The organism is Streptomyces sp. NPDC055239, assembly GCF_053606205.1.
The window spans coordinates 1-111,761 of record NZ_JBSGRD010000004.1; the positions used below are offsets into that span (position 1 = coordinate 1).

Here is a 111,761-nt window from a genome sequence, read left to right on the forward strand (position 1 = left end):
GCTTCATCGTTCGACTTGCATGTGTTAAGCACGCCGCCAGCGTTCGTCCTGAGCCAGGATCAAACTCTCCGTGAATGTCATCCCGTAATCGGGATCGCATCCGCGTTGAGCGGAACCAGGAAGAGGAATAATCTTCCGGTTCACAGCGTCCTCGCTGATGTTTCTTCAAAGGAACCTCGTCCCGACCAGAAGGCCGGAGACGGGGTATCAACATATCTGGCGTTGACTTTTGGCACGCTGTTGAGTTCTCAAGGAACGGACGCTTCCTTTGTACTCACCCTCTCGGGCTTTCCTCCGGGCGCTTCCCTTCGTTGTGTTCCAAACTCTATCAGGTCTTTTTCGACTCCCTGACCACTCATCTGCGAGCACGCAGAAGCTGACCCAGGGATTAGGATCTGACTTGATAGATGCCGCCGAGTCCGGACGCTTGATCGCGTCGCTTGCCTCAGGCAGGAGTCCGACTGTACATGGGGCGTTGGGCCGGAGCAAATCGTTTGTGCAGTGCCCCTACTCAGTCAACCGGGACCTCTCGCGCGGAACCGGGACTTTTTATGACTTACTCTTCTGCACAGTGCGTCGTCCAGGACAGGTAGTGACGGCGGCTACGACTCTCCACCCCCCTGGGAGGCTTGCATGACCACCGTGACGTCCCCGCTTGTCGGACGCGCCATCGGGCTCTCCGCTGTACCGGATCCCGTCTTCTCCGGCTCGATGGTCGGGCCCGGCACCGCCATCGACCCCGCGCGCGAGCCCTCCGAGGCTGTCGCCCCCGTCGGCGGCATCGTCGTCTCGCTCCACCCGCACGCCTTCGTCGTCGTGGACGACGAAGGACATGGCGTGCTGACGCACCTGGGCATCGACACGGTCCAGCTCAACGGCGAGGGCTTCGAGCTGCTCGTGAACAAGGGTGACACCGTGCAGCGCGGTCAGTCCATCGTGCGCTGGGACCCCGCGGCCGTCGAGGCGGCCGGAAAGTCTCCGATCTGCCCGATCGTGGCACTCGAGGCCACTGCCGAGTCCCTCTCCAGCCTCGTGGAGGATGGAGACGTCAAGGCTGGGGACGCTCTCTTCAGCTGGCAGTGACGTCATCGCCGTCCCTGACGGCAGATGCGACATCCACCGCGGCGGCTGGGCCCGTCGCTCTATCGGAGACGGGTGCAATGGAGACAACGCTGCGAGGCGTCGGCGTGAGCCACGGTGTGGCGATCGGCGAAGTTCGGCATATGGGGACGGCGGTGCTCGAGCCGCCCGCCAAGCAGATTCCCGCGGAGGACGCAGAGCGTGAACAGGGGCGCGCTCGCCAGGCGGTGGAAGCCGTGGCGGCCGACCTGAACGCGCGTGGCAACCTGGCCGGCGGTGAGGCTCAGGCGGTGCTCGAGGCGCAGGCGATGATCGCGCAGGACCCCGAGCTCATCGCCGATGTCGACCGGCGCATCACCGTAGGCAGCTCGGCGGAGCGCGCTATATATGACGCGTTCTCCCATTACCGCGAGCTGCTCGCGGGCGCCGGCGAGTACATGGCCGGTCGCGTGGCTGACCTCGATGACGTGCGGAATCGTATCGTCGCCCGGCTTCTCGGGGTTCCGATGCCCGGTGTCCCGGACAGCGACGAGCCCTACGTCCTGATCGCGCGTGACCTCGCGCCGGCGGACACCGCGCTGCTCGACCCCGCGCTGGTGCTCGGTTTCGTCACCGAGGAGGGCGGGCCGACCAGTCACAGCGCGATTCTCGCGCGGGCGCTCGGTGTGCCCGCCATCGTCGCGCTGCCGGGCGCGGGTGAGCTGGCAGAGGGCACGGTCGTCGCCGTGGACGGCAGCACCGGCGAGATCTTCGTCGAGCCGAGCGCCGAGAAGCGCGCTCAGCTCGAGGCGTCGGCCGCCGAGCGCAAGGCCGCGCTCGCCTCGTCGACCGGTCCGGGTGCGACGTCCGACGGGCACAAGGTGCCGCTGCTCGCCAACGTCGGCGGTCCCGCTGATGTGCCGGCGGCTGTGGCGGCCGGGGCCGAGGGTGTCGGTCTCTTCCGGACCGAGTTCCTCTTCCTGGACGACAGCACCAAGGCGCCGTCGGAGGAGAAGCAGGTCGAGGCGTACCGCGCGGTGCTCGAGGCCTTCCCCGAGGGTCGTGTCGTCGTGCGTGTGCTCGACGCGGGTGCCGACAAGCCGCTCGACTTCCTGACGCCCGGCGATGAGCCGAACCCGGCGCTCGGCGTGCGCGGGCTGCGATCGCTGCTCGACCACCCCGATGTGCTGCGAACGCAGCTGACGGCGCTGGCCAAGGCCGTGGAAGGGCTGCCGGTCTACCTCGAGGTCATGGCGCCGATGGTCGCCGACCGTATCGACGCCAAGGCGTTCGCCGACGCGTGCCGTGAGGCGGGGCTTCAGGCCAAGTTCGGTGCCATGGTGGAGATTCCGTCGGCCGCGCTGCGGGCGCGCTCGATTCTCCAGGAGGTCGAGTTCCTCTCGCTCGGCACGAACGACCTTGCCCAGTACGCCTTTGCGGCCGACCGTCAGGTGGGCGCCGTGTCCAGGCTCCAGGACCCGTGGCAGCCCGCGCTGCTCGACCTGGTCTCGCTGTCCGCCGAGGCGGCCAGGGCCGAGGGCAAGAGCTGTGGTGTGTGTGGCGAGGCGGCGTCCGACCCGCTGCTGGCGTGTGTGCTGACCGGTCTCGGTGTCACCTCGCTGTCGATGGGTGCGGCGTCCATTCCTTACGTGCGGGCGACGCTGGGCAAGTACACGCTGGCTCAGTGCGAGCGTGCGGCCTCCGCCGCGCGTGCCGCTGACACCGCCGATGAGGCCCGGAAGGCCGCGCAGGCGGTTCTGTCCGGCGAGTAGCCGAAGTCAGGTGTGTGAGGGGCGCTCCATCCGTCATGGGTGGGGCGCCCCTCGGCGTTCAGTGCCGGTGCCCTCCTTCGGGCCCGTCGTCCCCGATGGGCGGTGCGGCGCAGTAGTCGACGCCGGATTCCGGGGCGACGAGGTCTCCTGACACCGCGTCGGTGCAGTAGGCGTCGAAGACCTCGGCGGCGGTGAGGGGCAGCAGTCGCTCGCCGTGCAGGCGCCAGCCCTGGACTCGGTCGGGCCTGCCGTCCGCGGTGGTGCGCATCACCAGGCCCGCGGCGCTGTGGGTGGCGATCCCGACCGCGAGGACGGTGGTGAACTCCAGGGCCTCGGTCTCGTCGAGCACCGCGTTGCCGTCGGTGTCCTGTGCGGCGTGCAGTGCGGCGAGGAGCGTCTCCGGGGCGGCGGGCACGCTGCAGACGAGGTGCCGGGTGCCGGGGCCGGAGGTCTCGAGGAGTTGGACGAGCAGGTCCGAGGCCCGGCTGAAGGCGTCTCGGCCGATGTCCTCGCCGCAGACCGCGCAGGTGCCGAGGCGGGCAAGGAGCATCGTCGCGTACTCCCAGGTGGCCTGGCGGACCGCCTCGTCGACGAGGTCGGGGAGGAGGGCGGAGAGGGGCTGGCCGTCGTACGGAACGGTGGGACCGGTGGCTGCCAGTTCCGCGGTGAAGCGGGTGCGGCTGGCGGGGGCGTCGGGGTTCAGGCCGGTGTCGGCGCAGTACTCCTCGTACTCCTGGGGGTCGAAGAGCGCGATGGTGGTGTGCCCGCCGTCGGACGCGAGTGACCTGAGGAGGCCCTCGGCCTGCCGGAGGTAGGTCTTGTGGTCGTCGAAGGTGAAGGTGCGGTAGCGGCGCATCGCCGCGAAGTCGTCCTCGTCGGCCAACAGGCCGATGGTTCCGGCGACTTCGCGGCGTAGTGCGCGTCGCGTGGTGGTGGGTTGCGTGCGCGTCATGATTCCCCCTGCGATCCGTCGATCAATGCTCACTCACAGTAACGGCGGGCACTGACAACGGCGGCTCGGCGGGAGATCAGGAGCGTTCGCGGGCCAGGTCCTCGTAGAAGCGGAGCAGGTCGATGTTGTCGACCGAGCCGGGGTTGACCGCCTTGTCCAGTGCGGTGCCCTGGAGCAGCCGCTTGACCGGGACCTCGATGCGTTTGCCGGTGAGGGTGTGCGGGATGGCGGGGACCTCGATGACCTCGTCGGGGACGTGGCGCGGGGACAGCTGGGCGCGGATCGTCTGTTTGATGCGGTCGCGCAGGCCGTCGTCGAGGGTGGCGCCGGGGGCGAGGTGGATGAAGAGGGGCATCCAGTAGCCGCCGTCGGGCTGTTCGACGCCGATGACGAGGGATTCGCGGATCTCGGGTAGGCGTTCGACGGCTTCGTAGATGTCGGCCGATCCCATGCGTACGCCTTGGCGGTTGAGCGTGGAGTCGGAGCGGCCGTGGATGACGACCGAGCCGTGCGGGGTCACGGTGATCCAGTCGCCGTGGCGCCAGACGCCGGGATAGGTGTCGAAGTAGCTGTCGTGGTAGCGGCTGCCGTCCGGGTCGTTCCAGAAGTGGATGGGCATGGACGGCATCGGGTTGGTGACGACGAGTTCGCCGACCTCGTCGATGAGGGGCTTGCCCTGGGGGTCCCAGGCCTGCAGGTCCGTGCCGAGGCCGGGTGCCTGGAGCTCGCCGATGTGGACGGGCAGGGTCGGTACGGCTCCCGCGAAGCAGGAGCAGACGTCCGTGCCGCCGCTGACCGAGGCCATCCACAGGCCGCCGGGGGTGTCGTCGAACTCGTCGTGCAGCCAGCGGAATCCGTCGGGCGGGAGCGGGGATCCTGTGGTGGCGACGCACTTGACGGTCGAGAGGTCGAAGTCGCGGGCCGGGTGCACGCCCGCCTTGCGGCAGGCCATGACGTACGCGGCCGACGTGCCGAAGAGGGTGGCCTTCGTGCGTTCGGCGATGCGCCACTGGGCGCCGGTGTCGGGATAGCCGGGGCTGCCGTCGTAGAGGACGATCGTGGTGCCGGTGAGGAGGCCGGAGACGAGGAAGTTCCACATCATCCAGCCGGTGGACGTGTACCAGAAGAAGCGGTCGTCCGGGCCCAGGTCGCAGTGCAGGCCGAGCTGCTTGAGGTGTTCGACCAGGATGCCGCCCTGGGACTGGACGATGGCCTTGGGCAGGCCCGTCGTGCCGGACGAGTAGAGCACCCACAGGGGGTGGTCGAACGGGACCGGCTCGAAGACCGGAAGCGTGTCCGACGCGGTGAGGGCGGCCCATTCCAGGGCGCCTTCGGGGGCCTCTGTCCCAAGCAGCGGGATGTGGACGACGGCGCGCAGGGTGGGCAGTTCGCGGCGCAGCTCGGCGACGGCGTCGCGGCGGTCGTGCTCCTTGCCGCCGTAGCGGTAGCCGTCGACGGTGAACAGGACGACCGGTTCGACCTGCTGGAAGCGGTCGAGGACGCTGCGGGCGCCGAAGTCCGGGGCGCAGGAGGTCCATACGGCGCCCACGGCCGCGGTGGCGAGGAGGGCGACGACGGCCTGCGGAATGTTCGGGACGTAGCCGCTGACGCGGTCCCCGGGGCGTACGCCGAGGGTGCGCAGCTCCGCCGCCAGGGAGCCTACTTGGCGGCGCAGCTCGCCCCAGGTGACGGCGGACGGCTCGTGGGTCTCGTCGACATGGAGGAGAGCCGGGTTGCCCGCGCGCGCGGGGTCCTCGGCGGCGCGCAGGGCGTGTTCGGCGTAGTTGAGCGTGGCTCCGGGGAACCATTCGGCGCCCGGCATCGAGCGGTCGCCCAGTACGCGCGCGTAGGGCGTCGTGAACCGTACGTCGAACCAGTCGGTGACCGATTTCCAGAACGTGTCCAGTTCGTCCACGGACCAGCGGTGGAGGGCCGCGTAACCGCCGTCGGCGGGCGCTCCGTAGTGCTCGGCGGCCCACGCCTGGAAGCGCGTGATCTGCGCTGCGGCGATCCGTTCCTGGTCGGGCTGCCAGAGCGGTGAGGGGTTCGCAGAGGACATGGGGCGGCTCCCGGGCTTTACGTACGCGTCGTGTGCGTGTGTGGTGCGCGCGAGCTGGTTCGTGCGCGCGACACGGCTGACAGGGACGATGCCACGTGATCGATTTCGGCACCAGGGCGTGCCTCACACAGTCGGCGGGGCGGCTATGTGCCGTCGGCCCAGGTGAACGGCAGCTGAACGATGCATACGGGCGGCCTCTTCGGTGGCAGGGTGAGCAGCATGAACGGTCGTGACCTGGTGCGTTCGATGAAGGCGGTCAGCTTGGTCGGTACGGCGCAGGGGTTGCGTGCGGTGCGGTCCTCTTGGCGCAGGCGGCGGGTGGACGCGGCCGCGCTCGCCCCCCGGGGTGCGGAGCGCGCGCGGGTGCCCGGTCCGGTGACGGGCGTGGAGCCGGGGCCGGGGGGCGGCGTCGTGCGGTTCGCCCGTTCCGAGCTGCGGGTGCGGGTCACGACGGGTGGGGCCGTCTTCTGGGGGTGGGACGGCGCGGAGCCCGATCCTTCGTACGCGCTCGTCAGCGGGAGCCCCGAGGCGGATCCGCGGGCCGTCCTTGAGCCGGACAAGGAGGGCGGCTGGCGGGTGGTGTCGGAGCGGGCGACGGTGGTCGTCTCGCGGCTCGGCGCCGTGGAGTTGCAGACGCCCGGCGGCATGACGCTGCGCCGCGATCTGCCGCCGCGCTGGTGGGAGCCGGTCGACGGGGGCCCGGCGCGCTGGCTTCAGCGCTCGCAGGTGGGGGCGGACGCACGGTTCTTCGGGCTCGGGGGACGCGCGCGGGGGCCTCGGCTGCGAAACGGGACGTATCGCCTGTGGAACACCGATCCGGGGGGATCGTTCGGGCCCGGTGACGACCCCTTGTACATCACCATGCCCGTGCAGTTCGTGGTGGCCGATGTCGGCTGCCATCTGGTGTTCCACGACAACACCTGGGACGGCACCGTGGCGGTGCGCGAGGGTGAGGTGGGTGCGGGGTCCGGGCACGACAGGGCGGGTTCGTGCGAGGTGCGCATGGACGGCGGTCCGCTGCGGTGCTGGGTGATGGTGGGCACTCCCGCGCGCGTGCTGCACACCTGGGCCTCGCTCACGGGGCCGCCCGCGCTTCCTCCCTCGTGGGCGCTCGGGCACCATCACGCGCGGTGGGGCTTCGGCGGTGAGCAGGAGGTGCGGCGGATCGTCGCGGGCTACCGGGAGCGCGGGCTGCCGCTGGACGCCCTCCATCTGGACATCGATCACTACGAAGCGCACCAGGTGTTCACCGTCGACAAGGCGGCCTATCCCCACCTGCCGCAGTTGGCCGACGAGTTGCTCAAGGACGGCGTGCGCCTGGTGTCGATCGTCGACCCCGCGGTGAAGGCGGAGCCGGGCAATGAGGTCTACGACAGTGGCAGAGCCGCGGATGCCTTCGTGCGGGATGCCGCGGGGCGGGCGGTGCACGGACTGGTCTGGCCGGGCGACGCGGTCTATCCGGACTTCACGGACGCGCGGGTGCGGTCCTGGTGGGGCGGCCTCTACAAGGAACGGCTCGCCCAGGGGTTCGCGGGTTTCTGGCACGACATGAACGAGCCGGTGTCCTTCGCCGCCTTCGGGGAGCCGACGCTGCCCCGCTCGGCCCGGCATTCTCTGGAGGGACGCGGCGGCGACCATCGTGAGGCGCACAACGTGTACGGCCTCGCCATGGCCCGCGCCGGGTACGAGGGACTGTGCGAACTGCACCCCCAGGAGCGGCCGTTCCTGTTCTCGCGTTCCGGGTGGGCGGGAATGCAGCGCTACGGAGGGACGTGGTCCGGGGATGTGGCCACGGGGTGGCTCGGTCTGCGGGCGTCCCTGTCCCTTGTCCTGGGCCTGGGGTTGTGCGGGGTGCCGTACTCGGGTCCTGATGTGGGCGGGTTCGACGGCAGTCCGTCGCCCGAGCTGTATCTGCGGTGGTTCCAGCTCGGCGCGTATCTGCCGTTGTTCCGTACGCATGCCGCGCTGCGGGCCGGGCGCAGGGAGCCCTGGGAGTTCGGTCCCGATGTGCTTGAGCACGCGCGCGTGGCGCTCGTGGAACGGCGGCGGCTGCTGCCGTACTTCGTGACGCTCGCGCATCTGGCGCGGCGTACGGGTACGCCGTATGTGCGGCCCTTGTGGTGGGGCAGTCCGGAGGACCGGGCGCTGCGTGACTGCGAGGACGCGTTCCTGCTCGGGGACTGCCTCCTTGTGGCGCCCGTGTTCGAGCCGGGGGCAGTCCGCCGCACGGTGCGGCTGCCCCCGGGCCGTTGGTACGACACGGCGACCGGCCGGGCGTACGAGGGGCCTGCCCGGGTACTTCTGGAGGCCCCGCTGTCCCGTGTCCCGGTGCTCGCGCGTGCCGGTGCGGTGCTGCCTGTACGGGGCGCCGACGGCGGGCTCGAACTGGAGGTGTGGGCGCCGGCGCCGGGGCGTACGGGCGGTGGTCTGGTGGTCAGGGACGCGGGTGACGGGTGGGAGCAGCCGGAGATCGAGCGTTTCGCCGCGCGGTGGGTCGGCGGGAGTGTGGTGGTCGAGCGGGACGGTCGGGATGGTGAGGAGGCCGCGGACGAGGTCGGGCTGCGGGTGACGGTGCGGGGAGTTTCGCAGCGTCAGATGTAGCGCCCTTCGAACAGGGCGCGTACCGCCAACGTGTGCAGCGGGAAGGCCATTTCGGCCGGGCGGTGCAGCAGGTGCCAGCCTTCGGTCTCGTCCGTCGGTACGGGGTCCGGCAGGTCGGCGACAGGGCGCTCGGGCAGGAGGCCGAAGAGCAGCAGGTAGCCGTCGGGGGCGCTGAGCGCGTCCGCGAGGCGGACGTCGCGTGCGGCCGCGCTGATGCCGGTCTCTTCCTTGAGCTCGCGGACGACGGCGGCCCGCCAGTCCTCCCGGTCGTCGATGAACCCTCCGGGCAGGGCCACTTCCCCGCGCGCGGGGGCGATGGTCCGGGTCACGACGACAAGGGCGGTGCCCTTGGTGTCGTACACGGGCTGCAGCGCCACTGCTACGGGCAGCGGATTTCGGTAGGCGACCGTGCCGCAGGCGGGGCAGGTGCGGGGCCAGGCCGACAGGTGTTCCCCGTAGGGCGACCCACAACTTGAACAGTGGGAGCCCGGGGCCGGATCGGCGCGGAGCTGGGGTGATGGGGGTGACAGAGGTACGGACACGCCGCGGACTGTATCCGATCACTCAGGTGACGGTCTTTCCCTCCGGGGCCGAATCCTGATAAATGCAGGGTTCATGACAGGACTTGCCCCCGCCCTGCGGAATCTCGCCGTCACGGCCACCGCTCTGGTCGCCGTGGCCGCCGCCCCCGCGCCCGCCCACGCGAAGCCCGAACCCAAGGCCCCCGACGCGTTCGTGGCGTTGCGCGACGTCGACCCGACGATCATCCAGGAGATGCGCTACTTCACGCCGCACAACTTCGTGGGCGAGCCCATCGACGGCTACAAGAAGCCGATGTGCATCCTTACGAAGCCCGCGGCCAAGGCACTGCACAAGGCCCAGCGGACACTGCTGCGCAAGGGCTACTCCCTGAAGGTGTACGACTGCTACCGGCCGCAGCGGGCGGTCGACCAGTTCGTGCACTGGGCCGAGGATCTCGGCGACGTACGCATGAAGGCGGAGTTCTATCCCCATGTCGACAAGTCGCGGTTGTTCGAGGACGGTTACATCGCGGCGAAGTCCGGGCACAGCCGCGGCTCGACGCTCGATCTGACGGTCGTGAAACTGCCTGCCCTGCCGACGCGTCCGTACATCCCCGGAGAGGTGCTCACTCCCTGCTACGGGCCCAAGAGCGAGCGGTTTCCCGACAACTCCCTCGACATGGGGACGGGGTTCGACTGTTTCGACACCCTCTCCCACACGGACGATCCCCGGATCAACGGCAAGCAGCGTGCCAATCGTGATCTGCTGCGTGGCGCGCTGACCAAGGTCGGCTTCGTGAACCTTCCCGAGGAGTGGTGGCACTTCACCTACAAGCCCGAGCTCTTCCCTGACACCTACTTCGACTTCCCCGTGGCACGCGGCTCGTTGGACGGGAAGTAGCGAGTGCCGCGCTACTGACGCGATCAGGTTGCCCGTGGCACACTTCTGACGTTCCATCAGATCCAGTGTCTCGTGGAATCCAGTGTCGTGGAGGAGCCTTGTCGCGTACGCGTACTCCCGTGGTGGCCGGCTGGTTCGCCGGGGAGGGAGACAACTTCCGCCTTCTGGGCACGCGCTGCTCGGCCTGCGCCTGTGTCTTCTTCCCCCGCGAGGACGGCTTCTGCCGCAATCCCGGCTGCTCGGGCGGTGACCTCGACGAGGTGCCGCTCTCCCCTCGCGGCCGCGTCTGGTCCTACACGGACAGCCGCTACCGCCCACCGGCACCCTACGTGTCCGATCCGGAACTCCCTTGGCAGCCCTACGCGTTGATCGCTGTGGAGCTGGAAGCGGAGCGCATGGTGGTGCTCGGCCAGGCGGCCCTGGGGGTCACCGTCGCCGATCTGGAGATCGGCATGGAGGTGGAGGTCGTCCCCGGCGTCCTTGATGAGGACGCCGAGACGGCATGGACGACGTGGTACTGGCGGCCCGTGGGGGTGGACGCATGACCAGCGAGGTGGCGGTGCTCGGCGCGGGCATGCACCCGTGGGGCAAGTGGGGCCGGAGTTTCATCGAGTACGGGACGGCGGCGGCCCGCGCGGCGCTCGCCGACGCCGGGGTGGACTGGCGCGACGTGGGTTCCATCGTCGGCGCGGACACGGTGCGCGGCGGCTATCCCGGGTACGTGGCAGGGGCGACGTTCGCGAAGGCGCTCGGCTGGCAGGGCGCGCGGGTGGCGAGCGTGTACGCGGCGTGCGCGTCGGGGGCGCAGGCGATCAACACGGCGCGCGCGCAGATCCTCGCGGGCCTCGCCGACGTCGTCCTGGTGGTCGGGGCCGACGCCGCGCCCAAGGGGTTCTTCCGGCCCGCGGGAGGGGACCGGCACGACGACCCGGACTGGCTCCGGTTCCAGGTCCTCGGCGCCACGAACCCCACGTACTTCGGCCTGTACGCGCGCCGCAGGATGGCGGTGCACGGCGACACGCTGGAGGACTTCGCCCAGGTCAAGGTGAAGAACGCGGCAGCGGGGGCGCTCAATCCGAACGCGCGCTACCGAAAGACCGTCTCCGCCGAGGAAGTGGCCGCGTCGGCCGTCGTCGCCGATCCCCTGCGGCTGCTCGACATCTGCGCGACCTCCGACGGGGCGGCGGCGCTCGTGCTCTCCAGCATGGACTTCGCGCGGCGGCACGGCGCACAGGATCCGGTGCGTATCCGGGCCGTGTCCACGGTGACCCCGACGTATCCGACCACCGTCCTCGACCTGCCGGACATCGCGACGGACTCCGCGGCCGCCGTGGCGCCGGCCGACACGACGTTCCGCGCCTCCATCGCGCGTGCGGCCTACGAGGAAGCGGGCATCGGGCCCGACGAGCTCTCCTTCGCGGAGGTCTATGACCTCTCCACCGCGCTGGAGCTCCAGTGGTACGAGGATTTGGGGCTCTGCGGCGAGGGAGAGGGGGCCAAATTGCTGCGGGAGGGGGCGACCTCTCCGGGCGGGCGCATACCGGTCAACCCCAGCGGCGGGCTCGCCTCCTTCGGAGAGGCCGTTCCGGCGCAGGCCATTGCCCAAGTGTGCGAACTGACATGGCAGTTGAGGGGAACAGCGGGGGCGCGGCAGGTCGTGGGGGCTCGTGCGGGCATCACGGCGAATCAAGGTCTCTTCGGGCACGGGTCCTCGGTCGTCGCGGTGCGCTGAGCCCTCTCACCGGCCCCTGCGTCGATCGTCACGGGGCAAGGCCGAGGGCAGATCGCGGGGAAGACCGTGGCCAGGTCGTGGGGGAAGCGCTCACGCCGGTTAACCGTTGCCGTCCGCGACCTTGACGCTCCATCACCACCGGTGAACACTTCCGGTGTCAGTCGGCATCGCCGCACTTTTGGCTCCGCACCGCTCAGGGCCCCCGCACGCTCGAAGGGGCTGCACCAAGGGCCTGTTCAGCGGGTCATCCCCCCTCTGGGCGATTCGACTGCGACGGCACGCTCGCCATGAAAGCCGGGTGGGGCGCGGGACACCCCTGCCCTCGGCTGACATCACCGGGCCCTGCCAGGCAGTAGTCGTGGAACGCACCCAGCACGGAGTACCGGGGCCACCGCCCCGGGCAAGGCCCTAGGAGCCGCCATGTACTCGAATGGGGACATTTTCGTCGGTGAGATCATCGGCACCGCGATTCTCATTCTCTTCGGCGCCGGCGTATGTGCCGCCGTCACCCTGAATTATTCGAAGGCCAAAGCCTCCGGATGGATCGTCATCGCCTTCGGGTGGGGCTTCGGCGTGATGGCGGGGGCGTACACCGCCGCGCCGCTCTCCGGGGGCCACCTCAACCCCGCCGTCACCCTCGGCATCGCGATCGACACGGGCAAGTGGGACAAGGTCTGGATCTATCTGCTCGGGCAGATGGTGGGCGCCATGCTCGGCGCCGTACTCGCGTATCTCGTCTACTTCGCGCAGTTCAACGCCAACGTCCCGCGTGGCACGAAGGGCGATGCCCAGGGCGTGGACCAGCCGACGCCGACCCTCGGCATCTTCTCGACCATCCCCGAGATCCGTAACCCGGTCGCCAACCTCCTCACCGAGATCATCGGGACCATCGCCCTGGTGCTTCCGCTCCTCGCCTTCGGCCTGACCAAGGGTCTTGGCGAGTCCGGCACGCTCGTGCTGATCGTCGCCTTCCTGGTCGTCGGCATCGGCCTCTCGCTCGGCGGGCCCACCGGCTATGCCATCAACCCGGCCCGCGACCTGGGCCCGCGCATCGTGCACACGTTCCTGCCGATCCCGAACAAGGGCACGTCCGACTGGAGTTACGCCTGGATCCCCGTGGCCGGGCCCCTGATCGGCGGAGCGCTCGCAGGTCTCATCTACAACGCAGCCTTCTGACTCAAGAGGTAGCCATGCCGGACAACTCCGAGAAGTTCGTCGCCGCCATCGACCAGGGCACCACCTCAAGCCGCTGCATCATCTTCAATCACGCGGGCGAGATCGTCGCCGTCGACCAGCGCGAACACCGTCAGATATTCCCCAAGCCCGGGTGGGTGGAGCACGACGCCGCCGAGATCTGGTCGAAGGTGCAGGCCGTGGTCGCGGGAGCGATCGCCAAGGCCGGGCTCCGTGCCGACCAGCTCAGCGCGCTCGGCATCACCAACCAGCGCGAGACGACGGTCCTGTGGGACCGCGCCACGGGCAAGCCCGTGCACAACGCGATCGTCTGGCAGGACACCCGGACGTCGGCTCTCTGCACCGAGCTGGGCGGCGCGGACGGCCAGGACAGGTTCCGGGAGCAGACCGGACTGCCCCTCGCGAGTTACTTCTCCGGGCCCAAGGCGGCCTGGCTGCTCGACAACGTGCCCGGCCTGCGGGCCCGCGCCGAGCGCGGCGAGATCGCCTTCGGCACCATCGACTCCTGGCTGATCTGGAACCTCACCGGTGGCACGGACGGCGGCGTGCACGTCACGGACGTCACCAACGCCGGGCGCACCATGCTGATGAACCTGGCCACCCTCCAGTGGGACCAGTCGATCCTGTCCGCGATGAACGTCCCCGAGGCGATCCTCCCGGAGATCAGGTCATCGGCCGAGGTCTACGGCACGGCCGTCGGGCAGCTCTCCGGTGTGCCGGTCGCCTCCGCACTCGGCGACCAGCAGGCGGCCATCTTCGGGCAGGCCTGCTACGACACCGGGACGGCCAAGAACACGTACGGAACCGGCAGTTTCCTGCTGCTCAACACCGGTAACCGGCCCGTCCCCTCGAAGAACGGGCTGCTCACCACGATGGGCTACAAGATCGGCTCGGAGGCGCCCGTCTACTGCCTCGAAGGGGCGATCGCGATCACCGGCGCCCTTGTGCAGTGGTTCCGCGACCAGCTCGGCATCATCCGCAACGCCGATGAGATCGAGCCCCTGGCCGCGAGTGTGGAGGACAACGGCGGGGCGTACATCGTGCCCGCGTTCTCCGGCCTCTTCGCGCCCTACTGGCGCTCGGACGCGCGCGGCGTCGTCACCGGGCTCACCCGGTACGTGACCAAGGCGCATCTGGCACGTGCCGTACTGGAGGCGACCAGCTGGCAGACCCGCGAGGTCGTCGACGCCATGTACCAGGACTCCGGAGTGCAGCTGCGGACCCTGAAGGTGGACGGCGGCATGACCAAAAACAATCTGCTGATGCAGCATCAGGCGGACGTCCTCGGGGTGCCGGTGATCCGGCCGAAGGTCACCGAGACGACGTGTCTGGGCGCCGCGTACGCCGCCGGGCTCGCGACCGGCGTGTGGAACGACCTCGACGAGCTGAAGGCGCACTGGCAGCAGGACGCCGAGTGGACGCCGTCGATGGAGACGGACACACGCGATCGCGAGTACAACAACTGGCGCAAGGCGGTGGAGCGAAGCTTCGGCTGGCACGAGGACGGCGCGAGCTGAGCCGAGGATGACCGCGGCCCGTACCCCGTTCGGCCGGGGGTACGGGCCGCGGTTCCGCACGCGTACATGCGGCTCTCAGGGACATGTGGCTCTCAGGGAGACACGGTCACGTGGTCGCGGGCTCCCTGGCCGCCGCGGCGGCCGCCATCGCGTGCTGGACCACTCCGATGAGCACTTCCTTGACGGACTGCCGCTCGCGCGCATCGCACATCACCACGGGGACGCCGGGGTCGAGGTCGAGCGCCTGGCGCACGGCGTCGGCGGGGTAGCGGGACGCGCCCTCGAAGCAGTTGACGCCGACGACGAAGGGTATGGAGCGGCGCTCGAAGTAGTCGACGGCCGCGAAGCAGTCCTCGAGGCGGCGGGTGTCGGCGAGGACCACGGCGCCGAGCGCTCCGGTGGCCAGCTCGTCCCAGAGGAACCAGAAGCGGTCCTGGCCCGGGGTGCCGAAGACGTAGAGGACCAGGTCCTCGCGGAGCGTGATCCGGCCGAAGTCCATGGCGACGGTGGTGGTGTGCTTGCCCGAGACGCCGCTGATGTCGTCGATCGGGCGGCCCGCCTCGCTGAGCAGCTCCTCGGTGCGCAGCGGTTTGATCTCGCTGACCGCGCCGACGAGGGTCGTCTTGCCCACGCCGAAGCCGCCCGCCACCAGGATCTTCAGCGTGACCGGCTCGACTGGGGCCCTGCCGCGCTCAGAACGCTTGAAGATCATCGCTCGCTACTCCTGGATCAGTTGCTTCGGGGGGTGCGTTTGTTTCGGGGGTTACGCGTGTTTCTGGCGTTGCGCTTGCTTCTGGCATTGCGCTTGCTTCTGGCGTTACGCGCGCTTCACTGCTGTCGCTCCGGGCGAGACCGTACCCGCCGCCGCCCGGAGTTTCGATCACGAGTACGTCACCGCGGCCCGCTTCCGCGAAGTCGCTGCCTGCCAGCGTCCGGACCTTGCCGTCGGCGCACTCCACACGGCCGGTGCCGAGCGCTCCGGGGCCGCCGCCCGCCATGCCGTACGGCGCCACCTCGCGGTGCTGCGAGAGCGTGGACACCGTCATCGGCTCGCGGAAGCGGATGCGGCGCACGGCGCCGTCGCCGCCGCGCCACGCCCCGGTGCCACCACTGCCCCGGCGCACCGCGAACTCCTCGAGCAGCACGGGCAGGCGCCATTCGAGCACTTCGGGGTCGGTGAGCCGGGAGTTGGTCATGTGGGTCTGGACGACGGACGCCCCGTCGAAGCCGTCGCCCGCTCCGGATCCCGAGGCCACCGTCTCGTAGTACTGGTGGCGGTCGTTTCCGAAGGTGACGTTGTTCATCGTCCCCGAGCCCTCGGCCTGGACACCCAGGGCGCCGTAGAGCGCGCCGGTGATGGCCTGTGAGGTCTCGACGTTCCCGGCGACGACGGCCGCCGGTGGTTCGGGCGCGAGCAGGGAGCCCGGCGGTACGACGATGCGCAGCGGGCGCAGACAGCCGTCGTTGAGCGGGATGTCCTCGGCGACCAGGGTGCGGAAGACGTACAGGACCGCTGCGTTGACCACCGCGAAGGGCGCGTTGAAGTTCGTGGCGAGCTGAGGGGACGTACCGGTGAAGTCGATGGTGGCCGAGCGTGCTTCGCGGTCCACCGAGACGCGGACCCGGATGACGGCCCCCGAGTCGGTCGGATAGGCGAACTCGCCCTCTTCCAGGGCGTCGATGACACGGCGTACCGCTTCTTCGGCGTTGTCCTGTACGTGCCGCATGTACGCCTGGACGACGTCGAGCCCGAAGTTCTCGATCATGCGGGCGACTTCGTCGACGCCCTTCTGGTTGGCGGCGATCTGGGCGCGCAGGTCGGCGAGGTTGGTGGCCGGGTTGCGGGAGGGGTAGGGGGCGTCGGTGAGGAGGTTGTGGGTCTCCGTCTCGCGGAAACGGCCGCCTTCTACAAGAAGCCAGTTGTCGAAGAGGATGCCCTCCTCCTCGATGGTGCGGCTGTTCGCCGGCATGGAGCCGGGGGCGATGCCGCCGATCTCCGCGTGGTGCCCGCGCGACGCCACGTAGAAGAGGATCCGCTCCCCTGAAGTGTCCTGATCCTCCGAGGTGTCCTGCTCCCCCGCGGTGTCGAAGACCGGCGTGATCACGGTGACGTCCGGGAGGTGGGTTCCGCCGTGGTACGGGTCGTTGACCGCGTAGGTGTCCCCGGGGCGCATGCCGCTGCCGCGGCGCTGGATCACCTCCTTCACGCTGGTGCCCATGGAACCCAGGTGCACGGGGATGTGCGGGGCGTTGGCGACGAGATTGCCGTCCGGGTCGAAGAGGGCGCAGGAGAAGTCGAGCCGCTCCTTGATGTTGACCGACTGGGCCGTGGACTCCAGGCGGGCGCCCATCTGTTCGGCGATCGACATGAAGAGGTTGTTGAAGACTTCCAGGAGGACGGGGTCTGCCTCGGTGCCGGCTTCGGAACCCCCGGGTACCGCCACGCGTTCCATGACCAGGTGGCCCTCGGGTGTCATGGCCGCCTGCCAGCCGTCGTCCACGACCGTCGTGGCGCTGGCCTCGGTGATGATCGCGGGTCCGTCGACGCTCTCCCCGGGCGGCAGCTCCTCGCGGCGGTGCAGGGGCACGTCGCGCCACGTGCCGCCCGTGTGCAGGCTCACGGTCTCCGGAGCGCCTCGGTGTGTGTCACCGGCGAGCACGGAGAGGTCGGGCTGCTCGGTCAGGCCGGTGGCCTCCACGGAGAGGGCCTCGACGACGACGGGGCGGTCCAGGGTGAAGGAGTAGGTGGTGCGGTGACGTTCCTCGAAGGCGCGGATCATGCGGTCCGGCTCCGTGAGCTCCACGGTGAGCGTGGTGTCGGTGCCGTCGTAGCGCAGCTGGGCACGGCGTGTGACGCGGACGCGGTCCTCGGGCACGTCCTCGGCGACGAGTTCGGCGCGAGCCGCTTCCTCCAGGTCGTCGGCGGTCTTCAGGACGCGGGGCATCTCGGACGGTGCGAGGCGGGCCTCCACGGACTGCTCGCGCATCGCGGTGGTGTCGGCGAGGCCGATGCCGAGCGCGGAGAGCACTCCCGCCATCGGGGGTACGAGGACGGTGCGGATACCGAGCGAGTCGGCGACCATGCAGGCGTGCTGGCCGCCCGCGCCGCCGAACGTGGTGAGGGCGTAGCGGGTGACGTCGTGCCCCTTCTGGACCGAGATGCGCTTGACGGCGGACGCGATGTTGGCGACCGCGATCCGCAGATAGCCCTCGGCGACCTGCTCCGGAGTGCGGTCGTCGCCGGTGTGTTCCCTGATGTCGCGGGCCAGCGCGGTGAAGCGTTCGCGTACGAGGGGCTCGTCGAGGGGCTGGTCGCCGTGCTGCCCGAACACATGCGGGAAATGGGCGGGTTGGATGCGTCCGAGGGCGACGTTGGCGTCGGTGACCGTGAGCGGGCCGCCGCCCCGGTAGCTCGCCGGGCCCGGCGTCGCGCCCGCCGAGTCGGGGCCCACGCGGTAGCGGCTGCCGTCGAAGTGCAGTACGGAGCCGCCGCCCGCCGCGACGGTGTGGATGTCCAGCATCGGCGCGCGCAGCCGTACGCCCGCGATCTGCGTGGTGAAGACACGTTCGTACTCGCCCGCGTAGTGCGACACGTCGGTGGACGTGCCGCCCATGTCGAAGCCGATGACGCGGTCGAAGCCCGCGCGGTGCGACATGCGGGCCATGCCGACGATGCCGCCCGCGGGCCCGGAGAGGATCGCGTCCTTGCCGCGGAACTGGCCCGCTTCGGTGAGGCCGCCGTTCGACTGCATGAACATCAGGCGCACGCCGCGAAGTTCATCGGCGACGTGCTGGACGTAGCGGTGCAGGACGGGCGACAGGTAGGCGTCGACGACCGCGGTGTCGCCGCGCGGGACCAGCTTCATCAGCGGGCTGACCTCACTGGAGAGCGAGACCTGCGGGAAACCGGTGCGGACGGCCAGTTCGGCGATCGCCCGCTCGTGGGCGGGGTACAGATGGCTGTGCATACAGACCACCGCAACGGCCCGGATGCCGTCCTCGTAGGCCTGGCGCAGCGGCCCCGCCAGCCGCTCCAGGTCGGGCGCCCGTAAGACCTCGCCCTCGGCGGTGACACGCTCGTCGGCCTCGATCACCCGGTCGTACAGGAGCTCCGGCAGGACGATCTCGCGGGCGAAGATGCGGGGGCGGTTCTGGTAGGCGATGCGCAGGGCGTCGCCGAAGCCCCGGGTGATCACCAGGGCGGTGGGCTCGCCCTTGCGCTCCAGAAGGGCGTTGGTGGCGACGGTCGTCCCCATGCGGACGACGTCGATGGGCACCTCCGCCGTGTCGTCGGGGACGCCAGGGGCGCCGCGCAGGAGTTCACGGATGCCCTCGACCGCCGCGTCGGCATAGCGGGACGGGTTGTCGGACAGGAGCTTGTGCGTGAGCAGTTGCCCGTCGGGACGCCGTGCGACGACATCCGTGAAGGTGCCGCCCCTGTCGACCCAGAACTGCCAGCCAGTCACGTCTCACTCCCCGCTTCCGCGCTGTTCAGAGCGCCCGGAGGCCGTTGATCACGTCGCGCAGAATACTCTCGTCCGGGAGTTCCGCGGGGGGTACGGGACGTGTCACGTGCACCAGTTCTTCGTCGACGAGATCGCCGATGAGGACGCGGATGACGCCGATGGGAAGGTCCAGTTCGGCCGCCAGTTCGGCGACCGACTGGGGGCTGTCACGGCAGAGCCCGACGATGTCCACGTGCTCCGGGGACAGTGTCCGATCCGCTTCCGGGTCGCCGGCCCGGGCCTCCGCGATGACGACCGCGATCAGATCGAGGCGGTGCTGCGCCGGACTGGTGGTCCGGCCACGCGTCATCGCGTACGGCCGCACCACGGGTCCGGCGTCGTCGTCGAACCAGCGATGCGTCCCCTGTGTCCCCTGACCGTCTTCGCTCATACCCTCCCGCTACCCTCCCGTGGTCAGGTCGGTGCGCGGCGCCGTACCCAGATGCACACCCACCCTCTTGACCAGCAGCGTCATTTCGTAGGCGACCAGGCCCACGTCGGAGTCCGCGTCCGAGAGGACAGCGAGAGCGCTGCCGTCCCCCGCGGCCGTGACGAACAGGAATGCGTCGTCGAGCTCGACCACGGTCTGGCGGACCCGGCCGGCCTCGAAGTGGCGTCCGACGCCCTTGGCGAGGCTGTGGAAGCCGGAGGCGACAGCGGCGAGATGCTCGCTGTCCTCCCTGGTCAGGTCCTTGGACAGGCCGGTGGGCAGGCCGTCGCCGGAGAGCACGAGCGCCTTGCGGATGCTGGCGACCCGCTCCACCAGTTCGTCCAGGAGCCAGTTGAGCTCTCCCGATCCCCCCGGTGTGGCGGTACGTGCATCGGCCTTCGGTGAGGTCATCGACCGTCCCCCTCAGATGTCGTTCCTGGTGCTGTGCCGTCGGAGGCGTCTTCGCCCGCGGCGTTCTCTTCACGACCACGCTGCCAGCCACGCTGGAGCGAGGCCATGCGGCTGCGTACCTCGTCGGCGTCGCGTTCTTCCGGCCTGGTCGTGGCCGATTCGCGCTCCGTACGCTGTTCCGGCCCGTCCTTCAATTGTGGGGCGAGGTTGGCCTGGCGCACACGCCGGGGCAGCCCGCCGGGGGCGGTGGTGGGCTCCTCACGCGGAATTTCCGTACGGGCAGGCTCCGTACGACTCGGAGGCTCCGTACGGGCAGGCTCCGTTCGCGCGCTGTCCGTGAGCCGGCTGCGCCGCGGGAGGTCCGGCGGGGCGTCGGCCGCGGTGACGTCGCGGTGCGGCGGGGAGAGGTCGGGCCAGGCCGACTGTGCCTCGGGGCGGCGCGGCAGGTCGATGGGCTCCGCCGCGGTGCGGTGGGAGCGGTCGCGGTCCACGGCGCCGCCCTGAGGGCGCCCCGCAGGGGCCTGCGGGCGCTCGGGGCGCTCCGGGGCCGTGTCGTCGTCCTCAGCGGCGCCCCGGGGCCTGCTGTGCGTCACGGGGCGGCCGTGCGAGGAGACCAGCTTCGGGGTCCTGCGGCGGGGCAGCTGAACCGGTTCTCCGGCGTCCGCGTCCTCACCGGGGCCGCCGAAGACGTTGCCGCTGCCGTTTCCGCTGCGCGAGGGCAGGTCGTCGGGCCGTGTCGGCTCGCGCTCACCCGTCTCCCGCTCTTCACGGGCCTGTTGGTGCTGCTCGTCCCCCGCAACCCCGGTCATGCGGCGGCGCGGGCGGAAGAGCCCGCCGCGCTCGCTGTCCACATCGCCGAGGTCACCGAGATCGCCGAGATCGCCCGGGAAGGCGTCGAGGCCCGCCGTGCCGACCGGTGCCTCCAGCTCGACGGGACCGTCGAGGAGGGACGCGGGGAGCCCCGGCAGCTGCACGGGCACCTGGCCGAGCGCGGCCTGCTTGTCGCCCGATGCGTCGCGGCCCACGGCCTGCTTGGGCTGCGGCCGGTCGAGACGGAACCCGACGCCGTTCGTGTCCGGCGCGTCGTCCGTGAGCAGCGTCTCCGGGATGAACACGACGGCGGTGGTCCCGCCGTACGGAGAGGGCTGCAAGGAGACGCGTACGCGCTGCCGCTGGGCGAGGCGGCTCACCACGAAGAGGCCGAGTCGGTCGGTGTCGGAGAGTTCGAACTCCGGTGTCTCCGCGAGGCGGAGGTTGGAGTCCAGGAGCGCGTCGGCCGCCATGCCGAGACCCCGGTCGTGGATCTCCAGGGTGAAGCCGTTGGCGACCTGCTCGCCGAGGACCTGCACCGCGGTGTGCGGCGGCGAGAACACCGTGGCGTTCTCCAGGAGCTCGGCCATCAGGTGGGTGAGGTCGGCTACGGCGGGCCCGGTGACGGCGATGCGCGGCAGACGGCGCACCTCGATGCGCTCGTAGTCCTCGACCTCGGCGACGGCCGCGCGGACGACGTCCATGAGCTGGACGGGCTTGCGCCACTGCCGGGACGGGGCCGCGCCGGAGAGGATCACGAGGCCTTCCGCGTGCCGCCTCATGCGCGTGGTGAGGTGGTCGAGGCGGAAGAGGTCGGCGAGTTCGTCGGTGTCCTCGGTCCTGCGCTCCATCGTGTCGAGCAGGGTGAGCTGCTTGTGCAGGAGCACCTGGCTGCGGCGGGCGAGGTTGACGAAGACCTCGGAGACACCGCGGCGCAGGTCGGCCTGTTTGACGGCGGCCTCGACCGCCGCGCGCTGCAGGGTGTTGAGCGCCTGGCCGACCTGGCCGATCTCGTCCTTCTCGTACGTCAGACGGGGCGCTTCGGTCTCCACGTCGACGTGCTCGCCCGCCGCCAGGCGGCGCAGCACGCCGGGCAGTCGGACGCCGGACGCCTCATGGGCCTCCAGGCGCATGCGGCGCAGGTCACGGATGAGGCTGCTGCCGATGCGTACGGACATGAAGACCGAGAACAGCAGGGCCAGCAGGCCGAACACGCCCGCCACGACGACGCGCACGATCACGCCGACGGCCACCGGTTCGACGCGGTCCTGATAGCGGTCTCCCGCCGCCTTGTCGCGCTCGGCGAGATCCTTGAGCGCCTTGCCCGACGCGGCGTCCCAGCGCGCCGACGTGACGGCGCGCGGGGCGCCGGGCGAGGATTCGACGACGGCCTTCTCGGCGGCCCTAAGCTCCGTCGTCTCGGCGCCGTTCCAGTAGCGCTCGTACCGGGCGCGCTCGTCCTCCGGCAGCTGCGCGAGGTTGACCTCGTACAGCAGCGTGCGCTGGGCCCTGAGATCGGAGATCTCCCGGATCTCGGTCTTGGTGAGCCTGCGCGCGACCAGTGCGGAGCCGAGCAAGGCGTCCTCGCGGGAGAGCAGTTCACGCGCGCGGTTCACGCCGACGAGCGCCCGGCCCTGCTGGTCCAGCTTCACGTCGTCGACACCGTGCAGGGTCGTCAGGAAGCCGTAGCAGGGGTCGATCAGCTTCGTATACATCTCCAGCGCGCCTGCGCGGCTGATCGTGCCTTCCTCGACCGTGCGGCGCAGCGACTCGATGCCCTCGAAGGAGTCGAGGAGCGAGGCGAGCCGGTCCGCCGACTCTCCGCTGATCTCGTCCCGTACGTCCGGGTGCTCCGCGTTCTCCACGACCTTGGCGACCATGTCGTCGGTGGCCGTGCGGCTGCGGCGCAGTGCGGCGAGCGCGTCGGAGGCGCGGGGGTCGGCGAGATAGACGAGGGTCTGGCGGCGTTCCTGCTGGACGACCCTGGCGGTGTCCTCGATCGGATAGCCGATCTTGTCGACGACGTTGGAGACGTCGATGAGGTCCTTGGCCGACTGACCGGTGAGATAAGTGGCGAATCCCCACATCGCGGTCAGGGAGATGAGCGGCACCAGCAGCAATGCCACGATCTTCCGGCGGATGGACTTCCCGCGAAAGCGCATGGCCTCCCCCAGATCGGCCCCCTGTGGCCGCGCTTTGGCCAGGGGCACACATGTGCGTCAACAAACGGCGTGAGCCTACTACTGACACAGGAGCAACTCGAAGGCGCATCCGGATGGATTTCAGCCGTGACGCAAAACCGACGTCCTCAGTTGTCCCTTCAATTCGGGAGATTGCATCCCCCGTGTGGCACATGCCACTTGGCACAGTCCGGCTTGTCGATCTTTCCAGTTGGCCTGATCTCTTCGCTTTTTCGAACGGCGCGGGAATCTTCCGGGCCTCTCGATCGTCTTTCAGTACGGGAGTTGGGGGACTGCGGACACCAGAGGACCGCATGCCGTCACCAGGTGGCGTAAAGCTGCGTATACCGGGCAGCCACTGGAGGGTCGGGTCCGCCGACATCTCATCGAACGGCCCGAGGGGCATCGGGGGAGTGACGATTTGATGGCCACGGCAGAACATCAGAGGACGACCGCGAAAGAGCACGAGGCGTTCGGGCGTCGGCCCGAGGCCGACGAGGACCGCAGGGAGTTGTGGGTGGAGGAGCCGGCGCGCAGGAGGCGCCTGCCCGATCCGGTGCGTACGGCCGCGGTGCGAGCCGTGATCATCGTGGCGCTGACCTTGATCCAGGCGATGACGGCGTTCCTGAGCGCGCTGGCCGGATCCTGGCTGTCCTTCCCGATGGTGCTCAGCAGTGTGGCGAGCACCGTGGTGGCCACCTGGGGCGTCCTCGACGTGTGGGTGACCCGCCAGGTCTGGAACCAACGGAACGGCGTGGTGTCGGTGCCGAGCAGCACGGCGCGTCAGCTGCGGCGCGAGCGGCGCCGGGCCCGTCGGCAGGCCCGGACGGCTGCGCGGAGCGAGGAGCGCATACGGCGGCGGGGCGGGTCGGGGCAACTGTCGCACCCCTAGGCGCACCCGCACGAGATACGAGCACTCCCGCCCTTCAGGCCGCCACGGGCACCGACGCAAGCAGTCCGCGCCGCATCCGCATGAAGGGGCGCGGCCGGTCCATCGCGAGGACCGCCGTGGTGTGCCCGTCGCGCTCGTACGCGGCGAGGAAGCTCCCCTCCTCCGGTGAGCCCTCGATGAGGCGCACGGTGTCGTCGGCGCGCCGCCGCCCCGCGAACTGGATGCGGGAGCCGTACTGGTCGGACCAGAAGTACGGCAGCGGCCGCACCGCCTCGGCGGTGTGACCGGCCAGCAAATTGCGCACGGCGACGCGGGGTTGTTCCGTGGCGCTCGTCCAGTGCTCGGCGCGCGCGCCGCCCACGCGGGCGACATCGCCCACGGCGACCACGTGCGGAGTTGCGGTGACGCAGCCGTCATCGCAGAGCACTCCGTCGGCCAGGGCGAGGGTCGAGCCCGCGAGCCAGGCGGTGTTGGGGGTGGCCCCGATGCCGACGACGACCACATCGGCGGGGAGCAGACGGCCGTCGGCCAGCTCCACCCCGCGCACGGCCGTGTCGCCGCGCAGCGCGGCGACACCGGTGCCCGTCACGAGCTCCGCTCCCCCGCGCGCGTGCAGTCCGGCGCACACCGCTGCCATGTCCGCGCCCAGTTGCGGGAGCAGCGGCAGCGGGGCGGCCTCGACGACCGTCACGTCGTGCCCGAGCGCCGCGCACGAGGACGCGGTCTCGGCGCCGATGAATCCACCGCCGATCACCACGACCCGCCGCGGTCCTCCGGTCAGTTCCCCGCGCAGGGCGCGGGCGTCGTCCAGGGTGCGCAGGGTGTGCACCCCTGACAGAGAGGGGCCCGGCAGTCGGCGCGCGGACGCTCCGGTCGCGATGACCACGCCGTCGCTCGCGATGGTCCTGCCGTCGTCGAGGAGCACGGTGCGGCCACGCGGGTCCAGGCCCCTGGCGCGCACCCCGAGCAGCCACTCGGCGGCGAGCTCGTCGCTCTCCTCGTCGTCGGAGAGGGCGAGTTGGGCCTCATCGGCTTTGCCGATGAGGAAGTCCTTGGACAGCGGCGGCCTGTCGTACGGTGGGTGCGGCTCGTCCCCGATGATCACGAGCCGCCCGTCGTAACCCTGGGCGCGCAGCTCGCGCGCCGCGTAGAGCCCGGCGAGCGAGGCGCCCACCACGGTGATGGTCCTCATGCGGCGGAACCCTCCTCGGCCACCAGGTGGACGTGGATCGTGCCGTCGTCGACGCTCACCCTGTGGGTGCGCACGGCGCGGCGGGCGGGCAGACAGGTCGGCAGCCCGGTACGGAGATCGAATGAGGCGGCATGGAGCGGGCATTCGACCAGACAGCCCTCGAGCCAGCCCTCGGAGAGAGAGGCGTCCTGGTGGCTGCAGGTGTCGTCGATGGCGTAGATCTCACCGTCGGCGTTGAACACCGCGATCGGCGGTGTGGTGTCGACACGGACGGATTCGCCCGCGGGGAGGTCTTCAAGGCGGCAGACGGGAAACATGGGCCCCCCTCTTGATCTCTCTCGGCCCGGTCCTGACACCTTCTCGGCCCAGGACCCTTCGGTAACATGATGTTTCGTATGGCGCACGAGGGAGCGCTATACGCAACAGAATCCGGTCGGGACGCCCATCGCGTCAAGGGCTTCCCGCAGATGCGGCTTCAACAGGCCGCGAGGTGGTGAGAGTTAAGACATGACCGGCACGCGGAAACAGCCTGATCAGATCGAGGAGCCGCGCGAGAACGAGCCTGAGGAGTCCCGCGAGAAGCAGCCGAAAGCGGCCCCGGGATCCGTCCAGTCCGTGGACCGCGCGGTCACCGTCCTGGAGATACTCGCCCGGCACGGCGAGGCCGGAGTCACCGAGATCGCCGACGAGTTGGGGGTGCACAAGTCGACGGCCTTCCGGCTGCTCGGCGTGCTGGAGAACCGGGGCCTCGTGGGCCAGGCCAAGGACCGCGGGAAGTACTTCCTGGGGGCCGGCGTCCTCCGCCTGGCGGGAGCCGCGGCAGTGCGTCTCGACATCTCCCAGGAGGGCGGCCCGGTCTGCCGCGACCTCGCCGACGAGTTGGGCGAGACGGTCAACATCGCGATCCTGGACGACGACGCCGCGGTCAACATCATGCAGGCCCGCGGCCCCGCGTCCGTGACCGCGCAGAACTGGCTCGGCAGGCGCACCCCGCTGCACGCCACCTCCAGTGGCAAGATCCTCCTGGCCCACCTGCCGACGACGCTGCGCGAAGGCCTGATAGCGCGGACGCTGCCACGCCTGACCGAGCACACGGTGACCGGGACGGTGGCGCTGCGCGGCGAACTCGAGGCCGTCGTCGACCAGGGTTACGCCATCGCCGTGGAGGAGCTCGAAGTGGGCCTGGCCGCGGTCGCCGCACCGGTGCGCGCGCACGACGGCAAGGTGATCGGGGCGCTCAGCGCCTCAGGGCCCGTGTACCGCCTGACCGAGGACCGCCGCACCGAGCTCGCCAAGCGCACGGTCGCCGCGGCGGTGGAGCTGTCGCGGCGGATGGGCTACGGCTTCTGACGGCCCCTCACTGGACACGGAGCACGAGGGCGGAACCGGGGATTCCTGGTTCCGCCCTCGTCGCGTTTCCGCATCCGCCCCCGCCGTGTGTCGACCGCGTTTCGCTGTGCCCAGCGGATTTGCCAAGGGTTAACTCCCACCCCTTGACGGCCTCTTGATGGCGTTCCCACTATGTCTCTCATAGCGCAACCCGTCGTGCAGTGCGCAACAGCAGAGGAGTCTGGCCGTGCCACACGAGGTCCGTGCCGCCGTCGCCATGAAAAGGGGCGCACCCGTCGAGGTGCAGACAATCGTCGTGCCAGATCCCGGACCGGGAGAGGTACTTGTCTCCGTGCAGGCCTGCGGGGTCTGCCACACGGATCTGCACTACCGGGAAGGCGCGATCAGCGACAACTTCCCGTTCCTGCTCGGTCATGAGGCCGCAGGCACCGTCGAGACGGTCGGCGCCGATGTCGCCGATCTGTCCCCCGGCGACTATGTGGTGCTCGCCTGGCGCGCCCCCTGCGGAGCCTGCCGTTCCTGCCTGCGAGGCCGCCCCTGGTACTGCTTCGACTCGCGCAACGCCGCCCAGCCCATGACCCTTCTCGACGGCACTCCCTTGAGCCCCGCTCTCGGCATCGGTGCCTTCGCCGAGAAGACCCTGGTCGCCGCCGGGCAGGCGGTGAAGGTCGACCCGGCGGCACGCCCCGAGGCCGCCGGGCTCATCGGCTGCGGGGTGATGGCCGGATACGGGGCCGCCGTGAACACCGGCCGGGTGGGCCGCGGCGACACCGTGGCCGTCATCGGCTGCGGCGGGGTGGGCAACGCCGCGATCGCCGGGGCCGCTCTTGCGGGCGCACGCCGTGTCATCGCCGTCGACATCGACGAGTCCAAGCTCGACGGGGCAACCCGGTTCGGCGCCACGCACACCGTCAACTCCCTTGGCACTGACCCCGTCGAGGCGGTCCGCGAACTCACCGGCGGTTTCGGGGTCGACGTCGCGATCGACGCGGTCGGCACCCCGTCGACGTACAAGCAGGCCTTCTACATGCGCGATCACGCGGGTGTGCTCGTCCAGGTCGGGGTGCCCGACCCGGAGATGAAGGTCGACCTGCCCCTGATCGACCTGTTCTCGCGCGGCGGCGCCCTCAAGTCCTCCTGGTACGGCGACTGTCTGCCGACCCGGGACTTCCCGATCCTCATCGACCAGTACCTCAGCAGGCGGCTCGACCTCGGCGGATTCGTCTCCGAGACCATCGCTCTCGACCAGATCGAGGAGGCGTTCGGCAGGATGCAACGAGGCGAGGTCCTGCGTTCGGTGGTGGTCCTGTGAGCGACCGTTCCTCGATGCCCCGCGTGATCGTCATCGGCGCCGGCATTGTCGGCTGCTCCCTCGCCGACGAACTGACCGCCCGCGGCTGGACCGACGTCACGGTCCTCGAACAGGGTCCGCTCCCGGCCCCCGGCGGCTCCACCTCGCACGCTCCCGGCCTCGTCTTCCAGACCGGTCCGTCCAGGACACTGACCGCCTTCGCGACATACACCGTCGAGAAGTTCGGGGCACTGGAAGTGGACGGCCTGTCCTGCTTCAACCCGGTCGGCGGACTCGAACTCGCCACCACGCCCGAGCGCTGGTCCGACCTGCACCGCAAGGCCGGATACGCCGCTTCCTGGGGCATCCGCGCGGAGATCGTAGGGCCCGCACGGTGCAAGGAGATGTGGCCGCTCATCGACGAGAGCAAGGTCCTCGGCGGCCTGCACACTCCCGACGACGGACTCGCCCGCGCCGTGCTCGCCTGCCGTGCGCAGATCGAGCGGGCACGCGCGCGTGGCGCACGTTTCCTCGACCGGCACACCGTGACCGGCATAGAGCAGGAGGACGGCCGCATTACAGGCGTCGTCACCGACCGGGGTACGTTCCCCGCCGACCACGTCGTGTCGGCGGCGGGCTTCTGGGGTCCGGTGATCAGCCGCATGGCCGGTGTCGACATACCCCTCCTACCCCTCGCCCATCAGTACGCGAAGACCGCACCGCTCCCCGAACTCGCGGGCGTCAACGACCCGCGCGCCGAGGCGTCGAAGCCGATCCTCCGCTTCCAGGACCGCGATCTGTACTTCCGTGAGCACACCGACCGCATCGGCATCGGTTCGTACGCCCACCGTCCGCTGCCCGTGGACGCGTTCACGGTCCCGGCGTACGACGACGCGGCCGAGATGCCGTCCTCGTACCCCTTCACCGAGGAGGATTTCGCGCCGAGTTGGGAGGACTGCGGCTGGCTCCTTCCGCCGCTGCGCGACACCGAGGTCGCGGAAGGCTTCAACGGCGTCTTCTCCTTCACCCCCGACGGGATGCCGGTCATCGGCGAGTCCCGTGCGCTGCGCGGATTCTGGCTGGCCGAGGCGGTGTGGGTGACGCACTCCGCGGGCGTGGCCAAGGCGGTCGCCGAGTGGATGGTCGACGGGCGGCCCTCCATCGACGTACACGACTGCGACCTCACCCGCTTCGATGCCGCCCAGCGCTCGCCCGCGTACGTCGCCGACCGCGGAGCTCAGCAGTTCGTCGAGGTCTACGACGTCCTGCACCCGCTGCAGCCCATGGAGCAGCCAAGGCCGCTGCGGGTGAGCCCTTTCTACGCCCGGCAGCAGGAACTGGGCGCCGTCTTCCTGGAGGGCGGCGGCTGGGAGCGACCGCACTGGTACGAGGCGAACGCCCCGCTCCTTGCGGACGGCGAGGTCCCCGAACGCGACGCCTGGTCGGCCCGGTACTGGTCGCCGATCGCGGCGGCCGAGGCACGGGTCACACGCGAGAAGGTCGCCCTCTACGACATGACTCCCCTGCGCCGCCTCGAGGTGTCAGGACCCGGCGCGCTCGCGTTCCTGCAGCGCATGACCTCCAACAACCTGGCCAAGAAGCCCGGTGCGGTGACGTACACCCTCCTCCTGGACGAGTCGGGCGGCATCCGCTCGGACCTGACGGTGGCGCGGCTCGCCCCGCACCGCTTCCAGGTCGGCGCCAACAGCCCGGCCGATCTGGACTGGCTCCTGCGCCACGCCCCCGACGACGTGCACCTACGGGACATCACGTCGGGGACCTGCTGCATCGGCGTCTGGGGTCCGCTCGCCCGCGACCTCGTGCAGCCGCTCACCCGCGACGACTTCTCGCACGAGGCGTTCGGCTACTTCAGGGCCAAGGAGACGTACATCGGTCATGTCCCGGTGACGGCGATGCGCCTTTCGTACGTCGGTGAGCTGGGCTGGGAGCTCTACACGAGCGCCGACACCGGGCTCCGGCTCTGGGACACGCTCTGGGAGGCGGGGCAGCGGCACGGAGTGATCGCGGCCGGGCGGTCCGCGTTCAACAGCCTGCGCCTGGAGAAGGGGTACCGCGCGTGGGGCCACGACATGACCACCGAACACAACCCCTACGAGGCGGGGGTCGGCTTCGCGGTCCGTATGGACCGGGGCGACTTCGTGGGCCGCGCCGCGCTCGAACAGCTCGGCCCCCTCGACGGCCGGAGCACGCGCAAGCTCACCGCTCTCCTCCTCGACGATCCGGCCGCCGTCGTCCTCGGCAAGGAGCCCGTGTACGTCGACGGGATCCCGGCCGGATACGTCACCAGCGCCTCCTACGGATACACGCTGGGCCGCTGTGTCGCCTACGCGTGGCTTCCGCCGCTGGAGACGGGCGCGAGCGTGCACATCGAGTACTTCGGCGAGAAGGTCCCCGCGACGGTCGCCGAAGAGCCGCTGTTCGACCCGAAGATGACCCGCATCCGTCGCTAGAGGCCCAGCAACAGTGATCGGCAGCAGTTATGGAGGAAGCTCTGTGTCCCCCACCTATGACGTGATCGTGATCGGCCTCGGCGGCATGGGCAGCGCCGCGGCCCACCACCTGTCCGCGCGCGGCGCCCGTGTCCTCGGCCTGGAGAAGTTCGGGCCCGTCCACAACCGCGGCTCCAGTCACGGGGGTTCGCGCATCACCCGGCAGTCCTACTTCGAGGACCCGGCGTACGTCCCTCTCCTGCTGCGCTCGTACGAGCTGTACGCACGCCTGGAACGCGACACCGGCCGCGAGATCGCCACCCTGTGCGGCGGCGTGATGGTCGGCCGCCCCGAGAGCCGCGCCGTCTCCGGTTCGCTGCTCTCCGCACAGCAGTGGGACCTCCCCCACGAGATGCTCGACGCCCCCGAGATACGCCGCCGCTTCCCGACGCTTCGCCCCACGGACGACGAGGTCGCGCTGTACGAGGCGCGGGCCGGGCTCGTCCGCCCCGAGAACACCGTCGCCGCACATCTGCAGCTCGCCACGCGGCAGGGCGCCGATCTGCACTTCGAGGAGCCGATGACGCGCTGGGAGCCGTGCGGGGACGGCGTCCGCGTGCACACCGCGGAGGACACGTACACGGCTGGGCAGTTGGTGATCTGCCCGGGTGCCTGGGCGCCGCGGCTCCTGACCGACATCGGGGTGCCGTTCAGCATCGAACGGCAGGTCATGTACTGGTTCCAGCCGACCGGCGGCGTGCGGCCCTTCCTGCCGCAGAACCACCCGATCTACATCTGGGAGGACGCGGACGACGTGCAGGTCTACGGGTTCCCTGCCATCGACGGGCCGGATCTCGGCGCGAAGGTTGCCTTCTTCCGCAAGGGCACGCCCTGTACGCCCGAGAACATCGAGCGCACCGTCCACGAGCACGAGGTCGCGGCGATGGCCGAGCACATGGCGGGCCGCATCCCCTCCCTGCCCGGACAGTTCCTCAAGGCCGCGACCTGCATGTACTCCAACACGCCCGACGAGCACTTCGTCATCACCCGCCACCCGGCCCACCCGGAGTCGGTCACCGTCGCGGCCGGGTTCTCCGGGCACGGCTTCAAGTTCGTGCCGGTCGTCGGCGAGATCGTCGCCGATCTGGCGCTTGACGGCACCACCGAGTACCCCATCGAGCTCTTCGACCCCAGCCGTCTCGCCGCCGCGCCCGCTTGACCCGCTTGACCCGCTTGACCCGCTTGAGGAGTACGGAGGAGACGCCACCGTGACGACGACCCCCGAGGCCCCGTCCGCCGCCAGCCTGATGACCACGCTGCCGGGCCACTTCTACACCGACCCGGAGATCTTCCGGCAGGAACAGGAACGCGTCTTCGAATCGCTCTGGTTCTGCGCGGTGCGCGCCGCCGACCTCGACAAACCCGGCGCCTTCCGCACCGTCCAGATCGGCCGCGAGAGCGTACTCGTCACCCGTTCCCGGTCGGGGGAGCTCCGCGCCTTCCTCAACATCTGCCGTCATCGCGGCGCCCGCCTGTGCACGCAAGAGTCGGGCGAGGTGCGCCGTGCGCTCCAATGCCCGTACCACGCATGGACGTACGACCTCGACGGCAAGCTGATCGCCGCGCCGAACCTGGTGAAGATGCCGGACGTCGACCGGACCGCGTACGGCCTGGTCAAGGTCGCACTGCGGGAGTGGCTCGGCTACGCCTGGGTGTGTCTGGCCGACGAACCGCCCTCTTTCGAGGAGACCGTCATCGGCGCGGCCGTCGAGCGTCTTGGCGACGCGGCGTCCATCGAGCGCTACAGAACCGAAGGGCTCGCCCTGGGCAAGCGCGTCACCTACGACGTACGCGCCAACTGGAAGCTGATCGTCGAGAACTTCATGGAGTGCTATCACTGCGCGACCATCCACCCCGAACTGACCGATGTGCTGCCGGAGTTCGCCGACGGGTTCGCCGCCCAGTACTACGTCGGGCACGGTGCCTCGTTCGGCGACGAGGTCAGCGGCTTCACCGTCGACGGCAGCGCGGGCTTCGAGCGCCTCCCCGAGGTCGCCGAGGACCAGGACCGCCGCTACTACGCGATCACGATCAAACCGACCGTCTTCATCAACCTCGTCCCCGACCATGTGATCCTGCACCGGATGTTCCCGCTGGCCGAGGACCGCACGGTCGTCGAGTGCGACTGGCTCTACGCACCCGAGATCGTCGCGTCCGGCGTCGACCTCGCCAAGTCCGTGGAGCTCTTCCACCGGGTCAACGAGCAGGACTTCGAGGCCTGCGAGCGCACCCAGCCCGCGATGGCGTCACGCGCCTATCGCGCGGGCGGGGTGCTCGTGCCGACCGAGCATCACATCGGCCTGTTCCATGAGTGGCTGGCCGGTTTGCTCGCCTAGGGGGTGGGGGCGGGGCGCTTGTACATACGGGTCGCCGTGATCTCCCCGTGCACCGTCTGCTCGGCCGGGTCCTGTTGGGGCAGGCCGGGCCGCAGGTGCTCCTCGACGCTGATGTACTTCAGGCCTGCCCGCAGGTCCGCGTCGTTGCGCAAGCGGATGACCAGCGGGAACTCCGCGAGCGCGGTCGTGTCGAACAGGCCGGTGGTGTACAGCAACTGCACGCCGAGCGCGTCCGACACGGCCCGCTGGAGCTCCAGGAGATACGTGGCGTTGGCGCGGCCGATGGGGTTGTCGAGGAAGAGCGTGCCGGCGTGGCGGTCCTTGTCGCGGCCCCGGTCGTTGCTGCGCAGGGCGGCCATCGTGCAGTACAGGGCGATGGCCGCGGTGAGCAGCTGGCCGCCGGAGAAGACGTCGCCCATCTGGCCGACCGGCACCCGCTCGGCACGCAGGACGGCGTCCGGCTTGAGGATCTCGACGGCGATGCCGCGCGGTTCGAGGGCGGCCTGAACTCCCCGCAGCAGCAGGGACATTCCGTCGCGCCGCATGTCGGAGTTCTTCTTGACGGCGGCCCGCGTGGCTTCGTCGATGACCTCGCCGAGGCGCTCGGTCAGCGTCGCCTGGTCGGGTTCGTCGAAGCGGACGCGCAGGAACTCCTGGCCCGACCACTCCCCCAGGCCCTCGGGCAGCTGCGAGAGGCGCTGGGCCGACCGGAGCGTGGCGAGCGAGGACTCCACGAGTCCGCGCAGGCGGTCCACGATGCTGTCGCGGTTGCGCTCCAGCTGCTCCAGCTCGTCGGTGAGCACGCGCAGGCGGGGCGCGAAGGCGTCGGCCCACTTCTTGGCGTGCTCCGGAAGCGCGGACGCGGGCAGTTCGCGGATCTGCTGGCGGGCGGGGGTGCGTACCTGTTCGTAGCGCGTGGAGTTCGCGTGCCGTACGAGGATGTCGCTGGCCTCGCGGACGGCGGCCTCGGCGGCGGAGAGGTCGGCGGCGCAGCCGCGCAGGGAGCGCCGGGCCTCGGACGCGGACTGCCGGGCTTCTTCGAGGGAGCCGGGGTAGGGCTCGGGGGCCTCTCCTCCTTCTTCCTCTTGCTGCTGTTCGCGCAGCAAGTCACGCAGGAGGGCCGCCGTCTCGTCGAAACCTCCGGTGGCGTCCTCGGCGGCGCGGTGGGTGTGGACCAGGGAGGCGTGGGCGTCCTTGGCCTGGCTCAATGCCTCGGTGTGGGCGGCCAGTTCGCCGGTCGCGGTGCGCAGGAGGGTCTGCGCCTGCTCGGCGTCGGCGGGGACGAGCTCTTCGGGGAGCTCGGTGTGCGCGTCGCCGTCCTGCGGGGCGAGCCGCTCCGCCTCGCCGCGGAGCCGGCCCAGTTGCTCGCTGGCGGTGGACGCGCGGGTCTCGATGAGCTGGACCTGGGCCTCCGCGCGGGCGGACGCGGCCTGCCGGGAGGGGCCGTCGGAGCCGTCCGTGCCCTCCAGGAGCGTGGCGGCGCGGGTGCGGACCTTGTTGCTGAGCCGGTCGAGGTCGGCGAGTGCGCCGCTCTCGTCGCTCTCGGCGCGGGCCTGCTCGGCACGCAGGTCGGCGCCGACGCCGACCTTTTCGTAGAGCTGGGACGCGGCGCGGTAGGCCTCGCGGAGGGCGGGCAGCGAGGTCTTGGGGGCGCCGGGCTCCTCGGGCACGTCCTCGGGTGCGCCCGCGATCTCGGCGCGCTCGGCGCGCAGGGCACGTGCGGTGCGGCGGGCGTCGTCTGCGGCGCGCTGGGCGGCGCGGCGGTCCTCGTCGGCGGCGCGGGCGCGGTCCAGGCAGGTCTGGGCGCGGGCCTCGGACTCGACGGCGTCATCGGCGAGTTCGCGCAGCTTGGTCTGCCAGCCCGCGCGCTCGCGCAGGCGGAAGGCGAGTCCCGCGAGGGCGTCGGCGACGCGACGGGCGCGCTGGGCGCCCTCCTGCCGCTCGTCACGCGCGCGTGCCGCTTCGGTCGCCGTCTCGTCGGCCTCGGCGCGGACCGTGCGTGCCTCGGTGAGTTCGGCCTCGGCCTCTTCGGCGAAGGCGCGCGCGTTCCGTGCGGCGGCGGCCAGCTCCTCGATGCGTCCGGCCGGGCAGCCGCTGCGCCAGGAGGCGAGCCGCGCGGCGAGCTCGCGGTCCTTGGTGAGGCGGACGGCGAGCGCCCTGATCTCCTCGTCGCGCCGCGCCGCCCGCGCGCGCAGTGCCTGGCGCTCCTCGTCGGCGGCGTGCTCGTCGTGCATGGCGGGGTTCGGCGGGACGAGGAAGACGCTCTCGTCGCCGCTGTTGCCCGCGTCCTCGCCCGGCGTCGGCGCGAGGAGGGCGGCCGCGGTGCCGACGGCGACCGCGGAGCGGGGCAGCAGGGCGGCGCCCGCGAGGGCTTCGCGGGCGCGGGCGTGCGTGGCCGGGTCGGTGATGACGACGCCGTCGACCAGCTCGGGCCGGGCGGCGAGCACGCGCGCGTGGTCGGTGGGGTCGACGGCCTGCGCGAGGTAGCGCCAGCCGGGCAGGGCGGGGATGCCGTGCTCGCCGAGGAACTCGACAGTGGCCAGGACGTCGGGGCCCGGGGGAAGGAGACCGCCGTCACCGAGGGCGCCCAGGATCCGGGAGTCGTCGGCGGCGGCGGTCCGCAGGTCGAAGAGCTGCCGCTCGGCGGATGCGACCCCGTCGTCGAGGAGCGTACGGAGGTCGTCGGCGCCGCGGTCAAGCTCCTGGAGGGAGAGGGGGCCTTCGGTCAGGGAGCGGGTCGCGGTGACGGCCCGTGCGACCGCGGAGGTGGCGCTGCCGTCGGCGGCCTCGCTGTTGTCGCCCTTCCCTGCCGTGCCCTGGCGAGGCTGCGGCACCCCGCCCAGGGAGCTCGCCCCGGGAAGACCGAGCAGCTCGGCGAGGCGCTCGTCCCCGGCGATCGACTCGGCGGCCCGGCGTTCCGCGTCGTACGCGTGCTCGGCTGCGTCCGCCGCGTCCGAAGCGCGGGCCGCGGTGAGTTCGGCGCGCGCCTCGGCGGCGGCTGCTTCCTTGGCGTGCTCGGCGTCCCGCAGGGAGGTCTCTCGTGCGGTGTCCCAGGCGGCGGCCGCGGTCTTCTCGGCGTCGCTGGCGGCCAGCGCCGCGCGCGCCGGGTCGGCGTCCGGTGCGGTGTCGTCGAGCCAGCCCGAGCGGACCGCCTCCGCGGTCTCCTGCTCGACCTCGGTGAGGCGCTGGCGCAGGTGTCCGGCCTCGCTGCGGGCGCGCTGTGCCTCCGTCGCGGCGACCGTGGCGTCGCGGTGGGCGGCCTCGCCGGTCTCCTGGAGGGCGGCCGAGCGCTCCTCCTCCTCGTTCGCGAGCGACTCGGCGCCTTCGGCGGCGGTGTGCAGGACCCGGACGAGATCGGCGGCGGCCTTGGAGCGCGCGGCGAGTGCGGGCGCCGCGTCCCGCTCGGCCTCCAGGATCGCGGAGGCCACGCGCGCGGAACGGTCGGCGGCGGCGCGGTGCCGCAGGACGGCTTCGGCCGCCTGCCAGGAGGAGTGCAGCTGGCGCGCGTCGGCGAGCTCGCGGCGCTGCGCGGCGGCGGCCTTCTCGGCGACGGTGAGCGCCAGGGAAGCGTGCCTGAAGGCGAGTTCGGCGGAGATCAGCGCCGACCTGCCGCGTGCCTCCTCCGCCGTGGTGACGGTCTGCGCGGCGGCGGTGACCCGCTCGGCGAGCTCGCTCGTGCGGCCCCGCTCGGTGACGCCCCGCGCGGAGAGCCGGCGGGCGAGTGTCCGGGTGCGTCGCTCGGCGCCCGCGTGCACGTCACGTGCACGCGCACGCGTGTGGGCGGCGTCGACGATCCGGCCGAGCAGGTCGACGGAGCCCGCGGTGAAGTCACGCTCGGCGATGAGTTCGGAGCGGCGGCCCAGCTTGTTGCCGAAGCCGTGGACGAGGTCGGCGAGGCCGTCCGTGTCGCGCGTGTCCGTGACGGCGCGCAGCAGCAGATCGGTGAAGTCGGAGTCCTTCTTGACCGCGAAAAGGCCCGCAGCCTCCCCCTCGTCGGCGTTCATCTCCCGCTGGTAGCGGAAGAGTTCGGGGTCGAGGCCGAGGTCGCCGAGGTGTTCGTTCCAGCGGTCGTGGCCCTCCTCCCAGTGCACTTCGATGTCGGGATACGCCTTGCCCGCCTCGGTCAGCGCGTCCCGGAAGCCCTTCATGGTGCGCCGCCGCCCCTGCGCGCCCGACGCTCCTTCCACGGAGGGCCGTACGGCGGTGGACTCGGCGACCGGCAGCGAGTCCAGGCTCATGCCGGGCGCGGGCCTGAAGGAGTACCAGGCCTCGGCGAACTTCCGCGGGTCGTTGGAGACCTGCCGCCCACGCCACTCGGCGACCTTGCCGACCACGACGCACTCACCGGTCAGCGTGTGCTGCCACTCCAGGGCGACGTGCCCGCAGTCGTCGGCGAGCAGGAACTTGCGAAGCACTCCGGAGCTCGCGCCGCCAAGGGTGTTGCGGTGGCCCGGCAGCATCACCGAGAAGATCAGCTTGAGCAGGACGGACTTGCCGCCGCCGTTCTCCAGGAAGAGCACGCCCGCGGGCGCCGGGCGGCGCGGCGGCCCGGTCGGCTCCTCCTCGAAGAACTCCGCCTGAGTGGGCGCGGGGTCGGGCACCTCCGCGCCGACGCCGCGCAGGTCAAGCACGGTGTCGGCGTAGCGCGCACCGGCGGGGCCGATGGAGTAGAGGCGGACCCGGGACAGCTCGTACATGGCGGCGGACTCTCGTCGTAAGTCGTGCGGAACAGCAGGAAGGGTTCAAGCGGGGCGGGTCTTGGCGGGCGCGAGAATCAGGAGTGGAAGGGCAGGCCCGCGTCGGCCGCCAGCTCCAGGTCGTCGGTCTCTTCGGGGGGCAACAGGGTCGCGGACCCGTCCGTGACGGGCACGATGCCGAGTTCCAGGAGCTCGGCCATGGCGGCGCCGCCCGCCATGTCGCGCACTTGAAGCTGATAGCGGGCGGTGGTGCGGTACGTCCCCCCGGAGTCGTCGCCCGTGCGCTGCAGGAACCCGGAGTCGGTGAGGAACGCGACAGCCTTGCCGATGATGCCGGTGGTCGACCCGGCGAGGCGGCGGGCGTCCTTGGTGGCGCCCGTCGAGCTGCGCCGCGCCCAGATGCGCCAGGCGGCCTCCAGGCCGGGGGCGTCGGTCTGCGGGTCGGAGTTCTCGCCGTTCTCGTCGGCGCGCTCCTCCAGGCGGCGGCAGGCCTGCCGCACGAAGGCGTCCACTCCATTGACCGTGATCCGCCCGATGTATCCGTCGTCGGCGAGGTCCTCGGGGCGCGGGAACGCAAGCGCGGCGACGGCGAGATGGGCGAGGCCGTGCAGGAAGCGGTCGGTGGAGTCGGCGGCGGTCCGGCGTGCGTAGTCGCCCATGCGGACGGCGAACACGGAGTCCTCGGCGGCCGTCACGGCCATCCCCGCGCGCGGGGACACCTCCAGGACGACGAGCCCGAGCCCCGCGGCGACGGCGTCGGCGAGCCGCGCGAAGGGCGAGTCCTCGCGATACCGGCGCAGCAGCTCGGCGTACTCCTGGTCGCGGGCGGGCTGGAGCTTGGGCTGGAGCCCGAAGGCGACGAGGCGCGCGGCGTCGGCGGCGTCGGCCGGGGTGACGGCGGCGGTCGCGGCGGGGGCCGCCGATGTCTCCGGCTCGCCCCACGCGGTGTGCTCTGCGGGGTGCTCGGTCACGGCTTGTGCTCCTTGCTGCGGTCGTACGGGTCGCACTGGTCGTACTGGTCGTACTGGTCGTACTGGTCGTACTGGAGAAGGTCGGGGGTGCTCATGCGCTCTCCGTCCGGCCGGCCGCCATACCGGCGGCGTCGAGCAGCGCCGTGCCCACGATGAGGTCGGCGCCGCCGAATTCCTGGTCGTCGAGTTCGGTGCCGTCGTCCACGGCGAACAGGAGCTTCTCCTCGCCCTGGCGGTAGGCGGTGCCGACGGGCGGGCTCGCCGCGTGGACGGCGAGGAGTGCGACCAGGTAGGGCAGTTCGGTGTCGCGTCGGCGGGCGTCGGCGAGCAGTCCTGAGAGGCGCCGGGGCGCGTCGGGCGGCAGGGCGAGCAGCTCCATTGCACTGGCGAGCTGCTCGTCGCTGAAGCGGCTGTCGTCGGGGGTGGCGATGAGGTCGGGCTCGGGCATCTCCATGCCCAGGTGCTCCCGCTCCTGCGGTGGCGTGAGCAGTATGTCGACGAGGTCCCCGACGCGTACGGAAACGGGTGTGCGCAGGCCCGTCCCGCGTGCGAAGAACGCGTTCGTCACACGGCTCGCCTGCTCGACGGGGAGCGGCAGGAGGGGGGCGACGAGCTGCCCGTAGAGATCGAGACCGCTGCGCGTGGTGGGTGTCGCGAAGGCCTGGCGGTCCTGCTCGGCACGGAACAGCGGCCCCGCGTCGAGGAGCCGGGACTGCAGCTGCGTATGACGGCGGATGCAGTCCTTGACGATGTCGACGAGCTCGGCGGCGCGGCGCTTCTGCTCGGGGTCCTCGGACTCGTCGCGCGCCTTGCGGATGTTCGTCAGGATCGCGTTCTCGTGGCGATAGCGGTCGGCCACGTGGTCGAGCGCCTCCGCGATCATGTCGGGGACGGCCTGGAGCCAGTCCACCGCGCGGACGTTGCGCCGGGTCGCGTCCAGGGCTCTGCGGAGCGTTTCCGAGTACTGCACCGTCCGATACCGCGCCTGCTCGGCGGCGAGCTGGGCGTCGGCGAGGCGGCCGCGGCTGATCAGCACCTCGAGCTTCACCTCGGCGGCGATCTGGGCGCTCGTGACGTCGGTGTCGAGGGCGCCCACGAGGACGTTGACCGCTTCGTCCGTCGTACGGAGATAGACACTCCCCCCGTACCCGGGCACCTCTTCGATGAGCTTGAAGTCGTAGTCCCTGCGGACATAGGTGCCGTCGGGCGCAAAAGTGCCGTACACGGCGCGGAAGCCGCGGTCGACGCTGCCAACGTTGATCAGGTTCTCCAGGACCCACCGGGCCACGCGTTCATGCTCGGCCACGGGGCGCCGGGGGGCCTGGGCTCCGACGCGCGGGAGCAGCCTGGCCACTATCTGCTCGTGGTCGGCGCCGGTGTCGAAGTCCATGTTCAGGGTGACGAGGTCGATGGCGGAGAGGGCCACCTCCGCCATCGCGTACACCGAGTACTCACCCGCGAGGTTGGCCTTGCGCACGTCGAGGTCGTGCAGCGGCGCCGTGCAGGCGAGCGCGCGGAGCCGCCGCGCCAGGCCCTCGTCGGCGGCCGGGCCCATGGCGGGCCTCGGCCCCGCGCTGAGCTGGGGCGGAACGGTGTCCGTAACGGCAGGCGAAGTCACGGTGCACAGACTAGATCCTCGGTCTGACAACGGTCGAAACGGCGCAGATCTGACAGCGCCGAGCCGAAGTCCGTCCGGCCCTCAGCCGCCCGCCCGCTCGCCCTGCGCCACGCGCTGGCCATAGGCCTCCACGAGGCCGTTCCGCGAGTCGTCGAGGTAGACCGCGAGCAGCTGTTCGGCCTCCGCCGCGTCATCGTCCTGGAGGGTCCGCAGGATCTGCCGATTGCGTGCGAGATACGGCTCGTGCAGCCGACGCGGATCGTCCACCACGTGGAAGGCCAGGCGCAGTTCGGCGAAGACGCTGCGCATCACCTCGTCGGTGCGGGCGCTTCCGGCGAGGGCGACGAGTTCCCGGTGGAAGTGGATGTTGGCCGTGGAGACGCCCTTCCACTTCCGCTCGCGCGCCGCCTTCGTGCCGTCCGCGACGGCACCCGCGAGCCCGTCGAGCGCGTAGGGCGGATCTCCGAGGCCACGGACGACCGCGCATTCCACGAGGCGCCGGGTGCGGTAGATGTCCTCCACGTCCTCAATCGTGAGGACTCGGACAAATACCCCGCGATTGAGCTGATGGACCAGCAGCCGTTCGTGCGTGAGGAGACGGAATGCCTCGCGCAGCGTGTTGCGCGAGACGCCGAGCGCGCCACCGATGCTGTCCTCCGACAGCCGGGCCCCCGGCGGGAAGTAACCCTCCGCGATGCGGCTCCGAAGGATGTCCGAGACCCGCTCCGCGGTGCTGGTGCGCCCCAGGAGCGCACGGTCGTCGGCCAGTCCGCTCGCGTCAGCCATTCCCTCAGCCATGCCCGGATTCAATCGCAGATACAAGAACGAGACAACATGGGTATTGAGGGATCGTTCAACGATCCTCTACCTTGTCGAGCACGGCGCGATTCCCACCCGTGCCTCACTCCCTGCCCGTACCCCACGCCCTGCCCGCTCCGCACCCTCCGTCCCCCCTCCTGCGAGGTGCCCATGAGCACGCCCCCTCCGCCCCAGGCCCTTCCGGCCGACCCACGCCCCGTGGACGGCGAACCCACCGACGACAACGGCGCGTTCGGCTGGCTTCGTGCCCTCGGCCCGCGCGGCCGCCGCGCCTTCGGGGGCGCCTTCGGCGGCTATGCCCTCGACTCCTACGACTACTTCACGCTGCCGCTGAGCATGGTCGCGATCGCCGCGTACTACGGCCTGGACAGCGGCCAGACCGGCTTGCTCACCACGGTCACGCTGGTCGTCTCCGCCATCGGCGGCGCGATCGCAGGGGTGGTCGCGGACCGGATCGGCCGGGTCAAGGCACTGATGATCACGGTCGTCACGTACGCCGTCTTCACCGTCGCCTGCGGCTTCGCGCCCAACTACGAGACCCTGCTGGTCTTCCGCGCCCTCCAGGGCCTCGGATTCGGCGGCGAGTGGGCGGTCGGCGCGATCCTGGTCGCCGAGTACGCCACCGCCAAGAACCGCGGCCGCACGCTCGGCGCGATCCAGAGCGCGTGGGCGGTCGGCTGGGCGCTCGCGGTGATCGTCTACACCGTGGTGTTCCAGTTCCTGGACGAGGACATCGCCTGGCGCGTGATGTTCTGGACCGGCGCGCTGCCCGCCCTCCTCGTCGTCTACATACGACGCAATGTGCACGACGCACCCGAGGCGGCCGAGGAGCGGAAGAAGAGCGCGGACAAGGGGTCGTTCACCGCGATCTTCAAGCCCGGTCTCCTGCGCATCACGCTCTTCGCGGTCCTGCTGTCCACCGGCGTGCAGGGCGGCTACTACACGCTCGCCACCTGGGTGCCCACGTACCTGAAGACCGAGCGCGGCCTCACGGTGGTCGGCACGGGCGGGTACCTCACGTTCCTTATCTCCGGGGCCTTCATCGGCTACCTGGCCGGTGGCTATCTCACCGACATACTCGGCCGTAAACGCAACATCACGCTCTTCGCGTTCCTCTCCGCGGCCAGCATCCTGGCGTACACGAACATCCCGGACGGGGCCAACGGCCTTCTCCTTGTGCTCGGTTTCCCGCTCGGCTTCTGTATGTCGGCCATTTTCAGCGGCTTCGGCTCGTTCCTCAGCGAGCTCTATCCGGCCGCCGTGCGCGGCACGGGGCAGGGCTTCACGTACAACACCGGTCGCGCCGTGGGCGCCATCTTCCCCACGATGGTCGGCTTCCTGGCCGACAGCTGGGGCGTGGGCGGTGCGCTGATCTTCGGTGCGATCGGCTACGCGCTCGCCGTGCTCGCCCTGCTCGGTCTTCCCGAGACGCGTGGGAAGGAGCTGGTGTGAGCCTCACTGGCGTGAACCCCACTGGCGTGAACCCCACTGGTGTGAGCCCCATGGCCACGGCCTTGCAGAGCCCTGAGGAAGCCCGCGCGCTCTTCCGTTCGGGCACGAGCGGGCCGACCGCGGGCTGGGCGGCCGGTCATACACAGGCCAATCTGATCGCCGTGCCCGCCGACTGGGCGTACGACATGCTGCTGTTCTGCCAGCGCAACCCGAAGTCCTGCCCGGTGCTCGACGTCACCGACGAGGGCTCCTGGACCACGCCCCTGGCACCCGGCGCCGATCTACGGACGGACCTGCCGCGCTACCGGGTGTGGCAGGACGGCGAGTTGGTCGACGAGCCCACGGACGTGGTCGAGCGGTGGCGGGACGACCTGGTGTCGTTCCTCATCGGCTGCAGCTTCACCTTCGAGCGGGCACTGACCGAGTCCGGCGTGCCGATGCGCCATGTCGAACAGGGCCGCAACGTCTCCATGTACGTGACCGACCGCCCCTGCCGCCCGGCGGGCCGACTGCACGGCCCCATGGTGGTGTCGATGCGCCACGTTCCGCCCGAGCACCTCTCGACGGCGATCAGGGAAACCTCCCTGCTGCCCGCGGTGCACGGCGATCCGGTGCACTGCGGCGACCCGGCGGTGCTCGGCATCGGCGATCTGAGCCGTCCCGACTTCGGCGATCCGGTGACCCCGGAGCCCAAGGACATCCCGGTGTTCTGGGCGTGCGGGGTGACACCGCAGGCCGCGGTGATGGCTTCGCGGCCACCGTTCGCGATCACGCACGCGCCGGGCCAGATGTTCATCACCGACGCCCGTGACGAGCAGTACAGGGTCGGCTGAACAGGCCGAGCAAGCCACCGTACGGAATCAGGAGAACCACCCGCATGACCGACGCCGAGACCACGACCGAGACCGCTGCCATGATCGATGCGGTGATCGATGCGGTGATCGATCTCAACGCCGATCTCGGTGAAGGCTTCGGCCGCTGGCGCCTGACCGACGACGAGGAACTGCTCTCCGTCGTCACCAGCGCCAATGTGGCCTGCGGCTTCCACGCGGGGGACGCGGCCACCATGCGCCGCGTGTGCGAGCAGGCCGCCGCGCGCGGAGTACGGATCGGCGCCCAGGTCTCCTACCGCGACCTGGCGGGCTTCGGGCGCCGCTCCATGGACGTACCGGCCGACGAGCTGGCGGCCGAAGTGGCCTACCAGATAGGCGCCCTGGAGATCTTCGCGCGGGCGGCCGGCACACGCGTGTCGTACGTGAAGCCGCACGGCGCGCTCTACAACCGCGTCGTCCACGACGAGGACCAGGCGCGCGCCGTCGTCGAGGGGGTCCTGCTCGCGGACGGCGCGCTGCCCGTCCTCGGTCTTCCCGGATCGCGCTTCCTGGAGGTGGCAGGCAAAGCCGGGCTTCCCGTCGTCACCGAGGCGTTCGCCGACCGCGCGTACACCCCGCAGGGGACTCTCGTGCCGCGTGGCAGCGACGGCGCCGTCATCACCGAGGCGGACGCCGTCGTCGAACGCTCCGTGGGCATGGCGCGGTCCGGGACCGTCACCGCCCGGGACGGGCAGCGGATCGACGTCCGCGCGCGCTCGCTGTGCCTGCACGGGGACACCCCGGGCGCGGTGGCCCTCGCCCGGCAGGTCCGGGCACGCCTCGAAGCGGCGGGCGTCCGGGTGGAGGCCTTCGCGTGAGGGTGCTTCCAGTCGGTGAACAGGCGCTGCTCGTCGAACTCACCGACGGCGACGAGGCGCAGGCGCTCCACGCCGAGCTGCTGCGCCGCAGGGCGGCCGGCCTGATCCGCGTACGGGAGATCGTGCCGGCGGCCCGTACGGTGCTCCTGGACGGCCTCGACGACCCCGGCCGTGTCGGTGCGACTCTCGCCGCCCTGGAGATCCCGCCGCTCTCGGCGCGCGACGAGGACGTACGGGAGATCCCGGTCCGCTACGACGGGCCCGACCTGGCGGACGTGGCGGCGCACTGGGGTGTGCCGGTGACGGAGGTGGCGGAGATTCACTCGGCGGCCGAGTTCCGGGTCGCCTTCTGTGGGTTCGCGCCCGGCTTCGGCTATCTCACGGGCCTTCCGGCGCGCTACGAAGTGCCGCGTCGGGCCACGCCGCGAACGAGTGTCCCGGCCGGCAGCGTCGCCCTGGCGGGGCCGTACACGGGCATGTATCCGCGCTCGTCGCCCGGCGGCTGGCAGCTGATCGGCACGACCGATGCCGCGCTGTGGGACCACGCGCGCGTGCCTGCCGCGCTGCTCACTCCTGGGGTGCGGGTGCGCTTCGTACCCATGACGGAAGGCCCCATGACGGAAGTACCCATGGCGGAGGCACGATGACCGACCGGGCCTTCGCCGTCGTACGGGCCGGGGCGCTGACCACCGTGCAGGACCAGGGCCGACCCGGGCACGCGCACCTCGGAGTGCCGCGCTCCGGAGCCCTCGATCCGGCCGCGGCCCGCCTCGCCAACCGCCTCGTCGGCAGCCCGCCCGACGCGGCCGTCCTGGAGACCACCCTCAACGGATGCTCCGTGAGGCCGCGTTGCACGGTGACGGTGGCGGTCGTGGGTGCGCCCTGCCCGGTGACCGTCGACGGCCGCCCGGTGCCATGGGGCGCGCCCGTGCGGGTACCGGCCGGCGCGCTCCTCGACGTCGGAGCAGCCGTCTCCGGAGTACGTTGCTACATCGCGTTCGGCGGCGGTGTCGCCGTCGACCCGGTGCTCGCGAGCCGCTCCACGGATCTACTCTCCGGGCTCGGCCCTCCGCCGCTCGCGGACGGAACCGTCATCCCCCTGGGGAGCGCCTTCGCCGCCCACACGCGTGTGGACACCGCCCCCCATCCGGCGCCACCGCGGGAACTGATCCTGAGGGTGACGTCCGGGCCCCGCGCCGACTGGTTCTCCGCGGCGGCCCTGCGCACGCTGACCACGCGCGCGTACCGGGTGTCCTCGGCGAGCAACCGCATCGGTCTGCGCACCGAAGGCCCCTCCCTGGAGAGGGCGTTCGCCGATGAACTGCCCAGCGAGGGCATGACTCTCGGCGCCGTCCAGGTGCCGCCGGACGGCCGTCCCGTGGTCTTCCTCGCCGACCATCCGACGACCGGGGGCTATCCGGTGATCGCGGTGGTCAGGGAGGCGGATCTGGCCGGGGCGGCGCAGGCGGTGCCGGGTACGCCGGTGCGTTTCGTCCCGGTGGGACGGCGTTGAGGGTCTCCCTCTCCTGAGGCCGACTACGGTCTCCTACGCCGCGTCCGGCTGCTCGGTCGCGGTGAGCGCGGCGAGAGCCGCTTTCACCGCATGGGTGGCGCTCAGGTCGAGCCGGGCGCTGCTGCCCCGCACCTGGTGACGTACCTCGTCGGCCGCGAGGGTGAGCAGCTGGGGCAGCAGATCGGTGCACCGGCGTGCCACCCAGCCGGTCCCTGCCGTGGCAAGCCACAGCAGGCTCGCCGACCGAGTGGGCGACGGCAGTTGGGGCTCGCACGAGGGCGGGCTGCCCGCCGCTGTCCCCCGCGCCGCGAGCAGCGCGTGGAAGCGGGCGGCGACAAGACGGTGGCCCCGCTCGCCCGGATGCAGCCGGTCCGCGCTCCATAGGGCGCGGTCGGCGACCCACTCGTCCTCGGCGAGGTGCAGGTGGACGGCGCCGTACCGCTCGGACAGCGCGTGCACGACGGCGTTGACCGCGCGTTGGCGCCGGGCCAGGGGGCGGGACAGCGCGCCCGGGAGGCCGAGCATGGCGCCCGGGTCGGGGAGGCAGGCGGTGAGCAGTTGGGCGCCTTGCCTCGTGGCGGCTCCGTAGACCGTGTCCAGGCGGGCTGCCACGGCCTGGATGTCGAACGTGCAGCGGAGGGTGTCGTTGACACCGACGATCACGGAGACCAGGTCGGGGCGCAGCTTCAGAGCCTCGGGCAGTTGGCGGTTCAGTACGTCGCCGGTCTGGGCGCCGCTGACTGCGAGGTTGTGGAACCGCACCTCCCCCTCACGTGATGCAAGGCCCGGTGCCAGCAGCGCCGCCCATCCCCGCCAGCCTTCCTCCGTGGGGTCCCCGACGCCCTCGGTGAGGGAGTCGCCCATGGCCACGAAACGCGACGCCCTCATGAAGCGAACCCCTTGCCGTACACCCCTCCGCCTGCTGAATCCGCACCCGGCATCAGGGTTGTGCCCACCCGTCCCGCCTTGCGGGAAGCCTGCCCACAACTGGGCGGTCCCGCCTCATGCGCCCCCAAAAACGCCGCCACCGCCCCGCCCCACCCGAAGCACTCCGCACGCGCGCGTGCCGCCTCTCTGCGTGTCCGCTCAGGGCGGGCGAGGAGCGTCTCGACGGCGGTCGCGAACGCATCGCCGCTGTCCTTCGCCACCGCGCCCGCACCGCCCACGATCTCCGGCAGCGCCGACGACGCGCTGGCCACCACCGGCGTACCGCACGCCAGTGCCTCAAGGGCCGCCAGCCCGAACGTCTCGCAGGGGCCCGGTGCCAGGCAGACGTCGGCCGCGGCCTGCAGTGCGCCCAGGGCCGCACGGTCCGCGACGTGCCCCAGGAAGGTGACCGGCAACCGCCGCTCGCGCGCCCGCAGTTCCAGGCGGGCGCGCAGTGGCCCGTCCCCCGCCACCACGAGGACGGCCTGCACGCCCCGGCCACGGAGCGCCTCCAGGGCGTCGAGCGCCATGCCCGGCCGCTTCTCCACGGAGAGGCGGGAGCAGAGCACCAGCAGAACGTCATCCACGCGCGCGTGGCGCTCACGCACGCGTGGATCGCGAAGACCCGGACGGCTGGCCACGAGGTCGACGCCGAGCGGTGCGCGGACGACGTTGCGCGCCCCGATGCGGACGAACTCGCGCTCGGCCCACTCCGTGGTGCACACGACCCGCGCGAAGGCGTGCGCCGTACGGGAGTTGAGGGCGTCGGCCGCGCGCGAAGCGGCCTGACGCGGCAGGCCCCAGGAGCTGAGGACGCCGTCCGTCGTCTCGTGGGAGACCATCACGGCCGGGATCCTGCGGTGCCTGGCCCACGCGCCGGTCCAGCGCAGGGTCGTACGGTCGGAGACCTCGATGCGGTCGGGGGCGAGGCGCTCGAGGAGCCGGGCCGCCCTTCGGCGGTCCGTGAGGACGCGGTAGCCGCCGGTTCCGGGCAGCAGCGTGCCCGGAAGTGTCACGACGCGGCCCTGGTCGGTGTCGCGGAACCCGGCCCGCTCGCCGGGCACGATCAGCACGGGCTCGTGCCCGGCCTCCCGGTAGCCGCGGCCCAACTCCCGCAGTGCGGTGCGCAGTCCGCCCGACGTGGGGGCGACGAAGTTGGCGAGCCGCACGATGCGCAAGGAGTCGGCGGGGCGCGCGCCGGAGCGCTCGGCCGCCTCCCTGTAGAGCGCCGCCCTCATGCCGCCACCGCCGTCCGCGCGGCGAGCACCTGGGCGTAGTGGTCGACGAGTTGTTCGCCCACCGCCTCCCAGGTCCGCCCTTCGACGGCCGCGCGCCCGGCCGCCCCGTAGGCCGCACGCAGCCCCGGATCGGCGGCGAGCGCCCAGACCGCGTCACGCACCGCGAGGGCGTCCCTCGGCGGCACCAGGAGTCCGGTGCGACCGGGGACGACGAGGTCCAGCGGGCCTCCGGCGGCGGGCGCGATCACCGGCACGCCACTGGCCATGGCCTCCTGCACGGTCTGACAGAACGTCTCGTAGGGACCGGTGTGCACGAAGAGGTCCAACGAGGCGAAGATCCTGGCGAGTTCGGACCCGGTGCGGCGTCCGAGGAACACCGCGCCGGGCAGCGCCGCCCGTACGGAATCCTCGCTGGGGCCGTCGCCGACGACGACAAGGCGTACGCCCTCCAAGGAGGACACCCCGGCGAGGAGTTCGACCTGCTTCTCGGGAGCGAGGCGCCCTACGTAGCCGACGATCAGCTCGCCGTTCGGCGCGAGTTCGCGGCGCATGGCCGCGTCCCGGAGGGCGGGCCTGAACCGGGCGGTGTCCACTCCCCGTGGCCACAGCCGCACCCGTGGCACCCCGTGTGTCACGAGATCGCGCAGGGCGGCCGACGACGGGGCGAGGGTGCGGTCGGCCGCGGCGTGCACGGCACGGATGCGCCGCCAGGCGGTGGACTCCCCCATGCCCATGTACGTACGCGCGTAGCCGCCCAGATCCGTCTGGTAGACGGCGACGGCGGGGACGCCCAGGCGTGCGGCGGCCGCCATGCCGCGCGCGCCGAGGACGAAGGGGCTGGCCAGATGGACGAGGTCGGCGCGGTGCGCGCTCAGGGCTGCCGACAGGCGCCGACTGGGCAGCGCCAGCCTGACCTGGGGATACCCGGGCAGGGGCAGGGAGGGGACGCGGATGACGGGGCAGGGCGCACTGGCTTCGGCTGCGGCGTCCGCCCCGGCCGCGGGGGCGGGGGCGATGACCAGGGGGTCGTGACCGCGCGCGACGAGCTGCCGGGCGGTCTGCAGGGCGCAGTGCGCCACGCCGTTGACGTCGGGAGGGAAGGATTCGGTGACGATGACGACACGCATACCCGTGTTGTCGTCGCGCGGGGCGTGGTCACGTCAACGTGGATCTTTACTGACGAGGAACGTCCCATGAGCGTTCCGCTCCGCACGCGCCCCGGGGCGCGCCCGACCGTACTTCCGCCGCGCCGAGGGCTACACCTCGGCCGCGTCGGGGCCGATTCTGCTCCGTACCGCGGTCTGCACCTCGTCCTCCTCGGCGGGGTCCGCGGCGAGCCTTCTGAGCTGGGTGACCACGCGGGCGTCGCCGGTCTCGGCATGCCGTGCGGCGACCTCGCGGGTGGACTCCTCGCAGTCCCACAGGCACTCGACGGCGAATCCCGCGGCGAAGGAGGGGTCGGTGGCTGCGAGCGCGCGGGCGGCGCGTCCGCGCAGGTGGGAGGAGGCGGTCTCGCGATAGACGTGACGCAGGACGGGGGCCGCGCAGCCGATGCCGAGCCGTCCCGCGCCGTCGACGAGCGTCCAGAGGGTCGGCGTGTCCGGGCCTTCGCCCCGTACGGCTTCCCTGAGGGCGGTGAGGACGAGGTTGCTGTCCTGGGCGCCGCCCCTGCAGGCGAGCACCCGTCCCGCGGCGGCGCCGAGCGCGTCGGGCCGCAGGGCCCAGCGGCGGGCCCGCTGCACGGCGGCGACGCTGCGCATCCGTTCGAAGGACTCGGCCGCGGCGTCCACGACGGCCCGTGACGGGCTCTGGACGGCGTCCTCGATCAGGTCGAACACGTCGGGATCATGGGCGTCCGCGAGGTAGCGCAGGGCCGTTCCGCGCGCCCCGTCGGAGCCGTTGCGGGCGGCTTCGAGGATCTCGGCGCGGTCGTCGGGCCCGGCGACCGCGCTCAGGCAGCGAGCTGCGGGCACATGCAGGACGGCGCCGCGTTCGAGCCCTTCCTGCGCCCAGTCGAAGACGGCCTGGACGCTCCAGCCGGGGCGTGGCCCCGATGGCCGCATCTGGCGTTGCCAGCGGTCGAAGGATCCCTGCTCGCGGGCGGCCCGCACCCGGGCGCCGACGGCCTGCCGCGGATCCTCCTCCCACAGCCGCCAGGGCCGGGGTTCGTAGGCGTCGCGCACGACGGCGGCGAGTTCGGCCTCGCCCTCCGCGTCCGAGGGGAATCTGGCGAGCACGGGCTCGGCGAGGGCGCGCAGGCCCGCGTCGTCGTCCCGCATCGCCAGTTCGTCGAGGGCCCAGGCCCAATTGGTGCCGAACGACGCGTACCTGCGCAGCAGTTCGAGGGCGTCGTGCCTGCCGTAGGAGGCGAGGTGGCCCAGGACCGCGAGTGCGAGGCCGGTGCGTGAGTCGTCCGTGTTCAGGACGTCCTCGGCATCGAAGAGATGCCGCTCGATCTCGTCGATCCCGCCACGGAGATCGAGATAGAGCCTGGCGTAGTAGAGGGAGCGGTTCTCGACCTGCCAGTCGTGGCGTGGGTCGTGGAGCACACAGGTCTCGAGGGCGGCGAGCGCCTCGGACCGGGGTGCGGTGAGTGCGTGCAGGGTGCCGTCACCGCGGCCCCTCTGCAGCAGGCCGAGCAGCGTACCGCTGGGCGCTATGACCGGATCGAACATGGGAAACAGCCTCACATCAAGCGTCGACGCAACCGGGAATCGTGAATTACCTGGCCGTGCGCCAACACGTCGGGCCGCCCGCCGTCTCTTGCTTGGTGTAGACCATCTTCCTCTACCTCTCGTCGGTGGCCCGTAGTGATCCCGGACGGGAGGTCCGGGGGCGGGCCGCTCACGGTCCGCGCGGTGCGGCATCTCCTGCCCCGCCGTCGCGTCCGTGAATCACGTCGTCATGATGACCCAGCGGTTCAGCCCGCCGCGACCACATTTCCAGCGCCCCCGTTGTTGCTGGTCAGCTACCCCGTTCAGGCCGCCCCGAACAGCTCGAGCAGCTCCGTCTTGGCAAACATCCGGGCGGTGTCCACCGCCGACGGTGTGCCCGCGGCCGGATCGGCGCCCGAGTCGAGCAGCGCCCTGATCACCGCGTCCTCGCCCTTGAAGACGGCACCGGCGAGCGGGGTCTGCCCCCGGTCGTTGGCACGGTTGGCCTCGCCGCCCCGCTCCAGGAGGGCCCTTACCGCGTCCGCGTGGCCGTGGTAGGCGGCGAGCATCACGAGGGAGTCGCCGCTGTCGTTCGTGAGGTTCGCCGGAACTCCTGCGTCCACGTACGCGGCGAGGGTCGCGGTGTCGCCCTGGCGCGCCAGATCGAAGATCTTGGTCGCCAGCTCCACGACTTCCGGGTCGGGGGCTTCACTCATGGACCGGACCGCCTTTCTACTGCGGGATGACTCGGGATGACTCAGGCCGTACGGCGACCGGTGCAGCCGTACGGGTGAACCGACAGGCTACTGCCCGTCCGGGCACATGACCGGGCACGCCCACGGCAAAGATCATCAAGGAACCCGGACACCCTCCGGATCCGCGCCCGCGTGGCCCAATAGACCCCCGCCATTCGAGGGAATTCCGGAAAAATTCCCCCATTTGCACCTTTTATCGTATGGATACATGCTGTGAACCTGGAACAACTCATGGTGACTGTCCCCACCAACCAGGAGAACCGTCATGATCCTTTCCATCTCGGGCGTCGTGCTGCTCGGCATCATCGTCTTCCTGTTCTTCCGCAAGGACGGCCTCAAGGCGTCCCACGCTCTGGTCTGCGCGCTCTTCGGCTTCTTCATGGCGGGCACCGCCATCGCCCCGAGCATCAAGGCCGGCAGCGCGAGCCTGGCGAGCCTCCTCGGCGGGATCAAGTTCTGACGGCTCCTGCCCCCTGTAGTACTTCGTTCGCACCATCTGGAGACTGACGTGGCCCGGCGCCCCCTCCCCCGCATCCTGAGCAACGGAACCGCCTCGATCGCCCGGAGCCGGGAGTTCGCACGGTCGGCCGCCGACAACGCCACCGACGTCCTCCACCCGCTGATCACGATCACTCGTGGACTGCGCCGGCTGGCAGCGGCCGGGCGGCGCAAGTGGGCCGACACCCCCAAGGACCGGCGCGGACCGCTGCTGTTCCTCGTGGCCTCCGTCGTCCTGGTCGTGGCCCTCATTCCGTACGGTCCGCTGCTCGCCGCCATCTGCCTGATGGCGGCCGCCGCGTGGACCGGCAGGGAACGCACGGCGCCGGCGCCCACCGGCCCCGACGAGGCGCAGACCCAGCGGCTGCAGTCCCTCTACGAAGCGCTCGTCCCGTACTTCTCCGTCCCCGAGGACCCCGCGCCGCTCTTCGCGCACGGCGGCGAGTGGGACAGGGCCCTCACGTCGTACGAGTTCGACGACAACGGACGTGTCTCCCATCTGGTGGTGCGCTACCCCGCGTACTTCACTGACGGCGAGCCCGATTCACGCGCGCGGATCGAGCAGCTCCTTCACGCGAAGGCGGGCCGTGGCCGCGAGTACCACTTCGAGTGGGACGAGGAGGGCAACCAGCTCACGGTGAACGTGCTGCCCCCGCTGCCCACCGACATCGCGGCCCAGCGGTTCGTCACGGCCCCCGGCGAGACCGTGCTCGGCTTCACCGACCCCACCGGTGTCCAGCGCACCCTGCCCGTGACGGACGGCGACGAGCAGCGCGACGTACCCCCCGTCGTCTGGCGCACGGGCCCCCGCTCCACCGAGCCCCACCTCCTGGTGGTCGGCGAACCCGGCAGCGGCACCACGACCCTGCTGCGCTCCATCGCCCTACAGGCCCTGACCCACGGCGACATCCTGATCATCGAGGGCAGCGGCATCGGCGACTACGCCTGTCTGACCGGCCGTGACGGCGTCCTTGCCATCGAGTGCGGGCTCGCCGGAGCCCTGGCGAGCCTGGAGTGGGCCGCGCACGAGACGGAGCGGCGCCTGATCTCCGCCAACCGCGCACGGCAGGCGGGCCACCCCGCCCCCGACGACACCAAGCGGCCCCTGTGGATCATCCTGGACCGCCCCAGCGTGCTCGGTCACCTGGCTGCCGCCGACGGACGCAAGGACCCGCAGTCGCTGCTCCAGGTGCCGCTGCGGCACGGCAGGGCGGCCAATGTCACGGTCGTCGTGGCCGACCAGTTCGACAGCCTGGACGCGCTGAGCGATCCGGTGCGCCAGCACACACGCGCGCGCGTGGTCCTCGGCCCCACGACGCTCGACCAGGTCGAGGACATCCTCGGGGTGCCGCCCCGCACGACGCCCACGTCCGACGTCCCGCCCGGCCGCGGCTACGCCCGGCTCGGCACGGGTCAGGTGCACCGGCTCCAGGTGCCCGCGACGCCCGATCCGTACGACGACGCGACGAGCGAGTCGCACCGCCATGCGGTGACGGAGCTGCTGCCCGCACGGAGCACCCCGGCCGATGCGGACGCCGGCGCCGAAGGGGGCACCGGCACGGGCACAGAGACGGCCGAGGGCGTCGAAGCAACCGAGGCCGACACCGCGGCGACGGAACCCGTCACGAAGCCGCAGCCCGTCCCCGCCGAGAGCTGACCGGGAGCCGGTCCTCAGGCCACGAAGGCCCGCGACGCCTCCACGCCCGAGCCCGCCCCCGTCTCCACCAGGCGCGCGGCCGCCGCGAGGCGCGCCGCCGCCTCGTCCGCCACCGCGCCTGACACGGTGAACGGCAGCCGCACATACCCCTCGAAGGCCCCGTCCACCCCGAAGCGCGGCCCTGACGGGACCCTGACCCCCACCCGCTCGCCCACTTCGGCGAGGCGGGAGCCGGAGAGGCCTCCGGCACGGGCCCACAGAGTGAGGCCGCCCGCCGGTACCGCGAACTCCCAGTCGGGCAGTTCGCGGCGTACGGCGGCGACCAGGGCGTCGCGGTTCTCGCGGGCCTGGTCCCTGCGCACCCGCACGGCCGACTCCCAGCCGCCGGTGCTCAGGAGCCAGTTCACGGCCAGCTGTTCCAGGACGGGGGTGCCCATGTCGGCGTACGCACGCGCCGAGACCAGGCTGCGGATCACATCGGGAGCGGCCCGCACCCAGCCGATGCGCATGCCCGCCCAGAACGCCTTGCTCGCCGAGCCGACGGTGATGACGGTCGAGCCCGCCGGATCGAAGCCGCAGACGGGGCGAGGCATCGTCAGATCGTCGTCGAGCTCCAGCTCGATCATGGTCTCGTCCACGACGACGACCGTTCCCGCCGAGCGCGCGGCGTCGACGAGCTTGCGCCGCTGGTCCTCGTCGGCGAGGGCGCCCGTGGGGTTGTGGAAGTCCGCGACCACATACGCGAGGCGCGGGGCGGCATCGCGAAGGACCTGCCGCCAGCGGTCCATGTCCCAGCCTTCGAGCCCCTCGGACATGGCGACGGGGACGAGGCGGGCGCCCGTCTCGCGCATGAGTTGGAGGATGTTGGCGTACGAGGGGGACTCGACGGCGATGCGTTCGCCGCGCGGTGCGAACAGATGGCAGATCGCGTCGATGGCGCCCATCGCCCCGGTCGTGACCATGATCTGTTCGGGCATCGTCGGGATGCCGCGCGCGGTGTAGCGCTCGGCGAGCATCTGGCGCAGCGCGGGCAGACCGGCCGGGAAGTCTCCGTGGGTGTGCGCGTACGGAGGCAGTTCCTCCAGGGCGCCCTGTACAGCGCGGGTGAGCCACGGCTCGGGCGCGGGCAGCGCCGCGCAGCCCAGGTCGATCATGGAGCCGAGCGCCTCGGGCGGAAGGGGTTCGAGCCCGCGCGCGGGCAGGGGGTTCCCGGCCGGGACGGCGGTCCAGCTGCCCGCTCCCCTGCGGGACTCCAGGAAGCCTTCGGTGCGCAGCGCCTCGTACGCGGCGGCGACCGTGGTCCGGCTGACGGCGAGGGAGACGGCGAGCTCGCGCTCGGCGGGCAGGCGCGCGGCGACCGGGACGCGGCCTTCGAGGACGAGCATGCGGACGCCGTCGGCGAGGGCGCGGTAGGCGGGCGGGCGGCGCGTGCCGGGGCCCGCGGGGCGCGTCTGCTGCGAGGTGAGCAGCCGGGCGAGCTGCGTGGCGCCCACCGCTGAAGTCCACTGAGCCATGATTCCCAGTCCACCTTCCTGGAATTGGCCATGGTTGGCATCCTGTTACGAGCCACAGAGTGTCATGTGTCAGGCCACTATCACCAGCAGGGGGGCCATCTCTTGTCCACGCCGAAGCCGCCTAAGAAGCCGCCACACCTCACGCGTCGGCTGATCCAGCTGTACGTCGGTCTGGCGCTGTACGGCGCGAGCTCCGGGCTCCTGGTGGTGTCAGGGCTCGGTCTCGAACCGTGGAACGTGCTGCACCAGGGCCTCGCCGAGCTGACCGGTCTTTCCATCGGCGTCGTCTCGATCTTCATCGGGGCCGCGGTGCTGCTCCTGTGGATCCCGCTGCGGCAGCGCCCCGGCCTCGGCACGGTGTCCAACGTCTTCGTGGTCGGCCTGGCGATGGACGGCACCCTGGCCCTGATGCCCGACGCGCACGCGCTCGGCGCCCGCATACCGCTCCTCGTGGCGGGGATCGTCCTGAACGGTGTGGCGACCGGGCTCTACATCTCGGCGAAGTTCGGTCCTGGACCGCGGGACGGCCTGATGACGGGCCTGCACCAGCGCACCGGGCGTTCGATCCGGCTGATGCGGACGCTCGTCGAGGTGGCGGTGGTGGCCACCGGCTTCGTCTTCGGCGGCACGGTGGGCATCGGAACGGTCCTGTACGCCGTTGCGATCGGCCCGCTGGCCCAGTTCTTCCTGCGCTTCTTCGCCGTCCCCGCTCCATCAGAGGGAGACCCCGTGGTCGCCGACGGTCAACCGGAGCAGGCGATACTGCAGCGGTGACCACGCGCGTACGCCACCCCTACCTCGACCATCCGGGACCGCTCCCCTTCGCCCACCGCGGCGGGGCGGCGGACGGCCTGGAGAACACCGCCGCCGCGTTCCGGCGCGCGGTCGACCTGGGGTACCGCTACGTCGAGACGGACGTGCACGCCACGTCGGACGGCCGCCTCGTGGCCTTCCACGACGCGACGCTCGACCGCGTGACGGACACGGCCGGGCGGATCGCCGACCTTCCGTGGAACGACGTGCGCCACGCGCGCGTGGCGGGCAGCGAGCCGGTACCCCTCTTCGAAGAGCTCCTGGAGACCTTCCCGGACGTCCGCTGGAACGTGGACGTCAAGGCCGAGCCCGCCCTGCTCCCGCTCCTGGAGCTGCTGCGCCGCACCGACGCCTGGGACCGCGTGTGCGTCGGCTCGTTCTCCGAGGCCCGCGTCGCACGGGCCCAACGGCTCGGAGGCCCGCGCCTCGCCACGTCCTTCGGTACGCGGGGAGTGGCGGCCCTGCGACTGCGCTCGTACGGCGTCCCCGCAGCCGTGCGCCGCTCGGCGGTGTGCGCGCAGGTGCCCGAGACGCATGCCGGGATCCGGGTGGTCGACCGGCGCTTCGTGAGCGCCGCCCACGCGCGCGGGCTGCAGGTTCACGTCTGGACGGTCAATGACGCCGCACGCATGGCCGCTCTTCTCGACCTCGGAGTGGATGGCATCATCACTGATCACATCGAGACGCTGCGCGAAGTGCTGAAGGACCGGGGAGCCTGGGCCTGACCGCCTCAAGGGCGGCAGCGGACCACGGGGACCAGCGAGGGGGCACGGGTGGGCACCGACACCGTGCGTACGGCACCACCGGCCGACGAGAGTTCCGCACAGCGGCGGCGCGAGCAGCACGGCTGGTACTTCTACGACTGGGCCTGCTCGGTCTACTCGACCAGCGTCCTGACCGTGTTCCTCGGCCCGTATCTGACGGAGATCGCCAAGTCGGCCGCGGACGGCGACGGATACGTCCACCCGCTGGGCATCCCGGTCAGCGCCGGGTCCTTCTTCGCGTACGCGGTGTCGGCGTCGGTGATCGTGTCGGTCTTCGTCATGCCGCTCGCGGGCGCCGCGGCCGACCGCACGGGCCGCAAGAAGCCGCTGCTCGCGGTGGCCGCCTACGTGGGGGCCGCGTCGACGGCCGGCATGTTCTTCCTGGGCGGCGACCGCTATCTCCTCGGCGGCTTCCTGCTGATCGTCTCCAACGCCTCGCTCGCCGTCTCGATGGTGGTCTACAACTCCTATCTGCCGCAGATCGCGCCTCCGCACGAGCGTGACGCGGTCTCCTCGCGCGGATGGGCGTTCGGCTACGCGGCGGGCGCGCTCGTCCTGGTGGCGAATCTGGTCCTGTTCCTGGCCCATGACACCTTCGGCGTCTCGGAGTCCACGGCCGTGCGCATCTGTCTGGCGTCGGCAGGTGTGTGGTGGGGCGCCTTCACGCTCGTACCGCTGCGGCGGCTCCGTGACCGCAAGGCGCCGCCTTCGCAGTCGTCCTCACACGCATCGGCGCGCGGCTGGCGGCAGCTGGCGTCGACCGTGCGCGACATGCGCCGCCATCCGCACACCCTGGCGTTCCTGCTCGCCTATCTGGTCTACAACGACGGCGTGCAGACGGTGATCTCCCAGGCGTCCGTGTACGGCTCCGAAGAGCTCGGCCTCGACCAGTCCACGCTGATCGTGGCGGTCCTGCTCGTACAGGTGCTCGCGGTGGCGGGGGCGCTCGCCATGGGCCGCCTCGCACGGACGTACGGAGCCAAGCGCACCATCCTCGGCTCGCTCGTCGCGTGGACGGTGACGATCGGGGCCGGGTTCTTCCTGCCCGCGGGCGCGCCGGTGTGGTTCTTCGTGCTCGCGGCGGGGATCGGCCTGGTGCTCGGGGGTTCGCAGGCGCTCTCGCGGTCCCTGTTCTCCCATCTGGTGCCTGCGGGCAAGGAGGCCGAGTACTTCTCCGCGTACGAGATCAGCGACCGCGGCATGGCCTGGCTCGGGCCGCTGATCTTCGGCCTGACCTACCAGCTCACGGGGAGCTACCGGGACGCGATCGTCTCGCTCGTGGCCTTCTTCGTGATCGGTTTCGTCCTGCTCGCGCGGGTACCCGTACGGCGCGCGATCCGCGACGCGGGAAATCCCGTACCCGCCAGGATTTAGCAACTGAAGCCAAAGGGCGGTAGTGTACGCGTTTGGCTTACCAGGCGGACCGTTACTGCGCGCTGAAGATTCAGAAACGCAGGGTGACATCCTCTGTCAGATGTGACATACCGGGCACTGGTGGGTACAACAAGGGGCGGCATACGACGGCGACGCATGACCCTTAACGGGAATCTTTACCGCCGACCGGACGTTGACCGGATGACGACGACAGCGACACCTGTCCTGTGGGCGACAAGCCCGGGAGGCACGATTCATGAGTGAGCGAGCTCTTCGCGGTACGCGCCTCGTGGTGACCAGCTACGAGACCGACCGCGGCATCGACTTGGCTCCGCGCCAGGCCGTGGAGTACGCATGCCAGAACGGACATCGATTTGAGATGCCGTTCTCGGTAGAGGCAGAAATCCCGCCGGAGTGGGAGTGCAAGGTCTGCGGGGTTCAGGCACTCCTTGTAGACGGCGACGGACCTGAGGAGAAGAAGGGTAAGCCTGCGCGTACGCACTGGGACATGCTCATGGAGCGCCGTACTCGAGAGGAACTCGAGGAGGTCCTGGAGGAGCGCCTCGCGGTTCTCCGTTCAGGAGCCATGAACATCGCGGTGCATCCGCGGGACTCCCGCAAGTCCGCCTGACGGCGAACTGAAGAACACCGCACACGAAGGCCGGGGCCACTGCTGAGCAGTGGCCCCGGCCTTCGTGCTGCTCTCGGGCCGCCCGCGCGGGCGGGCGGCCTCTCAGAGCCACTCAGAGCCCGCTCAGCGCGGCGGGAGCTGCGGGTCGTCCGGGTGCGGGGAGCGGTCCTGGCGCTCGTCGTCCTTGATGACCTCGCCCTGGACGACCTTGCCGTCCGGGCGGTGCATGCGCGCCTGCTGGAACGCGTCGCCGAGACCGCCCTGTGTGGCCTCACGGACCTTGCGCTCGAAAGTCTTCTCCGCCGTACGACTGACGGCCTTCTGGACGGGAGGGACGAGCAGGAGCAGTCCCAGGGCGTCGGAGATCAGCCCCGGCAGGATGATCAGCAGGCCGCCCAGCATCGTCAGGGCGTTGCCGCCGCCCCGCTCGGAGGAGTTCGGCGCCAGGCCGCTCTGCTGCTGTTGCACGGCCTCGCTCAGCTCGCGGAAGGCCCTGCGGCCCGCGCGCTTGATGACCATGCCGCCGAGCACGACACCGGCCACGAGCAGCAGGAAGACCGTCAGCCCGCCCGCGGCGCCCGCCACCACGGTGAGCAGCCAGATCTCAAGGACCAGCCAGGCGGCGATGCCGAGCGGCAGGAACCTCAGGACGCGGGAGCGCCGGGGCCGGGCGGGTCTGGTGGGCGATGCGCCAGTCGTCATGGATCCAGTGTGCCTGGGCCCGGCTCAGACCGGCGTAAGGAAATGATCAACAAGCGACCGCGAGCGACCGCCGGAGCGACGGTCAGGAGGCCTTGGGATCTGCCGGGGGTTCCTGCGCCCCCACGGCATCCTTGTGGCCCAGCGGTTCGGCGTCCTCGCGATCCGGCGCGTCGACGTCCTTGCGGTCCGGCGCGTCGGCGTCCTTGCGGCCGAGGGTGTCGGTGTCCTTGCGGCCGAGCGCCCGGCCCACGCGGCCCACCCGCTCCCCCACACCCCACGCCGTGACGCGCCACAGCGCCTCGGCGACGATGTCCTGGCTCATCTTGCTGTCGCCGAGCTCCCGCTCGACGAAGGTGATCGGCACCTCGACGACGTGATAGCCCGACTTGATCGCCCGGCGGGCCAGGTCGACCTGGAAGCAGTAGCCCTGCGAGGCGACCTCGCTGAGGCCGATGCCTTCGAGGGTCTCGCGGCGGAAGGCGCGGTAGCCGCCCGTGACGTCGCGGATCGGCACGTCGAGCATCACCCGGGAGTACGTACTGCCGCCGCGCGAGATGAGCTGGCGGTACTTGGGCCAGTTCACGATCCGGCCGCCCGGCACCCAGCGCGAGCCGAGGACCAGATCGGCGCCCTTGAGCGCGGTGAGCAGCCGGGGCAGCTCCTCGGGCTGGTGGGAGCCGTCGGCGTCCATCTCCACGAGCACGCCGTAGTCGTTGTCCAGGCCCCACTGGAAGCCCGCGAGATAGGCCGCGCCGAGGCCTTCCTTGCCCTTGCGGTGCAGTACGTGGACGTGGTCGTCCTCGACCGCGAGCTCATCGGCGATCTTGCCGGTGCCGTCGGGGCTGTTGTCGTCGGCGACGAGGATGTGCGCCTCGGGCACGGAGACCCGGACGCGGCCGACGATGGACTGGATGTTCTCCGCCTCGTTGTAGGTCGGAATGATCACCAAGGCCATGCCGAGCGGGCCGAACTGCCTCCCCTGATCTCCGGTACCGGAGACCCCACCGCCGTCGTTCACTACTGCCCCTTCGTTCGTACGCAGAGGACCACCATAGTGGCCGCGTCCCGCGAGGCCACGACGGCACGTGCGGTTGAGGGGAGTACTACGGGTCGGGGCCCGGCGCCCTTCGGGCCGACCTGGGGCCCGCTGGCTGCGGGTCGACCGAAAGCCGTTGTCTACTGAGCGTCCGGGCCCGACCCGGGTCACACCTGCCGGCCCGGTGGAACGTTCCCTCGCATCCGCGGCGCGGGCGCTGGACCTGGCTCCCAGTGGTGGTGCGCCGGTGCGGCACACCACCCATGGCCCAGCGGCGTTCGACGTTTGCGTGGAGATTCTCCGGTCGGACGTCCTTTGGTGGACCCGGCCGAACCTACCGGCCTACGGCGGCGTTCTGTCAATAGCCGTTTGACCTGGGGCGATTCCAAAAACAGCCAGGTCAGTGCCGAGGATACCCAGGTCGTGCGACGCGAGAACGGACCGCGATCGGCGGTACGCACCGCCGGGACATCACTCTTCCGGCCCTACGAAGACCGGTTTTCCGAAGACGACCGTGCGCAGACAGACGGGGAGTTCGAGGCCGGGGGTCAGGTCGGGCAGACCGGGGGTTCCGGACCGCGGGTCGGTCGACCAGCGCGAGACACGGTCGTCCGGCGCCTGGACCACGAGTTCCGGGGTACGCCAGACGGCGTAGTCGGCGGGAGCCCCCGGTACCAGGACGCCCGCGTCGTCCCGCCCGACGGCCCGCCAGCCGCCCCGGGTGTGGGCGGTGAACGCGGCCCGCACCGACACACGGTGCTCGAGGGTCTGGTGGAACGCGGCGGCGCGCACGGTGCCCCAGGGGTCGAGCGGCGTGACCGGGCTGTCGGATCCGAAGGCGAGCGGGACGCCGGTGCGCAGGAGGGCCGCGTACGGGTTGAGGGTGCGGGCCCGCTCGGCGCCGAGGCGCTGGACGTACATGCCGTCCTCGCCGCCCCACAGGGCGTCGAAGGCGGGCTGCACGGAGGCGGTGAGGCCCAGTTCGGCGAAGGCGGCGATCGTCTCCGGGGTGAGCATCTCGGCGTGCTCCACGCGGTGCCTTGCGGCCCGTACGCGGGCCAGGCCGACCTTCTCGGCGGCCGCGCGGACGCCCTCGACGACCGAGGTCACCGCGGCGTCGCCGATGGCGTGGAAGCCCGCCTGGACCCCTGCCTCGGTGCAGGCGACGACGTGCGCGGTGACGGCGGCGGCGTCCAGGTAGGCGGTGCCGGTGTGGCCGGAGTCGGCATACGGCTCGTGCAGACAGGCGGTGTGCGAGCCGAGGGCGCCGTCGACGAAGAGGTCACCCGCCGCTCCTACGGCCCCCAGTTCCTTTGCACGGGCGACGCCTTCCGCACCCTGCTGCGCCCAGTAGCCGACGACACGAGGACCGGCCTCTTCGGCGGCGAGGCGAAGAAGCCCCGTCAGGTCGTCCTCGCTGGAGATCTCAGGACCCGCGCACTCGTGCACGGAGCCGATACCGAGGGACGCGGCGTGCTTCAGCGCCGCGCGCTGGGCCTCGACGCGCTGCTGCGGGGTGACGGCGCCGAGGGCGGTGGCGCGCACCGCGTGGTGGGCGTCGGCGGTCAGCGGCGCGTCCGCGTGGAAGCCGGTGCGCCCGGTGACGCCGGGGACGAGGTCGAGCAGCGCGGTGGTGACGACGGCCGAGTGGACGTCGATGCGGGAGAGGTAGAGGGGACGGCCGCCGGTCGCCTCGTCCAGCTCCGCGCGCGTGGGCGGGCGACCGCCGGTCCAGCGGGCGGCGTCCCAGCCGTGGCCCAGGAGCACACGGTCGTGCGGCCTGGCGACGGCGTGCACGCGTACGAGAGCGAGTGCGTCGTCGAGGGAGCGGGCACCCGTCAGGTCAAGGCCCGTCAGGGCGAGTCCGGTCCCCGTGGTGTGCACATGCGCATCGGTGAACGCCGGGGTGACGAGTGCTCCTTCGAGGTCGACGACCTCGTCCACGCCGTCGGCGAACGCGTCGGCCGCGCCCTCGGATCCCACCCAGGCGACGTGCCCGCGTTCGACGACCATGGCCGTGGCGAACGGATCGGCGGGGCTGTGGACGTCTCCGCCGCGCAGCAGCACGGTGCGGTGGCCCTCAGGGCCGTTCTGGGGGGTGGTGCTCAGGCTCATGGGACCAGTATTGGCCCCTTCTTGTGCAGGCCCCGCGCAGGGGTCACCCACGGGCGGCTCAGACCTGCGGGGGCCTGGCCTCGTAGGGAGTGGAGAGCACGACCGTCGTCCGGGTGGAGACGCCGGCGAGTGCGCGCAGGCGGCTCAGCAGGTGTTCGAGGTCGAGCGGGGTCGCGACGCGCACCTTGAGGATGTAGTTCTCCTCGCCCGCCACGCTGTGGCACGCCTCGATCTCCGGGACGCCCGCGAGGCGTTCGGCGATGTCGTCGGGCGCGCTGGGGTCGAACGGCTTCACCGAGATGAACGCCGTGAGCGGCAGGCCGACGGCCTCCGGGTCCACGACCGCGGCATAGCCGCGCACGACACCGCGCTGCTCCAGGCGGCGCACACGCTGGTGCACGGCCGATGTGGACAGGCCCGTGGCCTTGCCCAGGTCGGTGTAGCTCATCCGCCCGTCCTTGACGAGCAGCTGCACGATCTGTCGGTCCAGCTCCTCCATGCGCTGAACCTACAGGGCTCTTGATCCCTCCGGATACCTGTCGGCGCGACGGCGGCACCTTCTCCGGGCATGTGACGAACGCCACATACCTGTGACCGTGTCCAAAGGGATGCCACGATTACCTCTACGACGGGACGGGAAGTGCTTGCTGTGGTCGAGGCCGCAGCGCCTTCTCGGCCCACCCAAGGGGGAGAATCCCATGCAGAACTTGAAGCGCCCCGGTCGCTCTGCCCGCAGTAAGCAGCAGCGCTCCGATGAATCCGCGTCGGCACTCGTATCGGAGGGCGTCGAATCGGGTGAATCCGAGTTCGACGCGTACGACACCTTCGAGATGTACCGGGTGACGTGCCCGGACTGCGCGCAGCCGATCGCGCTCCTCGCCGACGAGGACGTCCTGCCCGAGCACGCGCTGTGCGTCACCCGGTGGAACCCGTTCGGCCTCACGGTGTGTGCGGGCACGGGCCGCGCCGCGGCCGACGCGGAGCCCGCGGACGAGACGATGGAGGTTCAGGAGCAGGAGATGGGGCTCCTGTTGACGCTCCCTCAGGGACTCGACTGGCGCACACAGCCCTTCTCGCACGTCGGCGGCCAGGGCTCGCGCCCCCGTCGCGTGCCCGAGCAGGACCACCGCTCCGCGGCCTGACGCCTACCAGTAGCTGCCCTGCACCATGGCCGCCAGGCTGGCGTGGTGCAGGATCAGCGTGTCCGGCTCCTCGGGGATCTCGGCCTCGCCGAAGTGCACCTGGCGGTAGGCGACGCGCAGCATGACGACGGCGTGCCGCAGCGCCGCGTACAGCGTGTGGAAGTCCATGGACCGCGGTGTGTGGCCCGTGAGCCGGGCGTAGCGCTCCTCGATGACGTCGCGGCGCAGGAAGCCCGGCAGGCCCTCCTGCCCGAAGCTCACCGTCAGGTCCTGGAAGAAGCGGTGCAGATAGACCATCCAGCCGAGGTCGACCTCGCGGGGTGCGAGCGCCGCCATCTCCCAGTCCAGTACGGCCGCGGGGTCGAAACCGTCGTAGATGACGTTTCCGATGCGTGCGTCGCCCCAGTTGAGGACGGTCTCGCCCTCGTCGTCCGGCCACCACTCCTCCAGGCGCGCGAAGGCGCTCTCGATGAGGGGTGAGCGGGGCAGGCCTTCGACCACCCATTCGTAGTAGGCGCGTTGGGCGGTGACGTGGCGGCGCAGTGGGCTGCCTTCACCGGGCAGGGCCAGGAACTCGGCCTCCGCGACGGGCACTTGGTCGTGGAGGTGTGCGATCAGGCGGATCGAGGCCTCTTCGAGGTGCGCCCGTTCGGCGTCGGTGGCGCAGTGGAGCCAATTCCCCTCGTACGTATAGGGCATGACGTCCGGCGGTACGCGCCCCTCGACCCGCTCCATGACGAAGAAGGGCGCGCCGAGCGGCCCCGGGTCCTCCTCGAGCCACAGCACACGCGGCACCGGCAGATCGGTGCGCTCGGCGACGAGCCGCATCGTGCGGTGTTGGCGCGGCAGGTCGTAGACCGGGAAGATCGTGTACGCGGCCGGGTCGGCGGCGACGCGCAACGCGCAGGCCCTCAGGGGTGGTTGTGGGTGCTCGATGTCGAACAGGAGGGTCTCGCTCGACATGCCGTTGGACTCCGGGACCCGTACGCCGGTGGCCTTGGCGCCGGGCAGCCGGGTGGCGAGCCAGGCCGTGAGTCTGCGGGCGAGTTCCTCCGGGTCGCGGGTGGTGGTGCGGGGGCGGGGTGCTGTCGCCATCGCCGGGCTCCTCTCAGGTGTGGATCTCAGGGGGCCACGGAGTCGAAGCCGGTGAAGCCGCTCGGGTCGTGGCGGCCGAAGCTGCCGTGCTCGAAAATGCCGTATCCCGTACGCCCGTCGAGGGTGAAGCGGGCGGCATGGTCGATGACTCCGAACGCCGCCCTCGGGTGCGCCGCCGGATCGGACAGGTCGTAGTCGCGGCGGTCGGTCCAGCCACGCCCCTGCCAGGTGCCGTGCTGCCAGTCGTCGGCCGGCGGATAGCCCGCGCCCACGGCGAGCGGCAGCGAGGCGAGGACCTCGACGCCGAGCTCCACGGGCTTGCGGTCGTCGGGGTCGGTCAGGTGGATGACGGCGCGCTCGGGGTGGCGGGTGCCGGAGCGGTAGGTGATGTCGGTCTGGGGCCAGCCGAGTTGACGGTCACGCACTCCCGGCCTGACGAGCGTCGCCTCGTTGAGCGAGCGGTAGCCGCCCGCGTCTTCCTGGGCGATGACCATCAGAAAGCGGTCGTCGAAGCGCACCGGGCTCCAGATCCAGTGGAAGCCCTCGGTACCGAACTCCTCCTCCAGGCGCCCGCGTTCCTCCCCGGGGATCGGCCGCACGCCCCAACTGCGGTCACGGGTCGCGGTCCACTCCCCCGCCGTCACCGGTATGTCCTGGCCTCCGACGCGGATCACACCGGAGCAGCCGCCCGCCTGGACGAAGCGACGCCCTTCGAGGGAGAGCCGGTCGCCGCGCCGCTGGATGTGGTGCGGCTCCCAGAGGGCGGGGAAGTCCGCGGTCCACGTGATGTCGTACGAGAGGGACTCGGGGTCGTCGGGATCGGCGGCGCACCTCAGGCGCAGCCGCCGCAGTGGTTCCTCGACGGTGATGGTCAGCGGGCCCACCGAGAGGTTCATCCGGTCGTCGCCGAGCGCGTCCGACGCGCGCACGGCGTGGAGCGTGTCTCCTCTGCGCAGGGTGGCGTAGGCGTCGATCACACCCACGTTCGGGTAGACGCCGAGTCCGAGGATAAGGAGGGAGCGCCCCTCGTGGTCGAAGAGGTGGAAGATGCAGCGGTCGTAGGCGTTGCGGTCGCCCGTCGCGACCTGCTTCATGGACAGCGGCACCTGATGGATCGGGTACTCGTCGAGCGGGACGGGACGGTCGTCTGCCACGGTCAGCCTCCCTGGGCGCACGGCAGTTCGCGGATGCGGGGCGAATTCCGTTGCCCCGGCAAGGAGTTGACGGTACGTCAGACCGTGTGACGGAGCCAGAGACGTGTCGGTCCGCGTTCACGGAGCGGTGGTTCCGTGCGGATCGCACGGATGGGGGGATGTTGCGGGAGGCGGTCTCGGCCGCCACAAGGGCATGCCGCGAACTGACGCTCGAATCCGGCGGCCGGTGACCTGTCCCCCGCGGGGCGCGTTGGCCGCATATGACCACCCCCACGCCGATGCCCATGGCGCACCCGCCGACCGGCCGACGCAGGCGCAGCCTCCTAACGGCTCCCCCGGCTCCCCCGGCCGCCGCAGAATCGGTTCCCCAGGACCCTCAACCGCCGCAGCATCCCCATCCACCGCAACACCATCAACCGCCCCAGCAGCACTATCAGTCACCCCAACAGCACCCCCAGCCCCAGCCTCCGCACCCCCAGGACCCGCCGATCTACCGCGCCCTCATCCGCAACTGGGCCGAGCGCGGCAAGACCCTGCCTGGCCGCCACGACCCGGAGTGGGCGCGGCTCGCGGCGCCCCCGGTCAGGCTCGGTCAGTTCAACGCGTTTCGGGACCCGCGAGGTGACGGGCGATGACCATCCGCTGGATCTGATTGGTGCCCTCGACGATCTGCAGCACCTTGGCCTCGCGCATCAGGCGCTCCACCGGGAAGTCCGCGGTGTAGCCATAGCCGCCGAGCACCTGCACGGCGTCCGTCGTGACCTTCATCGCGGCGTCCGTGCAAAGGAGTTTCGCCATGGCCGCCTGCTTGGAGAACGGCCTGCCCGCGTCGCGCAACCGCGCCGCGGAAAGATAGAGCGCCCGCCCCGCCTCGATCTGCGTCGCCATGTCCGCGAGCATGAACCGAAGGCCCTGGAAGTCCGCGATCGGCCGCCCGAACTGCCGCCGCTCGGTGGCGTATCGAAGCGCCTCGTCGAGCGCCGCCTGGGCCACTCCGACAGCACAGGCCGCGATGCCGAGCCGCCCCGAGTCGAGCGCGGAGAGCGCGATCGCGAAGCCCTGCCCCTCCTCGCCGATGCGGCGGGCGTCGGACACCCGCACCCCGTCGAAGTGGATCTGGGCGGTGGGTGAGCCCTTCATGCCCATCTTCTTCTCCGGCTGCGCCGCGTTCAGGCCCTCGGCGTCGCCCGGCACCAGGAACGCGGAGATGCCGCGGGCGCCTTCGCCGCCGGTGCGGGCAAGGACGGTGTAGAAGTCGGCGACTCCGCCGTGCGTGATCCAGGCCTTCGTCCCGCTGATCACCCAGTCGTCGCCGTCGCGCACGGCTTTCGTCCGCAGCGACGCGGCGTCCGATCCTGAGGCGGGCTCGGAGAGGCAGTACGCCCCGAGCAGTCCGCCGCCGAGCATCGCGGGCAGGTGCTCGGCCTGCTGCTCCTTGGTGCCGTAGCCCGCGAGCGCGTGGCAGGACAGGGAGTGGACGCTGACGCCGAGGCCGACGGTGAGCCGGGCTGCGGCGAGCTCTTCAAGAACCTGGAGATAGACCTCGTACGGCTGGTCGCCGCCGCCGAACTCGCTCGCGTACGGAAGTCCGAGCAGTCCGGAATCGGAGAGGAGGGTGAAGACCTCGCGCGGGAAGTGCCCGGCGTCCTCCTCCTCGGCCGCGCGGGGAGCTATCTCCCGCTGGACGAGATCACGGACGAGCGAGAACAGATCCCGGGCCTCGTCTGTGGGCAGCTGACGGTCCACCGACTGCTGCAAGGTTCGCTCAGGCATGGCGATCGCATCCTCCCTTTCGGCACTGCGGCGGACCCGCGGGGTAGTGCGGGCGCCACCGTGTCTCACGGCCCGGCCAGTGGTGCACTTCCGGGTCGCGGAAGGTGCTGTGACCAGCGGCTCTGGCGCGTTGAGTATGCCCGATCGGGGGCTGCCAGTCACTAGTTAACGACCGCTTACTCAAAAGATAGCCGACGTTCGCAAGAGGGGCGCGGAATTGGTCCGAACCATTGACCCCACTGGTCTAGTCCTCCTAGAGTCCAGCCGAGCGCTTTTCCGCGTTCATGCCAATTCAACGTTCACTGACGTCAGCTGGCACCCGCAGGTCAACAGCACCATGTCCCCCCATGCGCCCTCTCCCCCCACGAGGAGAAACGATGCTCAGACCGCACCTTCCCCGCGCCCCCTTCCGGGCGCTCATCGCCACCGCGTGTTGTGCCGTGCTCGGCGGGGGTCTCCTCGCCGGAGCGGGCACCGCTACGGCGGGTCCCGACAACGGGTCCGTCAACGGGACCGCCAAGGCCGCGAGTTCGCAGGCCGCGGCCGGTTCCAAGGCCGCAGTCGGCTCCAAGGCCGCAGCCGGTTCCAAGGTCGTCGGGTACTTCACCGAATGGGGTGTCTACGACCGGAATTACCACGTCAAGAACATCGAGACGTCCGGCTCCGCCGACAAGTTGACGCACATCAACTACGCCTTCGGCAACGTCCAGGGCGGCAAGTGCACGACGGGCGACGCCTACGCGGCGACCGACAAGGCGTACACCGCCGACCAGTCCGTGGACGGCGTCGCCGACACCTGGGACCAGGACCTGCGCGGCAACTTCAACCAGCTGCGCAAGCTCAAGAAGCTCCACCCGAACCTCAAGGTCCTGTGGTCCTTCGGCGGCTGGACCTGGTCCGGCGGCTTCACCGAGGCCGCCAAGAACCCGGCGGCGTTCGCCCAGTCCTGCTACGACCTGGTCGAGAACTCCAAGTGGGCCGATGTCTTCGACGGCATCGACATCGACTGGGAGTACCCCAACGCCTGCGGTCTGACCTGTGACACCAGCGGGCGCGCGGCGTACAAGGACCTGATGTCCGCGGTGCGTTCGAAGTTCGGCGGCGACAACCTCGTCACCGCGGCCATCCCGGCCGACGCTGAGGAAGGCGGCAAGATCGACGCCGCCGACTACGCGGGCGCCGCCCAGTACGTCGACTGGTACAACCCGATGACGTACGACTACTTCGGCGCATGGGACGCGAAGGGCCCGACCGCCCCGCACTCGCCGCTGAAGGCGTACGAGGGCGCGCCCAAGGCGACGTGGAACACCGACTCCACGATCAAGAAACTCCAGGGTCTCGGCGTACCGTCCGACAAGCTGCTGCTCGGCATCGGCTTCTACGGCCGTGGCTGGACGGGCGTCACGCAGAAGGAGCCGGGCGGCACCGCCACCGGGGCCGCCGCGGGCAAGTACGAGGCGGGCATCGACGACTACAAGGAACTCAAAGCCAAGTGCCCGGCCAACGGCACGGTCGGCGGGACCGCGTACGCGCACTGCGGGAACGACTGGTGGAGCTATGACACCCCGGCGACCATCGCGGGGAAGATGGACTACAAGAACCAGGCCGGCCTGGGCGGCACCTTCTTCTGGGAGCTCAGCGGCGACACGGCGAACGGCGAGCTGATCAAGGCCATCAACTGACCGGTCGCACGGAGTGGTCGGGGCGGGGGCCGTACGGCTCCCGCCCCTCTCTCATGGCCGCGGCGGGGCAGGAAACGACGGCTCGAACTCCTCGATGACGCGCAGGGTGTCGCCCAGGGTCCGCACGAGCAGGTCGCAGACCGTCTCGCGCGAAAGGCCCCGCACGCCGATCCAGTCGAGCGTGACGCCCTCGACGCTGCACAGCCAGCCGAGCAGCGCTGTGCGTGCGAGTTCCGGGATGTCGCGGCGGCCGTACGCCCCGTCGGCGATGGCCCCGATCAGGGCAGCTCGCACACCGTCGCGGATGGCCTGCACCTCGGCGTCGAAGCCGACGCCCCCGCTGATGATGGTGCGGTACGCCGCCTGATGGTGTTCGGCGTAGCGCAGATAGCCGTCGATGGTGCTGTGCACCCGCTCCACGGGCGGCAGGTCGTCGTGGCGCCCGGCGCGCGCGACCAGTTCCGCGACCGAGTCCTCGATGATCGCGAGGTAGTAGCCGCGCTTGGACTTGAAGTAGTAGTAGATCAACCCCTTGGCGACGCACGCCTGTTTGGCGATGTCGTCCATCGAGAGTGCGTCGTACGACGTGTCGGCGAACAACTTCCGCCCGATGGTGATGAGTTCGGCGCGGCGCGCCACGGAGCGATCGGTGCCGCGCGCCTGCGGGCGGGCGTCCACGGGACGGTCGGCGCCGCGCTGTTGACTATTATTCAATTTCGGCCCTAGTCTCCAACTGCCTCGGGTATCCGCAGTATGGCAGAAGCACGCCACCTGCCGGTTCTGCGTCCTTGGGCGCTCTCTCACGCACTCCCCCTACGCACGTGGACCGACGTACGGGAGGAAGACTCATGAGCGCAGCGCGCACCCCTTTGCGCGAGGGCCCTTCGCGCGAGGGCCCTTCGCGCGAGGGCAGAACCTCCTGGAAGAAGACGGCCGTCGTGGCCCTGCCGGCCGTCCTGGCCGTCGGCGTGATGGCCTCCGTGATGGCCGAGGGGGCGCTCGCCGCCTCCTTCGCCGTCTCCGGCACCAGCTTCCAGGTGTCATCCGGCAAGCTCACAAGCCAGGGCCTGTCCTCCTACGTACAGACCGACCGGGACATCGACGGCAAGGGGCACCCCGTGGCGCTCCTCGGAATCGGTGACGCGACCCTCTCCGACATCTGCCAGGCGGCCGAGGTCAAGACCCCGGTGGGCACGGTGGTGTTCAAGCTGACCGCGGGCGGCTCGGCGGGCGAGGTCACCGCGAGCAATCTCATCATCGACGGCGAGGACCTGAAGGGCGACGCCCGCTTCGGCACCGCCGAGATCGGCCGGGACGCCTCGACCCTCGACGAGGTGTCCGGAGTCAAGGGCGAGAAGGGGAAGTTCGGGCTCCAGGCCGGGGACATCACCGTCTCCGGGGTGAAGTCGCACGCCTGGTCGGCGACCGGCGGGAACTTCCGGCTCAAGGGCATGAAGCTCGACGTCAGCGTCGGCGGCAAGAAATGCTTCTGACCGGCGGCCGGAGAGCCGGAACCGGAGGCGGAGCCGGATTCGGCGCGTGGCGCGGAGACGGCGGCGGCTGGCTCGACCGGCGCCTGCCGCTGCCTGAAGCACGCCGGGTGCTGCGCAAGTGGCGGCGCACCCGGCCGTTCTGGGGCGGCCTGCTGCTCGTCCTGGGCGGCGCGGAGCTGCTCCTCGTGCCGCTGTCGCCGCTCACGGTCCTGGTCAGCCTGGGGCTCGGCGGGCTCGCGGCGATCGGCATCGGGCTCGCCCTGATCGCCGCCGGGATCTTCCTGTGGCTCCTGCCGCACGCCCATCACTACGTGAGCGTCAACGCCCTGATCCTGTCGGTGCTCTCGTTCGCGGCCACGAATCTGGGCGGGTTCCTGGTGGGCATGGTGCTCGGCATCGTGGGCAGCGCGATGGGCTTCGGCTGGACGCCGATGGCCGAGGACACGGGCGAGGACACCGACGAGGATCCTGAGCGGCCCAAGGTGCGGGACGGGCAGGGCGTACGCACGCTCGGAGTGCTGCTTCCGGTGGTCGTCATCGGAGCGACGCTGTGGGGCGGCACTCCGGCGCGGGCGGCGCCCGGCGACGCGATCGTGGCGGCGCGGACCCCGCCGACGATCACCACCACGCTCTTCTCGCCTCAGGGTTTCCTGCTTGCGGGTGTTCGCGAAATCCCCACCTCCGACGGGCCGTTGAAGGTCATGGTGCTGCGGATGAAGGCAGCGTCACTCACCGACTACCGGCTCACGACGCGCGACGGCAGCGATGAACTCGCCCTGGGCGCGGACACCTTGGACCTGAGCGGTTCCGTCACGCTCTACCTGACGAAGTTCAAGGGCTGCCTGGAGGGCCTGCTCTGCCTGACCTTCACCCCCGACGAACTGCCGGTGCCGCCCATCGTGCCGCCGTTCGTCTTCATGACCGACGTACAGGCCGAACAGGCCCTGGTCACATCGGACTCGATCGTGGCGGGCGGACTCACCCTGAAGGCATCGGCATGATCCAGATCCAGGCCGCCCTCTTCTGGGCGTACGCGATCGGCGCGACGTTCGCTCTCTCGGCGGGCCGGCAACTCCAGGTGTGGGAGCGGATCAACGCGGGCGAGGGGCCGCGGACGCGCAGCCGCGCCGCCAACCCCTATCTGGCGCTCACCACGCTGTTCGCGGCGGTCCTGATGGTGCCGACGGGGCTCTTCCTGCTCTGGCAGAACCCCGCGTGGGCGACGATGCACGTCGCGGACGGGCACGACGGGGTGTGGGCGGGGTTCGTGCTCTTCTACGCGGGCGGCATCCCCGTGGCCGCGATCCTCGGGTTCCTTGTGGCGCAGGGACTCGTCCTGGTCGGGGCGGGCTACTGGGCGTACCTCAGCTGCGTGGGCGGGTACTTCCTGCTCTTCGCGACCCTGATCCACGGCTGGGACGGCAGGGGGTACGAGCGGTTCCTCTCCCCGTCGGCACGGGACTTCGCCGGCTGGCGGCAGGACAGCGTGGTCAACCACGTACTGGACTTCCTGACGTCAGGGACGTTCCTCGCCCTGCTCCTCTTCGGCGCGGCCGTGATCGGCACGATGCTGTTCACGGAGATCGGCTGGCTGATGGAGGGCTGGTCGCTGCCCGGTGCGGACGAGGACCGCAAGGTGCACAGGTTCCTGGCGATCACCATCGCGGCGGCCGGGGTCTACGGCCTGCCGTTCCTCGGGGCGCTGGTCGCCAGTTTCCTCGTACGGCTCCTGGGCGGGTGGCTCGGCCTGCCGCTGTTCGCGGTCCTCGCGGGGCTCACGCTGCTGTCGCGGCGCTCGCCCGTGCGATGGCTCTACGGTCTGGTGGGCGTGCCGCAACGGCACTGGCGGGCGGACCTCGATCCGGGCCGCGACAGCCGTGAAAGTCCTGAGACCTGGGTCACAACAGACCGGTCTGCGTGACGAGCATCGCGAGGACGACGACGAGCGTCCAGCCGAGGACGTGCTCAAGGACCTTCGGGCCGTCTTCCTCGGGCCCGCCGGTGCGCGTGGTCGCGCGGGACTGTGCGGTGGCAGTGGCTGTGGCTGTGGCTGTGGCAGCGGTCATGGCATCACTCGATACGTATGCGTCACGCCTCTCGACGCGACGTCCGGCGGTGGACTCCCCCCACTGACCCATCCACCTTGCCATCGGATTCCGCGGTCGCGGGAGAGAGCTTGGTCACTTAACCACCGGATCCCGTACAACTCGGGCCGTGGGTTACGCGTCTCACTAGGCGGCGGGGCACACCCCCAGGCGCATCCCCGCCGACTCGTTCGCGCGACCTTCTGACCGAAAGGTTTCCGATGAGCAGCACCAACCGGACGCACCGCCGCAGAGCACGGATCGCCCTCGCGGCCGCCGTCACCGTGACCGCGGCCCTCACCGGCACGGTGTCGCAGGCGTCGTCCTCCGCACCCTCTGCATCCGGGACCGCGACACCCGGCGCACCCGGCCTGGGCGACCCGATGTTCCCGCTGGACGGGAACGGCGGGTACCGCGTCGACCACTACACCCTGGACTTCGACTGGCAGGCCCCGAAGACGCCGTTCGAGGCGACGGCGACGATCAAGGCCACCGCCACGCAGTCGCTCTCCCGCTTCAACCTGGACTTCGGGGGCAACACCCTGCACGGCGTGAAGATCAACGGGACGACCGCGCGTACGTCACGCGCAGGGGACGAGCTGACGATCACACCCAAGTCCCCTCTCCCGAAGGGCCGTACGTTCACGGCCAAGGTCACGTACACCGCCGACCCGACGCAGACGCGGCACCGCGACGACGCCATCGAGGACTACGGCTGGATCCCCACCGCCGACGGCACGGTGGTCTATCCCCAGCCGAACGGAGCGCGGCTGATCTTCCCGGCGAACGACCACCCGAGCCAGCGGGCGCCGATCACCTTCCGCATCACCACTCCGAAGGACCGGACCGCGGTCGCGAACGGCAAGCTGGTCGACCGTACGGAACGCCCCGGTGACCGGGTGCGCTGGACGTACGACTCCGAACAGCCCCTTTCCACGCAGCTGGTGCAGATGGCGGTCGGCAAGTTCAAGCTGGTCGACGGCAAGGGTCCGGGCGGTCTGCCGCTGCGGGACGTCGTCCCGGACGCGCTGGTCGAGCCGACGGCCGAGTACCGCAAGCTGACCCCGGACCATCTCACCTGGCTCCAGGAGAAGCTCGGCCCCTACCCCTTCAACCGCTACGGCCTCCTGGTCGGCGACACGGATCTGGGTGTCGCCCTGGAGACCCAGACGCTCTCGCTCATCCCCAAGGCCGATCTCCTGGGCACGAAGGTCGACGCCGAGCGGAACATGGTGCACGAGCTGACCCACCAGTGGTTCGGCGACAGCGTCGCCCTGAAGAGCTGGTCCGACCTCTGGGTGAGCGAGGGTCACGCCCGCTTCTACGAGCGGATGTACTCCGAGGAGCACGGCGGCGACAGCTTCGAGGCCGCCATGAAGACCGCCTACGCGGCCCACGACCAGTGGCGCCACGACTACGGCGCCCCCGCCGAGCCGACCGAGCCGAACCTCTTCAAGCGCATGCGCTACGACGGCTCGGCCTTGGTCCTGTACGCCCTGCGGGAGCAGGTGGGCGACGCGACATTCGAGAAGATCGAGCGGGCGTGGGTGACCGACTTCCGCGGAAAGACCGCGAGCACCCAGCAGTACATGGACCTGGCGTCAAAGATCTCCGGCCAGGACCTGGACGGCTTCCTGCGACCCTGGCTGTACGGCTCGAAGACACCGCCCATGCCGGGGCACCCGGACTGGGTGGTGAACCCGGTCCAGAGCTGAGGCCGGCCGCCCGCCATCCGGCGGCGGCGTTCGTGTGAAGTACGTACTCGGACGCCTGTGCGGCGGAATCCGCCGCTGCCGCGCGGGTACGGTGGTGCCTCGTCGAGCTGGGAGGTCTGATGACGGACGACGAGCAGGAGCGGAAACGCCCCGAGTTGCTGGGTACGGAGATGCGCGAGGCGACGCTGCCCGACGGCTCTCAGGCGGTGATCGTCGTGAAGGCCGGCACACCCCAGAGCGAGGTGGACGAGAAGGCGGCCCGACTCCGGCGGGGCACCCCCGAGGGCAAGTAGCCCCCCGCTGGTCGCAAAAGCACGCGGACGGCCCCTCCCCTCTTGAGGGAGGGGCCGTCCGCACTGCTGTCAGCGAATCCCGCTGCCCCGCGCTCGCGGTGCAGGAGCGGATCGTCGCGTTCGCCGCTGGGTACGGGGAGTCACGGCTCGCCGTCGAGACCGAGCTGAAGAAGCGCGTGCGGCACCCGGAGCCTGAGGCGGCCTGACCTGTGGTGAGGGAAGGCGCCTCAGACGAGCGACGGATTCCGAGTCACGGTCGTGCCCGCACTGGCGGCCCGACACAGAACTCGAGGTGCTGGAGTGAGCAGCTACTTCACCTCACCGACCCAGTGCTGCCCGGCGTCATCGAGGAAATCGGGCCGCACCTCAAGGTCGACCTTCTTCAGATGTCCGCGGGGAACATCGAACGCGAACTCTGCCGCACCGGACGACCCAGGTGACACGCTGCCCGCGATACCGGCTCCAAGGCTGCCGTCGAAGACCTGCTCGCAGGTGTCGCCGTCACTGCCGGACTTCACGTACACGGTCATCAGGGCCCCCTGGAACGCTTCGTCCGTCCCGTTGTGCACCTTGATCCGCCACTTCACTGCCTGATGGCCGTTCTCGTGCCCGGCCGCGTAGGCGGAGGGCGTGAACTTCACCGGCTTCGAAACGGTGACGTCCAGGCCACTGTCCCACTTCTTCGTGTCTCCCCAGTCCACATCTGCGGAAGGCGCTGCTGCCACCACGCTGACGGTGCCACCCAGGAGGCACGCAGTCATCGCGGCAGCCAGGGAGAGGCGCGCCACCGCGGTTGTGCGGATGCCGTTCATAGATCCAGCATCCGCCTATCTCACGATGCGGTCGACTGGAGCAGGCATCACGCCGACGGCGTCGCATGCGATCACCGCAGCACGGGCGCACCCTGGAGACAGGGCGGAGGTGTGCCATGTCGTTCCATGAACAACACCCCTGGTCGGAGCCTCAGCGCACAAGCCAGATCCACGAGCACATCATCATCGGCTCCCTGATCACGATCGCAATGTTCATCCTCCTCGCGACGATCGAACTCCGGGCGGCGCTGCTGATAGCAGCACTCGCCGCCTTCACACTGATCGTCCTCGCTGTCGGCAACTGGGCGACTCGGCGGCGAGAGCGACGTCGACCGTAGCCCCGTTGTCTGTGCAGCTACGACAAGGGGGAGTGCCAGCAAGCACTAGAACTCTGCGCAGGCAGCTCAGGTTGCAGCCAGCGCTGCTGCCCCGGCAGGTAACCGGTGACAGGTGGATGGCGCGGGCGGTACCCGCATCTAGCGGCCCCGAGCGCGAGCGTGCTCCCCTCGGCGAATGACACCGGTCCTCACCAGCCTGGTCGCCGTCATTGGGACCCTCCTCGGCGCCACGCTCGGCTACGTCTTCCAAAGGCGCTCTGCAGCCAGGGCCGAACGCCAAGCTGCCGTCCTCGCCTACGCCAACGCGATCATCGACGTGATTCGCAGTCAGGAGGACTGGTGGTACCGCCGCAGCGAGGAACAAGAAGGCGCCGAGCATCGTGCCGCGCGTATTGAGGGGCATCGGCTACTCGGCGTTGCCAGGCAGGCCATAAACGGGCTCACGCTCCATATCCCGGTGGCCGCACTCCTCAACCAGGCGGACGCGACGTTTGTTGTGGCGAGCGACGTCAACTGCGCCATCGGCGAGGACGACCTTGAAGAGCGCTCTGAATTGGCCCGGCGATCCGTTCGTGCATTCATCACCCTGGCCGGCAAGCACATCAAGTAGCGCGGCACAGACGAAGGCCCCGGCCGGATTCCCCGGTCGGGGCTCTGTCGTGTATGGCTAGTTGTTGGCGGACTGCTCTTGCTCGAGTTGCGCGGCGAGCGCGTTGAACGCGGTCACGTACTGATTGGCGGCCTTCGGGTACGACGGGTCCGGCTTGACCGTGTACGTCTGCGCGGCACCGTTCCCGAACGTGACGTTGATGACCGCCGCCCCCTTGTTCTTGCGGCCAGTCGCCGCCGCGGAGACCCCGAACGTTGCCGCTCCAGCGACGAGGCGGGTGGCCGTCCAGCCCTTGTGTGCGCCAGCGTTGATGAACTCGGCGTTGCCGCCTCTTACGGGGCCGAGGGCTGTGACGCCCATCTTGGAAGACGGCCACAGCTTCATCATGGCGGCCATATTCATGGTGCCTTCAGCAGGGTGTGACTGCCGCCATGCCTTCAGCGCGTCCTTCTCTGCCTTCCGGCCAGCTGCTGCTTGTTCGCGCTCCAGCCGCTTCGCATCACGTTGCGCGGCCTTCTCTGCTGCCTTCTGCGGGTCACGGTTGAACATGGTCCCCCCTTGCCTGCGATCGGGGCGCCATCATGCGGCAGGCGGCCGGAACTCGGGGCGGTTGTGGTGATTTCGTGACGTAGTACGGTCAACGCGAAGGCCCCCTCCGCGCTGCATGCGCAGGGGGCGCGCTGGTGAGCTCACTGCAGGGCGACGGGCCACGGCCGGTGGCCCAGCCGGTGAGGGCGGCGCCGTTGACGCGGCGCATCTGCTGAGGGCACCCGGCCTTGGCGGCCTTAGACGCCATTTCAGTTGGCGGGATCTCGCGGCAGTCTGGGGTGATGGCTGCTGGGCTTGTCGAGCCCCGGGGCGCTCGTATGCGTGGGCAGGGGCTACTTGTGCACGATCCGTACATCCGTGATCTCAGCCGCGATCGCGTCCACCACTTCACGCTGGCCGCTGACGGCGCGGGCTCGGCTGGCCCAGTAGCGAGTGGTCTCGAGCGCGGGCAGCCGCAGTTGTCCGGCGTACTGCACGACGGTGCGGAACAGCAGCGGCCGTCCGTCCTCGAGTCGGTAACTCCCCAAGCCCGACCAGGACGTGAGCACGTAGAAGCCGACACTGATATCACTGCCTGAGGTGAGGGAGCTGAATGCCACCTGGCCATACCCGCGCTCCCACAACAGCGCAAGGCACTCGCGCTCGCTGACAGGCCGGCCCTCGGCGTCGTACAGCTGGCGCTGGTGGATCATCGCCATCCTGTGCTCCTGCCGAGGGAGCTGACGGCCGGCCCGGTGCGTTTGCGAGCTGGGCTACGGCCCCTTCCCGCTGCTCGCCTTCGCGAGTTCGCGGGAGATGGCGTGTTCGTCCTGTCCGCGCACGGCCTGCTCCAGACTGTGGTCGTCGCGCTGCGAGAACCGCTCGCCCTTGGCGAAGTCGTCCTCGCTCAGCACCTGGCCGCACCACTCCCCTCGCCCCGCCACATGGTCGTCGAACGGCACGGCCGCGCCCTCGCCGAGGACAATCCACTGGTCGGCGTCCCAGCGCAGGGCGAGGACGTAGGTGTGACCGGTCTCCAGCCGGGGCGCCTCCGGGGCGGTGCCCTTGATCCGCTTGCCGTTGCGGTACACCGACCAGCCCGGGGCGGTCATGTCGAACTCGGTGCCCAGCTCATGCCGAGGGGTGGCAGCGGACCACAGCACCTTCTCCTTCCGGAACGTCACCGCCCGGTCGACGGTGTACCGCACCGCCCCCTTGGCGACGTCCTGCCTGTTGCTCTCCCGCTCGGAGGCCGGCACCGCCACCACCACGTGGTCCGCGCCCGCTTTCCAGTCCGCCGCGGTCTGGGAGGGGTAGGGGTCGTCGGCCGCGCCGCAGCCCACCACAGTGCGCAGCCCCTCCCGGCCGATCAGCAGACCCGCGGTGATACCGACCGCGGCCAACACAGCCACAGCGGGGCTGCCAGACAACAGGGGACGGACCGTGAACCTCAACTCAAGACTCCCGTTCTCGAACAGCATCGGGCCATTCAGTGCCTACACATGCATTGATCACTTTCCTCGCCGGTTGGTTCCAAGCGAGCTGCCACGAGGGGCGACCTGCGCAGACGAGGCAGCGCGGGGAAGCAGGAGGCGGGCGCCTGACGGCAGCGATCGGGCCCGACAAGGGCCTTGGCGAACAGCCCGTGTGCGAATCGCAGCAGGGGACGCCCCTTCAGTTGGTGAGTCTGCGGTGGCATATGAGGGTCGAAGCGATGGCTGTGAAGGCGAGGAAGTGTTCCGGCTTGCGCTCGTAGCGGCGATGAAGACGTCGGCAGCCTGACAACCAGGACACGGTTCGCTCTACGACCCAGCGGTGTCGTCCCAGTCGTTGGGATGACTCGATGCCCTTACGGGCGAGGCGGTGCCGAATGCCGCGGGAGGCCGGCCGGCGCCGCAGGTGCCGGTAGTCGTAGCCCTTGTCTCCGTGCAGCTTCCCGGGCCGGCGGCGTCGGGGGCCGCGACGTGAGCGGATGGGCGGGATTCCGCGGACCAGCGGAATGAAGGCCTGGCTGTCGTGGAGGTTCGCGGCGGAGATGCCGATGGACAGAGGCGGCCCGCTGCGGTCAACGATGAGGTGGATTTTCGATCCGCTCTTGCCGCGGTCGGTCGGATTCGGTCCCGTCAGCAGCCCCCTTTGAGGGCCCGGACGCTGACGGAGTCGATCGCGCATCGCGACCAGTCCAGCACGCCCTGAGCCCCGAGTTCGTCCAGGACCAAGCGGTGGAGCTTGGCCCACACCCTGGCCTCGGTCCACACGGTGAACCGGCGAAAGGCCGTCACCCCCGACAGACCGAAGCCAGGCGGCAACTGATTCCAGGTGCACCCCGAGGTGGCCACGAAGATGATCGCGGCCAGCACCTCGCGGTCCCCTCGGCGACGATGCCCTCCACCTTGCGGCCGTTCCGGGGCCGGCGGGACCACGCGCTGAAACAACTCCCACAGATCATCCGGCGCCAACCGTTCGACAAGCCCAGCAGCCATCACCCCAGACTGCCGCGAGATCCCGCCAACTGAAATGGTGTCTTAGAGGTCGTTTTCCCCTTAAGCGCGGTGTTTTCGGTTTCTTGCTCTGCCTCTCGACGTGCGGCTTGTGAGGCAGAGCAAGTTCCAGTAGCCGTCACATTCGGTGGGGACTCAGTCATCATGTGGGGCACCACCGTCAACTCGAGAATCCCAACGGAGGCCGCGTGGCACCTCACCCTGTGAGCTGCGCATGGTCGCGCATGGAATCGTGGCTCCGCGACTGCGCGCCAGGCACCCACCACGCCTTGCCGCCACCTGCTACTCACAGAGAGATCGCTGCGGCAGAGCAGCGGCTTGGATTCAGCTTTCCTGAGCAGTTGGCGGATTCCCTGCTGTGCCATAACGGTAGCGATCCGATGCGCCTTCCACCTGTGTACGCGCTGCTGAGCGCAGAGGCGATCGTGAGGCACCAGCAGTTGCAGGTCGAACTCGAGCACGAGACAAGGGCGGAGTACCTCGCGCATGGCATACCGCTCGAAATCGACGGCCAGTACGCGCGATGGCACCCCGGGTGGATTCCGTTCGCGAGCGACGACGGCGGCGGCTACCTCGTCCTCGATACACAACTCGGCTCGCAGCAAGGGCGGGTGGGTACGTGCGATGAACTTGGCCTCAGCGCGTTCCCTCCTGGGCGCATGTGGTCTTCGCTCGCGGAACTGTTGGAAGCAGTCGTGGAAGCTCTGGAGGCCAACCAGCCCCTGAACGGACACATGCGGGTCCTCGAGGATGACGGTGGTCTGCGGTGGGACAGCACCACCTAAGATCCCTGTCGGGCAGCAGGTAGCCCGGCAGCTCCACGGACGTCTGGTGATATCGGGTCACGCCAGGAGATGGTGGCCTCGCCAGTCAGGCGGCGAGCCATGAGGTCGGTCATCGCGAGGTGGATCATGGCTTCGGATCGGGTCGTGAGCGTCTCGTAGTCGCGAGCCAGGCGGCGGTGCAGCATCAGCCAGCCGTAGGCCCGCTCGACCGCCCAGCGTTTCGGAATGGGGGTGAAGCCCCTGGCTCCGGGGGCACGCTGGAGGATTTCAAGGTCGACGCCGAGGGTGGCGGCGTGATCGATCACCGCTGGGTCGCAGGACGGACCGTGTCCTGACTGTCCGGCTGCCGCCGCCTTCACCGCCGCTACGAGCGAAAGCCGGAACGCTTCCTCGCCTTCACTGCCATCGCGCGACCCTCATATGTCACCGCAGACTCGCCAACTGAAATGACATCGAAGGGGCTCCCCTGATCGAACCCTGCCCCCGGCGAGACTGCGCGGGAGCGGGAGCCGCGCGAGCATGCGCTCATCCTCCTGGCACCGAGGGTGGCGGGATGCGCCGCAACGCCTGGGACAGCCGGATCTGGAAGCCGGCACTCTCGAAGTCCGGGGTGATTCCCCCGCCGGAGGTCTCGAAGCAGGCGATTGCCTCACGTCCTGGCGTCACTCGCACGGTGACGACTTACGCGGAGAGCCGGGAGAACGGCTTCCACGCGCTGCGGCACACCTTCGCGTCGGTGCAGTTGGATGCCCGTGAGCCGATCGTGGCAGTCTCGAGCTGGCTGGGCCACGAGAACGCTTCGATCACGTTGCGGATCTACGCGCACATGATGCCGGAGGCGGATGGCCGCGGGCGTTCTGCGATGCAGGCCTGGTTCGAGACGGATTCCTCAACGATCTCCCCAGGCGCTCCCCAGCGAAACCGAAGTGAAAGAAGTGAAGCCCCCTCCTGATCGTTCGGAGGGGGCTTCACTGTGTTGTCAGTGGATCCCCACAGCAGCAAGTGCATCGCGCTGACGTGCGGAGAGCTTCACCGGGAAGTACAGGTAGCAGACGCCCCCCGTCCCGGAGACGACCTTGCCCGTGGCGTTCTTGCGCTTCGTTCTGAGCCAGATGTTCTCCCACTCGCGCCGCTTGTAGACCCGGCGCACCGCCGTGTTGCTGGACGACGCCGGATCGTTGGCGATCACGTCTCCCTTCGACGTGAACCCGATCACCGTCATCAGATGGCCCGCCGTGCCGTAACCGGCGCCCGTCAGCTCCTCCTTGAGGAACGACTGGGACGTTATGGCCGGGATGCCCGCGGCGATGAGGGACTCCAGTTCGGTGAGCGAGGTGAGGCGGGTGACGACGCCCTGGAGGTCCTTGTACGTGGATGCGTAGGCCGCGTTGAAGGGCCAGTTGCCGCAGCCCTCGTACTGGTAGTCGAAGGTGTAGCGGGCCGCGTGGCACACCTGGGGGTCGGCGTAGGACGGGTCGACCCAGGCGAGGTCGGCCGGGGTCGGTTTGCGGCCCCAGGACTCGATGATCATCTGCGAGGAGGTGGGGCTGCACCAGGCCTCGCCGCCGTTGTCGTACTCCGGATACTGCCCGGCGTGGGTCTCCTGGGAGTAGCGCGGGACCTTCAGCTCCTTGGTGAGCTTCGGCTTGGACGCCGGGACGGTGAAGCGGTCGGGGACGGCGGACGCCATCGCGCCGAGCCGCCACACCGTGGGGGTCGCCGTGGCATCCGGCTTGCGGTACAGGGTCAGGCGCAGGCGGTACGAGGCCAGACGGAGGCCCGTAGTCGTGTCGTTGATGGAGAAGGTGTCCGTCCAGATGCTGGATTTTCCGTCGGTCTGGTCGTCGACCGACGTGCGGCGGATGTCCTTCTCCTTGTCGTCGCCCGAGGTCCAGCGGCCGAGGACGTACCAGGGAGTCTTCGCCTTGTCCGAGTACGTTCCCTGGAGCTCCACCTGGAGCCACGTGCCGGTGGGCGTGCGGGCGTTCCAGGAGGCGACCAACTCAGTCGCGGGGACCTCTGGGCGGTGCACGGGCGAGGTCCACTGGGCGTACTCCCAGGTGGCGGTCTTGCCGGTGTGCGGATCGGCGTAGTCGGTGCGGCCCGCCGCCTCGGCGATCTCCACGCCGGGGCGGGCGCCGGACACGGCGCGGGTGCCGTTCGCGGTACCTGCGCTCCAGTCGGCGTGCGAGGCCCAGAAGCGGTTGCTCACCGGCCGCTTCGCGCGCGCGGCGCCTTGGAGGCCGCTCGCCGCGAGCGCGGGGCTCACGGTGGCGGCCGCCGCGGCCACCGCGGCCACGGCCGCGGCGGCGGCGGCGGAGAGGACGGCTCTGCGGGACATGTCATCAGCTCGGTCCATGGCGGGACCCCCAGTCGACGTGGGTTCCGGACGGATCCGGAAGGGGCAGGTCAGATGCACGGCGGTAGGCCAACTATGGCTGCTCCACGCCGACTTCTGCCAGCGCTGTGACCACCACCGCGTCCGCCAATATTGGCCTCGACCACTGGCGTGAGCAGGGACGGCGCGCGGAATCGACAATTCCGCACCCGTACGCTGGATACGCCGCGCCCGTACGCTGGACGCGATGACCGCACACGCCACTCCCCTGCCCCGTGTCGCCGAGGACCTGCTGCGCCTGCCGCCCTCCTGCGGCCCCGTCCGCCTCGTCGCCGTGGACGGACACGCGGGCTCCGGCAAGTCGACGTTCGCCGACCGCCTCGCCGAGGCCCTGGGCGGTGCGCCCGTCCTGCGGCTCGACGACATCGCGAGCCACGACGAGCTGTTCGGCTGGACGGACCGGATGAGGCAGCAGGTCGTCCTGCCGCTCTCGCGCGGCGAAACGGCGCGCTATGAGACGTACGACTGGAACACGCGTCGCTTCGGGCCCGAGACCCGCACCCTGCCGCCCGCGCCCGTGGTCCTCGTCGAGGGCGTCGGCGCGGGCCGCCGCGCGTTGCGCCCGTTCCTGGCGCGGCTGCTGTGGATGGAGTTGTCCCGCGAAGAAGCCTGGGGACGGGGGCGCCAACGGGACGGGACGGTCCAGAGCGACTTCTGGGACGGGTGGGAACCCGCGGAGCGCCGGCACTTCGCGGAAGACCCTTCACGACCTTTTGCTCAGTCTTTGGTGCGACAGTGGCGCAAGGGATATGAGGTGTTCCAGGGTCCGAATGAGACGGATACACCACACCAGACCGTCACACAGAGTGAGGGACCAGAGGCAGTGTGCTGAACCTGCGGAAAGCGACTTCCGGAAGTTCTGACGAGTTTCCATGAGTGCCTCAACTCGGCTTGACCGAGGGCCCTTACAGGACTTACGTTCTCAATGTGCGGCTTTTCGAGGCCGCCCGCAGACTCGAAGCCCCCGGTTGTTCCCCCGTGATCGGGGGCTTCGTTCTGCCCTCCGGCCCCACATTCCGGGCGCTGTGAGCCCTCTTTCGCTCACCCTCGGTGACGACGAGGTTCCCCCTCACCTGCCCGATCCCGCCGTGCGGCACCCTACGGCCGAGCACTCCCCCGCAGGTACGATGCCTTTCGGTGCGACTTACGGACGGCTGCTCTGCGCACCGGTTCAACGTCCGTCCGCAGCACGGCGGTTCAGCGAAGTTGCCGACGGACACCGGTCCGGCGGTACACAAACGGGGGCACGGTTTGTGGGGGACGTGATGGACTTCGACGCGGTGGGCTCACCCGCCCCGGCCGACCTCGCCTGGCTGAGGGGCGTCGACGCCTACACGATGGGCGCCTATCCGCAGGCGGAGGAGGAGTTCCGGGCGGCGGTGCGGATGGATCCGGGCATGGCCGACGGCTGGCTCGGCCTGCACGCGCTGCGCATCGACACGACGACGGCGCTGCTCCGGATGTTCCAGCACCGGGACAGGTTCGGGGAACAGCGCACCCGGCACGGGCGCACGCTCAACTCCTGGTACTGGCTCGGCTGGTGGGTCCAGCCCGTCCTGGAGAGCACGCGCGATCTACTGCTCGCGCACGCCTCGCACTGGCTCGACGGACGCCACGTCCCCGAGCTCGACCGGGCGTTGGCCGGTCTGCCGCCGGTCGACGCGGATCCGCAGGTGCGCTTCCTGCACGCCTGCCGCTCCTACCTGGTCAAGGACTGGGAGCAGTTGGTCCGGCACACGGACTCGCTGATCGACGACGCGATGCTGGGCATCGAGGCCGGCCTCTTCGGCGGCATGGCCCGCGTACGCCTGGAGATGTACGGCCAGGCCGAGCCGCTCCTGTCCGCCGCGCTGATGCGGTGCCGCAGCGAACAGCCGCAGCGCAAGGAACTGCGCTACTGGCTGGCCCGCGCGCACGAGGGCACGGGCCGCTCGGCGGCGGCCCTGCCGCTCTACCGCGCGGTGCACCGCGTCGATCCCTCCTTCATGGACACCTCCGCGCGGCTCGCCGCGATCTCGGAGGGCGACGGGTACGACGAGGTCACCGACCTGGCGGCGATCGCCCTGACCGGCTTCGGGCAGGACGTGATGGAGGGGCCCGACGGGATCGATCCGCTCTTCGGTACCGAAGGACGCGATCTGAAGGTCACGGAGCCCGACCTGCCCGCGAGCGGCGGGCCCTCCGAGTCCGACTCCGTGCGCGAGAAGGCCGTGATCCCCGTCCAGCCGGGACCACAGCTGCCGCCGGGCCCCACCGATCCCGCACTCCTGGAGGCCGCACTGGCCGAACTGGAGGGGATGGTCGGCCTCGAACCGGTGAAGCGCCAGGTCAAGGCGCTCTCCGCACAGCTGAACATGGCTCGCCTGCGGGCCGCGCAAGGGCTGCCCGTACAACCGCCGAAACGACACTTCGTTTTCTCCGGCCCCTCTGGCACCGGCAAGACCACGGTGGCCCGCATCCTGGGAAGGGCGTTCTACGCTCTGGGCCTGCTCGGCGGCGACCATCTGGTGGAGGCGCAGCGCGCGGACCTGGTCGGCGAGTATCTGGGCCAGACCGCCGTGAAGGCCAATGAGCTGATCGACTCGGCGATCGGCGGCGTCCTCTTCGTGGACGAGGCGTACTCCCTCTCCAACACGGGCTACGGCAAGGGCGACGCGTACGGCGACGAGGCCCTCCAGGTCCTGCTCAAGCGCGCCGAGGACAACCGCGACCACCTGGTGGTGATCCTGGCGGGCTACCCCGAGGGCATGGACCGTCTCCTCGCCGCCAACCCCGGACTGTCGTCACGCTTCACGACTCGCGTGGACTTCCCCTCGTACCGCCCCCTGGAGCTCACCTCCATCGGCGAGGTCCTTGCCGACGAGAACGGCGACGTGTGGGACGAGGAGGCCCTCGACGAGCTGCGCTCCATCAGTGGGCACGTCGTCGACCAGGCGTGGATCGACGAGCTCGGCAACGGCCGCTTCCTGCGCACGCTCTACGAGAAGAGCTGCGCCTACCGCGACCTGCGGCTCACCGGCTATCCCGGCGATCCGAGCCGTGACGACTTGTCGACACTGCGACTCCCGGACCTGATGCAGGCGTACGGCGAGGTGCTCTCGGGGCGGGGGCCGCAGGACCCGCCGAGGGGCGTCTGAGGCGCCCACCCCGGCGAGGGTCGCTGAGGCCCCCACCCTGGCCGGTCACACCAGGGCGCCGTCCCTGGACGCCTCGGGCTTGCGGGGAGCCGAGATCCGGTGCGCCGGGTCGCGGACCTCGCCGACCAGGAGCTCCAGTACGTCCTCCAGGGCGACAAGGCCGAGCACCTTGCCCGACGCGTCGGCGACCTGCGCCAGATGCGTCGCGGCGCGGCGCATCACCGTCAGGGCGTCGTCCAGCGGGAGTTCGGCGCGCAGCGTCGTCATCGCGCGCCAGACCTGCTGCGGCACCGCGCGGTCCGTCTCTTCGAGGTCCAGTACGTCCTTCACGTGCAGGTAGCCCATGAAGGCGCCGTTCTCCGCGCGGACCGGGAACCGGGAGTAGCCGGTGCGCCCGGTGAGCTCGATGACCTGCTCAGGGGTGACCGACGCGCCCACGGTGACCAGGGACGCCCGGTCGAGCAGAACGTCCGTCACCGGGCGCGAGCCCAGCTCCAGGGCGTCCTCCAGGCGCTCCTGCTCCTCGGGTTCGAGCAGTCCCGCCTGGCCGGAGTCGCCGACGAGCCGGTTGAGCTGCTCGCTGGTGAAGACGGCCTCGACCTCGTCCTTGGGCTCGACCCCGAAGAGCTTCAGGACGAGCCGCGCGCACGCCCCGAGCGCCACCGTGACCGGACGGCAGAGGCGGGCGAAGGCGACGAGGCCGGGGCTGAACCAGAGCGCGGTCTTCTCCGGGGCGGCCATCGCGAGGTTCTTGGGGACCATCTCGCCGACGACGAGGTGGAGGAAGACCACCACGGCGAGCGCGATGGCGTACCCGAGCGGATGGATCGCCCCTTCGGGGATGTGCGCCGCCTCGAAGACGGGCTCCAGGAGATGCGCGACGGTGGGCTCGGCGACCGCGCCGAGCGTCAGCGAGCACATGGTGATGCCGAACTGGGCGGCCGCCATCATCTGCGGCAGGTGTTCGAGGCCGTAGAGGACCTGGCGGGCCCGCTTGGTGCCGAGGGGCTCGATCTGGCTGCGGCGCACGGAGACGAGCGCGAACTCGGCCCCCACGAAGAAGCCGTTGGCGAGGACGAGGAGGAGGGCGAACAGGAGTTGGAGCAGACTCATCGTGCGGCCTCCGCCACGCTCATGGCCTCTGCGGCATCTGTGGCTTGCGGGGCATCCGTGGCTTGCGGGGCCCGTACGAGCCGTACCCGCTCGGCGCGGTAGTGGTCCACCTGACGCACAGCGAGCCGCCAGCCCGGGAGTTCGGCCCGGTCGCCGGGGACGGGGATGCGGCCGAGCAGATCGGCGACGAGTCCGGCCACGGTCTCGTACGGCCCCTCGGGGACGTCGAGTCCTATCCGCTGGAGCGTGTCGACGCGGCAGCTGCCGTCGGCGTCCCAGGCGGGTCGGCCGTCCTCGGCCGGTGCCACGGCGATTTCGGGCAGATCGAGGAGGTCGTGCTCGTCGCGGACCTCGCCGACGAGCTCCTCGACGATGTCCTCCAGGGTGACCACGCCTGCCGTACCGCCGTACTCGTCGACGACGACGGCTATCGGCTGCTGGCTGCGCAGCTGCTCCAGGAGCTGCCGCACGGGCAGTGTCTCCGGGACCAGGAGCGGCGTCTGCGCGATGCGGCTCACGGGCGCTCTCAGGCGCTCGTGGGCGGGGACCGCGAGGGCGTCCTTGAGGTGCACCATGCCGACGATCTCGTCGATGCGCTCGCGGTAGACGGGGAAACGCGAGAGCCCGGTGGCGCGGGTCAGGTTCACCACGTCCTCGGCGGTCGCCGACGTCTGCAGCGCGCTGACCTTCACCCGCGGGGTCATGACGTGCTGCGCGGTCAGCTCGCCGAGGGAGAGCGTGCGGACGAACAGCTCCGCGGTGTCCTGTTCGAGGGTGCCCGCCTGCGCCGAGTGCCGGGCGAGTGAGACCAGTTCGCCGGGGGTGCGGGCCGAGGCCAGCTCCTCGGCGGGCTCGACGCCGAACAGCCGGACGAGCCGGTTGGCCGTGGTGTTCAGGAGGGAGATCACGGGCCTGAAGAGGCGCGAGAACACATGCTGCGGGCCCGCGACGAACCGCGCGACCTGGAGCGGCTTGGAGACCGCCCAGTTCTTCGGTACCAGCTCGCCGATCACCATCTGCACGGCGGACGCGAGAAGCATGCCGACGACTACGGAGACGCCCGGTACGGCGCCTTCCGGAAGGCCGGTCGCCGTGAAGGGGCCCGCGAGCAGCTGCGCGAGGGCCGGTTCGGCGAGCATGCCGACCACGAGTGAGGTGATGGTGATGCCGAGCTGGGTGCCGGAGAGCTGGAAGGACAGCTCCTTGAGGGCGCCGACGACCGTACGGGCCCGTCGGTCGCCGTCGGCGGCGGCCTTCTCGGCGTCCGGGCGCTCGACGGTGACGAGCCCGAACTCGGCGGCCACGAAGAAGCCGTTGGCGAGAATCAGCAGGAATGCCGCCCCGAGAAGCAGCAGGGAGGTGGTCATACCGCCGCCTCCCTGGTCTGACCTGTCCCGGTGTGTCGGGAGGGGGCGGCGCATGTACTACAGGACGAACCGTCCATCGCCGGAGGGAGTCACTCCTCGGGTAGCAGGAGCCTCTGTGGACCGGGCGGGCCCGACAGAGGCGGGGCGGCACACCATGCGTGCCCCGCCACCAGATTAATCAAGACCCGGCCATAAACGTCAGCCCTGCGGAGTGCGGGCCTCGGCGAGGGCACGCAGCGCACGGGCGTCGCTGATGGCCCGCTGCTTGGCGATGCCCGGCTGGATGCCCAGGACGGGGAGGCTGGTGCCGTCGCTGAGGTTGAGGAACACCCACGGGTCACCCGGGCGCAGGTTGACCTGGACGATCTCGGCCCAGTCGAGGCGCCTGCTGGTCGCGATGTTGACGACCGTCACGCCGGATTCCTCGGCGACGACCTTGGGCCTGCTCAGGAGCGCGAGCACACCGAAGAGCAGCGCCCCGGTGAAGATGAAGCTGACCCGCTCCCCCGTGCTGAGACCCGGGATGAGCAGGGCGATCACTGTGAGGACCACGAGGATCGCGGCGCCCGCGGTGAGCAGCACGGCCCGGGTCCGGCCGGGCCGGAAGGTGACGGGCAGGGCGGGGGTGTCGGTCTGGTCTGTCTGGTCTGTCATCGCCGGGTTCTCCTGCCGGGTCATCAGAGGCGGCAGGCGTGGATGGCCGTGGTCAGGATGGCCCGCGCCCCGATGGCGTACAGATCGTCCATGATCCGCTGGGCCTCCTTCGCCGGGACCATGGAGCGGACGGCGACCCAGCCCTCGTTGTGCAGGGGCGAGATGGTCGGCGACTCGAGGCCCGGGGTGAGGGCGACGGCCTGCTCCAGGTGTTCGGCGCGGCAGTCGTAGTCCATCATCACGTACGCCCGGGCGACCAGGACGCCCTGGAGGCGGCGCAGGAACTGCTGGACCTTGGGGTCGTCGGTCTCGGCGCCGGTGCGCCGGATGACGACCGCCTCGGACTTCATGATCGGCTCGCCGAACACTTCGAGGCCCGCGTTGCGCAGCGAGGTGCCGGTCTCCACGACGTCCGCGATGACCTGGGCGACGCCCAGCTCGATGGCGGTCTCGACGGCGCCGTCCAGGTGGACCACGGAGGCGTCGACGCCGCTGTCCGCGAGGTGTTTGGCGACGATGCCCTCGTACGAGGTGGCGACGGTCTTGCCCGCGAGGTCCGCGATGGTGCTCGCGGTGCCGGGCTTCCCGGCGAAGCGGAAGGTGGAGCGTGCGAAGCCGAGCGGCAGGATCGTCTCGGCGTTCGCGCCGGAGTCGATCAGGAGGTCCTGACCCGTGATGCCGATGTCGAGCTTGCCGGCCGAGACATAGATCGCGATGTCCTTGGGCCGGAGGTAGAAGAACTCGACTTCGTTGTCCGGGTCGACGAGGACGAGCTCCTTGGACTCCTTGCGCTGCTGGTATCCGGCCTCATGGAGCATCGCCGACGCAGGTCCGGACAGTGAACCCTTGTTCGGGACGGCGATGCGCAGCATGAGGACGGATTCCTTTGCGTTCAGGGGGAGTTGAGAAACTGGGAGCGTACGGCTCAGAGATGGGCGTACACGTCGTCGAGGGAGATGCCGCGGGCGACCATCATCACCTGCACGTGGTAGAGGAGCTGTGAGATCTCCTCGGCCGCGGCTTCCTTGCCCTCGTGCTCGGCGGCCATCCAGACTTCGGCGGCCTCCTCGACGACCTTCTTGCCGATGGCATGGACGCCCTTTTCCACCAGCTCGGCGGTGCGCGACGTGGCGGGGTCGCCGTTGGCGGCCTTGTGCTGGAGCTCGGTGAAGAGCTCCTCGAAAGTCTTCTTGGACATGATGTCGCTTACTTTACGCGGCTCCCCTGCCCCGCTCACCGCCAGGGTTCGGAGATCGTACGCAGCGTGGTCGCGGTGGCGACGGCGGCGGTGACCGCTTCGTGCCCCTTGTCCTCGTGCGAGCCCTCGATGCCCGCCCTGTCCAGGGCCTGCTCCTCGGTGTCGGTGGTGAGGACGCCGAATCCGATGGGCACCCCGGTGTCCACCGTGACCTGGGTCAGGCCCTGGGTGACGCCCTGGCACACGTACTCGAAGTGCGGGGTTCCACCGCGGATGACGACGCCGAGCGCGACGATCGCGTCGTAGCCGCGTCCCGCGAGGACCTTGGCGACGACCGGCAGCTCGAAGCTGCCGGGCACGCGCAGGACGGTCGGCTCGTCGATGCCGAGCTCGTGCAGGGCGCGCAGGGCGCCGTCGACGAGGCCGTCCATGACCTTCTCGTGCCACTGGGCGGCGATCACCGCGACCCGCAGGTCTCCGCAGTTCTTCACGCTCAGTACGGGTGCACCTTTGCCGCTCACGTGCTTCTCCTGGTTCTCGTTGCGTTCTCGTACGCGTTCTCGTATGCCAGTACTTACTGGTTGCCGCAGGCCGACACTTCGGGGGTGGTGTCGAGCCAGGGCAGGTCGTGCCCCATCCGGTCCCGCTTGGTGCGCAGGTAGCGGAGGTTGTGCTCGCCCGCCTGGACCGGCATCGGCTCGCGTCCGGTGACCTTCAGGCCGTGCCGGATCACCGCGTCGGTCTTGTCGGGGTTGTTCGTCATCAGGCGCACGCTGCGGACGCCGAGGTCGTCCAGGATCCGCGCACCCGCTCCGTAGTCCCGGGCGTCGGCGGGCAGGCCGAGTTCCAGGTTGGCGTCCAGGGTGTCGCTTCCGCGCTCCTGGAGCTCGTAGGCGCGCAGCTTGGAAAGGAGGCCGATACCGCGCCCCTCGTGGCCACGGAGGTAGACCACGATGCCGCGTCCCTCGTCGGTGATGCGCTGCATCGACGCCTCGAGCTGCGGGCCGCAGTCGCAGCGAAGGGAGTGGAAGACGTCGCCGGTCAGGCACTCGGAGTGGATGCGGACCAGGACGTCGGCGCCCTCGCCGATCTCGCCGTGGACCAGGGCGACGTGCTCGACGCCGTCGACGGTGGAGCGGTAGCCGTACGCCGTGAAGTCACCGAATGCGGTGGGCAGGCGGACCTCGGCCTCGCGGCGGACCGTCGGCTCGGAGCCGCTGCGGTAGGCGATCAGGTCCTCGATGGAGATGATCGTCAGGCCGTGCTTGCGGGCGAACGGGATCAGCTCCGGCAGACGGAGCATCGTGCCGTCCTCGCCCGCGATCTCGACGATGGCCCCGGCGGGCCGCAGGCCCGCGAGCCGGGCCAGGTCGACCGCGGCCTCGGTGTGGCCGTTGCGCACCAGGACGCCGCCGGACTTGGCGCGCAGCGGGAAGATGTGGCCGGGGCGCACGAAGTCGGTGGGCTGATACGTGCCCGACGCGAGCATCTGGAGCGTGGTGGCGCGGTCCGCGGCCGAGATGCCGGTGGTGACGCCGTGCGCGCCGCTCGCGTCGACGGAGACCGTGAAGGCCGTCCGCATCGACTCGGTGTTGTTCTCGACCATCTGCGGGAGCTGGAGGCGGTCGAGCTCGTCGCCCTCCATGGGTGCGCAGATCAGGCCGCGGCACTCGCTCATCATGAAGGCGATGATCTCGGGCGTCGCCTTCTCTGCCGCGATGACGAGGTCGCCCTCGTTCTCGCGGTCCTCGTCGTCGACGACCACGACGGGCCGCCCGGCGGCGATGTCGCGGATGGCCGCCTCCACGGGGTCGAGGGCGAGGTCAGAGGCGTCTTCTTCGTGACCCGTGCTGTACCAAACCGGTGCCGCGCTCATGCCGGGGTTCCTTCCATGACGGGCTGCGAGGCCTGCGAGGACACAGAGCGCGACCGCAGCCACCAGTCGCGCATGCCCCACAGGACGAGCGCGAGGTAGATGACGTACACGAGGCCGGAGAAGGCCAGACCACTGCTGAACGCGAGCGGCACCCCGACCACGTCGACGAGGAGCCAGGCGAACCAGAACTCGACGAGACCGCGGGCCTGGGCGACCATCGCGGCGAGCGTGCCGACGAAGATGTAGGCGTCGGGCCAGGGGTTCCAGGACAGGTCGGGAACGGCGGCGAACAGGGCGCCGACCGCGAGCGTGCCGACGGCCGTGCCGCCGAGCAGCACCCCGCGCTCCTTCCAGGTCGCGAACCGGACGGCGATGGAGCCGTCCTGCGCCTGCTGCTTGCCGTTGGTCCACAGGCGCCAGCCCCACAGGGCCACGCCGATGACGAGCAGCTGCTTGCCGACACCGCCGGAGAGGTGGGCGGAGGCGTAGGCGCCGACGAGGATGACTCCGGAGAGGAACTGGGCGGGCCAGGTCCATATGGAGCGCCGCCAGCCGAGGGCGAGGGCGATCAGGCCGACGGTGTTGCCCACCATGTCGGACCAGATCACGTGCTGCCCGAAGGCCGTGAAGGCTTCGGAGTTGAGCCAGTTCACTTCGTGGCCTCCTGAGCGGGAGCGGCGGTCGGAACAGCGGTGGCGCGGTCGCCGAGCATCCGCTCGACGTACTTCGCGATGATGTCCACCTCGAGGTTGACCGGGTCGCCCGGCTGCTTGATGCCGAGCGTGGTCAGGGCGAGGGTGGTGGGGATGAGGCTGATGGTGAAGTAGTCGTCTCCGGCGTCGACCACCGTCAGGCTGACGCCGTCGACGGTGATGGAGCCCTTCTCCACCACGTAGCGGGAGAGGTCCGCGGGGAGCGAGATCTTGACGATCTCCCAGTTCTCGGAGGGCTTGCGGTCGACGATCTCGCCCGTGCCGTCCACGTGCCCCTGCACGATGTGTCCGCCGAGCCTGTCGCCCACGGCGGTGGGCCGCTCCAGGTTGACCCGCGATCCCGCCGCGAGCGCGCCGAGGCTCGATCGGTTCAGGGTCTCGGCCATCACATCGGCGGTGAACTCCGCGCCCTCGTGCTCCACGACCGTCAGACAGACGCCGTTGACCGCGATGGAGTCGCCGTGCTTCGCGCCGTCGGTGACGACGGGGCCACGGACGCGGAAGCGCGATGCGTCGTCCAGGTTCTCGACGGCGGTGATCTCGCCCAGCTCTTCGACGATTCCGGTGAACACTTCAGTGCTCCTTCGCTACGAGGGTCGCGGTGACGCGCAGATCGGGGCCGATGCGGACGGTCTCGCTCACGTCGAGCCGCAACGCTTCGGTGATGGTCTTGATTCCGCCGCCGGTGAGGGCCGCGGGGCCCGCGCCGAGCAGGACGGGGGCGAGATAGGCGACGACGCGGTCGACGGCGCCCGCGGCGACGAAGGCTCCGGCGAGCGTCGGTCCGCCTTCGAGGAGGACGGAACGCACCCCGCGCGTGTGGAGCTCGTCGAGGAGGGCCGGGATGTCCAACCCGCCGTCCGCGCGCGGGAGTTGCACCGTTTCGCCATCGCCGTCGGTGGTCACGTTGTCGGCGACCGCGATGAGCGTGGGCGCCGCGTCGTCCAGGACGCGGGCGCCGGGCTGAACCGCGGTGCCGTTCGTGTCGACGACGACGCGCAGCGGCTGGACGGCGCCTTCGATGCCGCGCACGGCGAGGTGCGGGTCGTCGGCGCGCTGGGTGCCGGAGCCGACCACGACCGCGTCGCACTCGGCGCGCAGGCGGTGGACGTCGGCGCGGGCCTCGGAGGAGGTGATCCAGCGGCTGCTGCCGTCGGCTGCGGCGATACGGCCGTCGAGCGACGCGGCGTACTTCCAGGTGACGTGCGGGCGGCCGAGCCGCACGGAGGTCAGCCAGGCGGCGTTGCCCGCGGCGGCCTCGTCCTCGAGGAGGCCCGATCGCACGTCGACTCCGGCGGTACGCAGTCGCTGCGCTCCCCCGGTGGCTGCGGGGTTCGGGTCGCCGACCGCGTAGACGACGCGGGCGATCCCTGCGTCGATGAGCGCCTGGGCGCAGGGGCCTGTGCGTCCGGTGTGGTTACAGGGTTCGAGGGTGACCAGGGCGGTGGCGCCGCGGGCCTGTTCGCCGGCCGCGCGCAGGGCGTGGACCTCGGCGTGCGGGCCGCCCGCGCGCTGGTGGTAGCCCTCGCCGACGGTCTCTCCGGAGGCGTTGATGATCACGCATCCGACGACCGGGTTGGGGCTCGTGGCGCCGAGTCCGAGCGCTGCGAGCTTGACGGCGCGGCGCATGGCTGCGTGCTCGGGCTCGTTCGCTGCTACTGCGGCTGCGGTGGCCACCGGGTCCTCCTGCCTCAAGGGGCACGGACTCCGGGGCCTGTCGATGACGACAGAATGTGAACGGACTACGACACCGGGAGCGACGCCGGAAACGAGACCTCTCCCTGGGGAACCCGGAATCCGGGTATCCCAAAAACAAGCCACTCGGCGACGAACACGAATGCCCGCCCGCCGCGCACTGCCTCCCATCCGGACTTTCACCGTCGGTCCAGGAATTTCACCTGGTCAACCGGCCGCTGGAAGCGGTCGGGTCGCGGACTGTAACCGCCGGTTCGGAATTACACCGACCCCGGAGTGCGCTGCTTTTGGTACACAGCCAGTCTGCCACGCCTGATCGAAGCCCATGCGGGCGAACCCCTGTGGCCTGGCTCACAGCGACCGGGTGGCGGTCAGGTCAGTGGCGTGGCCCGAAAAGCTCGTCCTGTGCCGCGTCCCGTGCGGCGAGCAGCGCGCCCCGCAGCACGGCGGCTCCGCCGAGAGGGCTCACCCTGATCTCCGTGTACAGCGGCGACATCGCGGTGACGCGCTTCATCACACGGGCGGCGAGCACTTCGCCGCCCGCACGGCCGACCTCGCCACCCAGGACCACGCAGCCGGGGTCGAGGATCGCGGCCATGGCGGCGGCGCCGACGGCGATCCGATCGGCGACAGCGTCGAGATAGGCCTCGTGGCCGGTCTCGACGGCGTGGCGGACCACGTCGGCGACGCTCGCGCCCGGCTCCAGGATTCCGTGCGCGACACCGAGCTCGCACAGCGCGGCGGCGCCGACCAGCGAGTGGAGGCCGCCCTCGCAGGCGGTGGCGGACGGCAGCATGTCCGTGCCCGGCACCGGCAGGAAGCCGATCTCCCCCGCGCCGCCCGACGCCCCTCGGCGCAGCTTCCCGTCGAGCACGACGGCGGCGCCGACGCCCTCACCCAGCCAGAGGAGCACGAAGGTGTCGCGGTCATGGGCCGCGCCGTCGCGCTGTTCGGCGCGGGCGGCGAGGTTGGTCTCGTTCTCCACGAGTACGCGCGCCGGGAGCCGCTCCTGGAGGGCGCCTGCGAGACCGCGGTGCCAGGCGGGCAGCGATGTGGTGTCGCGCAGCTCACCGGTGGCGGGGTCGATGAGGCCGGGCGCGCCGATCCCCACGGTGTGCAGCCGCCGGACGCCGCCGTCCCGTGCGGTGCGCTCGACGAGGGCGACGGCCCGCTCGACTGCGGGCCCGGTGCCGGTGTCGCCGCCGATGGGCGCGGAGGCCTCGGCGAGCACCGCGCCGAGGAGATCGGTGACGACCACGGAGACGCCGTCGGTGCGTACGTCGAGCGCGGCGAGGTGAGCCCGGTCGGCGACGATCCCGTACAGCCGGGCGTTGGGCCCCCGGCGCTGGGCACCCGCCTCCCCCACGACCGCGATCAGGCCGGAGCCCTGGAGGCGCTCGACAAGGTCGGCGACCGAGGGCCTCGACAGGCCTGTGAGCTGCTTCAACTGGTTGGCCGTCAGCGGTCCTTCGCGCTGCAGAAGCCCCAGGGCGAGCCGGTCGTTGATGGCCCGGGCGGTGCTCGGTGATGCGGGCATGCCGGGATCCTTCCATAAACCTGCTAACTATCAGGCAGGGTTCCTGATAGTTTACGTCGCCGTAGCGGGACGGTACCTCGGGAGGGGCGGAGCATCGATGAGTGAAGTGGTCCTTGACGCAAGGCAGTTGAAGCGGGCGCGTTACGCCGTGGCCGCCGTTTTCTGCGTGCACGGCGCCGTCACCGGCTCCTTCGCGACACGCGTGCCCTGGATCCAGGAGCACGCGGGGCTCAGCGCGGGACTCCTCGGCCTCGCCCTCGCCTTTCCCGCGATCGGCGCCTCTCTCGCGATGCCGCTCGCGGGCTGGGTCAGCCACCGCTTCGGCGCGCGGACGGCGCTGCGCGGCCTTCTCGCCCTGTGGACGATGGCCCTGATACTGCCCTCGCTCGCGCCGAATCTGCTCACGCTCTGCCTCGCCCTCTTCGTGTACGGCGCGACGGCGGGCATGTCGGACGTGGCGATGAATGCCCTCGGTGTCGAGGTCGAGACCCGCATGAAGAAGTCGATCATGTCGGGCCTGCACGGCATGTGGAGCGTCGGCGCCCTGATCGGCTCCGCGGCCGGCACGGTCGCCGCCCATATGGGCGCGGACGCCCGCCTGCACCACGCGCTCGCCGCCGTGGCGCTCACCGCGATCGGCCTCGTCGCCTGCCAGGGCGTGCTCGATCTGCAGGCGGCACCCGAGGAAGTGGCGCCGCCGCGGTTCTCGCTGCCGCCCAAGTCTGCGCTCCTGATCGGCGCGGTCGGCTTCTGCGCGGTCTTCGCCGAGGGCGCGAGCCTGGACTGGTCGGCGGTCTACCTGCGGGACGTCCTTGACACGTCGGCCGGTGTCGCCGCCGCGTCCACCACAGGATTCACGCTCACCATGGCGATCGCGCGGCTCGCGGGCGACGCGGTGGTGGACCGCTTCGGCTCGGTCCGCACGGTGCGCGTGGGCGGCGTGGTCGCGGCGCTCGGCGGACTTCTCGTGGTGGTGGCCCCGCATCCGGCGATCGCCATGTGCGGGTTCGCGATGCTCGGGCTCGGCATCGCGGTCGTGGTGCCCCTCGCGTTCGCGGCGGCCGGGCGCAGCGGCCCGAATCCGAGCCAGGCCATCGCGGGCGTCGCCACCATCACGTACACGTCGGGTCTGATCGCCCCGTCCGCGATCGGCACGCTCGCCGACGCGACGAGCCTGGTGGTCTCCTTCGGCCTGGTGACGGTGCTGGCCTGCGGGCTCGCGGTGTTCGCGGGGGTCCTGCGTACGGAGGGCGGCAAGGCCACGGCGGTCAAGCCCGCGGATGCGACGGTGCCCGGCCCGCGCCCCTGAGCCCGCCGCCGCATCCGCATCCGCATCCGCATCCGCCCCGACGGGTAGCCGAACTTACGCGGCACTAACATTGCGCTGATCTTTCAGGTCATTCTCACGGGTCGTATCCGGACACGGGTCAGTCCCGGTCACGGGTCATACCCACAGCTCGGCGCACAGAAGGCGGAACAGAACCATGGATCTCGGCGTGCGCTGGAGACTGCACGGCGACGGGCGCACCCCCGCGCCCGGAGCCGTCGTCCGTCCCGACGAGCGGCTCTCGTGGCCGCGGACCATCGGGCTCGGTGCCCAGCACGTCGTCGCCATGTTCGGCGCTTCGTTCGTGGCGCCCGTCCTGATGGGCCTCGACCCGAACCTCGCGATCATGATGTCGGGCGTCGCGACCGTCATCTTCCTGCTCGCCACGCGCGGCCGGGTACCCAGCTATCTGGGCTGTTCGCTCTCCTTCGTGGGCGTGGCCGCCGTCATCCGCGCGCAGGGCGGCTCCTCCGCGACGGTGACGGGCGCGGTCTTCGTGGTCGGCGCCGCGCTGTTCCTGGTGGGCCTCGCCGTCCAGAAGTTCGGGGCGCGGATCATTCACGCCGCGATGCCGCCGATCGTCACCGGCGCCGTCGTCATGCTGATCGGCTTCAATCTGGCGCCGGTCACCGCCTCCACGTACTGGCCGCAGGACCAGTGGACGGCGCTCCTGGTGATGCTGTTCACCGGTTTGGCCGTGGTGTGCCTGCGCGGATTCTGGTCACGCGTCGCGATCTTCCTGGGGCTGATCTTCGGGTACGTCCTGTCCTGGGTCCTCGACCTGACCTTCGGCAAGATCCACTCGGCGGACGGCTCGGGCAAGGTCGTCGACCACTGGCGCCTGGACCTCTCCGCCGTCGGCAACGCCGACTGGATCGGCCTGCCGTCCTTCCACGCGCCGAGCTTCGAGTGGTCGGCGATCCTCGTCGCGCTGCCCGTCGTGATCGCGCTGGTCGCGGAGAACGCCGGGCACGTCAAAGCGGTCGGCGAGATGACCGGCGACAACCTGGACGGCAAGCTCGGCACGGCGATCTCCGCCGACGGCGCCGCGTCCATGCTCTCCACGGCGGTCGGCGGCCCGCCCAACACCACGTACTCCGAGAACATCGGCGTGATGGCGGCGACCCGCGTCTACTCCACGGCCGCGTACTGGGCCGCCGCGGGCTTCGCCCTGCTCTTCGGCCTCTGCCCCAAGTTCGGCGCGGTCGTGGCGGCCATCCCGGGCGGCGTGCTCGGCGGCATCACCGTCATCCTCTACGGCATGATCGGCCTGCTCGGCGCCCAGATCTGGATCAGCGCCGGGGTGGATCTGCGCAATCCGCTGAACCTGGTACCTGCCGCGGCGGGCATCATCATCGGCGTCGGCGGTGTCTCACTGAAGATCAGCGACAACTTCGAGCTCAGCGGCATCGCACTCGGCACGATCGTCGTGATCACGGGCTATCACGTGCTTCGCGCCTTCGCCCCGCCGCACCTCAAGTCGCAGGAGCCGCTCCTCGATTCGGGCACGTCCTCGTACGACGACGCCGACGAGGCCCCCGACGAGGTCCCGGAAGCGGGCACCGACGGCTCTCAGCCGCGCGCAAAGTCGTAGCCCCTCCTCCAGGGGCACACACGGTCGCCGTTCCCTCGTTCTGGGGAAGCGGGCGGTGCGGCGGCACGCGGGTCGGCCCGGGGCTGGGAACCTGCCAGCATGGCGCAGTTGGAGCGGTTCGCGGAGTTCACAGGCCCGGCGCACGGGGTTGACGGCGTGGTGACGCGGATGCGCGCGCTGGGCGACGGGTTCCCTTCGGGCGATGGGGTCGGGGTCTTCAACCGGGTCTATCTCTCGGTCACCGAAGAGGTCGCCCGGCAGGTCGACAGCGGCGGCTTCCCGGACGCCGGGGCCGCGATCACGCTGGACGTCCTGTTCGCCGAGCGCTATCTGACGGCGGTCGACACGGTGTCCGCCGACCGCAGGCCGCCCGCCTGCTGGCGGCCGCTGTTCGAACTCCGGCGCCATCCCGGCGTACGTCCCCTGCAGTTCGCGCTCGCGGGCATCAACGCGCACATCGGGCACGATCTTCCGCTGGCCGTCGTGGACACCTGCCTGGCCCTGGGCTGCGAACCGGCGGACCTGGAGGACGAGTTCGACCGCGTCGGCGACATCCTCGTCTCCCTTGAGGAGCGCATCCGCGAAGACCTCATGCCGGGCCCCGACCTCTTCCAGGTCGCCGATCCGCTCACCCATCTCCTCGGCTCCTGGAGTCTGGAGCGGGCCAGGGACAGCGCCTGGGCGACAGCGCTCGCGATGCGGGCCCTGCACGACCTGCCCTCCGTCGCCGAGACGTTCCGCGACCGCCTGGATGGAGCGGTCGGCCTGGTCGGCCGGATGCTCCTCACGCCCCTACCGGACTGATCCGGCCGCTTCGCGAGGGTCGCCGGATAACTCCCTTCCTGTCGCTGTACGTTGACGGAAGCGATCCCGGATGTGAAGGAGCACCAGCATGCCCACACGACTCGGACTCAGCCTCCCGCAGGGCCGGCAGTACAGCATCGGCCGTGACGTCCCGGCGGTGGCCCGCGCGGCCGAGGAGATCGGGTACGAGAGCCTGTGGGTCTACGAGCGTGTCCTGTTCCCCGAGCCCGCGACGCAGGGTCTGTACGGCATCGACGGCCTGCCCTGGCCGGACACGTACCGCTCGGTGCCCGACCCGCTGATCACGCTGACGCTGGCGGCCGCGGCCACGGAACGGGCGCGCCTGGGCACGAGCGTCCTGGTCGCCCCGCTGCACGTGCCGTTCCAACTGGCGCGCTCGCTTGCCACGTTGGACGCGGCGAGCGGCGGTCGCGTCGTCGCGGGCCTCGGCACCGGCTGGTCGCACGATGAGTACGCGGCCGCGGCGGTGGCCCCCTTCAACAAGCGCGGCAAGGTCCTGGACGAGCTGATCGACGTCTGCCACGCGGTCTGGGGCCCGGACCCGGTGTCGTACGAAGGGGAGCTGACCACGATCGCGCCCTCCGTGGTCGGCCCGAAGCCCGCCCGTCCCATCCCGATCCTGCTGCCCGCCAACAGCCCGCGCTCCCAGCGCAGGCTCGTCGACCGCGCCGACGGCTGGATGCCGGTGGGCATGGGCGCCAAGGCGCTGACCGAGCAGGCCCAGGCGCTGAAGGAACTGGCCGCCGAGCGGGGACGCACCGAACCGGTTCAGAGCGTCCTGCGGGCCAACGCCCGGTACACGGCGAAGGCCTACGAGGGCGAGAAGCGCTCCCCCTTCCAGGGCAACGTCGCGCAGATCGTCGAGGACCTCCAGGCCCACGCCTCGGTGGGCGCGGTGGAGGAGATCCTCATCGAACTCCAGGGCAGCACGCGGGACGCGGAGGAGCTGAAGGATCTGGCGGCGGAGGTGTACGAGGCGGCACGGGCGGCCGGGGTATAAAGCGCTCTGAAGGGGCGCGGGGAACTGCGCGACCAGCCACGACGGCCCGGCAGATTCCCACGCGCCCCAGGCGAAACGACGCTGCCCGTCAGTCCTCCGGCAGCTCGACGGGTGCGATCTCGTCGTACAGGTCGCCGGGCCCGGGGTTGGTGGCGTCGGTCGCACCGCCGAAGTGGTGCATCACGCCCCACACCGCGTTCAGCGCGGTCTGCACAGCGCCCTCGGCCCAGCCCGCGGTCCAGGAGATGTCGTCACCGGCGAGGAAGATCCCCCGCTTGTCCTCGGGCAACGAGCCCTGCATGAAGTGCGTGAACAGGCGCCGCTGGTAGCGGTAGTGACCGGGCAGGTTCGCCTTGAAGGCGCCCATGAAGTAGGGCTCGTTCTCCCAGGACACGGTCACCGGGTTGCCGATGATGTGCTTGCGGATGTCGACCTTGGGATAGATCTCGCCGAGCGACTTGAGCATGACCTCCATGCGCTCGTTCGCCGAAAGCGGCAGCCACTTGAGGCTGTCGTCGCACCACGTGTAGGAGAGGCAGATGACGGCGGGCTTGTCCGGCCCGTCGTCGAGCAGGTAGGTACCGCGCGTCATCCGGTCGGTGAGCGTCATCGACATGACGTCACGTCCCGTCTCCTCGTCCTTGTCCAACCAGAACGGCCGGTCGACCGGCACGAAGAGCTTGGAGGACTCCATGTAGTGGGTCCGCTCCATCGCCGTCCAGTGGTCGATGGGGAAGAGCGTGTCGTCGCACGCGATCTTGGAGAGCAGCATCCAGGACTGGGCGGTGAAGATCGCCGCCTGGTAGGTGCGGATGTCGCCCGACGCGTCGGTGACGGTGACGCGGTTGCCCGCGGTGCGGTCGAGACGCGTCACGGCGGGCTTCGGCACACCGCCCTCGTGCAGCGAGCTCAGGGACGTGCCGAGCCCCCAGTGCACGATCTTCTGCGGCTCGCGGTCCCACATGCGCAGCGGCAGCTGCTGGCTGCCGCCGACGATGCCGCGGTGGTGGTCGTCGGCCTCGGTGTAGACGACGCGCAGGATCTCCAGGATGGAGTTCGGGAAGTCGGTGTCCCAGCCGCCCGTGCCGAAGCCGACCTGACCGAAGATCTCGCGGTGCCGGAAGGACTTGAAGGACTCGGACTCGCAGAGGAAGCCGTAGAAGGTCTGGTTGTCGAGCTTCTCGACGAGCTTGGACCAGATCTCGCGGATCTTCGGTACGTCGCGCTCGCGCAGGGCGCGGTTCATGTCGGAGAAGTCGGCGCCCTCCTCCAGGCAGGAGTTCCAGGCGTTCATCACGTCGCGGTAGACCTGGGGAAGGTCGTCGACGGACGTCGCGTAGTGGGACTCGCCCTTGAGGTCGACGACCGTCGAGGGGGTCGATTCCGCGAGGGGGTTGGGGAACGGCTGGGTCTTGAGGCCCACCAGGTCGATGTAGTGCTGCAGCGCCGTCGAGGACGGCGGGAAGCGCATCGCGCCCATCTCGGCGGTCAGGTCGCCGTCACACCCGTCGAAGCCGACCGTGCGAAGGCGCCCGCCGATCTGGTCCGCCTCGTAGACGACGGGTTTGAGGCCCATCTTCATCAGTTCGTACGCCGCCACGATGCCGGACAGGCCACCGCCGATGACCGCGACCTCCGTGCCGTGCTCGGTCGCGGGTATCTGGCCGAGGCCCGCCGGGTGGGCGAGGAAGTCGTCGTACGCGTACGGGAAGTCCGGACCGAACATGGTGATCGGCGGCTGCGCGTCGGTGTGCTGGACGGCGGTGGGCACCGTGGACGTCATGAGGTACGGACTCCTTGCGGGAACGGCAGAACAGAAGAAGGGGAAGCTCGGGAGCGGGAGGCTCAGGTCAGGGACGAGTACAGACCCGGGCGGCGGTCGTCCAGATAGGGGTTGGCCTCGCGCGACGCGGCGAGGAAGGCCGGGTCCGCGTCGGCGAACACCATCTGCTCTTCCCGTCCGGCGCGGGTGCGCGCGACGCCGTCGGGTCCGGCGAGCGTGGAGAGTCCGACGAACTCGAACTCCCCTTCCTTGCCGACCCGGTTGACGTAGGCGACGTACATCTGGTTCTCGAAGGCCCGCACCGGAACGACGGACTCGGCGACGAACTGGAAGGGGTGCATCTGGGCCGTGGGCACGAGCAGCAGGTCGGTGCCCGCCAGGGCGTGCGCGCGGACGTTCTCCGGGAACTCCACGTCGTAGCAGATCATCAGGCCGATCCGCAGCCCGCCCAGCTCGGCCTGGACGACGGCCTGTTCGCCGGGGGTGAAGGACTCGCGCTCGAAGCAGCCGAAGAGGTGGGTCTTGCGGTAGTTGGCCAGGCGCCCGCCGTCGGGGCCGATCAGCTGGACGGAGTTGAAGACCTGCTCGCCGTCCCGCTCCGGGTAGCCGTAGGCGATCGCGACGCCGTGGCGTACGGCACTCTCGGCGATCGCGGCGGCCGAAGCTCCGTCGGCGGCCTCGGCGAGGCGCGGCACGTCGTCGCCGATGGCGTACCCGGTGAGGTACAGCTCGGGCGCCACCAGGAGGCCCGCGCCCGCGTCGGCGGCACGGGCGGCGGACTCGTCGAGCGCCTTCAGATTGGCGGCGACGGAGCCGGGGCGGCCCGAGCTCTGGAGCAGGGCTGTGCGCAGCGGGGGCATGGCGGGACCTCGGGGCATGCGAAGGGACTGAGGGGCTGGTGGGGATCATTTAGACGGTACGGTCGGCGGCCCCGGCCCGACAAGGCGCGAGCGTTGCGGGCCGCCGCTCGATCCGTTGCGCGTGTGAGGCCCTGAGCGGCGATTCGTTGCGTGGCGGCCTGGGACCGGGGTCGTATCGTTGTTCACCGCCCGGCGCAGGGTGCGCCCGAGTGCGTGAGTACGGCTCCGTTCGACAAGACGAAGCCGGGCAGCGGCGACCTGCGCGTACTGCCGATGAAGCAGCGCCCCGAAGGGCCGCAGGCACTAGGCGGGCGCTCCCGAAGAGAATCGGCGCATCAAGGGTGAAAGCACGAGCACGGACTTCGTCCGCTCCACGAAGTGCTCGCCCGCGATCCGCTCCAGTACGCGCTCGAAGTGCCGCATGTCGGCGGCGAAGACCTGGACGACGGCGTCCGCGTCACCGGTGACGGTGGACGCGGACGCGATCTCCGGATACCTCTCCAGACCCCGCCGAATCGCCTCCGGCGAGGTGTTGCGACGGCAGTAGATCTCGATGAACCCCTCGGTCTCCCAGCCGAGCGCGGCCGGGTCGACCCGCACGGTGAATCCCGTGATGGCGCCCGTCTCCCGGAGCCGGTCCACGCGCCGCTTGACGGCGGGCGCGGAGAGCCCGACCAGCTGGCCGATGTCGGCGTAGGAACGGCGGGCGTCCTCGGCGAGGGCGTGCACGATGCGTTCGTCGAGATCGTTCAGTCGCACTGGGGGTGGATCACTTCTCTGCGGAGGCCAATCGGGAGCGGCTCATGCCGTAAAGGAAGTAGAACACGAGGCCGACGGCCATCCAGACACCGAAGACGATCCAGGTGATCGAGTCGAGGCTGAACATGTTGTACGCGCAGAAGCCGAAGCCGAGCACGGGGAAGAGCCAGCCGAGCGGCACCCGGAAGGTGCGCGGCATGTCGGGTTTGGTCCGGCGCAGCACGATCACCGCGATGTTGACAAGGCCGAAGGCGAAGAGCGTGCCGATGCTGGTGGCGTCGACGAGCTTGCCGAGCGGGATGACGGAGGCGAGCGCGGCGCAGAAGAGCGACACGATGACCGTGTTCACGCGGGGCGTGCCCGTCTTCCTGCTGACCTTGCCGAACACCTTGGGGACCAGGCCGTCGCGGGACATGGCGAACAGGACGCGGGTCTGGCCGTAGAGGACGGTCAGGACGACGGACGCGATGGAGATGACCGCGCCCGCGGCGAGCAGCGTGCCCCAGAAGCTCTGGCCGCTGACGTCGTTCATGATCGCGGCGAGCGTGGCCTCGGAGCCCTCGAAGTCCTTCCAGTTCCAGGCGCCGACGGCGACAGCCGCGACCAGGACGTAGAGCGCCGTGACGATGATCAGCGACAGCATGATCGCGCGGGGCAGGTCGCGCTGCGGGTTCTTCGCTTCCTCACCGGCGGTGGAGGCTGCGTCGAAGCCGATGTAGGAGAAGAAGAGGCTCGCGGCGGCGGCGCTGACGCCGGCCGTGCCGAGCGGCATGAAGTCGGAGTAGTTGCCGGACTTGAACCCCATGAAACCGATGGTGCAGAAGAGCGCGAGCGCGGCGATCTTCACGATGACCATGATCGTGTTGGCCCGCGCCGACTCCTTGGCTCCGCCGAGCAGGAACACCATGGCGAGCAGGACGACGATCAGGCCGGGCAGGTTGATGATGCCGCCCTCGCCGGGTGCCGAGGAGAGCACGTCCGGGATGGTGACGCCGATGGTGCCGTCGAGCAGTTCGTTGAGGTACTCGCCCCAGCCGACGGCGACGGCGGCGACCGAGACGCCGTACTCCAGGACCAGGCACCAGCCGCAGACCCAGGCGACGAGTTCGCCCATCGTTGCGTACGCGTACGAGTACGAGGACCCCGCGACCGGAATGGAGCCCGCCAGCTCGGCGTAGGAGAGCGCAGAGAAGAGGGCGGTGAGCCCGGCGAGCACGAAGGACAGGGTCACGGCGGGCCCGGCCTTGGGGACGCTCTCGCCCAGGACGACGAAGATGCCGGTGCCGAGCGTGGCGCCGATGCTGATCATCGTCAGCTGCCACATGCCGAGGGAGCGCCGCAGCGAGCCGCCTTCACCCTGGCCGCCCTCCGCGACCAGGAGTTCCACCGGCTTGCGCCGCATCAAGCGGCCGCCGAACCCCCTGGCCCCCGAGGGGTTCGGGCGGTCCTGCGGGGGTGCGCCTTGGTCGAGCACGCGTGGCTCCTTCATCGCTGCCTGTCAGGGCGGCGGGACCCACGGCAGCTCCCACGCATGGTCGGGGACCGCCGAGCAGGCGGGCCCCGCCACACCACGTACAGCGGATGACTCTATGAGGCGAGCTTCACATACGTAATGGAGCAACCTTGCGCGGCCCCGCACGATCGTTGCGTACTTCCCCTCCCCGCGGGTCTTCGTTGCGCGGTCCGATTCGTCCGTTGCGTGCCGAGGCGCCGGGGAAGTGGTTGACACTTCGTCAGATCTGCCTCATCGTGCACCCCGGTCGAGCCGATCGCGCACCGCAGGACGGTCGAGAGGGAGGCAGCAGGCCATGGACCTCGATGTGCTGTACGAGATCGACGTACCGAAGCCCTGGAACGGACCCCACCCGCTCGGCCAGCGCACCGCCGAGCAGCGCGCCTACCGCGAGGCCGTGGAGCAGATCCGGCTCGCGGACCGGGTCGGCTTCCGCACGGTGTGGGCCGTGGAGCACCACTTCCGCGAGGGCCGCTCGCACTGCCCCGCGCCCGAGGTCCTGCTCGGGCATCTCGCGGCGCTCACCGAGCGGATACGCCTCGGCTTCGGCGTCACGCTCACCCCCTTCGGCTTCACTCCCCCGCAACGGATCGCGGAGAAGGTGGCGGCGGTGGACGTGCTCTCGGACGGGCGCGTGGAATGGGGCACGGGACGGTCAACCCCCATGGAGCAGACGGCCTTCGGCGTCGACCGCGAGCAGTCGCGGTCCGACTGGCGCGAGGCGATCGAGATCGTGACGGGCATGTGGCGCGAGGAGTACTTCGCCTACGAGTCCGAGCGCTTCACCTTCCCCCGGCGGATGGTCACCCCCAAGCCGGTCCAGGACCCGCACCCACCCTGCTGGATGGCGGCCACGTCCCCCGGTTCGGCGGAGGTGGCGGGCGCGGCGGGGCTCGGCCTGCTCTCCTTCTCGATCATGCAGCCGCTCGACGCGATGGCCCGCCAGGTCGCCGCCTACCGCGCGGCGGCGCGCACGCCCGCCCCGATCACGGACGTCACCACCGACCGCGTCAGCGCGTACACGCTGGTGCACGTGGCGGACCGGCCTTCGCAGCGGGTCTGGGACTCGGTGGCCTGGTGGTACCGCAACCTGGCCCAGTTCACGCTCGACTGGGAACTGCCGCACCTGACCCCCGCCGAGCGCGAGCGGACCTTCCCGCTCCTCACTCCGATCATCGAAGGGAGCGTCCCCGTCGAGGAGTTCAACGACGGCGACATGATCCTCATCGGCGACGCGGAGACCATCGTGCGTAAGGCCAAGCGCTACGCCGACCTCGGCATCGACCAGCTCATCTGCTACGTCCAGTGGGGCTACCTGGAACACCAGGAGGTCCTGCGCACGATCGAGATCCTGGGCAAGGAAGTCATCCCGGAGCTCGCGTCGTACCGGCCCCGGCGGGCGGCGCCTTGAGCGAGCCTTCGGCGGGCGACACCGTGAGCGAGCCTCTCGACACTTCCCCCGTCCCGGACTACGCCACCCTGCACCGCCTGGACGGCCGCGCCTTCGTCCTGCTCGGCGCGGGCAACGGCATCGGCCGCCAGACCGCGCACGCGCTCACGGCGGCGGGCGCGCGGGTCCTGTGCGTGGATCTCGACAAGGGCCGCGCCGATGCGGTCGCGGCCGAGACGGGCGGCATCGCGTACGTCGCCGACGTGACGCGGCGCGAAGAGATGCGGGAGCTCTTCGCTCACGCACGAAGGGAGTTGGGCGAGATCGGCGGTGTCGTCGACATCGTCGGCATGGCCCGCTACACGCCGCTCGACGAGCTCGACGACGCGTCCTGGGACTGGCACTTCTCCCTCGTCCTGCGGCACGCCTGGCTCGCGGTCCAGTACGGCGGCGATGCGCTCGCCGACGCGGGCGGCGGTCCCTTGGTCTTCGTGGCGTCGGTCTCGGGCCTGACGGCGGCGCCCCTGCACGCCGCCTACGGCGCGGCCAAGGCGGGCCTGATCTCCCTGGTCCGCTCGGCGGCGGTGGAGTACGGCCCGCGCGGGGTACGGGTGAACGCGGTGGCCCCCGGCGTCGTCTGGACGCCGCGCGTGGCGGGCCTGATCGGCGAGGAGGGCCGTGCGCGGAACGCCCGCAACGCCCCGCTCGACCGGGTTGCCGAGACCTCGGACATCGCATCCGCCCTGCTCTTCTTCGCCTCGCCGCTCTCCTCCTACGTCACCGGGCAGACGCTCGTGGTGGACGGCGGGGTCGGCGTGAAGTTCCCGTATCCGACCATCGGGGGCGCCCGGTGAGGGAGTTCGTGCGCGGTGCGGCCTGGTGGACCGAGGACGGCCGCGTGGTGCGCGCCGACCCGGCCGACCGGGAGCGGCTGCCCGGGGACACGTGGGAGCGGGCGGGTGTCCCGGCCGGGGTACGCCTCGCATTCACGGCGCGCGGAGTGAGCGCGGTGGAGATCGCGTACACCGCCTCTCCCTCGTCGGCGGCGGACTCGTATCGCAACGCGCCAGCGGTGTTCACGCTCCTCGCGGACGAGGACGCCATCGACACACCCGCGTCTCCCGGCGACGAGTGCCGAACTCTGATCCATCTCCCTTATCCCGAAGGCGAGTTCACCCTCCACCTGCCGGAAGCGCTCCGGCCCGCCCTGCACGGAGTACGCCCGGTCGACGGCACCCTGACGCCTGCGGCCCGTCGGCCGCGCTGGCTCGTCTACGGCGACTCGATCACGGAGGGCTGGTCGGTCTCGCGTCCGCATCTGGCGTGGCCCGCCCTTGCGGGACGGGCTCTCGGCGTGGAGTCGGTGAACCTCGGCTACGCGGGCGCGGCACGCGGAGAACTGGCATCCGCCGAGCAACTCGCCTCACTGGAAGCCGACTTGCTCACCGTCGCCTTCGGCACGAACTGCTGGTCGCGCACGCCGCATTCGGCGGGGCTCCTGTACGAGACGACGCGGGCGTTCCTGGACCTGCTACGCCGGGGCCACCCGGACGCTCCCCTCCTGGTTGTCTCCCCGGTGGTGCGCCCGGACGCCGAGACGACACCCAACGCGCTGGGCGCCACGCTCGGGGACCTGCGATCCGCCGTGGAACGGGCGGCGGTGGACGCGGGGGCGGGCCTGCTCCCGGGCTCCGGGTTGCTGCACGCCGGGCACCTGGTCGACGGCGTACATCCGGGAGACGAGGGCCACGAACTGCTGGCAAAAGCGGTGGTGTCAGCGCCCCGAAGGGGCGCGGGGAACTGCGCGATCAGCCACGGCGAACCCGCGGACGAATGGCACAGCTCCCCGCGAAGCGGCTAGCTCCAGCTGGCGTGAAGGGGCTTGCCCTCCGCGTAGCCCGCAGCGCTCTGCACACCCACGGTCGCCCGCTCGGCGAACTCCGCCAGCGAGCCGGCACCGGCATACGTGCAGGACGAACGGACGCCCGCGATGATCGAGTCGATCAGGTCCTCGACGCCGGGCCGCTCCGGGTCCAGGAACATCCGCGAAGTCGAGATGCCCTCCTCGAACAGCGCCTTGCGGGCACGGTCGTAAGCCGACTCCTCGCTGGTGCGGTTCTTGACCGCACGCGCCGACGCCATGCCGAACGACTCCTTGTAGAGGCGGCCGTTGGCGTCCTGCTGCAGGTCGCCCGGGGACTCGTACGTCCCGGCGAACCACGAACCGATCATCACGTTCGACGCACCGGCGGCCAGCGCCATGGCGACATCACGGGGGTGACGGACACCGCCGTCGGCCCACACGTGCTTGCCGAACTTCGCGGCCTCCGCGGCGCATTCGAGCACCGCGGAGAACTGCGGGCGGCCGACGCCGGTCATCATGCGCGTGGTGCACATGGCGCCGGGGCCCACGCCGACCTTGATGATGTCGGCACCGGCCTCGATCAGGTCACGTACGCCCTCGGCGGCGACGATGTTGCCCGCGACGATCGGCACCTGCGGGTCGAGCGCGCGCACGGCCTTCACCGCGGCGATCATCGACTCCTGGTGGCCGTGCGCGGTGTCCACGACGAGCGTGTCGGCGCCCGCGTCGAGCAGCTGCTTGGCCTTGGTCGCGACATCGCCGTTGATGCCGACGGCGGCGGCGATGCGCAGCTTGCCGTTGGCGTCGAGAGCGGGCGAGTAGAGAGTCGCGCGCAGGGCGCCCGTACGGGTCAGGATGCCGGCGAGGCGGCCGTCCTTGCCCACGGCGGGGGCATAGCGGCGGTTGGCGGCGTCCAGCTTGTTGAAGGCGTCGCGCGGGTCGATGTCCGCGTCGAGCAGCACGAGGTCCTTCGACATCACCTCGGAGATCTGGGTGAAGCGGTCGACGCCGTTCAGGTCCGTGTCGGTGACGACGCCGACCGGCTTCTGGTCGGCGTCCACGACGACGGCCGCGTTGTGCGCGCGCTTGGAGAGCAGGGCGATCGCGTCGGCGACGGTCTGCGTGGGGGCCAGGACGATGGGGGTGTCCAGGACGTGGTGGCGCGTCTTGACCCAGGAGATGACCTCGGTGACGACCTCGATCGGAATGTCCTGCGGGATCACGACGAGGCCGCCGCGGCGGGCGACGGTCTCGGCCATCCGGCGCCCGGCGATCGCGGTCATGTTCGCGACGACCAGCGGGATCGTGGTGCCGGTGCCGTCGGGGGCGGAGAGGTCCACGCCCTGACGCGATCCGACGGCGGAGCGCCGCGGCACCATGAAGACGTCGTCGTACGTCAGGTCGTACGCAGGCTGGATGTCATTGAGGAAACGCACGTGCTGCTCATCCCAGTCGAAAAGAGGTGGCCCCCGGACAGTTAGGCCGAGGGAAAAGCACGTACTTCAGTGTCCCATGTCCGGGGCGATGCGCCGCCTGGGATGATCACCCAGCGGCGCCACACAGGCCCTGGTCGGATCCTCCAAGACCTGGCCACGACGGTCACCGTCCGCTCAGGCGCGGGTGCCGAGCGCGAGGACGATCTCCAGGCCCGCCCCGCGTTCCCGCGCGTAAGCCACCGCGTCGGTGAACACCTCCTGGGCGACGATCCACTCCTGGGGCGCCGCTTCGGCGTACTCCTGCCAGCCGGTGACGACGAGCAGACGGCCGGGTGCGGCGGGCGCCCACCCCAGGTCGGTGAGGCAGTCGGCGAGCGCGTCCCAGTTGCGCCCGAACCAGTCGGGGAGCTCGAGCGCACGGGCGCAGCGGTCCATGAAGGCCGCCTTGTCGCTCACCCCGCTCAGGTCGAGCGAGACGGTGCTCAGGCCGGCGGCGCGGACGGCCTCGAGGACCGGCGCCAGCGGTTCGGACGTCATCTCAGTACCGCCTTGAAGGACGCGTAGTGGTCGTCGGTGTAGTAGGTCTCGCCGCCGCTTCCGGTGACGATCCGCCGTGCGCCCCGGTCACGTTCGCCGGGGGTGCGCACGGTGTACTCGCGGTAGTGGCCGCGCCGCTGCTTCGGCAGCTCGCCCTCGAAGTTGCCGAAGACGGAACCGTCCTTGGCGTACGGGAACGGGCCCCCGTCATCGACGAGCCGCAACGTCCGCCGGGCTTCTGCGGGCAGCCGGTCGACAGGGACGGTCGCCATGCCACTGGCCCAGGCGGGCGCGGACGGCTCCACGTCCCCGCCGCTGCCGGAGGAACACCCGGTGAGGAGGACGGCGAGGCAGACAAGAAGCGCCGCCAGCGCGCGAGGGACAGACCGGGTCACCATGCGACAGATGCTGCCACGAGGCCCCGCCAGGGGCGCGGGGAACTGCGCGACCAGCCACAACGCGCCCGCAGACAGAGAAAATCAGCTACCGTCCGGGTCTTCCCGATCCAACGCGGGATGCGGAGTAGCCCCCCGAACCAAGAGCTGATCAGCGGCAGCCGTGTCAGTGACCAAGCTGGTGACGAGCCCAGACCGCAGCACCGCGTCGATCGCGGCGGCCTTCCGCTGCCCACCGGCAATGGCGACCACCTCAGGAATCCGCCGCAGCCGATCCGCCTCGACGGTGATGCACCGCTCCCCCAGATCGCGCCCGACCCGGCGCCCCTCGGCGTCGAAGAGGTGCGCGGACATCTCCGCGGCCACGCCGAGCGACGCGTAGTGCGCACGCTCCTCGTCGCTGAGCATGTCGTGGACGGTGGAGATGCCGGGCTCCCAGGAGCCGATGGAGACGGCGGCGACGGTGACCTTGTCGAAGTACTCGAACGCCCGCGCGATCCCGGTCTGGTTCCGCAGCGCGGCGGCCGTGGCCGGGTCGGGAAGCAGCATCGGCGCGTAGATGGGGTGGGCCTCGCCGCCGGAGACCTGCGCGGCGCGCCGCACGGCCTCGACCGAACCGCGTTCGGCGGTCCCGGCGTCGTACACACCCGTCAGCTGCACCACGGTGCACGGCGGCAGCTGGTCGAGGGCCGCCGCCATGTGGATGGTCGAGCGCCCCCACGCGAGACCGAGGACATCGCCCTCGTTGACCAGCTCGCCGAGCAGATCGGCCGCGACCTCGCCGAGGTTCTCGGGGTCGGGCGACTCCTCGATCTCGTCAACCGAGGTGGGCGACTCGACGACGACCGCGTGCCGCAGGCCGTAGCGGGCACGCAGCGCGTCCGAGCGCTCCGCGTCCAGCTCGGCGGGCACACGGATCTCGATCCGTACGAGATCACGCTCGAGGGCCGTCTCCAGAACCCGGGCCACCTTGAAGCGGCTTACGCCGAACTCCTCGGCGATCTGGATCTTGGACTTGCCCTCGAGATAGAAGCGGCGGGCCATGGCCGCCGCCTGCACCAGCTCCGCGGGTCCCATCCGCATGGCTGACCGGCCGCCCGTCGACACGACGATCTCCTCACTGTCATTTCAA

The 111,761-nt window shown here is 70.6% G+C and carries 99 protein-coding genes, 1 rRNA gene, 2 pseudogenes and 1 riboswitch; of the genes and pseudogenes, 46 read left to right on the forward strand and 56 right to left on the reverse strand.

The annotated features are described in order from the left end of the window. A 16S ribosomal RNA gene (locus tag ACWFRJ_RS15405) occupies nt 1-75 on the reverse strand; the annotation flags it as partial. Between the two features lie 558 nt (nt 76-633). Here ACWFRJ_RS15405 and ACWFRJ_RS15410 point away from each other — a divergent pair. Further along, complete coding sequence (locus tag ACWFRJ_RS15410; RefSeq protein ID WP_389916629.1) at nt 634-1,083, forward strand: PTS sugar transporter subunit IIA; 450 nt, start codon at nt 634-636, stop codon at nt 1,081-1,083. 77 nt (nt 1,084-1,160) lie between these two features. Then, the gene (gene ptsP, locus ACWFRJ_RS15415; protein WP_453529732.1) at nt 1,161-2,831 is read left to right on the forward strand and encodes a phosphoenolpyruvate--protein phosphotransferase; all 1,671 of its coding nucleotides are present in this window, start codon (nt 1,161-1,163) and stop codon (nt 2,829-2,831) included. Between the two features lie 58 nt (nt 2,832-2,889). Here the strand turns inward: ptsP and ACWFRJ_RS15420 are convergent, their stop codons facing one another. Together ACWFRJ_RS15420 and ACWFRJ_RS15425 are read right to left on the reverse strand one after the other, a co-directional pair. Continuing rightward, complete coding sequence (locus ACWFRJ_RS15420; protein ID WP_453529735.1) at nt 2,890-3,783, reverse strand: hypothetical protein; 894 nt, start codon at nt 3,781-3,783, stop codon at nt 2,890-2,892. A 76-nt stretch (nt 3,784-3,859) separates the two neighbouring features. After that, nucleotides 3,860-5,842, reverse strand: a complete 1,983-nt coding sequence (locus tag ACWFRJ_RS15425) for an acetoacetate--CoA ligase (protein ID WP_453529737.1) — start codon at nt 5,840-5,842, stop codon at nt 3,860-3,862. Nucleotides 5,843-6,061: 219 nt separating this feature from the next. Here ACWFRJ_RS15425 and ACWFRJ_RS15430 point away from each other — a divergent pair, with 219 nt between their 5' ends. Further along, a complete protein-coding gene (locus tag ACWFRJ_RS15430) occupies nt 6,062-8,443 on the forward strand; it encodes a glycoside hydrolase family 31 protein (protein WP_453529740.1) in 2,382 nt (793 codons plus the stop codon). Here ACWFRJ_RS15430 and ACWFRJ_RS15435 read toward each other — a convergent pair. Continuing rightward, nucleotides 8,434-8,985, reverse strand: coding sequence for an NUDIX domain-containing protein (locus ACWFRJ_RS15435; RefSeq protein ID WP_453529743.1), 552 nt, complete (start codon nt 8,983-8,985; stop codon nt 8,434-8,436). The two genes, ACWFRJ_RS15430 and ACWFRJ_RS15435, sit on opposite strands and share 10 nt — an antisense overlap. 73 nt (nt 8,986-9,058) lie before the next feature. On the opposite strand from ACWFRJ_RS15435, the gene ACWFRJ_RS15440 reads away from it, so the two are divergent. The 5 genes from ACWFRJ_RS15440 (at nt 9,059) to glpK (ending at nt 14,308) form a co-directional block, all read left to right on the forward strand. Beyond that, on the forward strand, nt 9,059-9,865 hold the full coding sequence (locus tag ACWFRJ_RS15440) for a M15 family metallopeptidase (RefSeq protein WP_453529746.1): 807 nt from the start codon (nt 9,059-9,061) through the stop codon (nt 9,863-9,865). Nucleotides 9,866-9,984: 119 nt separating this feature from the next. Then, the gene (locus ACWFRJ_RS15445; RefSeq protein WP_453531120.1) at nt 9,985-10,410 is read left to right on the forward strand and encodes a Zn-ribbon domain-containing OB-fold protein; all 426 of its coding nucleotides are present in this window, start codon (nt 9,985-9,987) and stop codon (nt 10,408-10,410) included. Further along, complete coding sequence (locus tag ACWFRJ_RS15450; protein WP_453529749.1) at nt 10,407-11,597, forward strand: lipid-transfer protein; 1,191 nt, start codon at nt 10,407-10,409, stop codon at nt 11,595-11,597. Before ACWFRJ_RS15445 ends, ACWFRJ_RS15450 begins: the two co-directional genes overlap by 4 nt. A gap of 420 nt (nt 11,598-12,017) precedes the next feature. Continuing rightward, entirely contained in the window at nt 12,018-12,773 is a 756-nt protein-coding gene (locus tag ACWFRJ_RS15455) for an MIP/aquaporin family protein (RefSeq protein WP_453529752.1), read from the forward strand. Nucleotides 12,774-12,787: 14 nt separating this feature from the next. Next, a complete protein-coding gene (gene glpK / locus ACWFRJ_RS15460) occupies nt 12,788-14,308 on the forward strand; it encodes a glycerol kinase GlpK (protein WP_453529755.1) in 1,521 nt (506 codons plus the stop codon). A gap of 106 nt (nt 14,309-14,414) precedes the next feature. On the opposite strand, the gene ACWFRJ_RS15465 is transcribed toward glpK, so the two are convergent. Genes ACWFRJ_RS15465 through ACWFRJ_RS15485 form a run of 5 tightly spaced genes read right to left on the reverse strand, consistent with a single transcriptional unit; the run spans nt 14,415 to nt 22,626 of the window. Further along, nucleotides 14,415-15,020 (reverse strand): GTP-binding protein, encoded by a 606-nt coding sequence (locus tag ACWFRJ_RS15465; RefSeq protein ID WP_453529758.1) that lies wholly within the window; start codon nt 15,018-15,020, stop codon nt 14,415-14,417. Further along, nucleotides 15,001-18,774: a hydantoinase B/oxoprolinase family protein gene (locus ACWFRJ_RS15470; RefSeq protein ID WP_453529761.1), complete on the reverse strand. Its 3,774-nt coding sequence runs from the start codon at nt 18,772-18,774 to the stop codon at nt 15,001-15,003. Before ACWFRJ_RS15470 ends, ACWFRJ_RS15465 begins: the two co-directional genes overlap by 20 nt. A gap of 25 nt (nt 18,775-18,799) precedes the next feature. After that, nucleotides 18,800-19,204, reverse strand: coding sequence for a DUF742 domain-containing protein (locus ACWFRJ_RS15475; protein WP_453529764.1), 405 nt, complete (start codon nt 19,202-19,204; stop codon nt 18,800-18,802). 9 nt (nt 19,205-19,213) lie between these two features. Beyond that, nucleotides 19,214-19,654: a roadblock/LC7 domain-containing protein gene (locus ACWFRJ_RS15480; protein ID WP_453529767.1), complete on the reverse strand. Its 441-nt coding sequence runs from the start codon at nt 19,652-19,654 to the stop codon at nt 19,214-19,216. Continuing rightward, nucleotides 19,651-22,626: a nitrate- and nitrite sensing domain-containing protein gene (locus tag ACWFRJ_RS15485; RefSeq protein ID WP_453529770.1), complete on the reverse strand. Its 2,976-nt coding sequence runs from the start codon at nt 22,624-22,626 to the stop codon at nt 19,651-19,653. Before ACWFRJ_RS15485 ends, ACWFRJ_RS15480 begins: the two co-directional genes overlap by 4 nt. Before the next feature lie 442 nt (nt 22,627-23,068). On the opposite strand from ACWFRJ_RS15485, the gene ACWFRJ_RS15490 reads away from it, so the two are divergent. Beyond that, nucleotides 23,069-23,536: a hypothetical protein gene (locus tag ACWFRJ_RS15490; RefSeq protein ID WP_453529773.1), complete on the forward strand. Its 468-nt coding sequence runs from the start codon at nt 23,069-23,071 to the stop codon at nt 23,534-23,536. 34 nt (nt 23,537-23,570) lie between these two features. Here the strand turns inward: ACWFRJ_RS15490 and ACWFRJ_RS15495 are convergent, their stop codons facing one another. Both ACWFRJ_RS15495 and ACWFRJ_RS15500 read right to left on the reverse strand, forming a co-directional pair. Continuing rightward, entirely contained in the window at nt 23,571-24,728 is a 1,158-nt protein-coding gene (locus ACWFRJ_RS15495; protein ID WP_453529776.1) for an NAD(P)/FAD-dependent oxidoreductase, read from the reverse strand. Then, nucleotides 24,725-25,045 carry a bifunctional 3-phenylpropionate/cinnamic acid dioxygenase ferredoxin subunit gene (locus ACWFRJ_RS15500; protein ID WP_453529779.1) on the reverse strand — a complete coding sequence of 107 codons (321 nt, stop codon included), beginning with the start codon at nt 25,043-25,045 and terminating at the stop codon, nt 24,725-24,727. The genes ACWFRJ_RS15495 and ACWFRJ_RS15500 overlap by 4 nt, the downstream gene beginning before the upstream one ends. A gap of 190 nt (nt 25,046-25,235) precedes the next feature. On the opposite strand from ACWFRJ_RS15500, the gene ACWFRJ_RS15505 reads away from it, so the two are divergent. The 5 genes from ACWFRJ_RS15505 to ACWFRJ_RS15525 all read left to right on the forward strand — a co-directional run bounded on the left by ACWFRJ_RS15505 (nt 25,236) and on the right by ACWFRJ_RS15525 (nt 32,215). Continuing rightward, nucleotides 25,236-26,078, forward strand: a complete 843-nt coding sequence (locus ACWFRJ_RS15505) for an IclR family transcriptional regulator (RefSeq protein WP_453529782.1) — start codon at nt 25,236-25,238, stop codon at nt 26,076-26,078. Between the two features lie 226 nt (nt 26,079-26,304). Further along, nucleotides 26,305-27,390, forward strand: a complete 1,086-nt coding sequence (locus ACWFRJ_RS15510) for an S-(hydroxymethyl)mycothiol dehydrogenase (protein ID WP_453529785.1) — start codon at nt 26,305-26,307, stop codon at nt 27,388-27,390. Between the two features lie 14 nt (nt 27,391-27,404). Then, on the forward strand, nt 27,405-29,840 hold the full coding sequence (locus ACWFRJ_RS15515) for a GcvT family protein (RefSeq protein WP_453531123.1): 2,436 nt from the start codon (nt 27,405-27,407) through the stop codon (nt 29,838-29,840). A 43-nt stretch (nt 29,841-29,883) separates the two neighbouring features. Further along, nucleotides 29,884-31,038, forward strand: a complete 1,155-nt coding sequence (gene solA / locus ACWFRJ_RS15520; RefSeq protein WP_453529788.1) for an N-methyl-L-tryptophan oxidase — start codon at nt 29,884-29,886, stop codon at nt 31,036-31,038. Between the two features lie 49 nt (nt 31,039-31,087). Continuing rightward, nucleotides 31,088-32,215 carry an aromatic ring-hydroxylating oxygenase subunit alpha gene (locus ACWFRJ_RS15525; protein WP_453529791.1) on the forward strand — a complete coding sequence of 376 codons (1,128 nt, stop codon included), beginning with the start codon at nt 31,088-31,090 and terminating at the stop codon, nt 32,213-32,215. On the opposite strand, the gene ACWFRJ_RS15530 is transcribed toward ACWFRJ_RS15525, so the two are convergent. The 4 genes from ACWFRJ_RS15530 to ACWFRJ_RS15545 form a co-directional block, all read right to left on the reverse strand. Further along, nucleotides 32,212-36,912 (reverse strand): hypothetical protein, encoded by a 4,701-nt coding sequence (locus ACWFRJ_RS15530; RefSeq protein ID WP_453529794.1) that lies wholly within the window; start codon nt 36,910-36,912, stop codon nt 32,212-32,214. The genes ACWFRJ_RS15525 and ACWFRJ_RS15530 overlap by 4 nt on opposite strands. A 77-nt stretch (nt 36,913-36,989) precedes the next feature. Then, the gene (locus tag ACWFRJ_RS15535) at nt 36,990-37,883 is read right to left on the reverse strand and encodes a hypothetical protein (protein ID WP_453529797.1); all 894 of its coding nucleotides are present in this window, start codon (nt 37,881-37,883) and stop codon (nt 36,990-36,992) included. 91 nt (nt 37,884-37,974) lie between these two features. Next, on the reverse strand, nt 37,975-39,501 hold the full coding sequence (locus ACWFRJ_RS15540) for a hypothetical protein (protein WP_453529800.1): 1,527 nt from the start codon (nt 39,499-39,501) through the stop codon (nt 37,975-37,977). Nucleotides 39,502-39,582: 81 nt separating this feature from the next. Continuing rightward, nucleotides 39,583-40,299 (reverse strand): GntR family transcriptional regulator, encoded by a 717-nt coding sequence (locus ACWFRJ_RS15545; protein WP_453529803.1) that lies wholly within the window; start codon nt 40,297-40,299, stop codon nt 39,583-39,585. 171 nt (nt 40,300-40,470) lie between these two features. On the opposite strand from ACWFRJ_RS15545, the gene ACWFRJ_RS15550 reads away from it, so the two are divergent. From ACWFRJ_RS15550 to ACWFRJ_RS15570, 5 genes are all read left to right on the forward strand, one after another. Continuing rightward, complete coding sequence (locus ACWFRJ_RS15550; protein WP_453529806.1) at nt 40,471-41,772, forward strand: MFS transporter; 1,302 nt, start codon at nt 40,471-40,473, stop codon at nt 41,770-41,772. Between the two features lie 50 nt (nt 41,773-41,822). Continuing rightward, complete coding sequence (locus ACWFRJ_RS15555; RefSeq protein ID WP_453531126.1) at nt 41,823-42,605, forward strand: putative hydro-lyase; 783 nt, start codon at nt 41,823-41,825, stop codon at nt 42,603-42,605. 80 nt (nt 42,606-42,685) lie between these two features. Continuing rightward, complete coding sequence (locus ACWFRJ_RS15560; RefSeq protein ID WP_453531129.1) at nt 42,686-43,462, forward strand: LamB/YcsF family protein; 777 nt, start codon at nt 42,686-42,688, stop codon at nt 43,460-43,462. After that, nucleotides 43,459-44,109, forward strand: coding sequence for a 5-oxoprolinase subunit B family protein (locus ACWFRJ_RS15565; RefSeq protein WP_453529809.1), 651 nt, complete (start codon nt 43,459-43,461; stop codon nt 44,107-44,109). The genes ACWFRJ_RS15560 and ACWFRJ_RS15565 overlap by 4 nt, the downstream gene beginning before the upstream one ends. Further along, a complete protein-coding gene (locus tag ACWFRJ_RS15570) occupies nt 44,106-44,975 on the forward strand; it encodes a 5-oxoprolinase subunit C family protein (protein WP_453529812.1) in 870 nt (289 codons plus the stop codon). Before ACWFRJ_RS15565 ends, ACWFRJ_RS15570 begins: the two co-directional genes overlap by 4 nt. Nucleotides 44,976-45,008: 33 nt before the next feature. Here ACWFRJ_RS15570 and ACWFRJ_RS15575 read toward each other — a convergent pair whose 3' ends face one another. The 5 genes from ACWFRJ_RS15575 to ACWFRJ_RS15595 all read right to left on the reverse strand — a co-directional run bounded on the left by ACWFRJ_RS15575 (nt 45,009) and on the right by ACWFRJ_RS15595 (nt 50,510). After that, nucleotides 45,009-45,863 carry an SGNH/GDSL hydrolase family protein gene (locus ACWFRJ_RS15575; protein WP_453529815.1) on the reverse strand — a complete coding sequence of 285 codons (855 nt, stop codon included), beginning with the start codon at nt 45,861-45,863 and terminating at the stop codon, nt 45,009-45,011. Continuing rightward, entirely contained in the window at nt 45,860-47,140 is a 1,281-nt protein-coding gene (locus tag ACWFRJ_RS15580) for a glycosyltransferase (protein ID WP_453529818.1), read from the reverse strand. Before ACWFRJ_RS15580 ends, ACWFRJ_RS15575 begins: the two co-directional genes overlap by 4 nt. Then, nucleotides 47,137-48,267 (reverse strand): glycosyltransferase family 4 protein, encoded by a 1,131-nt coding sequence (locus tag ACWFRJ_RS15585; protein WP_453529821.1) that lies wholly within the window; start codon nt 48,265-48,267, stop codon nt 47,137-47,139. The genes ACWFRJ_RS15580 and ACWFRJ_RS15585 overlap by 4 nt, the downstream gene beginning before the upstream one ends. A 129-nt stretch (nt 48,268-48,396) precedes the next feature. Continuing rightward, on the reverse strand, nt 48,397-49,815 hold the full coding sequence (locus tag ACWFRJ_RS15590; protein ID WP_453529824.1) for a HEAT repeat domain-containing protein: 1,419 nt from the start codon (nt 49,813-49,815) through the stop codon (nt 48,397-48,399). A 302-nt stretch (nt 49,816-50,117) separates the two neighbouring features. After that, a complete protein-coding gene (locus tag ACWFRJ_RS15595) occupies nt 50,118-50,510 on the reverse strand; it encodes an ankyrin repeat domain-containing protein (RefSeq protein ID WP_453529827.1) in 393 nt (130 codons plus the stop codon). A 304-nt stretch (nt 50,511-50,814) separates the two neighbouring features. On the opposite strand from ACWFRJ_RS15595, the gene ACWFRJ_RS15600 reads away from it, so the two are divergent. Together ACWFRJ_RS15600 and ACWFRJ_RS15605 are read left to right on the forward strand one after the other, a co-directional pair. Further along, complete coding sequence (locus ACWFRJ_RS15600; RefSeq protein WP_249591193.1) at nt 50,815-51,009, forward strand: hypothetical protein; 195 nt, start codon at nt 50,815-50,817, stop codon at nt 51,007-51,009. Between the two features lie 48 nt (nt 51,010-51,057). Further along, complete coding sequence (locus ACWFRJ_RS15605) at nt 51,058-52,704, forward strand: hypothetical protein (protein ID WP_453529830.1); 1,647 nt, start codon at nt 51,058-51,060, stop codon at nt 52,702-52,704. Nucleotides 52,705-52,718: 14 nt separating this feature from the next. Here ACWFRJ_RS15605 and ACWFRJ_RS15610 read toward each other — a convergent pair whose 3' ends face one another. Then, a complete protein-coding gene (locus ACWFRJ_RS15610; protein ID WP_453529833.1) occupies nt 52,719-54,218 on the reverse strand; it encodes an SCO1417 family MocR-like transcription factor in 1,500 nt (499 codons plus the stop codon). A 102-nt stretch (nt 54,219-54,320) separates the two neighbouring features. Here ACWFRJ_RS15610 and yczE point away from each other — a divergent pair, with 102 nt between their 5' ends. The 4 genes from yczE (at nt 54,321) to ACWFRJ_RS15630 (ending at nt 57,800) form a co-directional block, all read left to right on the forward strand. Beyond that, a complete protein-coding gene (gene yczE / locus ACWFRJ_RS15615) occupies nt 54,321-54,992 on the forward strand; it encodes a membrane protein YczE (protein ID WP_453529836.1) in 672 nt (223 codons plus the stop codon). After that, entirely contained in the window at nt 54,989-55,756 is a 768-nt protein-coding gene (locus tag ACWFRJ_RS15620; RefSeq protein ID WP_453529839.1) for a glycerophosphodiester phosphodiesterase, read from the forward strand. Before yczE ends, ACWFRJ_RS15620 begins: the two co-directional genes overlap by 4 nt. A gap of 48 nt (nt 55,757-55,804) precedes the next feature. Beyond that, the gene (locus tag ACWFRJ_RS15625; protein WP_453529842.1) at nt 55,805-57,169 is read left to right on the forward strand and encodes an MFS transporter; all 1,365 of its coding nucleotides are present in this window, start codon (nt 55,805-55,807) and stop codon (nt 57,167-57,169) included. A gap of 256 nt (nt 57,170-57,425) precedes the next feature. Beyond that, nucleotides 57,426-57,800 (forward strand): RNA polymerase-binding protein RbpA, encoded by a 375-nt coding sequence (locus tag ACWFRJ_RS15630; RefSeq protein ID WP_249591189.1) that lies wholly within the window; start codon nt 57,426-57,428, stop codon nt 57,798-57,800. 123 nt (nt 57,801-57,923) lie between these two features. On the opposite strand, the gene fxsA is transcribed toward ACWFRJ_RS15630, so the two are convergent. The 4 genes from fxsA to ACWFRJ_RS15650 all read right to left on the reverse strand — a co-directional run bounded on the left by fxsA (nt 57,924) and on the right by ACWFRJ_RS15650 (nt 62,152). Next, on the reverse strand, nt 57,924-58,502 hold the full coding sequence (gene fxsA, locus ACWFRJ_RS15635) for an FxsA family membrane protein (protein ID WP_453529845.1): 579 nt from the start codon (nt 58,500-58,502) through the stop codon (nt 57,924-57,926). An 82-nt stretch (nt 58,503-58,584) separates the two neighbouring features. Beyond that, a complete protein-coding gene (locus ACWFRJ_RS15640; protein ID WP_453529848.1) occupies nt 58,585-59,520 on the reverse strand; it encodes a polyprenol monophosphomannose synthase in 936 nt (311 codons plus the stop codon). Between the two features lie 489 nt (nt 59,521-60,009). Continuing rightward, on the reverse strand, nt 60,010-61,653 hold the full coding sequence (locus ACWFRJ_RS15645; RefSeq protein WP_453529851.1) for an amidohydrolase: 1,644 nt from the start codon (nt 61,651-61,653) through the stop codon (nt 60,010-60,012). Nucleotides 61,654-61,711: 58 nt separating this feature from the next. Further along, nucleotides 61,712-62,152 (reverse strand): Lrp/AsnC family transcriptional regulator, encoded by a 441-nt coding sequence (locus ACWFRJ_RS15650; RefSeq protein ID WP_389914637.1) that lies wholly within the window; start codon nt 62,150-62,152, stop codon nt 61,712-61,714. 199 nt (nt 62,153-62,351) lie between these two features. Here ACWFRJ_RS15650 and ACWFRJ_RS15655 point away from each other — a divergent pair, with 199 nt between their 5' ends. After that, nucleotides 62,352-62,795 carry a hypothetical protein gene (locus ACWFRJ_RS15655; RefSeq protein WP_453529856.1) on the forward strand — a complete coding sequence of 148 codons (444 nt, stop codon included), beginning with the start codon at nt 62,352-62,354 and terminating at the stop codon, nt 62,793-62,795. 3 nt (nt 62,796-62,798) lie between these two features. Here ACWFRJ_RS15655 and ACWFRJ_RS15660 read toward each other — a convergent pair whose 3' ends face one another. The 3 genes from ACWFRJ_RS15660 to ACWFRJ_RS15670 form a co-directional block, all read right to left on the reverse strand. After that, a complete protein-coding gene (locus ACWFRJ_RS15660; RefSeq protein ID WP_453529859.1) occupies nt 62,799-63,890 on the reverse strand; it encodes a phosphotransferase family protein in 1,092 nt (363 codons plus the stop codon). A gap of 26 nt (nt 63,891-63,916) precedes the next feature. Then, the gene (locus ACWFRJ_RS15665; RefSeq protein WP_453529862.1) at nt 63,917-65,044 is read right to left on the reverse strand and encodes a hypothetical protein; all 1,128 of its coding nucleotides are present in this window, start codon (nt 65,042-65,044) and stop codon (nt 63,917-63,919) included. A 597-nt stretch (nt 65,045-65,641) separates the two neighbouring features. Further along, entirely contained in the window at nt 65,642-66,817 is a 1,176-nt protein-coding gene (locus ACWFRJ_RS15670; protein ID WP_453529865.1) for an acyl-CoA dehydrogenase family protein, read from the reverse strand. A 377-nt stretch (nt 66,818-67,194) separates the two neighbouring features. Here ACWFRJ_RS15670 and ACWFRJ_RS15675 point away from each other — a divergent pair, with 377 nt between their 5' ends. Further along, the gene (locus ACWFRJ_RS15675) at nt 67,195-68,499 is read left to right on the forward strand and encodes a glycoside hydrolase family 18 protein (RefSeq protein WP_453529868.1); all 1,305 of its coding nucleotides are present in this window, start codon (nt 67,195-67,197) and stop codon (nt 68,497-68,499) included. A 51-nt stretch (nt 68,500-68,550) separates the two neighbouring features. On the opposite strand, the gene ACWFRJ_RS15680 is transcribed toward ACWFRJ_RS15675, so the two are convergent. Next, nucleotides 68,551-69,213 carry a TetR/AcrR family transcriptional regulator gene (locus tag ACWFRJ_RS15680; RefSeq protein WP_453529871.1) on the reverse strand — a complete coding sequence of 221 codons (663 nt, stop codon included), beginning with the start codon at nt 69,211-69,213 and terminating at the stop codon, nt 68,551-68,553. A gap of 134 nt (nt 69,214-69,347) precedes the next feature. Between ACWFRJ_RS15680 and ACWFRJ_RS15685 the strand changes: the two genes are divergently transcribed. From ACWFRJ_RS15685 to ACWFRJ_RS15695, 3 genes are read left to right on the forward strand one after another with little or no spacing between them, the layout of a single operon-like run. After that, complete coding sequence (locus tag ACWFRJ_RS15685) at nt 69,348-69,992, forward strand: DUF6230 family protein (RefSeq protein WP_453529874.1); 645 nt, start codon at nt 69,348-69,350, stop codon at nt 69,990-69,992. Further along, nucleotides 69,983-70,993, forward strand: coding sequence for a DUF6114 domain-containing protein (locus tag ACWFRJ_RS15690; RefSeq protein ID WP_453529877.1), 1,011 nt, complete (start codon nt 69,983-69,985; stop codon nt 70,991-70,993). Before ACWFRJ_RS15685 ends, ACWFRJ_RS15690 begins: the two co-directional genes overlap by 10 nt. Beyond that, the gene (locus tag ACWFRJ_RS15695; protein WP_453529880.1) at nt 70,990-71,913 is read left to right on the forward strand and encodes a hypothetical protein; all 924 of its coding nucleotides are present in this window, start codon (nt 70,990-70,992) and stop codon (nt 71,911-71,913) included. Before ACWFRJ_RS15690 ends, ACWFRJ_RS15695 begins: the two co-directional genes overlap by 4 nt. Here the strand turns inward: ACWFRJ_RS15695 and ACWFRJ_RS15700 are convergent. Next, on the reverse strand, nt 71,891-72,058 hold the full coding sequence (locus tag ACWFRJ_RS15700) for an SCO1431 family membrane protein (protein WP_453529883.1): 168 nt from the start codon (nt 72,056-72,058) through the stop codon (nt 71,891-71,893). The two genes, ACWFRJ_RS15695 and ACWFRJ_RS15700, sit on opposite strands and share 23 nt — an antisense overlap. A gap of 239 nt (nt 72,059-72,297) precedes the next feature. On the opposite strand from ACWFRJ_RS15700, the gene ACWFRJ_RS15705 reads away from it, so the two are divergent. Together ACWFRJ_RS15705 and ACWFRJ_RS15710 are read left to right on the forward strand one after the other, a co-directional pair. Continuing rightward, nucleotides 72,298-73,791, forward strand: coding sequence for a M1 family metallopeptidase (locus ACWFRJ_RS15705; RefSeq protein WP_453529886.1), 1,494 nt, complete (start codon nt 72,298-72,300; stop codon nt 73,789-73,791). Nucleotides 73,792-73,910: 119 nt separating this feature from the next. Beyond that, nucleotides 73,911-74,084 carry a hypothetical protein gene (locus ACWFRJ_RS15710; RefSeq protein WP_453529889.1) on the forward strand — a complete coding sequence of 58 codons (174 nt, stop codon included), beginning with the start codon at nt 73,911-73,913 and terminating at the stop codon, nt 74,082-74,084. A gap of 308 nt (nt 74,085-74,392) precedes the next feature. Here the strand turns inward: ACWFRJ_RS15710 and ACWFRJ_RS15715 are convergent, their stop codons facing one another. Next, a complete protein-coding gene (locus ACWFRJ_RS15715; protein ID WP_453529892.1) occupies nt 74,393-74,896 on the reverse strand; it encodes a hypothetical protein in 504 nt (167 codons plus the stop codon). Between the two features lie 116 nt (nt 74,897-75,012). On the opposite strand from ACWFRJ_RS15715, the gene ACWFRJ_RS15720 reads away from it, so the two are divergent. Then, entirely contained in the window at nt 75,013-75,234 is a 222-nt protein-coding gene (locus ACWFRJ_RS15720) for a hypothetical protein (protein WP_453529895.1), read from the forward strand. A gap of 175 nt (nt 75,235-75,409) precedes the next feature. After that, the gene (locus tag ACWFRJ_RS15725) at nt 75,410-75,844 is read left to right on the forward strand and encodes a hypothetical protein (RefSeq protein ID WP_453529898.1); all 435 of its coding nucleotides are present in this window, start codon (nt 75,410-75,412) and stop codon (nt 75,842-75,844) included. Between the two features lie 57 nt (nt 75,845-75,901). Here ACWFRJ_RS15725 and ACWFRJ_RS15730 read toward each other — a convergent pair whose 3' ends face one another. The 4 genes from ACWFRJ_RS15730 to ACWFRJ_RS15745 all read right to left on the reverse strand — a co-directional run bounded on the left by ACWFRJ_RS15730 (nt 75,902) and on the right by ACWFRJ_RS15745 (nt 78,855). After that, a complete protein-coding gene (locus ACWFRJ_RS15730) occupies nt 75,902-76,393 on the reverse strand; it encodes a hypothetical protein (RefSeq protein WP_453529901.1) in 492 nt (163 codons plus the stop codon). A gap of 332 nt (nt 76,394-76,725) precedes the next feature. Next, a complete protein-coding gene (locus ACWFRJ_RS15735; RefSeq protein ID WP_453529904.1) occupies nt 76,726-77,091 on the reverse strand; it encodes a hypothetical protein in 366 nt (121 codons plus the stop codon). 54 nt (nt 77,092-77,145) lie between these two features. After that, nucleotides 77,146-77,784 carry a hypothetical protein gene (locus ACWFRJ_RS15740; RefSeq protein ID WP_453529907.1) on the reverse strand — a complete coding sequence of 213 codons (639 nt, stop codon included), beginning with the start codon at nt 77,782-77,784 and terminating at the stop codon, nt 77,146-77,148. 262 nt (nt 77,785-78,046) lie between these two features. Beyond that, nucleotides 78,047-78,855 (reverse strand): IS5 family transposase gene (locus ACWFRJ_RS15745; protein WP_453529910.1). Its coding sequence is split into 2 segments (ribosomal slippage): nt 78,047-78,505 and nt 78,508-78,855, totalling 807 coding nucleotides; the frame shifts between segments, so codons are not numbered across the junction. A 242-nt stretch (nt 78,856-79,097) separates the two neighbouring features. On the opposite strand from ACWFRJ_RS15745, the gene ACWFRJ_RS15750 reads away from it, so the two are divergent. Next, nucleotides 79,098-79,658, forward strand: coding sequence for an SMI1/KNR4 family protein (locus tag ACWFRJ_RS15750; RefSeq protein ID WP_453529913.1), 561 nt, complete (start codon nt 79,098-79,100; stop codon nt 79,656-79,658). On the opposite strand, the pseudogene ACWFRJ_RS15755 reads toward ACWFRJ_RS15750, so the two are convergent. Next, nucleotides 79,655-79,966: pseudogene (locus ACWFRJ_RS15755) on the reverse strand (transposase); the annotation flags it as partial. The gene ACWFRJ_RS15750 and the pseudogene ACWFRJ_RS15755 sit on opposite strands and share 4 nt — an antisense overlap. Between ACWFRJ_RS15755 and ACWFRJ_RS15760 the strand changes: the two are divergent. Together ACWFRJ_RS15760 and ACWFRJ_RS15765 are read left to right on the forward strand one after the other, a co-directional pair. Next, nucleotides 79,961-80,103, forward strand: a pseudogene (locus ACWFRJ_RS15760) (IS5/IS1182 family transposase); the annotation flags it as partial. The pseudogenes ACWFRJ_RS15755 and ACWFRJ_RS15760 overlap by 6 nt on opposite strands. Before the next feature lie 108 nt (nt 80,104-80,211). Further along, complete coding sequence (locus tag ACWFRJ_RS15765; RefSeq protein WP_453529916.1) at nt 80,212-80,610, forward strand: tyrosine-type recombinase/integrase; 399 nt, start codon at nt 80,212-80,214, stop codon at nt 80,608-80,610. 27 nt (nt 80,611-80,637) lie between these two features. Here the strand turns inward: ACWFRJ_RS15765 and ACWFRJ_RS15770 are convergent, their stop codons facing one another. Further along, nucleotides 80,638-82,017, reverse strand: a complete 1,380-nt coding sequence (locus tag ACWFRJ_RS15770; protein WP_453529919.1) for a peptidase C39 family protein — start codon at nt 82,015-82,017, stop codon at nt 80,638-80,640. 226 nt (nt 82,018-82,243) lie between these two features. Between ACWFRJ_RS15770 and ACWFRJ_RS15775 the strand changes: the two genes are divergently transcribed. Then, entirely contained in the window at nt 82,244-82,888 is a 645-nt protein-coding gene (locus ACWFRJ_RS15775; protein ID WP_453529922.1) for a uridine kinase family protein, read from the forward strand. Between the two features lie 433 nt (nt 82,889-83,321). Beyond that, nucleotides 83,322-85,193, forward strand: a complete 1,872-nt coding sequence (locus ACWFRJ_RS15780) for an AAA family ATPase (RefSeq protein WP_453529925.1) — start codon at nt 83,322-83,324, stop codon at nt 85,191-85,193. Between the two features lie 45 nt (nt 85,194-85,238). On the opposite strand, the gene ACWFRJ_RS15785 is transcribed toward ACWFRJ_RS15780, so the two are convergent. From ACWFRJ_RS15785 to ACWFRJ_RS15835, 11 genes are all read right to left on the reverse strand, one after another. Beyond that, entirely contained in the window at nt 85,239-86,306 is a 1,068-nt protein-coding gene (locus ACWFRJ_RS15785; RefSeq protein ID WP_453529928.1) for a hemolysin family protein, read from the reverse strand. Further along, nucleotides 86,303-87,673: a hemolysin family protein gene (locus ACWFRJ_RS15790; protein WP_453529931.1), complete on the reverse strand. Its 1,371-nt coding sequence runs from the start codon at nt 87,671-87,673 to the stop codon at nt 86,303-86,305. Before ACWFRJ_RS15790 ends, ACWFRJ_RS15785 begins: the two co-directional genes overlap by 4 nt. A gap of 198 nt (nt 87,674-87,871) precedes the next feature. Further along, nucleotides 87,872-88,327 carry a PH domain-containing protein gene (locus ACWFRJ_RS15795; RefSeq protein WP_453529934.1) on the reverse strand — a complete coding sequence of 152 codons (456 nt, stop codon included), beginning with the start codon at nt 88,325-88,327 and terminating at the stop codon, nt 87,872-87,874. A gap of 23 nt (nt 88,328-88,350) precedes the next feature. After that, nucleotides 88,351-89,199, reverse strand: coding sequence for an ATP phosphoribosyltransferase (hisG, locus tag ACWFRJ_RS15800; protein WP_453529937.1), 849 nt, complete (start codon nt 89,197-89,199; stop codon nt 88,351-88,353). Nucleotides 89,200-89,252: 53 nt separating this feature from the next. Next, nucleotides 89,253-89,525 (reverse strand): phosphoribosyl-ATP diphosphatase, encoded by a 273-nt coding sequence (locus tag ACWFRJ_RS15805; protein WP_389914694.1) that lies wholly within the window; start codon nt 89,523-89,525, stop codon nt 89,253-89,255. 35 nt (nt 89,526-89,560) lie between these two features. Beyond that, nucleotides 89,561-90,046, reverse strand: coding sequence for a 6,7-dimethyl-8-ribityllumazine synthase (gene ribH / locus ACWFRJ_RS15810; protein WP_453529940.1), 486 nt, complete (start codon nt 90,044-90,046; stop codon nt 89,561-89,563). A 53-nt stretch (nt 90,047-90,099) separates the two neighbouring features. After that, on the reverse strand, nt 90,100-91,401 hold the full coding sequence (locus ACWFRJ_RS15815) for a bifunctional 3,4-dihydroxy-2-butanone-4-phosphate synthase/GTP cyclohydrolase II (RefSeq protein ID WP_453529943.1): 1,302 nt from the start codon (nt 91,399-91,401) through the stop codon (nt 90,100-90,102). Further along, on the reverse strand, nt 91,398-91,994 hold the full coding sequence (locus ACWFRJ_RS15820; protein ID WP_453531132.1) for a nicotinamide mononucleotide transporter family protein: 597 nt from the start codon (nt 91,992-91,994) through the stop codon (nt 91,398-91,400). The genes ACWFRJ_RS15815 and ACWFRJ_RS15820 overlap by 4 nt, the downstream gene beginning before the upstream one ends. 56 nt (nt 91,995-92,050) lie before the next feature. After that, nucleotides 92,051-92,686, reverse strand: coding sequence for a riboflavin synthase (locus ACWFRJ_RS15825; protein WP_453529946.1), 636 nt, complete (start codon nt 92,684-92,686; stop codon nt 92,051-92,053). 1 nt (nt 92,687) lies between these two features. After that, the gene (ribD, locus tag ACWFRJ_RS15830) at nt 92,688-93,743 is read right to left on the reverse strand and encodes a bifunctional diaminohydroxyphosphoribosylaminopyrimidine deaminase/5-amino-6-(5-phosphoribosylamino)uracil reductase RibD (RefSeq protein WP_453531135.1); all 1,056 of its coding nucleotides are present in this window, start codon (nt 93,741-93,743) and stop codon (nt 92,688-92,690) included. Between the two features lie 219 nt (nt 93,744-93,962). After that, nucleotides 93,963-94,093, reverse strand: a riboswitch (FMN riboswitch). A gap of 92 nt (nt 94,094-94,185) precedes the next feature. Beyond that, complete coding sequence (locus ACWFRJ_RS15835; RefSeq protein ID WP_453529949.1) at nt 94,186-95,346, reverse strand: ROK family transcriptional regulator; 1,161 nt, start codon at nt 95,344-95,346, stop codon at nt 94,186-94,188. A gap of 97 nt (nt 95,347-95,443) precedes the next feature. Here ACWFRJ_RS15835 and ACWFRJ_RS15840 point away from each other — a divergent pair, with 97 nt between their 5' ends. From ACWFRJ_RS15840 to ACWFRJ_RS15855, 4 genes are all read left to right on the forward strand, one after another. Then, on the forward strand, nt 95,444-96,655 hold the full coding sequence (locus ACWFRJ_RS15840; RefSeq protein WP_453529952.1) for an MFS transporter: 1,212 nt from the start codon (nt 95,444-95,446) through the stop codon (nt 96,653-96,655). Nucleotides 96,656-96,830: 175 nt separating this feature from the next. Next, entirely contained in the window at nt 96,831-98,267 is a 1,437-nt protein-coding gene (locus ACWFRJ_RS15845; protein ID WP_453529955.1) for a uracil-xanthine permease family protein, read from the forward strand. A 99-nt stretch (nt 98,268-98,366) separates the two neighbouring features. Then, the gene (locus ACWFRJ_RS15850; protein WP_453529958.1) at nt 98,367-99,071 is read left to right on the forward strand and encodes a DUF5995 family protein; all 705 of its coding nucleotides are present in this window, start codon (nt 98,367-98,369) and stop codon (nt 99,069-99,071) included. A gap of 88 nt (nt 99,072-99,159) precedes the next feature. After that, the gene (locus ACWFRJ_RS15855; RefSeq protein ID WP_453529961.1) at nt 99,160-100,092 is read left to right on the forward strand and encodes an LLM class F420-dependent oxidoreductase; all 933 of its coding nucleotides are present in this window, start codon (nt 99,160-99,162) and stop codon (nt 100,090-100,092) included. Between the two features lie 88 nt (nt 100,093-100,180). Here the strand turns inward: ACWFRJ_RS15855 and ACWFRJ_RS15860 are convergent, their stop codons facing one another. From ACWFRJ_RS15860 to ACWFRJ_RS15875, 4 genes are all read right to left on the reverse strand, one after another. Then, nucleotides 100,181-101,875: a flavin monoamine oxidase family protein gene (locus ACWFRJ_RS15860; protein WP_453529964.1), complete on the reverse strand. Its 1,695-nt coding sequence runs from the start codon at nt 101,873-101,875 to the stop codon at nt 100,181-100,183. A 62-nt stretch (nt 101,876-101,937) separates the two neighbouring features. Continuing rightward, nucleotides 101,938-102,726, reverse strand: coding sequence for a carbon-nitrogen hydrolase family protein (locus ACWFRJ_RS15865; RefSeq protein WP_453531138.1), 789 nt, complete (start codon nt 102,724-102,726; stop codon nt 101,938-101,940). Between the two features lie 312 nt (nt 102,727-103,038). Next, on the reverse strand, nt 103,039-103,494 hold the full coding sequence (locus tag ACWFRJ_RS15870) for an Lrp/AsnC family transcriptional regulator (RefSeq protein ID WP_351168714.1): 456 nt from the start codon (nt 103,492-103,494) through the stop codon (nt 103,039-103,041). Nucleotides 103,495-103,504: 10 nt separating this feature from the next. After that, entirely contained in the window at nt 103,505-104,968 is a 1,464-nt protein-coding gene (locus ACWFRJ_RS15875; protein ID WP_453529967.1) for an amino acid permease, read from the reverse strand. 334 nt (nt 104,969-105,302) lie between these two features. Here ACWFRJ_RS15875 and ACWFRJ_RS15880 point away from each other — a divergent pair, with 334 nt between their 5' ends. From ACWFRJ_RS15880 to ACWFRJ_RS15890, 3 genes are read left to right on the forward strand one after another with little or no spacing between them, the layout of a single operon-like run. After that, nucleotides 105,303-106,418 carry an LLM class flavin-dependent oxidoreductase gene (locus ACWFRJ_RS15880; protein WP_453529970.1) on the forward strand — a complete coding sequence of 372 codons (1,116 nt, stop codon included), beginning with the start codon at nt 105,303-105,305 and terminating at the stop codon, nt 106,416-106,418. Nucleotides 106,419-106,441: 23 nt separating this feature from the next. Next, nucleotides 106,442-107,251 carry an SDR family NAD(P)-dependent oxidoreductase gene (locus ACWFRJ_RS15885; protein ID WP_453529973.1) on the forward strand — a complete coding sequence of 270 codons (810 nt, stop codon included), beginning with the start codon at nt 106,442-106,444 and terminating at the stop codon, nt 107,249-107,251. Beyond that, complete coding sequence (locus tag ACWFRJ_RS15890; protein WP_453529976.1) at nt 107,248-108,258, forward strand: GDSL-type esterase/lipase family protein; 1,011 nt, start codon at nt 107,248-107,250, stop codon at nt 108,256-108,258. The genes ACWFRJ_RS15885 and ACWFRJ_RS15890 overlap by 4 nt, the downstream gene beginning before the upstream one ends. Here ACWFRJ_RS15890 and ACWFRJ_RS15895 read toward each other — a convergent pair. From ACWFRJ_RS15895 to ACWFRJ_RS15910, 4 genes are all read right to left on the reverse strand, one after another. After that, on the reverse strand, nt 108,255-109,697 hold the full coding sequence (locus ACWFRJ_RS15895; RefSeq protein ID WP_453529979.1) for a GuaB1 family IMP dehydrogenase-related protein: 1,443 nt from the start codon (nt 109,695-109,697) through the stop codon (nt 108,255-108,257). The two genes, ACWFRJ_RS15890 and ACWFRJ_RS15895, sit on opposite strands and share 4 nt — an antisense overlap. 174 nt (nt 109,698-109,871) lie before the next feature. Then, complete coding sequence (locus ACWFRJ_RS15900; RefSeq protein ID WP_453529981.1) at nt 109,872-110,234, reverse strand: barstar family protein; 363 nt, start codon at nt 110,232-110,234, stop codon at nt 109,872-109,874. Beyond that, nucleotides 110,231-110,632 carry a ribonuclease domain-containing protein gene (locus tag ACWFRJ_RS15905; RefSeq protein WP_453529984.1) on the reverse strand — a complete coding sequence of 134 codons (402 nt, stop codon included), beginning with the start codon at nt 110,630-110,632 and terminating at the stop codon, nt 110,231-110,233. The genes ACWFRJ_RS15900 and ACWFRJ_RS15905 overlap by 4 nt, the downstream gene beginning before the upstream one ends. Nucleotides 110,633-110,713: 81 nt before the next feature. Then, nucleotides 110,714-111,712, reverse strand: coding sequence for a sugar-binding transcriptional regulator (locus ACWFRJ_RS15910; RefSeq protein ID WP_453531141.1), 999 nt, complete (start codon nt 111,710-111,712; stop codon nt 110,714-110,716). Nucleotides 111,713-111,761 lie beyond the last annotated feature (49 nt).

What these genes read in the sequence shown, in the direction of transcription:
- ACWFRJ_RS15410 (WP_389916629.1), top strand. Translation starts at nt 634, where the DNA reads ATGACCACCGTGACGTCCCCGCTTGTCGGACGCGCCATCGGGCTCTCC.
- ptsP (WP_453529732.1), top strand. Translation starts at nt 1,161, where the DNA reads ATGGAGACAACGCTGCGAGGCGTCGGCGTGAGCCACGGTGTGGCGATC.
- ACWFRJ_RS15420 (WP_453529735.1), bottom strand. Translation starts at nt 3,783, where the DNA reads ATGACGCGCACGCAACCCACCACCACGCGACGCGCACTACGCCGCGAA.
- ACWFRJ_RS15425 (WP_453529737.1), bottom strand. Translation starts at nt 5,842, where the DNA reads ATGTCCTCTGCGAACCCCTCACCGCTCTGGCAGCCCGACCAGGAACGG.
- ACWFRJ_RS15430 (WP_453529740.1), top strand. Translation starts at nt 6,062, where the DNA reads ATGAACGGTCGTGACCTGGTGCGTTCGATGAAGGCGGTCAGCTTGGTC.
- ACWFRJ_RS15440 (WP_453529746.1), top strand. Translation starts at nt 9,059, where the DNA reads ATGACAGGACTTGCCCCCGCCCTGCGGAATCTCGCCGTCACGGCCACC.
- ACWFRJ_RS15450 (WP_453529749.1), top strand. Translation starts at nt 10,407, where the DNA reads ATGACCAGCGAGGTGGCGGTGCTCGGCGCGGGCATGCACCCGTGGGGC.
- ACWFRJ_RS15455 (WP_453529752.1), top strand. Translation starts at nt 12,018, where the DNA reads ATGTACTCGAATGGGGACATTTTCGTCGGTGAGATCATCGGCACCGCG.
- glpK (WP_453529755.1), top strand. Translation starts at nt 12,788, where the DNA reads ATGCCGGACAACTCCGAGAAGTTCGTCGCCGCCATCGACCAGGGCACC.
- ACWFRJ_RS15465 (WP_453529758.1), bottom strand. Translation starts at nt 15,020, where the DNA reads ATGATCTTCAAGCGTTCTGAGCGCGGCAGGGCCCCAGTCGAGCCGGTC.
- ACWFRJ_RS15475 (WP_453529764.1), bottom strand. Translation starts at nt 19,204, where the DNA reads ATGAGCGAAGACGGTCAGGGGACACAGGGGACGCATCGCTGGTTCGAC.
- ACWFRJ_RS15480 (WP_453529767.1), bottom strand. Translation starts at nt 19,654, where the DNA reads ATGACCTCACCGAAGGCCGATGCACGTACCGCCACACCGGGGGGATCG.
- ACWFRJ_RS15485 (WP_453529770.1), bottom strand. Translation starts at nt 22,626, where the DNA reads ATGCGCTTTCGCGGGAAGTCCATCCGCCGGAAGATCGTGGCATTGCTG.
- ACWFRJ_RS15490 (WP_453529773.1), top strand. Translation starts at nt 23,069, where the DNA reads ATGGCCACGGCAGAACATCAGAGGACGACCGCGAAAGAGCACGAGGCG.
- ACWFRJ_RS15495 (WP_453529776.1), bottom strand. Translation starts at nt 24,728, where the DNA reads ATGAGGACCATCACCGTGGTGGGCGCCTCGCTCGCCGGGCTCTACGCG.
- ACWFRJ_RS15500 (WP_453529779.1), bottom strand. Translation starts at nt 25,045, where the DNA reads ATGTTTCCCGTCTGCCGCCTTGAAGACCTCCCCGCGGGCGAATCCGTC.
- ACWFRJ_RS15505 (WP_453529782.1), top strand. Translation starts at nt 25,236, where the DNA reads ATGACCGGCACGCGGAAACAGCCTGATCAGATCGAGGAGCCGCGCGAG.
- ACWFRJ_RS15515 (WP_453531123.1), top strand. Translation starts at nt 27,405, where the DNA reads ATGCCCCGCGTGATCGTCATCGGCGCCGGCATTGTCGGCTGCTCCCTC.
- ACWFRJ_RS15530 (WP_453529794.1), bottom strand. Translation starts at nt 36,912, where the DNA reads ATGTACGAGCTGTCCCGGGTCCGCCTCTACTCCATCGGCCCCGCCGGT.
- ACWFRJ_RS15545 (WP_453529803.1), bottom strand. Translation starts at nt 40,299, where the DNA reads ATGGCTGAGGGAATGGCTGACGCGAGCGGACTGGCCGACGACCGTGCG.
- ACWFRJ_RS15550 (WP_453529806.1), top strand. Translation starts at nt 40,471, where the DNA reads ATGAGCACGCCCCCTCCGCCCCAGGCCCTTCCGGCCGACCCACGCCCC.
- ACWFRJ_RS15555 (WP_453531126.1), top strand. Translation starts at nt 41,823, where the DNA reads ATGGCCACGGCCTTGCAGAGCCCTGAGGAAGCCCGCGCGCTCTTCCGT.
- ACWFRJ_RS15560 (WP_453531129.1), top strand. Translation starts at nt 42,686, where the DNA reads ATGATCGATGCGGTGATCGATGCGGTGATCGATCTCAACGCCGATCTC.
- ACWFRJ_RS15570 (WP_453529812.1), top strand. Translation starts at nt 44,106, where the DNA reads ATGACCGACCGGGCCTTCGCCGTCGTACGGGCCGGGGCGCTGACCACC.
- ACWFRJ_RS15575 (WP_453529815.1), bottom strand. Translation starts at nt 45,863, where the DNA reads ATGAGGGCGTCGCGTTTCGTGGCCATGGGCGACTCCCTCACCGAGGGC.
- ACWFRJ_RS15580 (WP_453529818.1), bottom strand. Translation starts at nt 47,140, where the DNA reads ATGAGGGCGGCGCTCTACAGGGAGGCGGCCGAGCGCTCCGGCGCGCGC.
- ACWFRJ_RS15585 (WP_453529821.1), bottom strand. Translation starts at nt 48,267, where the DNA reads ATGCGTGTCGTCATCGTCACCGAATCCTTCCCTCCCGACGTCAACGGC.
- ACWFRJ_RS15590 (WP_453529824.1), bottom strand. Translation starts at nt 49,815, where the DNA reads ATGTTCGATCCGGTCATAGCGCCCAGCGGTACGCTGCTCGGCCTGCTG.
- ACWFRJ_RS15595 (WP_453529827.1), bottom strand. Translation starts at nt 50,510, where the DNA reads ATGAGTGAAGCCCCCGACCCGGAAGTCGTGGAGCTGGCGACCAAGATC.
- ACWFRJ_RS15600 (WP_249591193.1), top strand. Translation starts at nt 50,815, where the DNA reads ATGATCCTTTCCATCTCGGGCGTCGTGCTGCTCGGCATCATCGTCTTC.
- ACWFRJ_RS15610 (WP_453529833.1), bottom strand. Translation starts at nt 54,218, where the DNA reads ATGGCTCAGTGGACTTCAGCGGTGGGCGCCACGCAGCTCGCCCGGCTG.
- ACWFRJ_RS15630 (WP_249591189.1), top strand. Translation starts at nt 57,426, where the DNA reads ATGAGTGAGCGAGCTCTTCGCGGTACGCGCCTCGTGGTGACCAGCTAC.
- fxsA (WP_453529845.1), bottom strand. Translation starts at nt 58,502, where the DNA reads ATGACGACTGGCGCATCGCCCACCAGACCCGCCCGGCCCCGGCGCTCC.
- ACWFRJ_RS15645 (WP_453529851.1), bottom strand. Translation starts at nt 61,653, where the DNA reads ATGAGCCTGAGCACCACCCCCCAGAACGGCCCTGAGGGCCACCGCACC.
- ACWFRJ_RS15650 (WP_389914637.1), bottom strand. Translation starts at nt 62,152, where the DNA reads ATGGAGGAGCTGGACCGACAGATCGTGCAGCTGCTCGTCAAGGACGGG.
- ACWFRJ_RS15655 (WP_453529856.1), top strand. Translation starts at nt 62,352, where the DNA reads ATGCAGAACTTGAAGCGCCCCGGTCGCTCTGCCCGCAGTAAGCAGCAG.
- ACWFRJ_RS15660 (WP_453529859.1), bottom strand. Translation starts at nt 63,890, where the DNA reads ATGGCGACAGCACCCCGCCCCCGCACCACCACCCGCGACCCGGAGGAA.
- ACWFRJ_RS15670 (WP_453529865.1), bottom strand. Translation starts at nt 66,817, where the DNA reads ATGCCTGAGCGAACCTTGCAGCAGTCGGTGGACCGTCAGCTGCCCACA.
- ACWFRJ_RS15675 (WP_453529868.1), top strand. Translation starts at nt 67,195, where the DNA reads ATGCTCAGACCGCACCTTCCCCGCGCCCCCTTCCGGGCGCTCATCGCC.
- ACWFRJ_RS15685 (WP_453529874.1), top strand. Translation starts at nt 69,348, where the DNA reads ATGAGCGCAGCGCGCACCCCTTTGCGCGAGGGCCCTTCGCGCGAGGGC.
- ACWFRJ_RS15690 (WP_453529877.1), top strand. Translation starts at nt 69,983, where the DNA reads ATGCTTCTGACCGGCGGCCGGAGAGCCGGAACCGGAGGCGGAGCCGGA.
- ACWFRJ_RS15695 (WP_453529880.1), top strand. Translation starts at nt 70,990, where the DNA reads ATGATCCAGATCCAGGCCGCCCTCTTCTGGGCGTACGCGATCGGCGCG.
- ACWFRJ_RS15700 (WP_453529883.1), bottom strand. Translation starts at nt 72,058, where the DNA reads ATGACCGCTGCCACAGCCACAGCCACAGCCACTGCCACCGCACAGTCC.
- ACWFRJ_RS15705 (WP_453529886.1), top strand. Translation starts at nt 72,298, where the DNA reads ATGAGCAGCACCAACCGGACGCACCGCCGCAGAGCACGGATCGCCCTC.
- ACWFRJ_RS15710 (WP_453529889.1), top strand. Translation starts at nt 73,911, where the DNA reads ATGACGGACGACGAGCAGGAGCGGAAACGCCCCGAGTTGCTGGGTACG.
- ACWFRJ_RS15715 (WP_453529892.1), bottom strand. Translation starts at nt 74,896, where the DNA reads ATGAACGGCATCCGCACAACCGCGGTGGCGCGCCTCTCCCTGGCTGCC.
- ACWFRJ_RS15720 (WP_453529895.1), top strand. Translation starts at nt 75,013, where the DNA reads ATGTCGTTCCATGAACAACACCCCTGGTCGGAGCCTCAGCGCACAAGC.
- ACWFRJ_RS15725 (WP_453529898.1), top strand. Translation starts at nt 75,410, where the DNA reads ATGACACCGGTCCTCACCAGCCTGGTCGCCGTCATTGGGACCCTCCTC.
- ACWFRJ_RS15730 (WP_453529901.1), bottom strand. Translation starts at nt 76,393, where the DNA reads ATGTTCAACCGTGACCCGCAGAAGGCAGCAGAGAAGGCCGCGCAACGT.
- ACWFRJ_RS15735 (WP_453529904.1), bottom strand. Translation starts at nt 77,091, where the DNA reads ATGGCGATGATCCACCAGCGCCAGCTGTACGACGCCGAGGGCCGGCCT.
- ACWFRJ_RS15750 (WP_453529913.1), top strand. Translation starts at nt 79,098, where the DNA reads ATGGAATCGTGGCTCCGCGACTGCGCGCCAGGCACCCACCACGCCTTG.
- ACWFRJ_RS15765 (WP_453529916.1), top strand. Translation starts at nt 80,212, where the DNA reads ATGCGCCGCAACGCCTGGGACAGCCGGATCTGGAAGCCGGCACTCTCG.
- ACWFRJ_RS15770 (WP_453529919.1), bottom strand. Translation starts at nt 82,017, where the DNA reads ATGGACCGAGCTGATGACATGTCCCGCAGAGCCGTCCTCTCCGCCGCC.
- ACWFRJ_RS15775 (WP_453529922.1), top strand. Translation starts at nt 82,244, where the DNA reads ATGACCGCACACGCCACTCCCCTGCCCCGTGTCGCCGAGGACCTGCTG.
- ACWFRJ_RS15780 (WP_453529925.1), top strand. Translation starts at nt 83,322, where the DNA reads ATGGACTTCGACGCGGTGGGCTCACCCGCCCCGGCCGACCTCGCCTGG.
- ACWFRJ_RS15785 (WP_453529928.1), bottom strand. Translation starts at nt 86,306, where the DNA reads ATGAGTCTGCTCCAACTCCTGTTCGCCCTCCTCCTCGTCCTCGCCAAC.
- ACWFRJ_RS15790 (WP_453529931.1), bottom strand. Translation starts at nt 87,673, where the DNA reads ATGACCACCTCCCTGCTGCTTCTCGGGGCGGCATTCCTGCTGATTCTC.
- ACWFRJ_RS15795 (WP_453529934.1), bottom strand. Translation starts at nt 88,327, where the DNA reads ATGACAGACCAGACAGACCAGACCGACACCCCCGCCCTGCCCGTCACC.
- hisG (WP_453529937.1), bottom strand. Translation starts at nt 89,199, where the DNA reads ATGCTGCGCATCGCCGTCCCGAACAAGGGTTCACTGTCCGGACCTGCG.
- ACWFRJ_RS15805 (WP_389914694.1), bottom strand. Translation starts at nt 89,525, where the DNA reads ATGTCCAAGAAGACTTTCGAGGAGCTCTTCACCGAGCTCCAGCACAAG.
- ACWFRJ_RS15815 (WP_453529943.1), bottom strand. Translation starts at nt 91,401, where the DNA reads ATGAGCGCGGCACCGGTTTGGTACAGCACGGGTCACGAAGAAGACGCC.
- ACWFRJ_RS15820 (WP_453531132.1), bottom strand. Translation starts at nt 91,994, where the DNA reads ATGGTGGGCAACACCGTCGGCCTGATCGCCCTCGCCCTCGGCTGGCGG.
- ribD (WP_453531135.1), bottom strand. Translation starts at nt 93,743, where the DNA reads ATGCGCCGCGCCGTCAAGCTCGCAGCGCTCGGACTCGGCGCCACGAGC.
- ACWFRJ_RS15835 (WP_453529949.1), bottom strand. Translation starts at nt 95,346, where the DNA reads ATGCCCGCATCACCGAGCACCGCCCGGGCCATCAACGACCGGCTCGCC.
- ACWFRJ_RS15840 (WP_453529952.1), top strand. Translation starts at nt 95,444, where the DNA reads ATGAGTGAAGTGGTCCTTGACGCAAGGCAGTTGAAGCGGGCGCGTTAC.
- ACWFRJ_RS15845 (WP_453529955.1), top strand. Translation starts at nt 96,831, where the DNA reads ATGGATCTCGGCGTGCGCTGGAGACTGCACGGCGACGGGCGCACCCCC.
- ACWFRJ_RS15850 (WP_453529958.1), top strand. Translation starts at nt 98,367, where the DNA reads ATGGCGCAGTTGGAGCGGTTCGCGGAGTTCACAGGCCCGGCGCACGGG.
- ACWFRJ_RS15855 (WP_453529961.1), top strand. Translation starts at nt 99,160, where the DNA reads ATGCCCACACGACTCGGACTCAGCCTCCCGCAGGGCCGGCAGTACAGC.
- ACWFRJ_RS15860 (WP_453529964.1), bottom strand. Translation starts at nt 101,875, where the DNA reads ATGACGTCCACGGTGCCCACCGCCGTCCAGCACACCGACGCGCAGCCG.
- ACWFRJ_RS15880 (WP_453529970.1), top strand. Translation starts at nt 105,303, where the DNA reads ATGGACCTCGATGTGCTGTACGAGATCGACGTACCGAAGCCCTGGAAC.
- ACWFRJ_RS15900 (WP_453529981.1), bottom strand. Translation starts at nt 110,234, where the DNA reads ATGACGTCCGAACCGCTGGCGCCGGTCCTCGAGGCCGTCCGCGCCGCC.
- ACWFRJ_RS15905 (WP_453529984.1), bottom strand. Translation starts at nt 110,632, where the DNA reads ATGGTGACCCGGTCTGTCCCTCGCGCGCTGGCGGCGCTTCTTGTCTGC.
- ACWFRJ_RS15910 (WP_453531141.1), bottom strand. Translation starts at nt 111,712, where the DNA reads ATGCGGATGGGACCCGCGGAGCTGGTGCAGGCGGCGGCCATGGCCCGC.